The organism is Paenibacillus sp. SC116, from assembly GCF_024733555.1.
Taxonomy (GTDB): Bacteria; Bacillota; Bacilli; order Paenibacillales; family Paenibacillaceae; genus Paenibacillus_B.
Map to the genome: position 1 here is coordinate 807,401 of NZ_JANIOF010000001.1, position 101,733 is coordinate 909,133.

Sequence of the window (101,733 nt, forward strand, 5' to 3'; positions counted from 1 at the left end):
ACATAAATGGCAGTCGGTATCGTTTGAGTTTTGCCTGGTATATTACCAGCAATCATCAATGTTGCACCAAACTCGCCAAGGCTCCTAGCAAATCCAAGTATGCACGAGGTTATAAAGGATGAAAAAACTAACGGAAAGCTAATATAACGAAATACTTGCCACTCGTTCGCCCCAATTGACCGTCCAGCATCCTCTAAATCTCGATCAATAGAAGTAAGAGCTACTTTCATTGTTTGATACACTAGCGGAAATGCAACCACAATAGATGCTACAACAGCTGCCCACCAAGTGAACAGGATCGGTTCTGTAAATACTGACTCTATGTATCGTCCTAACCAACTCTTTCTCCCCAATACGACTAAGAGGAGAAAACCAACTACAGTCGGAGGCAGCACAAGCGGAAGCATAAACGCAGTCTCCAGCAGCAGCTTGCCGCGAAATGTCTTACGTGACATCCACCATGCCACGCTTACCCCTAGCATGACTGCTACAATACTAGAAATAAGAGCTACTTGCAAAGAAAGTCGGATTGGCGCCCAGAATGCGGGCCAATTGATGTCTGTCATCATCATTTAGGAATCGAAAATCCGTACTTCACGAACACATCAAGTGCTTCTTTTGATTGCAAGTACGTATAGAACGCTTCCGTTTCCTTACTATGCTTCGTAGACTTTACGATTCCAACAGGATATTGAACTGGTGAATAGCTATTAGGATCGACTGGAAAAGCAATTTTCACTTTAGAAGAAGTTAACGCATCTGTTTTATAAACAAACCCAGCATCCACATTTTCCGTTTCAACATATTGAAGCACTTGCCTTACATCTTTTGCTTGTACTGTTTTAGCTTGCAGCGGCTCCCATAGTTGCGCATATGTAAGTGCTTCTTTCGCATAATTGCCAGCGGGTACACTTTCCGGAATGCCGATCGCTAACTTCTTCACATCTTCTTTCTTGAAATCTTCAAGACTTTCAAGTGTTGTATTCGCTTCTTTTGGAACAATGACAACCAATTCATTGCTTAATAATGTGCGCTGTTGATTCGTATCGATGAGTGCCTTGTCTACGAGTGCTTTCATATTTTTAGGTGCAGCTGATAGAAACAAATCAGCAGGTGCCCCCTGCTCAATCTGCTGCTGCAAGGCCCCCGAAGCTCCAAAGTTAAAATTCAATTTGATGTTTGGATGTGCAGCTTCATAGGATTTTTGTATCTCGGTTAATGCATCGGTCAAACTTGCAGCCGCCGATATCGTTAACTCTACTTTCTCTAACTTGTTCGAGCTATCCTGGCTCACCTGTGATTGGGTGTTATCATTTGCTGTGGGTGTTTGTTTCTCCGTACATCCTACAATCCATACCATACTTAACAAGAGCAGTAATAAGATCATGCTAGACTTCATCATTCTATTCATTCTGCCACTCCTTTAATTATGTTTAGTTATATTTAGTTATAATTAGATATAAATATACACAGCCTCTTATGAAACTGTAAAGGTATATATGGAAAAATGAACAACGCATTATGTTACAATAAATCTACATTCACGAACGGAAGTACATTGCACAAGGAGGATTGCCGTGTCCAGCCATATATCCTATACGACTGAAGAAATTGCTAATCTATTAAAGGTGTCCAAGCTCACCGTCTATGACTTGATCAAGAAAGGCGAACTGCCCTCTTACCGGGTTGGGAAGCAGATGCGAGTTGATGCTGAAGATTTGGAGTCCTATAAGCAGCGTGCCAAAGGAGTTGTTAGATCGTCACAACCGATCCAAGCTCAGTCATCGTTACCTGCAACATCGCAAGTTCTCACTTCTGGGGCTCGACCTATCATTATTACAGGACAAGATATAAGTCTTGATATTCTTGCCCGGCATATCGAGCGAAACGTTTCAGGAGTACGCCCCCTGCGTGCTTACAGTGGCAGTATGGATAGCCTCATTGCCATGTATCGTGGTGAATCGGATATCGTCAGTACGCATTTATTGGATGGGGACTCAGGTGAGTACAACCTTCCCTATATACGCAGAGTGCTTGTTAGTTCTTCCTATGTGGTGGTCAATTTGCTTACAAGATGGGCTGGAATGTTTGTTCAAAAAGGAAATCCTCTCAATCTCAACAGCTGGGCGGATTTGAATCAGCCAGGGTTGAAAATGGTTAATCGCGAGAAAGGTTCAGGAGCACGCGTACTGCTGGATGAGCAATTGCGACTGCATGGTATTCAAGCAAGTCAAATTGCAGGATATGACTCAGAAGCGTCTAATCACATCGGCGTTGCTAGCAAAGTCGCATCAGGCGAAGCACATGTCGGGGTTGGAATTGAGAAAGCAGCTGCAATCGTAAGCAATGTAGATTTTATTCCTTTGATTCAAGAGCGCTATGATCTTGTCCTTATGAAAAAGGCAGAAAATCGGCATTGGATTGAATCGGTCATTACTATTCTACAATCAGAGGAGTTCCAAAATGAACTCCGTGCGATCGGCGGATATGATCTGTCTCTTACGGGTCAAGTGTTGTATGAGATTTAAGTTCGGCTAAGGTTTGTTTATAACACAAACACTCCTTCCTATTAGTAAGGAAGGAGTGTTATTTCTAATTGAACCTACATTTAAAACAAACTCCTCTGTGAGTATAAACACAAAGGCTGTAATAGGTTTATACAATTCATATATGCACAACTTTGAAAACATTTACTGATCATATATTTAGGCTGAATCTATTAATTTTATCGTGTATCCCAATCATGCTTTCCACCTAGAATTGTAATTTCTCCACCTATACCGGAACCGGAAGTTACTGAGAGAACTAAAAAAGCTGCAAAAATCAGTTTAAAGTACCGTGTTTTCATTTAAGATCTCCTCCAACTGATAGAGTTAATTACAGCATCTGCTCTTACTTTCAATTCCATATTAATTAATGCCTTTAGTCCGGCCATAATTACCTATTTATTTTCATTACAAAGTGCATAAAAGTTCTCTATTTTCTCTATGGTAGCTGAATTCATCATCTGCTTACTCTCTCGGTACAATCTAAACAGTAATCTCATGCAGTTACGCTCGTTTTTCATATCGTCTATTTGAGCATATCTATAAGCGCTTTCCATATAATTATTTGCAGCTAGATTAACCTCATTAACTGCGGAGTAATAATTTCCTATGAGCTTGTACAATCTAGCTAATTCTGTAGATTCCAGAGGCGTATGATAAGAGACAGCATTAATTCTATCTTCATAATTCAATAGTTGTTTAACTTCTAGAAAATTGTCTGTCTCTAAATAAAACGAGATAAACTCATTGATAACATGAATGATAAAATCTTCGCTACATTTATCAAGACATTCTTGAAACTGAGCAGTTGCAAGCTCCTGTTTTCCCTTTTTTACATTTAACATAGCTGTTAGTAATCTAACGTTATCCGGGACAATGGATTGAGGATATTTCTTATATTGGGATAAATACTTTTGTGATGTTTCATAATCACCTATATAATAATAAGCATCTTGCAAGATACCAATAGCTTTAATCTTAAGCTTACTATCAGTATGATCATGATTGACCACCAGACTGCATAGCTTAATGCTCTCTTCAAATAAACATAAGCTATATGCATGTACCCCTAGCTTATAATAGGTGTCGAGGCGCTCTTCCATCGAAAGTAGATTGATATAATTAAGTATGTATTTACCTGATTGAAATGTTGCATTTAACTTACTAAAGTCATTCCGTTCGATAGAGTATTTCTGGTATAAACCTTTAGCAATGAAGGGCATAATTCCGTGTTCACGGCAGTAATCGATGATAAGCTGATATAACGTTAGTTTAATGAAGGTGTCTCGCATTGAAGCTGTAGCGTGATAAAGTCTTTCTACAACATCATAACTGTCTTCGCGATCAGACTCAAGGAATTTGCTTGCAATATCTATGATGAGGGATATTGGACTGGAGAGAGAGATTGCCTCTTCTAACATCATTAAAAGAGTATCGGGTCTACGTTCGACCCCAATATATAGTCCAATGTATTCATTGTATGGAATACCAAGTGCTGATGCAAGCATTTTTATCGTCTGAAACTCTGGCTTTTTTACCTCTCCATTTTCAATTTTGGAGATGGTTCCTTTACTCACGCCTGAGAGATTTGCTAGTTCGGTCAACGTTAGTCTCGCTATAAGCCGATACTGTTGAATCAAATCTCCAAACGTTAGTAGAGTGATACAACCACTCATCTTTCATTCACATCCTCTACTATTATATGAGCTGCTCACCTACAACTACAATAATGATTAGAAATATGACTATAAAGATGCACATTGACTTTTCATAGACGATTCGGGGAACATAAGATGTGTCCGTGCGCGGCAATTATTTACATATATTAGATTATAGCTTGATTTTACCAAGTGTCAAATAAAACTAGCTCGAAATTCGTAACAAATCGCGAAACAAAAAGACCGCTCGACTTTAATCGACCAATCTCCCGATTTTAGTACATTTTTCTTCATATACTACCATGTACATTATTCAAGTGTATCATAGCCTGTTCCTTGAGTTCAATTTCGATTTTGTCACCGAGCTGTACATATGGAATCGTTTTTGATGTATCTTTCATTAAGGATTGAAAGAGTTCAGCATGATTAGGTTGTTCGGTAGACTGAATAAGCCTAGATTTTGTAGTGGGATTGATTAAAGGAGTCACTGTTGTAATCGACATTTCAGCTAGATCCGATGTGGAATCTCCACTATTTATTCCATTACTGCAAGCAGTAAGAATGAAAACAAATATGCTAAGAGGTATAAGAAGCATTTTTTTCATTTGAGCGGACCCAGCAACTATCGCTGCAATATAAAAAATGGCGATACAGATTACGCTCTGTACCGCCATTTTTTCGTGCGCTGTTTATGCAATTTCGACAGTGAAAACACTCCAACTGCTGCATTTCCACAAGTACCTTATCTTTGTTTCAACTTTCCGAACATGTAACCTAGCAAACCGCCGACAAGCGCTGGCACAACCCAGCCAATTCCCTCTTTATACAACGGAAGATAGCTTAACACGTCTGTCACCGCACCTACAGGAATTTCAGCAGCCTTTAGACCATCGAATAGACTGATCACTACCGTCCCTATTAATGCTCCAACATATACGGAGGAGCGTCCACCGAATAGCTTGTTGAACAGAGACAACACGATCAACACGATTGCAATTGGATACATAACCATCAATGCTGGAATCGAGATTGAAATAATACGGTTCAAGCCCAAGTTTGCAACAAGTAATCCAATTAGACAGATGAGGAACGTAATCCCATTGAAGCTGATTCGTTTCGTCAAAGATGAAAAGTACTGACTACATGCGGAAACGAGTCCGATACAAGTTGTAAGACAAGCAAGTGTTACGATAACAGCTAGTAGAATTAAGCCAAATGGACCGAACAGCTCTTGTACCGCAAGTGTGAGAAGCTGACCGCCATTCGCTACCTGTCCAAATGCTTCAACACTAGTCATGCCGATGTAACCAAGCGCTACATAGACCAACGTCAAACCGATACCAGCGATAATGCCGGCTTGGATCGTAGCTTTCGTGATTGCCCGTTTATCCTGTACACCTTTATCTCGAATCGCATTAATCACGATTAAGCCAAATGCGAGAGCTGCAATCGCATCTAATGTCAAGTAACCTTCCATAAAACCTTTAAATCCAGGAGAAGTGACATACTCTCCAACTGCAGGCTGTACATCGCCTAATGGATTCATAACTGCAGCGATGAACAAGGCAGTGATAGATAGTAACAGCAAAGGTGTCAAAATGTTACCGACCCATACAACTAGTTTCGATGGATTCAAACTTAATACATAGACGACAGCAAAGAAGATGAGCGAATACAAAAACAGAATCCAACTGCTCGACTGGAGCGATTCCGGAACAAAGGGCTGTGCCCCCATCTCGAACGATACGTTCGTAACACGCGGAATAGCCATCAATGGTCCAAGCATAATATATACGGCAATAGCGAATATAACGCCGAACTTTGGATGCACTTGTTGTGCCAACTGCTGCATATTTTTGCCCGTAATCCCGATTGTAATGATCGTTAGCAATGGCAATCCAACACCGGTCAAAATAAATCCGAACATCGCCATGACGAACTGTTCACCGGACTGTTGACCCAATACCGGAGGAAAAATTAAGTTTCCTGCTCCGAAAAATAATGAAAATAACATAAGGCCAATAAAGAAAGTGTGTGATTTGGATAATGATTGCATGATGGTCCCCCCTAGTTGTCTCTTTCTATATTATCCATTCATTGCCAACTTAATGAAAAACAAAAAATCCGCCCCTCGAAAGGGACGGATTATATTCCGCGTTACCACCCATTTTCATCTGATACAACAATCGATCACATTGGTACCAAATGCACTTTGCCACGTATATGCTACGTGCTCCTGATAACGGTAGATAACCGGCATAGCTTACAGCGATTCTGTTCAGCTATGCTTCTCAAAGATGACTTCGTCCATGTATCGAACGTTGGCTTGCAGCAATTACACCAACTCTCTGAAGATCGGATAACATGACCTACTTGTTCTCGTCAATGAAGTTAACACTAAGAAGTTTGTACTTATTTTACATGATGTGATCGTGAAGTCAATGTACATTTTTTTACAGTAATTCACCGTTTCATTTGTACCTCTACACGTAAGCGTTCTAGGAACTCTTGAATACCCATGGCAACAATAGCGCCCTCTCCCCGCTCACGGATTGTAACGCTGTTCAATTGCTGCTCTTGATCTCCTAGCACAAGTACATACGGGATTTTATCCAGCTGTGCCTCGCGAATACGATAGCCAAGGCGTTCATTCCGTATATCGATATCCACTCTCACTCCCGCGTCGGTTAACGCTTGCTTCACTTGAAATGCATAGTCTGTATACTGTGCTGCAACAGGTAGCAGCTTCACTTGAACGGGAGCAAGCCATAGTGGAAATGCACCTGAATAGTGCTCTGTTATGATCCCTATAAAGCGGTCGATAGACCCATAAACAGCACGGTGAATCACGACTGGACGATACTTTTGACTATCTTCAGCAATATAGGACAGATCGAATTTCTCTGGCATTTGGAAATCAAGCTGGATCGTGCCGCACTGCCAACTCCGACCTAACGCATCTAAAATATGAAAATCAATTTTCGGACCGTAAAAAGCACCGTCTCCTTCATTGACTCGATAAGCAGCACCTCGACGATCCAACACATTTTTCAGTGCTTGTTCCGCCTGATTCCACAATTTTTCTGATCCCATCGAATCTTCTGGTCTTGTAGACAATTCAATCTTATATTCGAATCCGAATACTTGATAGATATAGTCGATAAGCTCAATAACACGGTTAATTTCATCTTCGATCTGCTCTGGCAATACGAACAAATGAGCGTCGTCCTGACAAAACGTGCGAACCCGCATCATCCCGTTCAATGCCCCTGAAAATTCATGTCGGTGTACTTGACCAAATTCAGATAATCGAATCGGCAGCTCACGATAAGAATGCTGACTGTTCTTATAAATCAACATATGACCAGGACAATTCATCGGTTTGAGAGCGAACTTAGTTTCATCAACCTGTGTAAAATACATATTGTCTTTATAATGATCCCAATGCCCCGATTGCTCCCATATCCGGTTATTCATCATAAGCGGAGTTCGCACTTCATCATACCCCAGCTTGCTCTGAACATCACGCGCAAAGTTCTCCAGCTCTGTACGGATTGTCATCCCTTTCGGCAAGTAGAACGGCATGCCAGGAGCTTCTTCTGAAAACATAAACAACTCCAACTGCTTACCTAACTTGCGATGATCGCGCTTCTTCGCTTCCTCCAGCCGATATAAATGTTCGTCCAACTGTGCCCTCATTGGAAATGCAGTGCCGTATACCCGTTGCAGCATTTTGTTGTTAGCATCTCCGCGCCAGTACGCCCCTGCTACATTTAGCAGCTTGAATGATTTAATTCTCCCTGTTGTCGGAAGATGTGGGCCGCGGCATAAATCAGAAAATTCCCCTTGTTCATAAATCGAGATGACCGCATCGGCTGGAAGCCCTTGAATAAGTTCTAGCTTAAACGGTTCTTGCTGATGTTCAAACAGCTGCAACGCTTCAAGGCGACTAACCACCTTGCGTTCAATCGGCAAATTAGCTCTAATGATGCGCTCCATCTCTTGCTCGATAGCCGCTAAATCATTCACAGACAAAGGCTGGGCAATATCGACATCGTAGTAGAACCCATTTTCAATGACTGGACCGATACCTAACTTGACTGCATGATTGCCATATAATCGTTTCATCGCTTGGGCCATTACATGTGCCGCACTATGCCGGTAGATATCCTCGCCTTCTTTGCTGTCCAGCGTCACAATTTCGAGATGACAATCTTCATTGAGCGGTTCGTTGAGATCAACGAGCATGCCATTCCATTTTCCAGCGACTGCATGCTTCTTCAATCCCGAGCTAATTGATGCTGCCACATCCAGTGAGGTCGTGCCTTGTACATACCTCCTAACTGTTCCATCTGGTAATGTTACTTGAATTTGCAACTCCATGATGATTGCCTCCTTTTCTCCATTGTTCCTTATCGTTGAACGCAAAAAAACACACTCTCCCAGAAGGGACGAGTGCGTTCAGCTCGTGGTTCCACCCTAATTCGATAGGCAACATAAACATACCTTGACATGAGCCATGTATGTAGATGCACTATCCTCGTTAGTTATCCGGTATCGTGGATAAGACGGCGACGCATACTGCCGTTTACGACTCCATAAATGAACGAGTCAACGGGTTCAACATCGCGGCTACAAAGGGGTAATTTCACATCCGTTTTCTGAAGAAGCTCGCACCATTCGCTTCTCTCTCTGGACAGCTCGTGAAGGAAGTCATGTCTTTGATCAGGGCCAAATATTAAATTATGACCTATCATACATATAGACATATTTAGTGTCAAGTGTGTATTTGCTCATTTCACAACTGGACATCATCCAACCTAGATATCACTGCTACTCAGATATGCAGAACTATCCAATTAGTTGCATGAACCGACGAAATAGTCCCTTGATCATACATTTACCACTAGTATCTACACATGCACTCTGCTATTCTCATAAAGGAAATTTTGTATAAAGAAAGGAATACATATGAAAAAAATCTTTTTCCGCAACTCCATCATCATGCTCATGGCCATGCTATTGGCATTCCCGCTCCAATCTAGTCAAGCGCATGCAGCCGAGCCCATTCCCGAGTACATGTACTTGCCTTTCGACATCATGAATCACTGGGCTTTCGATGAGTTGGACAACTTTGTTAACGCGGATTTGCTGCGTGGTTATGTAGACGAATACGGTGATGTATATGTCAAACCAAATCAGTCTATTAGCCGTGCAGAATTCGTCTCTATTTTAGTGCGTGCATTAGGGTTAACTAGTGATCAAGCTGGAACATCCTTTACCGATGTGCAGCAAGGGAAATGGCACTATGAGCCAATCCGTATCGCTAGTTCACTTGGGATCGTGAATGGTACGAGTGAATCTACATTCGGACCTAACCAACCTGTTAAACGCGGTGAAATTGCTGCCCTAATTGTAAGAGCGTTCTCTTCTACTGTGCAATTTACCGGTGAAATGAAATCGTTCACAGACGTTCCTGATTACTACGCAGCTCCATCAATTATGAAAGCAAGCCAAGTTGGCATCGTACACGGAGCTACCGCAACGACGTTCAAGCCTTTCGCCAATGCAACACGTGCGGAAGCGGTTGTCATGCTGCAGCGCGCGCTCGACTTGCAAAGCAGTGATCTTCCTGAAGACAGTACACTTACAAAAGTGATAGCCGATTGGTCAGCTAACAATACGAAAGCAATTAATGATAATGCATTTGATCAGCTATCGATTATGGATAAGCAATACGCAACAGGTTATCATCTGGCATATAGCGCAACTGCAAATAATGAACTTATGGAAATTGTGAAAGAAGGAGCTACTTTCACTGCTAAGATCAATAGTGAGCAGAAGCTTACGGTTCAGCACAAAACAGATCGATTTGCTGTTGTAGAGTCAACAGGCGGAATTATGCAAATCACAACGAAACTACACGGATCTGAAGTTGACGCAAAGCAATCCATGGATGGGCATTATTTGCTTAAGAAAATGCCAGATAACAGCTGGAAAATATACATGTATGCGATGACAGAGCAACAATAGTTCTGCTGCTTCAATTGCGCATATATTAGATTTTGAGTGTGGACGCAGTTCGTTCACACTCTTTTTCATGCTTATTAACGTATGCGGGCTCCCTGCTCTCTCGATGATGCTTAATGCGGTTTCTACAAGCTAGACAGGATAACACTCATTTTCCACGAATACATAATTATTCAAAAAATTGAGGTGTTCAGATGAGTATACATAAACACAAATTGATGACTAACGAACAAATCGTATCTTATATAAATCAAATAGACAGGAATCGGCCTGCCTTACTAATCGCTATTGATGGCTGTGGCGGTTCAGGTAAAAGCACGCTTGCACGCAAGCTGCAAGCGTCACTTTCAAATGCCACGCTCATACATATGGATGATTTTTATCTCCCTTCCGATCAACGCTCAACTTTGTCACCTGCCGACAAGCCTGTTGGTGCTGACTTTGACTGGCAGCGAGTAAAGCAGCAAGTTCTTGAGCCACTTAGCCATGGCGAAGAGGGCTGTTATCAACGCTATGACTGGGAAACAGACAGCTTAGCAGAGTGGCATCGTGTAAAAGCCGAAGGCATTGTTATTATAGAAGGCGTATGCTCCATTCGACTAGAGCTAGCAAACGATTACGATCTAACGATATGGGTCGATTGTCCGAGAGAAACAAGACTTGCAAGAGGCTTGGAGCGTGACGGTGAAGCGGCTCGCTCATTATGGGAAGAGAATTGGATGATTGCAGAAGATAAATATGTGAACGAACATCAACCAGACGTGCGAGCACATATTGTCATATTGTCATAAAGGGAATATAAATAAGATGGCACAATGCTTTCTACATAAAGTCAAATGGTTCAAAATCGCAACCTATTACATGTATCCTAATACAAAAAAAGAGCATGCAAGGACATCAGAATCCAAGCATGCTCTTTCTCATTTTCAATCACACACCAATGCCAATAATCAGCGCTGTATAGACACACAAGCTAGTCTAGCTGCTCTGAATCTTCCCCGTCTTCGACGTATTCTAATATATCTCCCGGCTGACAATCCAATGCTCTGCATATCTCATTCAAAGTGGAAAATCGGACTGCTTTGGCCTTGTTATTTTTCAATATAGATAAATTAGACATTGTAATTCCTAATCGATTCGCAAGCTCTGTTGAGCTCATCTTCTTCTTAACCATAATCAAATCTAAGTTAACTACAATGGACATCCGTTACACCGCCTAAATGGTTTGCTCATGTTCTTCTTTCATTTCAATGACTTGCTTGTACAAGTTGGAGAAAACAAAGCTTAGCAAAGCAATACTTGCCCCAATAATTGAAATGACGATAAGCGGTAAAACCGTTAATGCATATAAATACATATCATATGTGTAGCATAAAACGAAAGTAACAATATTAAAAATAACAACTTCACTTGCTGCATATATAGAAATGCGCTTCAAGCTCTGTGGTATTTTCCTCGAATAGGCATGATCAGCTGCAATTAGCTTACATACTTTCTTCAAATCAAATAACGCTAAAACATAGGGAATCGCACAAATAAAAATAGCTGCTGAAATAATGGTATCCAAATTTGTACCCGTGATTCCAAGCCCGCTCTTAAAATAAGCGGTCATGACCAACGGAGTTGCTACTAATGCCAACAATGTTAGTGCAATACCTAGCATAACGACTAGATGTAAAACTTTCACCCCTTATTCCAATTATGCCCTAAGAATGAATGTTGTATAAACGTAATCTTCGCTCCAACGATTATTCTGTTTCCTACTAGGTAAACATACAGAAAAAGACCCTATACAAAGGGTCTTTCATCTTTACCACATCTGAAGTTATCACTTATAAATCAACGGCAACATGAGGCTTGCTATAATGACTCGTTCCACCGCCACCTACTAATACATACCCACCTTTATTGAAAATGATCCGCTTGCTTGAACCATTTGAGAGTAACACTACAACTTCAGACCGCTTTGCAAGAGCGATATATTTGACATATCCGCTTCGCAGCACAATCGTTTTCCAATTACCGTCGAATTCCGATCGAACTACCCGATTGGAATAGACTTGATTTTCCTTGCGCCCAACACGAGACTTCCCCATCGTACTATCGCCCCTTCACTGAATGAGGATTAGTCATCATTCTACTAACCGCCCGCTTTTCACCAGTATATTCAACAGAGATTCTCAATGTTTGGGTTTAATATTGATTCACCAATCTATGCTTGCTTTGAGACATCATAATGCAGGTCGCCACAATTAGGCAGCCCCCTATAATCGTATAGATATCCGGTACTTCGAACCAGAACAAAAAGCCCCATAATGCGTTAAATACGATGCCAATATAGCGAGTGACCTCTACCACAATCGCATTTTCATGTGTAAATGCTTTAGTCAAGAACACTTGCCCGATTAAGGATACGACCCCAATTGCAATAAGATAGATCCATTCCGTCGTATTGGGCATAACGAAGCTATTCCACATCAGTGGGATGGAGACAAGCGTCGCTGTAGCTAAAAAATAGAACACAATTTCATAGGCGTGATGACGTTGGCTCAAGTAACGAATAGAGGTAGCGGCACCCGCGCCAAGAACTGCACTCAATAGCCCTACAAGTGCATAAATCGAATACGATGAGAATTGGAATGGCTTGACTAGCAGCAAGGCTCCAATAAACGCAATGGGCATCATGTATATCATTTGACGCGATAGCTTCTCCTTAAGAAAAAAGAAAGCTAGAATAAATACGAAAATGGGAGACATATGCGCAAGTATGGTAGCGTCTGTTAGAGATATTTTCGAGATCGTATAGAAGTAAGCAATTAAGTATAGCGCCCCTAACACGCCTCGCGTCACTAACATAGGAACCCCCGTTGTCGAGAAAGAAACATTTTTCTGTTTCATTAACGCCAAAATAAGTATCGTTCCGATCAAACTACGAAAGAAGGCAACTTCCGTTGGAGGAATCGTAAAGCTGACTGCCTTCACCAAGGCATTCATCATACTGAAGACAAGAGACGCCAAAATGGCTAAGTATATGCCGTTCTTCATGTTGCACACTCCCACGCTCTGTAGATCACATCTGCTTCTTCCATCGCTCTATCGTTGAACATATCAGGATGTATAGCAGATGCTCCCTTTTCAGCCATAAACTGCTGCAATCGCTGCTCAAACAACTGAATAAGCTGCAAGGTTTGCGGCATGTTCACGTCCATCAATTCCGCCATGCGGCTGAGAACTTTTAACCGCTTATAATCCTCAAACGGTATCCGCGGAATCAACCAACGCCCGCATTCATCTTGGTACACTTGTTTATAGGGTACAGCAGAAAAATCAAAGTATTTCCCCTGTTCATCGGTTGACGAGAATGGATCGATAAGCAGCGATGAATATCGAATATAAAGCAAATATTCCTGATGGATCGGCTCCAGTTCTACAAAATGTTCAATTTCATATCGTGATAGGTTCTCTTCCCGAACAGGATAATTATCATCATTCATAAATTGCAGCAAATTAATTGGCTTCGATCCACAGCTAATCAGAAATCGCGATATTTCCCGCCACAGCTCTACCATGACATGAATGACTTGAGACGTAATCGGGCCTTCAGGATAAAGCTTATACATGCTCTTCTTCGAAGGCTCGTGGCTTAGAATTTGATCCAGTGAGAATTCATTTATAAACAATGGAGGATGAACATACATCGTGATGCTCCTGCTCTCTGCTTCAAGCGGATTGCTTACGATGTCGCACTGAATGCCCAAGCCTGATATAAAGCGCTGAAGAGGTTCAATAGACCAACTGCTGGATTGATTGGAAGCTGCATATATCTTCTTCTTCATTGCTTTCGTGTAAGAAGTTGTCATAGAAGCCGAATCGAACTTCGTTGCAGCAAAATAAGTCGACAGACTAATGACATCAATGCTTCTAACGAGTGGAAGCTCACTAGTAACTAGCAAATTCGAACCAAAGCTTGGAGAAAGCAATACAATCGTGTGAACAAAGGGCAGCCGCTCTAACTGAAGCTGACGAATTACATCCCTGTAGCTATCGCAAGGTGTACAAATAATAATTGTTTTCCAACTTCCATCGACCTCCAAACTCGTATAACCTGCATAAAATCGATGGAGTCGAACAGTCCCCTCTAAATGTTGATACTCCTCACCATGCACTCGCGAGGAAACACATTGTTGTGATTTTTCTAAATCGTGTAAGAGCCGTGCAGCATGCGGCCCTTCTCTATTTAATAAACCAAGCTTACTGGACCATCCACGAGATAATTGGACAGCTACGTGTATCGCTGCGGGCCCAGCACCAATAAGCAGAGTATCACCGAATGGCGTTGTACGGATTGCTTGAGATACGCTTCTATTTTGATCAGATGTATATCTCGTCATATTAGCGCCTCTCCAGTACTAAGGTGTCGTACAAGTGATGTTCATCATCGAGTTTCCGCTGCACCCATTTATCAGCCACATCTGCTTCTAATGGATAATTAAAAATAGATTTGAGCCCATTCCCATAGCGGACTATTATTTTAGCCTGTGGATTCACATGCTGACGAAGCTCTTCTAGTACTTCCAGCTTGTTTTTTACTAACGAGGCGATAATAATATGCGTGGCTTCTCCAGTGAAGGACAGCTCTTGAGCTTTCTTATTCGTAAAGCTTATGCGGTTCCCCAAGCCTGATGCAGCAGCTACTTGTTCGGCCCACTCAATAGCTTCAGGATCAATATCTAAACAAATGACCTGTGCTCTCGTCTCTCTCGCAATCGTTAAGGCAGAAGTCGGAAAAGCACCGGATCCGATAAATAACACTTTGGAGCTGCTATCAATCTGATGCTTCTTCATTTCATCATTTACAGCACGGGCTAGTATATCTAAATATTCGCTTATATCCGTATGATGCTCACAAGTATGCTTGGCTTGATATTTTTCCATATCACATAACGCCTGAATGGAGGCTTCCCTCACTCTTTCCGCATATTCCGCTATCTCCGCATGCTCCCCCCATTGGCTCCAACGTTGCAAATTATCATGATTAATCATAAACTGACACAAATAATCCAATCGCTCTTTTAATAACTCAAAACAATCACAATATTGCTTCGAGAAAGTAGTCAATTCTCTAATTTCAAATTCAAGCAACTTCAAGGAGAGCAAATAATTATATTTCTCTTTCATAGACAGCTCCTCCATTCCACTAGGTTCTACTTATTCCTAACGTCAAGCAGTTGACGAAGTCCATCTCCAATCAAATTGCATGACATAACGACTAACATGATACATAAGCCGGGATAAATCATAAGTTCCGGGATCGTCTGAAAATAAGGTCTTCCATCATTCAGCATGGCCCCCCACTCGGGAGTTGGAGGTTGTGCTCCTAATCCTAAATAAGAAAGCGATGCGACGATAAGAATGATTTTCCCGATATCTAGCGAAGCAAGGACCACAACGGGAGATACAATATGCGGCAGCAGCTGTCTTCGAATCATATGCCATGTACCGAATCCAGCCGCACGCGCTGCCTCCATATATTCCTTTTCTCGCTCCAGCAATACGATGCTTCGTACGAGCCGTACATACTCGATCCATTTAACTGCAATGACAGCTAGTAACAGATTCGATATGCTCGGTCCTAGAAAGCCCGACACCGCAATTGCTATAATGATTTCGGGCAATGCGCCAATACCATCGACAATCCTCATAATGAAAGTATCCAGACGTCCTCCTACGTAACCAGTTAGAAGACCTATCGGCACACCAATCAAGATGGTCGCTGCAATCACAATTCCTGCCAAGCTCAACGTTATTTGCGCTCCCGCTACCAAGCGCGAGAACATGCATCGTCCAAGATGATCCGTACCAAGTGGATTGTCCCAGCTTGGAGGTTGGAGACGATCTGACATTTCGATTTGCAAAGGATCATTCGATACAAGATAAGGTCCTGCGATAATAGTCAAGATCAGCGTAAGAAATACCGCGAAGCCAACCGACATGAGCGGATAGCGCAGAAGAATCCTCCAACGGGAAGCACTTTTAGTACTTCTACCTTGCTGTATAAGGGCAGCGGCAGACATCGCATTATCATTTGTACTCATGTCATCCTCCCCTTCACATAGCGAACACGGGGATCTATCCACGTATAACTTAGATCAATGAGCAAATTAACCATTACGATCATGCTTCCTGAAATCATGACGTATGCCTGAATGACAGGGTAATCGCGCTTAAATATAGCTTCTATCGCCATCGCACCCAGGCCCGGCCATGAAAATAGCGTTTCAATAATGACTGATCCGGCCAATATGCTTCCTGCACTCGAGCCAAATACCGTCATTACGGGGATAAGCGCCGCACGCAGCGCATGTTTGTACATAATCCTCCATTCCCCTACACCTCGTGCACGTGCGGTACGTATATACTCCTGTGCCAACACCTCCAGCAATCCAGCCCGCAGCATGCGCGCATAAATGGCAGCCAAGCCAAAACCTAACGTGATACTAGGCAAAACAAGATGTGCAGTAGAACCCATACCCATTGTTGGCAACCAGCCAAGCTTATAAGAGAATCCGTAAATAAGCATAAGTCCCAACCAGAAGGCAGGTATGGAAGCACCTAATAAGGCAAGTATGCTGCTAATATGGTCGATACATCTGCCTTTATATTTCGCTGCTAATAGTCCAAGAGGGATCGAAATAACGAGCATGATAAGTAAACTGCCTGCAGCAAGCTCCAAAGTAGCTGGCAATCGTTCGATGATGTCTTGCCATACAGGCTTGCCATTAATAAGGGAGTTCCCAAAGTCAAATTTTATGATGCTATACATCCATTGTGCATATTGAACGTATATAGGCTGATCAAGCCCAAGTTCCTTTCTAAGCGCATCTTCATCTGCTGAAGTAGCAGCCACTTCGTCCGCACGCAATATAGAAAACACAGGATCACCAGGAGCTAATTTCATTAAAGTGAATGTAAACAAGGATAGAAAAAACAATACGATCACTAGCTGCAGCAGCCTTTCTTTAATAATCATCAGCATGCTACTTCACATCCATTTTGTTCGTGATAATATAATACTCCTCCGCTCCTGGCGCCCAATTATGAATACGTTTATTTACACCAACTAAAATATTTGGGTAAATCACATAGGAATGTGGGACTTCATTTTGGATCGTCGTGACTGCTTCTTTTGACAGCTTAATGCGGGTATTCGAATCTTCTGTTGCATTCAGTTGCTTGAGGAAAGGAGCCAATTTGTTCACTTCAATATTGCCTGGATTCAAGGCGCCTCCCTGCTGATAAGCAGCATTAAGGAAGTAACCCCCATCTCCTCGCGGAGCTGATAAATTGCTATAGGTGACCATGTCCCATTGATCGTTTTCCCGCAAGTGCGCATCAATGTTCTCTACGATCTTAATCTCGACTTGAACACCAATCTTTGCTGCCTCTGACTGAAATAATTGAGCAATCAGTGTGAGCTCTGGACGAGTCTTGTATGTAATGAGCTGGATGCTCAATGGGATGCCATTCTTCTCAAGCTTGCCATCCACATTCGGTTGATACCCTGCTTCTTGAAGAAGTTCCAATGCTTTGGCCGAGTTAAATGCTGTAACCTTTCCATCATTTCCAAATGGCAGTGTCTTCGGGAATGGTCCGTTGGCTGGTTGAGCATGGCTGAACATAATTCCTTCCACTACCGTTTCACGATCAACAAGCATATCAAGCGCCTTTCTTACTCGTACATCCTGCATATGCGGACGCCTAGCATTGTAGATCAGATAGTGAACACGAAGACCTGTAACCGACATCACACTCAGATTGTCATCATGCGCCAAAACTGCTACCGATTCGGCAGGCAACTGGTAGGCGATATCCGCCTCCTTAGACTGGAGTGCCATCATTCTCACATTCGCATCTTCATTAGATTGAAATGAGACTTCGTCTAACAAGGCAGGAGTATCCCAATAGCCCTCGTAACGAACGAGTTTAACTTCACGGTTAGGTGCAAATGAAGCTATTTGGAATGGCCCCGTTCCTATAGGCATATCGTTGAATGACATAGTACCGACTTTTGCCTCAGCAGCAGTGCTAATAATGGAGGTGTACGGATTGATGAGTTCAGACGGTAGCGCCGGATTAGGTTCTGATGTGACGATCGTGAGTTTCTGTCCCTCTGCCTCCATCGAAGCTATTTTTAACGCTCTAGAAAGCGATGGATTAGACTTCAACGAACGTTCAAGCGATGCCTTAACTGCTGCTGCGTCCATCTTTAACCCATCATGAAATGTCACCTTGTCTCGAAGTACAAATATCCAAGTATGTGGGTCTTTCGATTTCCATTCCTGAGCCAACCATGGGCTCGGCTTCATTTCGCTGTCGAGCTTAACCAATGTCTCTACTGCTCCTGCTCGCAATGGTGCCCAACTGTTATGTGGATCTAACGTGTTCACCGAAAGATGATACATCATCGTTAACTGCTTCTTACTCTTTTTCGTACTCCCATCAGACCCTCCCGTGCTGCAACCCGTAATCAAAAGCACCCAGCATAGGAATAACCATATTTTTGCCTTATGTTTGCTACTATTCATTGAATCCTCCTTAAGCCTGTTTCTTTTTTTAAAATACTTGCCTGACCTCTACAACTGCCACCTCCTTTACAATCCATGTTTTTTATTCGTAATTATTACGATTAAACAAGGTTATAATATCCATTTCAATTCCAGATGTCAACAAAAAAATGCTGTTAGCGTTAGCCAACAGCTCATTTTTAAAGATTCGCTCAACAAAAAAAGAACCTTCAAAGCCCATTATGGCATTGAAGGTTCTTCGGTACTTCTATCATTCTCCCCTAAAGAGCGTGGTAATTACTTAACGACTTTCCATACGCCAGCTTTACCAGGCTCTTCCCCTTGTGTCCACCAAGCTGCTTGGTAAGTAACACCGTTAAATGTTACGGTTGCGCCACCTACATAAGCTTTTTTAGCGTTCCACTCAAGCGTTACATTGCTAATCAATTTCCATGCATCGGAGTTATCAGGCGTATTGCCTTGTGTCCAATATGCAGCTTGATATTCCAAGCCTTTGTATTGAACTTTATCTCCGCCTAGGTATACTTTCGCTGCATCCCAAGCAGGAAGTGTGCTTGGACCACCAGTACCTGGGTTGCCCGGATCTGGGTTTCCAGGGTTTCCGTTATCGCTTGGAAGCGTTGTAACGGAAACAGCACTGGACAATGGAGACTTCTTACCTGCTGCATCTACCGCGCGAACCGTATAGCTGTAAGCCGTGCTAGCAGTCAGACCGTTGTCAGTAAATGTCGTTTGATTAATCGTGTTAACCAATGTTCCATTGCGGTATACTTCGTATGCTGCTGCTTTTGCAGAAGCAGTCCAGTTGATTTCAACGCTTGTTGCAGAAAGCGCTTTTCCAGCAACATTTTTCGGAGCCACAATCGGCTCTACCGGAGCAGTTCCGTCGTTTACAAGGTTAACATCGATAACTTGATAGAAAGCATTAGGTGTATCTGCAATTTCCCAAACGCCAAGAATCAAATGGTAGCCACTGCGATCACTAGGAACTTCACATTCATGGGATGTTGTTTTATTCGGCTTCTTACCACCATCGTAGTAATAACAGAACTGTTCCAAATCAGCGCGAGTCAACGGCTTGTTTGGGTTCCAATCTTTTTTCGTAATGTAGTATTTCCACTCTTTCGTAACATGTGCAGCTGTCAAATTCCACGTGAACGTTTGCTTGCCGCTGTTCAACGTATGTTTCTGCCAGCGTTCAGTCGTTTGCTCATATAATTCTGGGAAGATGCCTCCGCCCGTAATTTCACCGTCTTTTGGACCAGTAACTGGGAAGTTACCGATCGCCTCCACACTTTGCGGTTCGTATTGAATCGCACCACACTTCGTATTTGTTCCTTGCTTACACATATAAGCACGGCTGGAAGGTGACTCAATGTAACCATGGGCCGATGCTTTTTCAGCTACAGCTAAAGAACCCACACCTAATAAAATGAACGTTCCGAGCACAGCCAAAAATGGCGATACTCCAGAAAACATGCTTTTCAACGTACTTTGTTGCTTCATAACGTAATCTTACCTCCTAAATAAGTATGGTTTTTTTCTGATAGGCTGCTATGCTATGTAATCCCCTATCACTTAACATATGAACTCGTGCTATCTGACCTCCTCATCTGTGTCATTTATCGCTCACATTTGTCATTGTATTACATTCCATGTCAATTTAACGTAGTTCTAACTCACCAAATTTCTATCCCGTTCTACTTATTTCTACACGGAAGTTTGTTAATTTTTGCTCAATCCGATCACATTGACTTACAAATATAGGATCAAAGTATGACAAATTTCTTAACTACACTAATATTTCGTGTAGAAAAATAGTTTTCTAGGCCTCAACTCTTTTATTTTCTTAAGAAGGAAAATAATCTACTTCTATCCAATTAGTCTATAGCGTTAATCATGTTGTCTAACCTATCGGAGGTGGGAGATGATGCAAGTAGATGCTGTCTTTGAAGGCGGTGGAGTGCGAGGAATAGCCTTTATCGGTGCCATTGAGCAAATAGAAGCGGCCGGCTACATGTGGCGGCATATCGCAGGAACATCTGCCGGGTCAATCTTCGCTGCGTTATTAGCAAGCGGCTACACATCTAACGAGTTAAAAGATCTGATGTATGGATTAGATTATATGAGCTTGCTTGGTCGCAATTGGCTGCACCACATCCCGATTGCAGGACAGGGTATCCCAATGCTCCTCTATTCTGGTATTTACAGCAATACGGTGTTAGAACAGTATATGACTACTTGGTTGCGTCAGAAAAATGTCCATACCTTTGCTGATCTACCCCAAGGCAAGTTGAAGATTATCGCTTCTGATGTTAGCAGCGGCAACATTATCGTATTTCCCGATGATCTCGCCAAGTACGGCTTCACACCTTCCGAATTCCCTATTGCAACCGCTGTTCGCATGAGCACAACCATCCCCTTTTTCTTTCGGCCGTATCGCTGGCAAACTCCCATGAATGTAAAACCCTATTATGTCGTTGACGGGGCGCTGCTCAGTAATTTTCCTATCTGGATCTTTGATGTGGAAGATTCACCTGTTTGTCCAACCTTTGGCTTTCGACTCTCAGAGAAAAGAATCTTCACTCCACACCATCCCATAGAAGGCCCATTTTCATTATTTAGCGCCATGTTCAAAACAATGCTGCAAGCTCATGATCAGAGGCATGTGGATAAGCACGGGGAGAGTCGAACGATGTTTATTCGCACGGGTCATGTCGCACCTACGGACTTCGATTTAAGTGATGAAGACCGCGTTTATTTATACGAGGAAGGCAAGATTGCTGCACAGCAGTTTCTTAGACGATGGGACTTTGAGGAGTATAAGAAGAAGTTCCGTTCCCATACCGTATAAATTTAGTGTCTCAGTAAATAATTTAACTAATGATCATTTGTTCATAATATAAGCCGATTATCGGACAGATAATCGGCTTATATACCGTTAACTCGCAAGTACACGCTGCTTAGGCGAGACTTTTAATTCTCTTAATTCAAGTGAATATTTTTACTCTTGCGGTAGGCTGTTGGTGTCATGTCCATTCTCGTTTGAAACACACGAATAAACGTTGGATACGACTTGAAGCCCGCTTCGTATGCAACTTCGGTTATTTTCATATCTGTACCAATCAATAGATTACAGGCGTGGGCCACACGAATCCGCTCTAAAAATGAATAATAGTTTTCCCCCACCATCTGCTTAAAGGAAATACTAATATAAGAGACGCTGTAGTTAAACTTTTTGGCGAGCATCTCTAGCGTGATATCTTCTTTGAAGTTCTGATACACATAGTGTATTACTTCCCACATTCCTTTGCGATGAGTTAATTCATGTGCCAGCTTCTGTCTTAAGCCTGCTTGGGTCTGACGGAAGCGATCAAATATAATAAACAGCTGCATTAACTTAGCCAAAAACATCATTCGGTTCCAAGGTTTATCATCCAGCACCTCCTCATGCATTTCTTGAAGCAATGCCAGCACTTGATTGCCTGTTGATTCATTTAATTTATATGTTGTGTTCTCATCATCTTCAGCTTGCTTAAGCAAGCTATGCAAGGTCAAGAATGAATCCCCTTCCCCGAAAAATGCTTTTAACCCAATAGCACCTACATAAAGGAATAATTCCTCTCCTGGCTCGATATCAATTTCATGTACTTGATGAGGAAACAACAATGTAAATGTACCCGGTGTTAATTCTTTCTCAATCCCATTAATCATTTCTTTAGCTTTACCCTTGAACGTATAGGTAAACTCAATAAAATGATGGACATGAGCAGGTACTGGATTCGTTAAATGATGAATCTTCAGAGTAAATGGGAAATCTCCGTGAATTTCTTCGTCGCCATGTAAATTGTGCGGGATCAATCGATATCACTCTTTTCCGGATCTAAGTTGTCAATGATTGTTTTCCATTTCATTTTATCATCAAAAATGATAGAAATAATAAAAATTTGATAGGTGAAATCAACTAATTCTCTCTACAATTAGAGTATCACTTTCGATGCAATAGCATATTTTCGATCCAATGATAAATATCATTGCTCACTTGATTATAACGTTCAACGAAAAAGGGAGCGACCTATAAAATGAATTTACTTAAACATGTTAATCCTTTGCAAGGTACTGATTCCATTTACCCATATTCTAACGGTAACACGCTGCCGCTAACTTCCATGCCTTTCGGTATGAATGCATGGGCACCGCAAACGACAGAAGCTGGCGGTGGCTGGTGGTTTAGCCCGCATCATAATCGTTTGGAAGGCATTCGCCTTACCCATCAACCTAGCCCATGGATTGGCGATTATGGTCATATGGCATTTATGCCGCAGACAGGACCTGTAAAAGTATGGGCACCTGAACGTTCTTCTTCTTTCCGTAAACAAGATATGATCGTGAAGCCGGACTACTTCAACGTTCACCTCCTTCGCTATCAAACGACATTGGAATTGACGCCGACAACTCGCTGTTCCAGTATGCGTATTAGCTTCGGTGAAGCGGATCAGGCACGTCTTATCGTGTCTCCATTCCCAGGCGAATCCTTCATGTCGATCAATGTGGAGACACGCACTTTGACAGGTTACACTACAGCAAAAGCTGGCGGGACGCCTGAGAACTATCGCATGTACTTTGTGGCAATGTTTGATTGCCCTATTATTGCGGATGAGAGCGGATTGTCTGATCAAGATAACAAGCCAGTAGCTGCTCTAACGATGACAGGTGAACGCGTTGGTGCTTATGTTGGGCTGCGATTGCCAGACAATCGCATCGTCGAAGTTCGTGTCAGCACATCTTTCATTAGCGAAGAACAAGCTCTCATTAACCTTGAGCGTGAAATTGGCAGCCGCAGCTTCGATGAAGTTCGCGCATCGGCAAAGGAAGCTTGGGAAAAACAGTTAGGTGTCATTGAAGTTGAAAGCGATGACCAAGATAAGCTGGATACATTCTATACTTGTCTGTATCGCACATCCTTGTATCCGCATACAACTCACGAATATGATGCACACGACAATCAAATTCATTATAGTCCTTACAATGGCATGATCGAAACAGGCCCTATGTTTGCTGACATTGGCTTTTGGGATACGTATCGCACATCATTCCCATTGTACAACTTGCTCTACCCTTCCTTCATGAACGAAATGATGCAAGGCTGGGTAAACGCTTATAAAGAAAGCGGATGGATGCCAAAATGGTCTTCCCCAGGCGAACGCAGCATGATGCCAGGCACGTTGATCGACGTAAGCTTCGCAGATTCCGTAGCGAAGGGTGTTACTGGCTTTGATGTTGAAAAAGCATTTGAAGGCTTGCTGAAACATGCAATGACTGCCGCTGCAGATAATCGCTTTGGCCGCAAAGGCACAGCGGAATATGTGAAATACGGCTATCTTCCAGCAGACGTTCATACGCATGAAAGTGTTTGCAGTACGCTGGACTATGCGTACGGCGACTTCTGTATTGCGCAAATTGCGAAATATCTTGGCCGCGAGGAAGAATACGCACAGCTTATGGAGCGTTCAGAGAACTATAAAAAGCTGTACGATCCATCGGTTGGATTTATGCGCGGACGCTTGCAAGACGGCAGTTGGCTGCCACATTTCGATGCAACAGAATGGGGCGGCGCGTATTGTGAAGGTGGAGCATGGCAGAGTTCTTGGGCGGTCCAGCACGATTTGCTCGGCCTATCAGATATTATCGGTGGACGTGAGCATTTCAAACAGCGCCTAGATGAACTATTTGCAGCAGCTCCTGAATTCAAAGTCGGCTCATACGGCTTCGAAATTCATGAAATGTCGGAAATGGCTGCTGTAGATTTCGGTCAATTTGCTATTAGCAATCAGCCAAGCTTCCATATCCCATATATTTATACGGCTTTAGGCTACCCTGCCCTTACGCAATATTGGGTTCGCAAGACGATGAATGAGTTGTTCAGCTCTCGTCCTGACGGCCTTCCTGGCGATGAAGATAACGGCAGCTTGACGGGTTGGTATGTATTTGGAGCAATGGGCTTGTACCCGCTCAGCCCTGGCGTTCCTGAGTATGTCATTGGTACTCCATTATTCAAGAAGTTGACGGTTAATTTAGAGAATGGCAAGCAACTCGTCATTCATGCAGACAACAATTCGGATGCTGCGAAATATGTTGCTGGCGTTGAAATGAATGGTGAAGTGGTATCCAACCTTTACGTAAGTCACGAACTTGTGAAAAATGGCGGAGAATTGCGCTTCCAGATGACAGATTCAGCTCCAAATGTAAGCTACGATGAGTCCGCATTGCCTTATGCAATGTCTAGATCGCGTTCTTATTAGAATAAAATAACGTCAGGATCTAATCAGCATTAAGTTTCACTTGCAGTAAAATAGAAGGTCGAGTTAGGTTACATTCGTTCCTAATTCGACCTTTTACTTTCGATTACTCTCCTAGCCCGACCCGCTCCAATCTAGAGCCGACTTCACAGTACCCATTCCATTTATCTTGCTTGCTCCTAAATCTTACTCCCATTAGCATCTGCTACTCACTGTGTAACCTCAAAGAAAAGAGACTACTCCAGAAGTAGAATCTTCTACTCCAGAAACAGCCCCTTCGATCACTAGCTCACTTTTATTGTAACCGTTAGATCGAATCCTCTAGTTTGGATTAATGTCCAGGTCCCTCACCATACTTTTCTTCCTCTTCAAATGAAACGCCATTTTTAATTTTTTGCAGCATTTCATTCCCTTTGGTTTCCCATTCGGCCAACGCGTTCTGCGTTGATTTTTTGCCAGTAATCACTTCATTGAACATTTGGGAACCTAAATAATCAACACGGTACAAGTCTTGTTTGCTAGTATACAATTCAATTAACTTTTGATTGGGAGGGATAATAAATTTACCACTAAAGAATGCAGAGACATTGTAATTGGAGCCTGCAGCCGGCTTAATATGGGATTTGCGTGTTACCATGTCATAACTGGTGCCGCGACTACGAACTTTCGCCCAAGTATCTCCATTCACGTAGCGGATAAAGTCCCAAGCATCTTCAGCATTCGGTGCTTTGGCATTAATGGCAAAGATGTCATTAATCTTGACCAAGCCAGTTACATTAGGAGCCTCAGCGTGAAATGGCATTGACACGACATCCCATTCAAATGGCTTAAAGTTCTTAATTTTACCTGCATTTTTCATAGCGCTAATCAGATCATTATGCATATAATGCAATTCTGTAGTCGTCATTGCCAATCTTCCAGACAAAAATAAATCATAAGCGAATGGCCCCTCATTTTGCTGCGGGTTCTCCATATTCCATGCTTCTTGTCCTGGGACTATTTTATCTTTATATAATTTGGCGGTTCTTTCCCACACCTGTGACCATTTATCCGAGTTAACCAACATTTTCTCTGCTTTACTATCAAATACTTGCAACTGAAGCGGATTAATGTACGCATTATTTATGTCAGTGAAAATGTCGCCATTGTAAGGATTAAAGGCCAATCCGTATTTACGATCCTTTCCCTCACCTTTACTTACACGCTCTGCTAATGTAAATACCTCATCCCAAGTCATCCCGTCCTTAGGAAACTCTACACCCGCATCTTGGAATAGTTTCTTATTATAAAGCAACACACCGGAACTGAACGTAGGTGACAAGCCGTATATACTTCCATTTCCCATATCTTTGATAGCATCATATACCACAGGTACGAGGTCAGAAGTTTCAAATTTGTCCTGCACCATGCGTTCATCCAGCTTCGCTAACTTCCCATCTTTGGCCATTTGCCCGAAACTGTTAGTATCCGTAATGACTACATCAACAGCATTAGCTCCTTCTAGCAGTTTGCTCCAGGCTTCTTTAGCCGATGGCATTTTCTTCTTTGGATCATATTCCTCATATCTCTGATCGTCATAGTTTATAGTAGGAACGAGCTCAATGCGGACATTCGGGTTAGCCATTTCAAACGTATCAACATATTGCTGCCTGATCGTAGCATCATTTGCAAAGCCTGATTGAAAACCGATACGCAAAATCCGTTCTTGACCTGGTGGCACTACCTCTTCTTGCTTCGTACATGCTGCTAGCAGCGGTACAATCAGGGTAAATGTTAATGTGAACATTAACATTTTATGTCCCCATCCTTGTTTCATCTCTTTCACTCCTCCTCAATCTTCCTAGGATACGCATATTGTTTCATTGAATTGTGTGAATGTTGCCTCTTTGTCTTTTGTATTCTCGCTTACCTACTTTACCAAGGAATTCCTTTTTATTGGTTACATAAATATAAAAAATAAGGGTGTCCTTTGTCATAATTATGACGTAGAAACACCCTTATTACATGTGGCCTCTTAGTAGCCTGCTTCTAAGTTTACTTCGTTTATTAACGACTCTCTGGACATATAACGGCTTACATTGTCTATAAAAATAGCTGTGCAGCGATCATTATACCGTTTGGATATCGCAGACACATGCGGGGTAATGACACAGTTGTCCAACTTCCACAAAGGCGAATCCTGCGGCAACGGCTCCACTTGAAACACATCTAAATACGCACGTTTGAACTGCTTTTCTTCCAAGGCATGAATAAGATCCCGTTCTACGACAAGGTCTCCTCTGCCTAAATTCAAGAGCACCGCTTCTTGTTTAAGCTGTTGCAGCCTAGCAGCACCCAACCAATTTTCGGTTTCACGAGTCAATGGAGCAATAAGAATCAAATAATCAGCTTCATTCAATGGGAGCTCTTCGGCATCAAATTGGTAGATGCAATCAAAGTGTTCCGCTTGTTTTCCTGAGCGATTAATACCCACTGTCCTCATCCCAAACACCTTGCATCGAGCTGCTATTTCTTGCCCAATAGCCCCTGTTCCTAGCAAGCAGACCGTCTTCCCTTCCAATTCCTCGAAACGAATCTTGCTGTTCCACTCGTTGCGTTGCTGCTGTTCATAAAGCGTTAGAAGCTGTTTGGCTTCTTGCAGCATGAGTCCAAATGCGAACTCGGCCATAGGCACTTTGTGAGCACCACGAGCATTTGTTACCCTAATATTTCGATTTGCTATAGAAGATAACGGCAACGCATCTACGCCAGAACTGAACACTTGGATCCACTTTAAGTTAGGCATTTTACGCAAAAGGTCCTCTGTTATACCCGTCGAATAGCTAATAAGCACTTCTGTAATTTGCAGCTGTTCATCAGAAATATCCATCAACGAGCGGCAAGTATGAATGTTTATATGTGGATTACGAGATAATAACCCCTCTATTTGATCTTCTTTCAAAAGAATGGTAGTAAGTATATTCACAATTTGTTCTCCTTTCACAGTCAATCTCCAGCTATATCTTTCAGCGTATCATATCAAGTAGAAATATTGATAGTTCATCTGTCTATAAATCTGTACATCATCACGATTATAATAAAACACGCATGCGCGAGCCCTTTTTACCGGACATCTGCATGCGTGTTGGTCGCGCTGTTTCGTTTGGTTATGCTGTTGAAACTAATACGAGCGAGAACCCAATATAATAATCCTCCACCCATGTAGGCGATAACATCCCAAGGATCTGAAACACCCCGATGATATAGTGGCGTTACATACTCCCAAAACAAACCCACAACAAATGTAAAACTAATAATTCGCCAGACACTGTATAAACTCAAACGAGCCTGCCCACCTACTGCACTAACCAAATTTGCGAATGCAACAATAAGGAGACCCCCGATCACATCATTAAAATGGCTATTCAAGAAATAAGAATCCAAGCTTGGCTTCATAACTTTATTATTCAGTATATATAATAAAATGGCTATTGTCCCAATAACGAAATTTATTCGAATGACATGATTAAAATAGCGAGAATAACAGCCCCTACTACACCCCAAAAAGTAATTCCTCCTCCTTTTTTTGCTTGTAAAGGTTGACCACAGCTTGGACAAGATTCTGCCTGGCTCGATATTCTGTGACCACATGCTGGACATTGTGTAAGATACATTTTGTCACTCCTTATGTGTGTTTATGATGTTATATCCTATTTAATAGGACGCAACTATTATACCATCCCCCTCAATTACAAACCATAATTTAGGTTATATATACATTGTTTTTACGAGAATAAAAATAAAAAACGCTCATCCAGCATGTTTCATGCTTAATGAACGCTCCTATTTGTATGAACATTAACGATTGTCATTCAACTATGCACATTTACGAATTACGCGGTAACCGTAAAAATAATCAATCATCATAACAAATTACGGTTCTAACCGCGAGGCGATTTGACGATCAACATAAGAATTGATGGATGTAATGATTACGGCAATGGCTGGCACAGCAACAAACATGCCCATTATGCCGAATAACCCTCCACCAACAAATACTGCCAGGATGATCCACAATGGGCCCACCCCTACTTTGCCGCCCATAATCTTCGGATTGATATAATACGCGTCCATTTGCTGTACAGCAAATATGAATAGTGTCGCCCACAATGCCTTTGAAGGATCTACCATTAACAATATAAACCCACAAGCCAGCATACCAACAAAAGGACCAACATACGGAATTACATTGGTTATCATGACGATCAAAGCGATTAGCAGTGCAAACGGCGTGCCCATTAAAAACAAACCGATAAATACAATAGTACCAATGACTAATGCGTCCAGTATTAATCCTACAAAATACTGCGAGAACACGCGATCCACGCTTTTAATGTATTCAATAACACCTTTCGCACGCTTATCACTCATGAAGCCGTGCAGAAGTTTCTGCGAACCAGCTGTAAACTTCTCTTTGTCCACCAACAAATAGGCAGATACAATCAACCCAATGACTAAATTTAACAAGATGGAAGAGAACGAAACAATTCCACTCACGAGCATGTTCAGATTACTCTGAATGATTTGTCCAATTTTAGTCGTTTTCGTTTTTAAATACGCCTCTACTTCTGTACCAATGCCAGATTGGATAAACCAATCGGTCTCGAACACATTAGTCCGCATCCATTTCTCAATGTCAACAAGAAACTTAGGTAACGCTTGTACTAAGCTCGATATGCTGCCAATTACAGTAGGTATAACAATGGTCAAACCAAGAACGATGGTACCTAGCACTACGGCATACACAATCAACATGCTGAATGCACGTTTAAACCGTAGCTTTGCTAATACGGTACGTTCCAACCAATTAATGAGGGGCCTTAGCAAGTAGGCAATTAAAAACGCAATAAAGAAAGGGGTAAGCAATGAAAGTATGGTCTGAAACCATTTCCACACATGCTCAGCGTTATCAATTACCTTGTACAACAAAAGAAAAATGATAAACAGCCCAATATAATACAATGTCTTACGATCTTTAAACATGACATGCTCCTCGTTCCTGATGTTCGGTCCTCTGATACGAATGATCATAAGACTCCTCCTATTTAATCTACCTAAAATCAGAGCCAAATGCAAAAGGAGGAACCTCTTCATTAGCAGCTGTTCATTTTACCACTTTTGAATAAGAACAGAAATTAGATACAAAAAAAGACTGCTATCGCTCAAGGAAATATCCCCCTATGATGCAGCCTCCACGTACTATATATTTTTATTGTTCGTTGTTACTGCTGGTTTCTGCTTGACAGTCATCGATATCGTCTGTTTCCATACCCACTCAAACGGCCCTAGCTTGAAGTAACGCAGCCATACATGGGAGAAAATGATCAGAATGACCACGATAAGCAACCACATTGCGATAGGGAACCATGCATAATGCTCTTTACTGAATCCATGTAAATTTAATCCCCAACCATAGAATATAATCGACGCGAGAATATTTTGCATGATATAACAACTCAATGCCATTTTACCGACCTTTTCAATCCGAGCAGCAAGCCAGTTATCTTCCCGCTTCTCCATAAGCTTCGCAATAAGCGCCATATAGCCAAGTGCGAGCAGTGGTGCGAACAAGTAGCGCTGAGACATTGCAAACAGTTCCGGACTCACGAGCACAAGCAAATGCAGTGGTCCACCTACTCCAACACCCCAGATTAACATTTTACGGCGAATTACTTTGCCCTTTTCATCAACAGCGAATGCGCCAGAACGCATTAACATAACACCAGTTAAGAAGAGGAGAATGTTCATTGGAATAATAAATATCGCTTCAGCACGGAAGATTAGGAAATTATCAAGTCGGTACAGAACCTGCTCCCACCAAGTTCCAGTCGTGTATACAATTGTGTTCGTATCGCCCATAGCAGCTTCTCCGCTCGAAATAGCCATTGTCAACATGACCATGAATGCGACATGAATGCTTCCAGCAATACTCATCGCCCATTTGATCACTTTCGTGCTCCGCTTCACGATATAAGCAACTATGATAGCAGTCACTGCATAACTCATCAATACGTCATATTCCATTACGAGAATAAAATGAATGAGTCCATCTAAAAACAGCAAGAACGAACTCCAAACATAAATGCCCGGCCACGGACGAAGCTGCCTCTCCGCTTGGCGCCGCTTAATTTCTAACCCGACACCGAACAGAATCGTCAGCATCCCTAAAAACTTGCCATTCACAAGCAGCATTAATAGCGCCTGCACCATTGCCTCTGCACTAGACCAGAAAGGATTTTCTGCTTGACCTACGAGGAAGTCGATATCGCCTACTGAAGCAAACACCCAAATATTCGTTCCTAACGTTCCAATGATGGCGAATCCTCTCAAGATGTCAAGTAATCGAATTCGCTGCATTACTCCACTCCTCCTATTTATCTCAATCTATTATGTCAAGCCATCTTAGATCGGCTTCCAGGTGCAGAAGGCCGCCCTCGACAAGCCAGATCATATCTTTATCATTCTGCTCATCTAAGCTGTTCTTGAATTGGGTAAGGCTCAATATTTCTTTAATGACGAGGCTGCGCTGCTGCTTAATCATCTCTTGAACGGCCTCAAAGCCTATTCTTCTGGCACATAAAATTTTGAAAAAGAACTCATCTCGAAGCAAAGATCGCTCCACGGGCTGCAGCAGCCAATTACTTAGCTCTACGCGGCCAGCTTCTGTAATCTGGTACTGCTTGCGATCCTTTGCATCTTCTCCCAACGTCTCTACGAACTCATCTCTAACGAGCCGATCGAGTGTTGTATACACTTGTCCCGTGTTCAGCTGCCACTTTTGATAGACGAGCTCATCGAACTGTGTTTTAATCTCGTATCCATGTCTCGGTTTACTATAAACAAGTCCTAGAATGGCATGCTTCACAGACATTTGACCACCACTTTTGCGATATAATATCAATCACTTGCTCGTATGCTATTCGTACTTCATGGCGTAAGTAATACTCCATTTGACTGCTCGATATGCTGGGAGCAAGCACGCTAACAAGGATATCCCAATTCCTGTGACACCAGCAATGAATACATCTTTCCAGGGAACGATGAACTGAAGGGGAAGATGAAGATAATATCCTTGAATCACCGTTAAATACATGGAGCCCAATCCAGCGAAAATACCGATTACAGCCGCTATCGCACCGATTATGAATGCTTTACTCAGCAGCAGCTTCACAATTTGCCAACGAGTATACCCTACAGCTCTCATCATCCCTAGCTCTCGGGCATATTCGACTGTGTTCATGAACATTGTGTTTGTAATCCCAATTGCCGCAATGAAGATGCTCAAATAAACGACGAGATTAATAATGCCAAATGTCTTCTGCAATTGTTGCTGGGACAAGAACATGATGTCACTCATCGTCTCTATACTTTTAATTGGCATATCGTGTTTTGCTAGCAGGGTATCTTTTAATTCCGTTGGAGTATGCGTTTCAAGAATCGCCATATTGTGATAAGGAAGTCCAATAGACTCTTCCAACGTACGCTGCGAGACGAATCCATTATTGTTCGCCATTCCCCAACCGACAGTTCCTACGACAATGAGTTCTTTTATCCCATTTGGGGTTTCTAATTCAAAGGTATCACCCTTTTTGCCACCCCACTCCCGATATACTTCTGCATCGAGCACGATGGTATTCGGGCTCTCTAATAATTGTGTATATTGAGCCAATTCACTCGTTAAATCTTGATTCACAATAAATGATTGTTCAGCGCTATTTAATTCCAGCATGCGAGATGTATGTTCATGCTTCCAGGGCAGAAAATAGCTTGCATACGTAGTCACTTGACGGACACCCTGCATTTGCCGCAATTCTTGCTTATGCTGACTTGAAATCGCATTTGCATATTTCACCGTAACGACAGGCATAACTGACGACTGTTCCAGGTTACTATAGAAAGAACTTCCTAGTGCACTAATATAAATAAGCATCGTAATTCCGAAACTCAAAATTGTGGACGACATCGTAAAATAGTGACTTGTGCGCATCATTTGTTTCGAAGCCACGCTGCCTTCTCTGCCAAATATGAATCGATTCAGCGGAGTTATTAGCCAGTGAACGCCTCGAAACAAATAAGGGAAAATAAGTGCTAATCCTATGAACAAAGGTAGAAATGTTATCATGTGCGTAATAAAGAAACTACCGATAATACAAAGGAGACCAGCTATTAACGTAATTTTTCCATTCGTTCTATCTATTTTGTTATCCATCCGTCGCAGTACGTAGGATACCGATGTTTCACTTGCTTTTGCCACAGGACTCCACACTGCAATAACAGGCAGTAAAATACCTGCCATCAAAGATAAAATGATTGCCTCATTCCAAACCATTTCATAGGGTAAAGCATTGCCGAATACATTTAGCAGCATTTCTTGCAACTGATAAGCAAGTACAGCTCCTACCCCGACCCCAATGATGCTTCCGATAAAGGTAAGCAGCACAACTTCCCTCAAAATATGTGCTTTAATTTGGAATGAGGTGTAGCCAACTGCTTTCATAATTGAAAATTCTCTTCTTCGTTCAGTGACATTAATATAAATGGTGCTGTACATGATAAATGATCCAATGAGTAGACCAAGTCCACCGATTACATACAACGCTTGGTATAACTCTCCCAATCCACGAACAGCTAACTGCGTATCTGCAACAGATCGCTGCACGTACAGCGTAGAATCACTAGCTATCGATTGTTGAAGATTTTTATTGATTTGATCAGGAGAGACCGACTTATCGCTTCTCAGCATAACCGTGTGAACTTGTTCATCCGCATTGCCTAGCTGTTGAGTAACAGCAAGTGGTACGAAGACGTCTACCGGATACAAACGGTCACTCGCTTGCCTTGAGTTATTTAGCTGCGATGTGTTTTCAATAATTGCTGCTATTTCCAAGTAAGGAGAGGAATTCGGCGATGGCGACTTAAGATAAATGCGATCCCCAACACCAACTCCCCATAGTTGCGAAGTAACTTGATCCACAACAAGCCCGCTAGATGTGAATTGTCCCTCAAGTACTTTCAGATCAAGAATAGGACTCGCTAGATCACTAACGCCAATGAACCGAATATTTTCAAAGAGAGCTTCTTTCTTATTTCCTTCTATTCGTTCAAGCGGACGGACAAACGCGATTTCTGCAACTGCGGATTCAACTCCATGAGTAGCTTGCAGCTCTTTAATCCAGCGTTCGTCGAATGTCCCCTCATTACTCGATACAAACCAATCAAAACGCCCATAAGCATCCACAGTGAAAGAGTGAATCCAGTTATTCGTTGTTTTTACCATGCTAATGGTCGCGAGCGTAGAAGCTACGCCAATTACAATAGCTAAAATCGTTAATATAGAACGAACTCTTTTATCTTTTATATTCCGCCAGGAAACTCGCCAGGATTGCATCTGTATCGCCCTCCTCGCGCGTAGTATCAGAGTGGACGCTACCATCCTTAATCATAATGACTCGATCAGCATAACCAGCGGCTAATATGTCGTGCGTAACCATAATAATCGTGTGCCGCTCTTCTTTATGAAGTTTAGTAAGAAGCTGTAAAATTTCAGTCCCACGCTTGCGATCCAAGTTACCCGTAGGCTCATCAGCCAACAGAAAACGAGGATTTGCGGCCAAGGCGCGGGCAATCGCAACACGCTGCTGCTGCCCGCCACTTAGTACATTAGGAAATTCCCGTGCTTTATTTTCTAATCCCATTAATGCGAGCAGCTTGAGTACTCGTGTTTTGATTTCAAGTCGAGAGACATTATCTGCTTCCAATGGCAGTCCCACATTTTCTTCAACAGTCAGCGTTGAAATAAGCTGATAGTCTTGGAAAACGAAGCCTACATTGCGTCTTCGGAACAACGTTCGATCCTTCTCCGACAACTGATGCATGGCGATATCATCAATGAGAACCTCACCTTCCGTTGGGAGATCGAGCCCGCCAATGAGTTGAAGTAAGGTACTTTTTCCAGCCCCGCTTGGACCCATTATCGCGACGAATTCGCCTTTTTGAATTTCAATATTAAGTTGATGTAGAGCGTGAAATGGCTCTTTGCCATTCAAAAATGTTTTCGTTACCTGTCGAGCAACAATCATTGTATTCAACTCCTGACTATTCTCCGGCTTAATATTGGGTAGTATTCTAAAGGTTATTAACAGGCGCGACGCATAAACTCTAACCCAGCAGCTTAAGCGCGACAACAGCCCCGATAATTCCAAATATAAATAACATTCGTAACAAATTTCGCGGTTCTTTAAACAGAAGCATGCCTACAATCGCTCCGCCTACCGTTCCAATTCCAGTCCATACCGCATAGGCAGTCGATAGCGGAATCGTCTTCATTGCCTCTAACAAAAAAGCAAAACTTATTAAAAATCCGCCAATAAGAATGACATTATTCATAAAGTTGTCTTTCTCAGCAGTCTTCTTTATTCCGATAATTCCAATTACTTCGAAGCATCCCGCTATAATTAAATACATCCACGGCATTATCCTTCACTTCCTTTACTCGTTACTTTGAGCCCGACAATACATAACAGAAGGAATAAAATAATGCCAACTCTAGCAAAGCTAATCCCGTTAGAAGCAACTGCCTCTACCACCACTGTGCCAACTGTACCAATACCAGCAAAAACAGCGTATACCGTACCAACAGGAAGTACGGAGGTCGCTTTAATAATGAGATCAAAGCTGATGATTAAGGAGATTATAACTGCGAACATGGGGACTGATTCGTACTTGAAGCCTGAGGCCCACACGATCTCTAATGCTCCCGCTATCAGTACGTAAAGCCATGCAAGGTTTGTAGATAAACTTTTTTTGTTACTCACTCTCACACCCCACCCATCTGAACGATTAGAACTATATACTGAGTATCTATATACTGAGTATATGAATTTATTGGAAAAATGCAACAGGATTTTTTCAAGTTCTTTACATTTGTGTCCGTAAGCTATGTTCTTCTGGCCCGATTTACGTTCTAATCCTTCTTGTATCAATGGATAATGAATTCGTTTAGAGCGTGTAACAACAGTCATCATCGTACAACGCCCCTGTGTATATTATGTGTCTTCATATAATTAACGCATTTAAGTTTACATAATAAAAAATATGTTAATGTTATGGACGTAAAAAAACGCCCCTTATCTGAGGGACGTTGTGCCTAACACTTTATCTACTTTAATTGTTTACTTCTTACTTTCCGCGAATTTGTTCAACTTTTGTTCCGTGCTTATCATAGCAGTAAGTAGTACCTCACTCCGACTAACTTGATCTCTTCTAAAATAGAGACAGCGCAAAACATTTTTGCTATTTACGCGGGCAATTACTTGTTGACGGCTTCTTGGCAAGTCGACGCATTGCGCTAAACCATTTATCCAATGCACCACGTCCTGTAGTGGAATAAATTCTTTCTCAATTATGACATCAACAATGGTTGCAATTCGCTCGTCTTCTTCTTCATTAAAGATATGTATCCCGTTATACAACATGGATTGTATCGCAGCAAGCACCTCAACTTGTACAGCTGCATCGCTTTCCGAACATTGGACAAGTTCAACTAACATATCTGCACCATGGGCAGCACTGTGAGCCCAACCGCCATCTTCTAAGTATCCGCGAAGATCTTTCTCCTCCTTGTAATAACGAAGGATTTCATCCTTTAGATGCTGGAATTCTGTGAGATCTAGAAATGGCTGTTGTCTATGTCGACGCACAATTAATACGATAGCAAGCGCAGTGAACGTCCTTGTAAATACGGATTGATCATTCTGGCTTCCAATTGCGTAGAATAAGTGCTCTTCATTTAGCAGCACCGCTAAAAGACTGCGCAGTTCTGCTTCGGAAAGCTTATTCTTCTCATGAATCCAAGTATAAAATGTCGGATAGATCAGATTGTCGCGCAATTCAGGATCTGGATCCCCAATGTATTTCAGCATGAGTGGAATGAAATCTTGAAGCTGCTCCCCTTCGCGCAGCTGATATTGCTCCTTCTCGATTCGTTGTAGATCTAGCATAAATTTCGCTCTAATGTCGTTCACTTTTCCATCCCCTTTAACAAGATTAAGATTTCGTCTATAACAATATGTGGTTCATTATGATGAATATAGTGCCCGCTGTGAGCTGCAATGCGAAATGTATTTGCTTCTGATGTTGATAGATGCCGCACATCTTGTTGCAGCTTCTGTTCGATCTCTAGTATTGCTTGATTAGGCCAATCACCCTCACCGATATCCGGCAAGCCTCTTGTAATAATAGAAAGAGGGATATCATGTAAGCAGCAATGCTCTACGATTTGCTTATAACTCTGTACCTTATCGATCTTCTCGCTGTTCAACAATGGATTTTCGTAATATTCTCGATTTCCTTGAATCATCTTTTCAGGCAGTACTTTCTCATAAGCAAGCTCTTTATACGCTGGTGCAGCATCTACGAGAACGATGCCAGCAATAAGTTGTGGATGGAGGCTTGCGTACAATCTAGCAACTAAACCTCCAAATGAATGTCCTACCAGTATGTATGGTGGTTCGACACGAAGCTCAACTAATAGCCGAGATAGCTCCTCCGTTAGTTCAAGACATGTCCTTGGGCCTGCAGCAGGCTGACTTCTGCCCAATCCTGCTCTATCATAAGAGAAGGTCGAAGTTTCCTGAGATATACGGTCTTGAATTTCACTCCACGTTTCGCAGCTATCGCCTAGTCCCGCTTGATATCTTCTTGTTCTACCGATAACAACCATCTCTATCATTTTGCTGTACTTCAATAAAATTGTCAATTTATCCCTAACTTATTTCTGTTGATTACATTCCATAACTGCCCTTGATTTACTTTCCAATGATTGGCCTTACAATCGACAGTTAACGAAAGTATAACTCCTGCCAAACATGTGGTAACATGAATATTAGCAAGAATGACATCAAGAGTTACGCTTTAGAAATAGAAAGGATGTGTAGCAATGCAATATCGCAGACTAGGTAGAACAGAACTTAATGTATCTGCTATTGGAATCGGTACTTGGCAATTTGGTGGTGAATGGGGCCATGCGTATACCCAAGACGAGGCAGATCGAGTATTACATACAGCAAAAGAAGAAGGCATTAATTTTATTGATACGGCTGAATGTTATGGAGATCATTTGTCCGAGTCCCTAATCGGAAACTTTTTAGCTCATGATAAACGTGAAGACTGGGTCGTTGCAACGAAGTTCGGTCATCAATTCCACTCTCATTTGAATCGGACAGATCGATTCGATGCGGAACATGTGCTAACACAGTTGGACAAATCACTTCTCGCGTTAAAGACAGACTACATTGATCTATATCAATTCCATTCTGGAAGCGATGAAGCCTTTGATCAAGATGATCTTTGGACAATGCTGAGCAAGCAAGTTGACGCAGGGAAAATTAGACACCTTGGCATCTCTTTAAACAAGAGCAACAGCATGCATCAAACGACACGTGCCCGTTCCGTTGGTGCCAGCACGATTCAAATTGTTTACAACCGCCTAGAGCGTCAACCAGAACAAGAGGTATTCCCTGCGTCTGAGGCAGATGATCTTGGTGTGCTTGCACGTGTCCCACTTGCGAGTGGTTTCTTAAGCGGAAAGTACAAACCGGGAGTAACGTTTGCTGACAACGATGTAAGAAAACGCAATGAAGGAATTGAACTAGACGAAACACTAAAACAGGTTGAGTTCATCCAACAAAATGAAGTTCCGGCGGATGTTCCAATGGCACAATGGGCGTTGGCTTGGTGTCTTCGTCACCCTGCTGTCGCTTCTGTTATCCCAGGCTGCAAAGATGAAGCCCAAGTTCGCAGCAACGCTCAAGCTGCTACCTTGCTGGATGCGGATCATCCATTAGTTATTAATAAATAGTATGAGATACACGAATAGACCGGTTCCATGGAACCGGTCTACTTTAGGTCGCTCACTTTTACCATGTGGAGAAAATCCTGTTCGTATATAATTCCCTCTTTTTCTATGCACGTGCTCAGCTCTGTTTCAAGCATTGCTCGTACTACCTCAAACAGAGAAGAAAAGAAATCATTCAGCATGAGCCGGGATGTATCTCTTATACACGGCATGAAGTATAAGTAGAAGAAAAATTGGGACGATCCATACAAGGAAAGAATATTGGAGGATATATTGTAGGGAGAGGTCAGGAATAGGAATGAATTGATTGGTTTCAAGATTCACCCATAGAAATAAGCGAACCGTCAGATCATGTGTTGCTTGCATAATAATAGCGATAGCTGCAGGCTGCCATGTACGATATTTTCGTAACAAATACACGCTCATGATAATATTAATAACAACAATGAGATATAAAGAAAACAAAAAGCTGATATATGCAATAATCGCACTGCTAAAGAGCGCAGCATAGGCATGATGCTTACGCAAACTATGCGCGACGACTGTTAATAAGCAAGACCAGCCAGTTAACATCAATAGCAACACAACCCATGGTATTGACACAGCACTGATGAGCGGCAGTAGATAAGAAGTCAATCCAAAATGACCGTGAAACACAAGAAACAGTACGATGTTAAATCCAATAAACGTCATAATCAATGCCCATAACGGAGTCCGTTTGCTCGTTCGCTCTCGAAGAATAGGGTCACATTGTATCATTTCAACGGCTTTAGCAGCACTCTCTTCTACACTGTAACCGCGAATGGTATAGTCACGGGATAACGTATATAGCTGTTTCTTTGTTCTCAGTATGAGCGAAGAAGACTCTTCTGAGGAACCCAGCCGCTGAGATAACCGCTCCAAGTATCGTTCAATAACCTCCATCGTTTGCCCCTTCCTGTTCTAAAATCGCTCGTGTAGTCAAATGTAACATATATCTCCCATTATTGGGAAGGTAATCATGACATATTTCTACAAAATTCTGCATATATGCATACACAAGTCGATCCAATAGCTTCAACAGGACGAACATAGAGAGTGAATCAATACGTTTCATTATACGACAATAGCTATTTCTTGTTCAACGGACACAGGCCATCTGTGCAGTGCCCTACTGGGATAATCATTCTGCCTCCGGCAATCCAACCATAAAGCTTTTTCCCAACTGCTGTCCTAGCCAGCAACGCAAGCACTGGGTACAACGGCCATAATGGAGGCACCAACTTAGCAATGGATGCAACCGCATAAATTCCCGATTGAACGGAGTTCGATGCAACCCATTTAACATGCAGCTCCTTCTCTATCTGCTCCATGCTTACACCATACTGCTCTAACGCGACTATAAGCTCCGGCTCACGTATCGATACAAACTGAAGGGATTTGAACCAATCCAGCTTTAACAGTCGCTTATGAATTTGTTGGCACAAAGGACACCAACTGTCATACCATACTTCCAGCTTCTCCGTGCGATTGGTATTCATAAGGACTACCCCTTTCTTATTAAAGATCAGCCTGAGCACAATATAATAACGATATGAGGTTAACCAGATACATAGTTACATATAATTTATTATGTAAACATGTTGCTATACTTACTTTATCACTTACCATATCTTATGCACTACCCGCATCAGGAAATGTTAACTTTCATCGCTCGATATCGACTAGCTATTTACAGTATAAAAAATTGACAGTCATCTACTTTTTATCACTTCATTCTTAACAACGGCTTGCTTATATTCTTGCGCATAAACAAAAAGAGACCTATCTGTAGATAGACAGGTCTCTAGCACTGCATGCATCAAATAGAAAATTAGAATATATCGTTAGCGTCTTACATATAAAAGTTTCTTTTACTCAATCAAACCTGCTGTAAACATAGCGAGATCAAGATGTGCAGCGGCAATTCGAGTGCGTTCTTCGTCACCCAACGTGCTCAATTGTTCTATCGCCGACTTCATATTTCCGATATTTTCTTTTACAGCATCTAATTCCACATGTTTAAACACTTTTAAACCTGCCTCTAGATCAAACAAGGGTAGCTTATAGTATGCAACAATATCCTGGGATAACGCTCTACGCTGATCACTGCTCAGCCCATTCACATATTCCAGATTCCCATATTTCGAGTGGAATTCATTATTGAATTTCGTAAGCAGCACATGATAGTCCGACTTCCACTTTTCTAGAGCAGTATGTTCTTTCTCTTTCTCGTCTTGCAGTCGTTTCTCTGCTTCTTGTTGTTGCTTCGCTTCTAATTCTCTCTGTTTTTCACCTTCTAGGAATTCTTCATAGCCTCCCTCTTTGAGGTCATGCCATACTTTCTCATATGGATCGATCCACACACCATGAATTTTATAGATCAGCTTTTCCGTATCCACCCCGTTGGCTTTCGCAATGCTTGCCGCAGACAATGCTTCAGGATACATTTTAACCTCATATAATTTTTGAGCGGCTGCTGCAAAATCTTCTGGCGTATAAATGGTAGTAAGTGCTGCTGCTTTATTTTTAGATAACAAATAGTTGAATCGTTTGTTGAACTTGCCTTTATCCTCTTGTTCGAGAACATAATCAAGTAACCAATAGTTGTATTGGCTCGTTTGCAGCAACTGTTTGTTCCACTTATCTTTATTTGCTTTAAATATGTTCATGCCTGTCGAATGATGTAACTGGTCAAAATGCATCACCATTTGTGCAAGCACTTCTGGCTTTTTGGTCCCACCCTTAGCATTGTAGTGCTTTAGGATAGAGCTTACCCAGTGGTCAGCAGAATTTTTGAGTTCTTTCTGACGCGCGCGTACATTTGCCTCAGCCTTCGCAACTACTTTCTTACGCGCCGCAATGTTGTTCTGAATCGCTTTAGAAGGAGGTCCGAAGTAGAATATCCCTACTTTTTGATTATAAAGACCATATCCCGTGCCCTTCTTAATAAAATAATGCTCACCATAATAGCGATCCCCTGTCATATTGCTTTTATCAGGATTTGTGATGACGATGTTGTTACTGTCGCTTAAATGACCTTCGCGACGGCTGCTGCGTGAGGTTGCGGTTCCCCATACTGTCGTCTGCTTGAAGCCATGTCTTAACTCTCCTGCGATGTCGTAGCGGTTTTCATCAATCGCTGCCTGCAATTTTTCCAGCGAAGCCTCATATTCACGGGTTGCTTTATTAAGGTTGCTCTCTCTTTGCTTCATTGTTTGCTTCATGCTGTTATCGATAGCAATTTTGTCAGTAACAAATGACGAAGTATGGCTCACATATTTGGTCTTCGCATTTACGATCTTCTCAAGTATCTCCATCGATACGTATACATTTCCTTTGTGACTTATGACAGGATGTTTTACAGATATCGACTTACCGTTAAGCGAAATAGTCTTGCTGCCTACTATCATCTCTAGCTGTTGGTTCTCCAGGTCTTGCATTAATGTTTTCGAACTAACATCATACGTTAATCTCATCGGTATAGCTTCATTTGCGATATGGTGGGTTACATACAGCATTTTATCCTTCGATATGTAAGAATCATTGCCTATTAAAAAGGTAAAGCGCTTGTTCCACTCCAATACATTGTTCTCATGTACGATAATCGACGCTGATTGCGACGGATTGGCAGCTGCCACACGACTGTCTAACGCGAACGTACATAACATGATGATGGTCACCAAGCTTGCCAGCCAAGACTTTCTTCTCAAGTTAACCCCTCCGTAATATCTTATAATCTAGGAAAATAGAACCACCCTTTATCATACCACATGTTGGGAAACAGAGAGGATTAAAATGTTAGATTCAGTGTTAAAACATATATTATATACATAATTATTATTATGTTAACATAATGAAATGAATAGTTGATATTGTTGAAGGACATCTTCAAAGTATTTATTAGGAGTGCAGCATATATTCACTAGTAATCAATAAATATTTTTTTAATCTCTATTTGACGGGTACATAAGCAAGGAGTTGTTCTTTTATAGAGCCGATTTTATTCAAACTTCTCAATCCAGTTTTCAAGATCTTGATTAACATGAAGATACTCTTCATGACTAATTTTTATATCAATACCAGATACAAAGTAATTCCCACAATTTTTCATCCGTAATATTAGGTTGGTCCTGCATTACATACTCCGATGCCCAATCCGAAACTTCTTCTCTTTCTAACTTTCCATCTAAAATCATTTTTAATTTATAAATTATATGTTCAGTTGTTGGAGTGCCCATTTTCTCACCGCTCCCAATATATTTTCCGTTTAATTACAATTGAAACACATGATTCCTTTAATCAACTTGCTATTTTTATGCAATTAAACTCTATTATTCTCCATATTCACGTGCTTAATCAATCAAATAAAACAACGTTCTTAATCCTCATCTATTTATCAATACTATGACTAACAAAAACCCGTAAGAGTCACTTTCTTAAAGTGTCTATCTTACGGGTTACAGTTTATCGCCTATTAAAGTCTTAAAGTTAACTTTCCTCAATTGAGCATTACAATCCCAATTTAAAGGTTTGTAACCAGAAAAGTACCATGGCATCCCCTTCTTTATCCATGCATTTCGATATTCTTCTGCATTAAACCCTTCTTCTTCATCATCTACACCATATTCAACTCCACAACATCCACAAATTTGGTAAGATGGGCTGTTATCTTCATCATATGCTGCTTCTCTTAATCCATCATATCCACATATAGGACAACTAAATTTCATTCAAAATCATCCTCTTCAGGATATACATCGGTATACTCAATATTGTTATTGATCCTCTGTTAATTTGAACAGGTTCTCATTCTTTTATAATGATCCATTCTATTTACAGCATAAGGAATTGACAAGTCTCAACTTTTTTCCATTTTATTATTAGACTCTGTATTGCCAGCACTTAAATAGGTTTTTTCTTAACTTGTAACCGGATGAAATTCATTATTAGATAACGTAATAATTATTATGTAAACTAAATGTTTGATGTATGTTTAACTACACCCAGCAAAAAGAGCTGACGATTAGCATCTCTACCGACGCAACCTTCAGCCCATAACTAACTTCCCTAGTTAGTACTAAAACTTTTCTAGTCAAATGTATAAAGTGAATGTTTTCACTTGAAAATCCATGCCTTTTATTTCTCGCATTAAGCATAATAAGCATTCATCAGTTTCTGTGTTTCTTGCTGCCCTTCTTCTTTAAGAACTCCTTGCTCTGTCCAGCAAGCGCGGCAAGTTTCTTCGGTAGCGCAAAGATGTTTGTCATCACACATGTAGCATAATTGAAGGAAGTTACGTGTTACGTTCTGCTCTTTATAGTCAAAAGTTGTGAATGTTCTCATCATTATCACTCCTCTTCTGGATTGATTTCACTATACCATGAATGTTGAATTTTATATGTGAATTAAATCACAATATTGAATCAAGAAATGTGCTCCCCCTTTTAAAGGAAAGCACATTCGTTGTTAAGGTATCAACCACATATAGATGGGAACGAATAAAATAGACGTAATGACACCTGCTAATCCCATGGCCAGACCACTAAAAGAACCCTGTTCTTCAGAATTAGCAAGACATCTTGCCGTCCCGATGCCGTGAGCTGCCGTTCCCATTGCGAGTCCGATCGACATATCATCCTGGAAGCCGAACTTTTGTAGTATTGTAATGCCAAATACACTGCCGAATAACCCAGTGCATACACTAAACACAGCCGCAAGTTCTGGTATACCGTTCAGCACCTTAGAAATCTCAATAGATATTGGAGAACTGACGGACTTTGGCAGCATACTGAGGATAATCTCTTGTACATCCGTGAGCAGCCACAAAATAAGCGCTACACTGACTATACCGATAACAGAACCGCATATAATCGAAATCATTATTGGTTTGAATTGTTTCGCAATCTGTTCCCGATGCTTGTATATAGGGACGCCTAGTGCCACAGTCGCTGGTCCAAGCAGCATAGATAGCCATTCTCCTCCAGCTGAGTAAGCTTCTAATGGAATGTCCGCTGCAACAATGATGGCAATCAACAGTCCTGCACTAATTAAAATGGGATGAATCCAAGGAAAACGCGCTTGTACGTAACGTGCCAATAAATAAGCACCGATTGTAGCAGCAATACCTGTTATAATAAGAAGTAGTTCACTAAATGTCATAGCATTCCCTCCTCTCTCTTCTCCATTGGAGAGGAAGCAGGCCCTTGAACCTGTTCAACATCGATTGACGGTTGTGATTTCCAGCGACGTGCAGACCACGCAGTAACAAGTAAGACTGCTGTCGTACTGCCGCCGATGCCAGCTAAAATGCTAAACCAGTGTTCACCTAGCAGTGGTGTAAATGCGATGATGCCTACTACATACGGAATAAAAAACAGCAGCATATGCTTCAATAGAAAATGGGCAGCTTGCTCTACCCATTCTAAGCGGACCCAACGCATATATAGGGCAAATATGAATAATAGTAAGCCTATTACATTGCCGGGCAAAGGAATATATCCAACATGCTGAAGCCATACCCCTACAAGATGAAATGCAGCTAAGATGATAAATCCGAGCAGGCCGTACATACTCCATCACCTTTCATGTTATGTATTGAACTTGTGTTGAACTTGTGCAATTTACAACATTGTTATTATACTACGATAAGGAGATTACCATGTAACTTATTTCACGATTATCACGCTATTTATGAATGACTATATAGATGAAAGAGGAGAATCACAATGATTGTTAAGACAGAGCAAGAAATCACAAGTTTGAAAAAGATAGGCCACATCGTCGCGCTGACGATTCAAGAAATGAGAAAGCATACTCGTGCTGGTGTGACAACGCGTGAATTGGATGAGATCGGTGCCCGTGTACTTGAAGAACATGGGGCATTGTCAGCACCTAAAGTAACCTATGACTTCCCAGGCTATACTTGTATTAGCGTCAACCAAGAGGTTGCACATGGCATACCAGGCGACTATGTTATCAAACCAGGAGACCTTGTCAATATTGATGTTTCCGCACAGTTGGATGGCTATTTCGCAGATGCAGGTCAATCTTTTCAAGTTGAACCTCACGATTCCAAGCTTACACAGCTATGCGATGATACTTACGAGACGATGATGAAAGTCATCTCCCAACTCAAGCATGGCGTGCGTCTGAACGAAATCGGCAAAACCATTCAGCAAGAAGCGAAGGATCGCGGCTATGCCGTTATCAACAATTTGTGCAGCCATGGTATTGGCAAAGCGCTTCATGAGTATCCTCAGCAAATATTGCCTTACTATGAAAAGGGAGATAAACGCACATTAAAGGAAGGATTGGTACTCACAATTGAACCCTTCCTATCAACGGAAGCGGACATTGTACTACAGCAAGCTGATGGTTGGACACTCAAAGTGCCTGACCAAAGTTTTGTTGCCCAATTTGAACATACGATTATCATCACGAAGGACGAACCAATCATCTTAACGGTTGTCTAATCAATATCTAAGCAAGCTAATGAATTGTAATACCGCTAAATAAAAATATGTCCCCTTACCTGAATGATGAAGGCAATGTAGTGGTGAACAGCCAACACCCGCATTAGCACAGTCACTTCAATAAGGGGACTTTTTATGTACAGTCGCTACACCTACATCCACATCGACAACTTCTGTGCCGCTTCCTCTTTCTGCTTATCACTAACATGCGTATACACCGTCGTCGTCTGAATCGATGAATGCCCGAGCATTTCCTGAACGGTTCGAATATCTGTCCCGCTGCGCACGAGCATCGTAGCAAAAGAATGCCGCAGCTTGTGGCAGGAATAAGAGCGTTTGCGCATCGTAGTTGCTTGCCCATTGTCTTGTTGGAAACGTGCAAAGGTTTGCTCCGCAATCAGCTGAATGTTACGGATCGATAGTCGTCTTCCCTGTTGAGATACAAATATCGCATCTTCTCCAGCACGTCGTGGTTGCTTACGCTCTTGCAAAGCTTTGTTCAGTTGTTGAATAACTGGCGCTGGCAGAGGTACCGTTCGCCACTTTCTCCCCTTCCCGAATACTTCGATGTAGCCTCGATCGGCTCGATAATCAGACAAGTTCAACCGATGAACTTCACTAACCCGCAAACCTGCATATGCCATCAACATCAACACAGCCATATTTCTCTCACGGTACTTCCCATCAGTTAGCTGCACGACACTTCGCAGCTCTTGCGGTTCCAAATAAACAGGCGCTCGATTCATTTCTGTCTTCGACTTCTTCACCTGAAGCGCTGGATTTGTTTCTGCCAAGTCAAATTCATTTAACGCCCGGTAGAAGCTGACAAGTGCGCAGTGCTTGCGATTGCGCGTCGAATCACTAACCCCTGCGGCTTTTACTTGTGATAAATAAGATACGATTTGCAGCTTCTTCGCATCCTGCACACGCTTACCTTGAAGGCTGCGCAAGAAACTATACAAGTCCCCGATATAATTACGCTCGGTGTAAATGGTATAACCTGCATTCGACATCCACAAACGAAAAGCTTCAATTTCTTCGGCATAATGTTCCGCTAACTCTGCTCTTGTCCAACTCTCCATACTTTTCTCCTTCCTGCTATAACTCTCTTCATCCCTATCCGAGTTAAGCTGTTTTCCCTACTATATCAACGTAAACACGCATGAAAATAACTGCATATAATCATTATTATACGCAGTTTTGGTTTATAGACGCAAATCATTTGTTTTATGAGGCGTTATACACGTTTAAAAGACCAAATTATATCCATTTTTTACTTAAATAAGAGGACTCGGAATATCCATATTTTTAAACGGACGGAATCAGATTAGGAGAAGCCCATCTCATTTAGAAAATAGAATGAATGAACACGTTAGAGTCTTTCTATAAACGTATAAGTTCCTACTATTGAAAAAGCCATAGTGCTAATCAGACATAGCACTATGGCTTGACTCATTATTGATATTCATAGGTTTGAAGCAGACTACCCTACAGTGAGGTTATGGTGATTGTAATTACAATAGTGCAAGCTGGAGTCGACATAATATTCATATCTGCTCCACCGTAGACACGCTCCAATTCTTCTTTAGATAATTCAACCAGTTTGGAACCTGCAGGATTGTTTTCATGAAGGGAAGCAAGGATTTGATCACGGTTCATGTACAACACCTCATTTTTAGTTTTTTAATTACATGTTTATATTACCAAGCGACGAATCTATTTCACACTTCGCAAACTTGCATTTTTTTACATCATACAGATGCAAACGGTTTTTCCAACGTTAATACTGACGGGACCAGATTAGGTGAAGCCAATCTCAAGTATTGATACCCTATCCCTGAAAGTCCGGTAAATAAACCTGGTACCTCAATATGCCTTGCGGCGCCTGAACGATATTTCCCAAGCTGCTTTTTCTCTTGGAGAACGTTCATTCCAATCTGATTAGCTCTTTCCACCCATTCCGGACGCTGTAAGGACATACCCGCTAAGTAGAACAACTCTGCATTTCCCAGATCACCTTGAGAAAGAGAATGATTGTATCCCATTCCTGAACGAGCCGTTGCCATTACAGCCATCTCAATTTCTTGTTGAAACACAGGATCATCCACATAGGATCGATAAAGGATGCGACTTAATCCGAACCCAAACGCTCCATGTCCCCAAGAAGCAGAGCTTTGCCCTTCTTCACTGGATCTACTTCTTAAATCTATTCCGTTTTCCTTTAAATCATCAAAAAGAGAACGATCGTAGCAAAGTGCATCAAGTCCAGTGTCTAGGTATGCTTGGTTGGAGGTGACACGATGCAGGCGGAATAGTGACCAGGCGATCCCACTTACGCCGTGAGACAACCCAACTAACGGAGCTTGTTTCACGTTATTTGCAGCCATCCAACTTGTTCCGGAAGCGGTAAGTATCTTGTTGTTTACTAAATGATCGCCAAACTTAGAGGCGAGTTGAAGCGCTTCTTCCCATTCAAATTGTTCGTAAAGGTTAAGCAGTACCTGAATAACACCGGCACTTCCTCCGAACAAGTTGTAATACTGATCGTTCTCGACTTGATTACCCATATGTTCTAGGGATTGCCTCATATAAGACATCCATCTGTCATTTTCTCCGTATATGGCCACAAGATGGATTAATGTGTGCAAAATAGAGGATTTCCCGAAATACGAACTAGATAATGCATCGGCATGAGGAGGGGCTTTAAGAATAGATTCCATTGTTTCATTTACAATGCCCACGAACTCTGTATCCTTCGTCACGTGATCCAAATAAGCAAAAAACAAGGCGATGCCGCTAAGCCCGTTGTACAAGCCATGATTCAGAGCAGACACCTGCCACTGGCCATGATAATTGGTTTCCAGTCCTATCCACGTGGCATCATCTTTACTACCCCGGATGGCTTGTTCCATCAAACGATATCCAATGTTTTTCGATTCTTTGAGGAACAGATCAGCTCGATCTTCGGGAGATACATCTAATACCTCAGCCACATTCTCATAAACTTGGCATAGAGGACTATGTATCTCTGCATTACTCGCTATCGATCCTTCGATCCATGAGATTTGTTGTTCGATCACTTCCGCAGTCAGGCTTTTGATTCGAAACATGACTTTCTCGTAACTGGATTGGGAAAAATACTCGGGTATCCTTTCACCTGAACTGGCGATGAGATCCGTGCTCCCCGGTGTAGTTGTAAAAAACGGGATATCTCCTCCCCACAAGTCTTGTTTTTCGTAACGTATATGGCGTGAATCCAGAATTGTAAACCATAAGCGGTCCAACAGCTTTTCGCGCTCAATCATATCTCTCATATAGTCAGGATGATTCGTCTCTATGACAAAATTTCCGTAATAATTAGTCGCGCGAATCACAACTCGAATCGGATCATTCTTAAATCTGGTCAATGGGCTATTTCCAGCTGTCAGCTCTTCTTTGTTATCATAGATAATCTGAATCGCTTCCCTAAAGCCTTGGATGATGGCATCCACGTAATCGTGAGCCAATATCCGTTTTCCGTTTAAATGAGGAGTGTTCTGAGAACTCACCTCTAACATAGCCTTTTTGCGGACAAAACGCATCTCATCCGTGCCGTCATTTTCAATTCGCAGAACAGGATTCGGCAGTACCTGCTTATTGGTTGCATTGGTGTTGATCCCACTAAGGTCGATGCCGCGACCATCCGCACCCTGGAAATATAAACGCGGTAGCAGTGATGTACCGATCACGGAGTTAATAATCCTATACTTTGCTTTAGTATCAGCCGTTTCTTCTATCTTCAATTCCGGACTATGGTGGAAAATCGTTTCCAAATCTATTAATCTAGGGTGTTCCCCATCTGCAATCATATTTTCGTAGTGGAAATCAGCTCCATTGAGCGCGTACAAAACAGCGAGCAGACTACCCAGCCGCTTATAGTAGTGCTCCGCTTCTTGTTCTGTCTGGCAATGGCTATGTTCAACGCATTCTTCCCATGCGTGTTCTTTCCCGTACAGAATTAGATGGCTGGAAAGAGTAGGAGTAAACCCTTTTTCATTCATCCAATCCAAAAATCCAAAAAAATGACGAGCGATAGAAAGGTCTTTTGGTTTATAGAAGACGACCTTATTCGAAGCGAAGATAAAACGCATGACGGTGCGCCCTTTTTGATGAGAATCTCCCGATCCGGTCGAAATCGAGATCAACTTCTCGCCTTCTAGATGGAACATGCTTTGTATATTTTCCCAGTCAGCAGAAAACCGTTCTAGCGCTTCAAAAATGGACTGAATAAAATAGGAGGTGCGAATCATGAGCAGACGAGTTAAAACAGGATATTCCTTGTAGATAAATTCTAATGAGTCTGGATCAAGCAGTTTGCTTTTCACAAAATATTCATAGCGTGCCTCAGGGGTCTCCCCTTCTAATTCATTCATCTGTTTACTGATATACATTTCAAGCACAATGCTTCTTGCACCCATTTGGTTTAATCCCGCTACAAGGTGATGGAGGAGAGACGGTAATAATTGCTCAGTATCTACTCTCTCCAGTAATAGTGGATGTTGCTGAATAAATTCCGCGCATTTCTTTTTTGCCCATAACGTAAATGGTCGGTAGGCAAGACTAATGAGTAGTTTGTCCCCTTCTAACCAAGGCTCCGCCCGATTCAGCAATAAGGCCTCATCCAGCCATTCCATCCAATCTGGCTTATCTTTATCTTTCAAATGATAGGTATGAATCCACTCGTCATTTTTAGCCAACTCGATTAATTTGGCAAAGTCATTTGCCTCCATGTCCTCCACTTGCAGACGCTCTTGCCATGTGCGGTCGTTTAAGAGAGAAGCTTCTTTCCATTGTTGTATATGTTGTTCTAGGTCATCTTGAGCTATAGCAAGTTGTTCTATGTCCTGTATAAACGCTAATCTTTCTTTTATAGTCAACGATCTATAGAGATCATCTGATAGTTTTTTTGAATTCATCTCACTCGCAATAGTCAATGATCTACACCTCGCTTGGACAATGGAATGAATACGTTAGAATCTTTGCAAAGAACATTCAAGTATGAAGAAGTCCCTGTTACTAAAAAAACATAGTGCTATAAGACATAGCACTATGGTGTGACTATTATTGGTATTTGTCCAACACCTCGTTTTGGGATTTTTTAATTACACTTTCATAGTACCAAGTGATAAATTTATTTCATACTTCGCAATCTTGCATTTTTATAGATGTAATTTCGCCATTTCCGCCTGTTGACTCTGCATTTGGTTCTTGTATAACTGATAGTACAACCCCTCCCTCTCCAGTAGTTCCTGATGATGACCCATTTCTGCAATCTGCCCCTCTTTCATGACAACAATCCGATCCGCATGAACAACAGTACTCAGACGATGGGCAATAATCACTTGTGTGCATTTTAATTGCTGCAAATTCTCTTGAACACGCGATTCTGAAAGCGTATCCAAAGCAGAGGTAGCTTCATCGAGGACTATCAATTTCGGTTGGTTCACCAAGGCACGAGCCAGAAGGAGCCTTTGCCTTTGACCACCCGAAAAGTTGATGCCTCCCTCAGAAATCATCGTATTGTACCCAAGGGGCTGCTTGAGAATATCTTCATGAATATCAGCTAATTGAGCGGCCCGAATGGTATTTTCTACAAAAATATTGTCGTTAAATAGTTTGATATTGTCCAACACAGTACCATGGGACAACCGCGTCTCCTGCAGGATTGTACCAATTTGTCTGCGTACAGCGTTCAAGTCTAGCTCTTCTATCGAAATCCCATCAAACTTGATCCTTCCCTCTGTCGGAACATACAGTCCAAGAATCAGCTTGGCCAGCGTACTTTTTCCGGAACCGGACTCGCCGACGATCGCCACCTTCTCTCCAGACTTGATATGCAAGGAAACAGCAGCTACATTGTTAGGACCAAAAGTATCATACGTAAAAGATACGTCTTCCAATTCTATCGATCCCTTAAAATCATCCAGTGTTCTTCCACCCTGCTCCTCCGACTTACTCTCCATCACATCCTGCAATCGCTGCGTATAGGAACCTAATACGAGAAATTGCGAGTATGTCATCACAATAGAAAAAATAGGAATCATAAAAGAGACAGCTAAAGCACTAAATCCAAGGAGTTCTCCTAATGTAAAAGTCCCTTGCAATACATAGGCCGAACCTACCCATAATAAAATTAGTGGGGTGCTGAGTTGGATTCCAGAGCTGAACGTATCCAGTATGGATGTATACACGCTTTGCTTCTGCGACACTTCCAACTGGGAGGTAAATAAATTACGCCAATGTTCAAATACCTTTTTCTCTGCCCCTAACACCTTGATATCACAAATGCCATAAATGCTTTCCGTCAAATAACTTTGTGTTTTCGTTTGAGCCGAAACGTGTCGATCAGACAACTTTCGCAACAGATGGCTGCTTAAGAGCAGCGTACCAGCCACGACCATACACAAGAGCAAGACCATCAATGCAAGTTTCCAATGGAGAGAGAACATTATAACAGCATAGCCGACAACAAGTATTAGATCGATGATGATCGAGAGCACGCGGGAAGACAGGATTTGTCTGATTATTATATTTGAATTTGCTCGAAAAATAAGATCACCGCTCGTCCTGCTCTCAAAAAACGAAAAATTCAAATGAAATAGCTTCGAGATAAAGGTGGACATCAGTGATATATCCATGGAGGTTTGCAGCTTCGCAATGAGGTAGCCCCTAAGCAGTGAAAATAGCTGATGAAATAAGTAGAGTCCAAGAATCGAATAGCCTATGACGCTCCATTGTGAGCTATCTTCCTTTAAAATAACCTGATCTGTCAGCCACTGTGTCAATTTAGGAGTAACTAATCCGACTCCTTGAAGCAAGAGAGAAGCAAGGAGAAGATAAGTCAGAAGTTTTCGCTGCTTTAAAATGTGGATTAGCAAAAGATTTATCCTTCGCTTCTTCGGTTGGGAGGTAAATGTATCATCTGGTTTGAAGGTTAATACGTAACCGGAGTAAGAGGTTTGGAATTCCTCTTTAGAGATGCTTCTTCTACTACTGGAAGGATCTAGAATGGTAACCGTTTTCTTATCCATTCGTTCCACGACCACATAATGTTTGAATTCCCAGAACACGATGTAAGGCATCGACAATTCGGGCAATTGATGAACTTCTGCTTTGTACGCCTTTCCTATCATGTGAAATTGTTTTCCGATTTCAATTAAATGATAAAGTGACGAGCCTTTTTTAGAAGATCCAAACTGATTGCGCAATTCAGTCAGCGTAACATGGTAATCGTGGTAACCCAAGACCATGGCAAGGCAAGCTAAGCCGCACTCGCTGTGTTCCATTTGTTCAATAAACGGGATTTTCTTTCTCATATGAATCATGTTCCCCTTCGGAATGATTACTTTGATTAAAATCCAGTTTGTCTAACCAACCAAAGTGATAAGCGAGAATTCCTATTTGAACTCTGGAAGATATTTGACATTTTCCCTTTATGGAAGCAATAATCTCTCCCACTCTTCTACGACTGACAAACAGTTTCTTAGAAATCTCTACATCTTTTAATCCTTTCGCTATCAGAATCGCTACTTCTTTCTCCTTCTGAGTAAGACATACACTCATCATATCACCTCCTATCAATTGGAAAATGATTGCTGGCTATGTTTTACATGCAGTTAAGTTCTATGGTAATGAGTGTTGCAATTTTTCCGTAAACACCTCCGTTTTATGGAATAAGAAAAAGGGATTTGCATACTAGTCATGACTAATATGCAAATCCCTTTTTAATTCTGATTATATCTTAACGCCTTACTTCGTCTCACTGCTAACGTTAATTTGAGCTTTCTTTTTAGCGCGAAACTTACGAAATAGGAACCAGACCAATGCAATAACAAGGAAGAGTACGAAACTGATAAGTGTAAAATATTCATTAATTACATTTTCAGCTAATGAACCATAAATATAAAACAGTATCCCTACAATATAAAACTTAGCTGCTCGTCCGATTGCTGCATAGCCCATCAATTTCCACAAGGGAAAGTTCGTACTACCTGAAAGAATGGTAAAGATTTTAAAGGGAATGGGTGTAAAGGATCCTAGAAAAATAGCAGCTTCTCCATGTTTATTAAACATTTCAGATGCGGAATCGACCCACTCTTTTTTGAGTATTTTGTTCAAAAATGATCGCCCTGCCACTTTCCCAATCCAGTATCCAATTGGCGAGCCCAATAAACATCCGATAAATCCAACAGTAGCCAACCATAACGCATTGGAAGGGTCAACCATACTTAAAGATATTTGAGTAAAGAAAGCTGGTATCGGGAAAATAATAGCATCAATAAAAGAATGAAACATCATACCCCATATCCCAAAATCTTTTAGAAAGTTCAATATAGAATCTACCATTCAGTTGTTCCGCTCCTCATTTGTTGTGTCTATTCAATATATTCGTTGATTAATTGTTTCCGTAATTCCATCTACTCGGTCATCACTATTACTTCCCGCTTTATCATAATCAACGAAAATGAACAAACGCCGAAGAAAATCTGAATTAATTATTAAAATTTCCTGAAAGAAATCCTCATAACTTTTATCTTACCATAGATATGACGTTTAAATCTCTTCGACTACTTTAAGATTTTCAACTTTATATTGGCTTCTTACTTTTTTTTCATGGGATGACAGTACAATATTCGTTGATGGTGTTCCGTATTTCATAGCTTCATCAATAAATCGCTCTAAACTTTCCACAGAATGCGTAGCCACTTTTGCAATATAACTTATTTCTCCCGCTACGCGATAGCATTCCATTACATCAGGATGATTGTTGCAAAAATGAGACAGCGCTTTACAATCTTTTGATTCAAACAAAATGAGCGCCATGATGTTGCGATCTAATTTTTTCAAGGACACACTTGCGTGGTACCCTTCAATGGTATGATTATCTTCAAGCTTCCTTACTCGCTCAATAACAGCAGGTGATGATAAATGAACAATCTCCGCCAACTCTTTCATCGAAATTTTAGCGTTTTTCTGCAGCTCTTCTAGTATTTTCTCATCTATTTTGTCCAAATCTATCCCTGCCTTTCTTTATAAAGCATTTTAAGGTAATAACCACTGTAAGTAAAGTTACACGAAACATTAACCGTATTCAACCCATGTGTTAAGCGGTTGTTATTATCTAAACTAAAGGCATAGGAGGCGATGAGATGAAAAAAGTATTATTATTGTTGGCGGATGGCTTTGAAGCTGTAGAGGCAAGTGTGTTTACTGATGTGTTTGGTTGGAATAAGTGGGAAGGCGATGAATCTACAGAATTGATCACAGTCGGCTTACGCAAGCAAATAAAGAGTACTTGGAACTTTACGATTATAGCTGAACAAGTAGTTAGTGAAATCGATCTTGAGCATTTTGATGCACTAGCAATTCCTGGCGGGTTTGAGGAGGCTGGTTTTTATGATGACGCCTATGATGAAAGGTTTCTTGATGTGATTCGACATTTTGATGCTAACCAAAAACCAATCGCCTGTATTTGCGTAGCATCTCTAACCTTAGGTAAAAGCGGAATCTTGCAAAATAGACGGGCTACAACCTACAGTCATCCATCAAGCCATAGAATAGATCAATTAAAATCATTCGGTGCAAATGTACAGAACTCACCTATCGTTCAAGACGGTCATATTATCACTTCATCGAATCCAGCTACTGGCTTCGATGTTGCGTTTCTACTACTTGAATCATTAACTTCAGTAGAAAATACTAAACGTATTAAAGAATTAATGGGGTTTAATAATTGAAACAAAAATAGGGCTTATATTACTGAAAAGATAGTAGTATAAGCTCCTTTTATCTGCTCTATTTGTGATCTTTCTTTAAAAATATAAGGACTCGTGGTCTATTTGAATTTGGGATATAGTTGTGTACACTGATACTAATAGTAGCTGATTAATTGATTTCACACCTTCACAATCTACGATATACTCCACGATATGACGATAACAGACGTCTTTACTTTCATTGATCAACACAACTGAATCGCATCCGTATCATTCATCATAATCACCCATTCTATCTTACTGTCAGACAAACTGTTTCCATCACCTCACTACTGAGACTACGCTAAGATTTCCATACATGTTAACCGATTTGTGAAACACTATGCGTAGCTTGAGTTTGGAAGAAAATTATTTAATACGTAAGACAACACACAAACAACCTTGCTCTTTTTCCAAGGGCAAGGTTGTTTATTGAGGGCTTAGTCACACTTTACTAAATATGAACTAGTAAACTACATCTTTTTCAGATTAAATTTATTATCAGATAAAATTTTTTATAAATAAGAGTTCACAACTCTATTTCTTTGATCTATAATAAGATCACTTATGAAGGGGGGTGAGTATGAACATAGTCCGCTACTAACATATATGGAGGTGTGCACACTAGCAAATAACGATAACGTTCATAGCATGATTGCTTCCTCTTGCAAGAGAGTTGATAGCAATAACTGCTCTGAATCTAATCCAATTATCACAAAACCCTATTAGGAGGAATAATAATATGATACAAACACGTACTTTGTTAAATCCTTTCAAAAATGTCCCTTTCCTTGCAGCATTCGCAATGACATTGCTGCTCGCTATCGTTTCTCTCGTTTTCGCACAACAAGCTTCTGCTCACGGTTATATCGAAGCTCCACAAAGCCGTTCCTACAAATGTAAATTAACGACCAACATTAACTGCGGCGCAGCACAATACAATCCACACGACCAAGAAGGCCTTAAAGGTTTCCCAGCGGCTGGACCTGCTGACGGTCAAATTGCTGCTGCTGGCAAAGCTTCTTACGCTGCGCTAAATGAGCAATCCCCTACTCGTTGGGATAAAGTTACGTTGAATGGCGGACCTAACACATTCACATGGCACTTAACTGCTAACCATGTTACAACAGACTGGAAATACTACATCACGAAACCAGGCTGGGATCCTAGCCAACCATTGAAACGTTCTGATCTTGAATTGTTCTGTTCTTACTACGATGGCGGTGCTAAACCACCACAAAAAGTTTCCCATTCCTGCAACGTTCCTACTGACCGCTCTGGCTACCACCTCATCCTTGGAACATGGGATGTTCATGATACAGCTAATGCCTTCTACCAAGTTATCGACGTTAACCTAGTTAACAACGGTTCTGGCCCACAATTACCATCCGTTCCTGGCAACATCACTTCTATTGTTCAATCTCTTAACAGCATCACATTGAACTGGTCTGCTTCCAATGCATCTGCTGGTATCAGCTACTATGAAGTTTTCCGCAATGGTGCACTTGTAGGTTCCCCTACTTCACCTTCATTTGTAGACACTGGCTTGCAAGCTAACACTTCTTACACATACACAATTAAAGCTGTAGACAATTCTGGTAATAAATCTGCTGCTTCCGCACCTGCTTCATTCACAACGAATAATGGTGGTGGCACAACTGCTCCAGCATGGAGCACGACTCAAGTTTATCTTGGTGGCGCTAAAGTAAGCTATAACGGAGCTATTTATGAAGCTCGCTGGTGGACTCAAGGCGAAACTCCGGGCGTAGCAGCAGTTTGGAAACAACTCTAATAAACTATTTCTAACCAGACACAGCCTTGCTCCTTTTTTACGGAGCAAGGCTGTTTTATGACTACTCAACTTTTATAGATGTACAAGCATATCTGTTACTTTTGTTTATTAAACTATAGTAGCGTAATTGTCTACGAATAAGAGTAAAGGAGTGTTGTTTACATGGATGCATTGGATTTAATCATTTTAAACCTTGAAGAAGTTAGACGTAGAAGTATAAGAGTATGGAAAGCTATCCCCCGTGAAATGCTGCATTGGAAACCTGATGAAGAAGCGCTTACTTGTGCTGAAATGATTAGACATTTATTACAAGCTGAGTTTCTGTATCAGCATGTCCTTATAGGGAGAGGCGGTAAGTCACTCTCCGATTTGTACAACCCCTTTGCATCGAAAACATTCATATCTGTAGATGATGAACTCGAATTTTCACAGCCTTATCGGGAGAAATTCCTCGCATATGTAAAAACAATTCATACAGATGACTTAGAAAAAATACAAATCGACCTCTATGATTTAGGTGGTTTTATTAGACCACTTGGGGATATGCTATTACGCATTGCTTACCACGAATCGGTTCACACAGGTCAGTTGTTAGATTACATGAGAACGATGGGAATTGACCGCCCTAAAATATGGGACTAATCGTTTTGAAAAAGACTTTAACTTTGTTAAAGTCTTTTTTTATTCAACTAGAAAGCAGATCAGAATTCACGACATATACATCTTCCCCCTCAAACTCCTACTTAATCCCACTTAAAATAGTGTAGATCCATTTCTTCAGAAAGTCCTTATGTGATTGAAGGTGTGCGCGATTTACCAAGTAACGCAGCACTCTCACGTTCATGCCTTTAGCAAACCTTTATATTATTTTTACATAAACTTTATTGTTTTCTAGAAAAATCAAGTTTACAATTACAAGTGTAATATATAAGTGATTGGAAAGATAGTTTGATGGAATGGAGCAAAACTTTCGCAAAACCATCATGAAAGGAGGTGAACGTTATCAGGGGCTTCTAGCGATGAAGGAGGTGTCTTGGAGCAACTGACCTAGTTATTGCACGCTTCAGCATCATCTGCAACAAAGATGAGCGGTAGCAACATAAGCAAGTTTGAAATTTGCTTACGATACCCAGGTTAGGAGGAATATTAATATGATAAACACTCGTGCTTTGTTACATCCTTTTAAAAACATCCCTTTCTTTGCAGCATTCGCGATGACACTGCTGTTGGCTCTCATTTCACTCGTTTTTGCTGAACAAGCTTCAGCGCATGGTTACATTGAATTTCCGCAGAGCCGCTCCTACAAATGTAACTTAACGACAAACGTTAACTGCGGCGCCATACAATTCGCTCCACACGACCTTGAAGGGATAAAGGGATTTCCAGCAGCTGGTCCAGCTGATGGACAAATTGCTGGTGCGGGTAGGAATCTTTACAACGCACTTAACGAGCAATCGGCTACTCGTTGGGATAAAGTAACCCTGAATGGCGGACAGAACACATTCAAATGGAATATAATTATTTCCCATGCAGCAACGGACTGGAAATACTATATTACAAAAAAGAATTGGGATTCGAATCAACCGTTGAAACGTTCTGATCTTGAATTGTTCTGTACGTACACGGCTGGCGGCGCTAGACCATCTCAAAAAGTTTCCCATACATGTGACGTTCCTACTGATCGCTCCGGTTATCATGTCATCCTTGGTACATGGGATGTACATGATACAAATAGCGCTTACTACCAGGTCATCGACGTTAATTTGATTAACGATGGTTCTGGTCCTCAGCTACCGTCCATTCCTGGCAACATCACTACTATCGTTCAAACCCTTAACAGCATTACATTGAACTGGTCTGCTTCCCATGCATCTGCTGGCATCAGCTACTATGAAGTATTCCGCAATGGCGCACTTGTAGGCTCTCCTGCTCAATCAACTTTTGTAGACACAGGCTTGCAAGCTGGGACATCTTACACATACACCATTAAAGCAGTAGACAATTCCGCTAACAAATCAACTTCTTCCTCTCCTGTAACGTTCACCACAAATAACGGTGGAGGCACGATTGCTCCAGCATGGAGTGCGGCTCAAGTATACCTTGGAGGCAACAAAGTTTCTTACAATGGTGCTAACTACGAGGCTCAATGGTGGACACGAGGTGAAACCCCTGGTACAGCTGTAGTTTGGAAAAAAATCAGCTGATAGGCAAAATACATGACAAATACCCTTGCTCCTTTTTCTCCGGGCAAGGGTATTTTATGTTGAAATGAGTCTATTCTATTGGAAATTGGACAACTACTTGCCATATAGGTTTCTCTTTTTTTGAATACTTATAATAATACTACGTCTCATCTATCAAACAAAGATTAGATTTATTCTTAGATAAAATTTTTTACAACAAAGAGTTCACAACTCTATTTCCATGATTTATAATAAAGTCATTGTGAGAGGAGGTGAACTTTACCAGTTAGTTACTTGTGTGAGGGAGGTGTCTAGACAGAATTGTAACCGATAACATTCATGCAATGCTTATGCTTCATCTCTTATAAAGGATGTTAATTCAATAAGCACATTAAGCTTTGAATGCACTTATCCCAAATTCATGTCAGGAGGAATCATAATATGTTACAAACACGTACATTGTTAAATCCTTTTAAAAACGTCCCTTTCCTTGCAGCATTTGCAATGACACTGCTATTGGCTCTTATTTCTGTTGTGTTTGCTGAGAAAGCTTCTGCACACGGTTACATTGAGTCGCCACAAAGCCGTGTCGTAAAGTGTAATAAACTTATTAACCTTAACTGTGGAGCTGCACAATACAATCCAAATGATCTTGAAGGTCCTAAAGGCTTCCCTGCAGCTGGTCCTGCTGATGGTCAAATTACTAGCGCAGGTAGAGGTACATATAGCGCGCTAAATGAGCAAACAGCAACGCGTTGGGATAAAACAACACTAAGTGGCGGTCCAAACACATTCACATGGTTCCTAACTGCTAATCATGCTACTACTGACTGGAAATATTACATCACGAAACCTAACTGGGATCCGAACCAGCCTTTGAAACGTTCTGATCTTGAACTATTCTGTACTTATACAGATGGCGGTGCAAAACCACCTAAAACTGTATCTCATACATGTAACGTCCCTACTGACCGCTCTGGCTACCACCTCATCCTTGGAACATGGGATGTTCATGATACTACAAATGCATTCTACCAAGTCATTGACGTTAACCTAGTTAACAATGGTTCTGGCCCACAACTTCCATCCGTTCCTGGCAACATCACATCTATCGTGCAAACGCTTAACAGCATCACATTGAATTGGTCTGCTTCCAATGCATCTGCTGGCATTAGCTATTATGAAGTATTCCGTAATGGTACACTTGTAGGCTCTCCTACTTCACCTTCATTCGTAGACACAGGCTTGCAAGCTAATACGTCCTACACATACACAATTAAAGCAGTAGACAATTCCGGCAACAAATCAGCTGCTTCGGCAGGCGCTTCTTTCACAACATTAACTAACGGTGGCGGTACAACTGCTCCAGCATGGAGTGCAGCTCAAGTCTATCTTGGTGGCAGCAAAGTATCTTACAACGGCTCTGTTTATGAAGCACAATGGTGGACACAAGGTGAAACACCTGGTACAGCTGCAGTGTGGAAAAAGCTATAATCTAAGTTAATAGGATAGCCAAACAACCTTGCCCTTTTCTATGGGCAAGGTTGTTATTATTAGTTTACGTTATCCAATCGACTGACAGACTAATGAGACGTTCAAATCTATGAATCTAAAAATTTATATAAATGGAAGTTTCCAACTCCAATTCTATGATCTATAATAGAACTACTTAGGAAGGGAGGTGCATGATTAACTTCTATGTGAAGGAGGTGCCGCAGTAAACTGAAAGCGATTACAATCAATCTCTTTAACGCAGCTACATTACTCACAGGATGATATTAGCTGCTTACCCCGCAATTCATTACCCAAAACCATTTTAGGAGGAATTATAATATGATACAAACTCGTACATTATTAAACCCTTTCAAAAATGTCCCATTCCTTGCAGCATTCGCAATGACGCTTCTATTGGCTCTTATTTCTGTCGTTTTTGCTGAAAGAGCATCCGCACACGGGTACATTGAATCCCCTAAAAGTCGCTCTTATAAGTGTAATCAACTTATAAACGTAAACTGCGGACAAGTACAGTACAACCCACACGATCTTGAAGGACTAAAAGGCTTCCCTGCTGCTGGACCTGCTGATGGTCAAATTACTAGTGCAGGTAGAGGTACTTACAGTGTACTTAACACACAAACGGCTACACGTTGGGATAAAACAACTATGAGTGGTGGACAAAACACGTTCTCATGGCATCTAACCACTGCACATGCTACGACAGATTGGAAATACTATATCACAAAGAAAAATTGGGATCCAAACCAACCTATTAAGCGTTCTGATCTTGAACTGTTCTGTACGTACAATGATGGCGGCGCGAAACCACCAATGAAAGTAAGCCATACATGTAACGTTCCTACTGACCGCACTGGTTATCATGTCATCCTTGGCACATGGGATGTTTTTGATACGAATAATGCCTTCTACCAAGCTATTGATGTGAACTTGGTTAATAGTTTATCTGCCCTTGAATCATTATCCACACCTGGCAACATTGCTTCTATCGTCCAATCCCTAAATAACGTTGCATGGAACTCCACTAATTCGAATACAACAAGCTACTACGAAGTATTCCGCAACAGTACAGTATAACCTTCACTTCCTGATAACAATCACAACTTTAAACAGCTTCTCCAGCATAAAAAATACATTTCAAATCTATCACAAACAACAAGATAGTTTAAATTATCCTAAGACAAACTGTTAAACGGCCCTAGGGTAAATATTTCGTGCAGCTCAGATGAGCGGCGGGAATAACATAAGTTCTAACGTAACATAAATAACCTTGCTCCTTTGACTAGGGCAAGGTTATTTGATTGCTAACCATTCCATTATCAGAAGCCCGCCTGTGCCCGACAATGTTCCGCAAGCAGTGTAGTAGAATGATTCAAGCGATCTTTTATTTTCCAATGTTTATAAATATGAAGCCCTGGCTTAGAATTGACTTCAAAGAGCCACGCCTTCCCCTTTTGGTCCACTCCGATATCCAACGCAACTTCCCCTACCGGCTGCTTGATGCATTTCGTTACCTGATTCGCTACCTGCAGGCTAAGAGCAAGTATCCCTTTTTCAACCATTGTCGCTTTAGCTCCAAACACAGGCTTCAATACTTCTTGAACAGGCTTGATCCATCCCCCGTGCGTCGTGACATTCTCACTGCCAAAAACATTGGCTCCGATTGCGCTAATCTGCCACTTATGTTTGCCATCTTTAAAGAGGTGTACACGGAAATCAAAGAAATCGTTATTAAACTTGGCTAATTGAACATCTGCCTGCACAAGATAGGCTGCTCGCGTATGTTTCCCTACAACTTCATGATACAGTTTGGAAAGATCTTTGGACGAAGATACCATATATCTCTTATTAAATCGTGCTTCCTTGCTAAAGATCCCATCAACACCTTTTTTAATTTTATAAATTCCTTTTCCTTGCGAGCCTGTAACTGGCTTGAAAAATACCGCCTGATGGCTAGCAAGCAGCTGTGTCACCTGCGTAAGTGTAGGTGCAATCACACTCGCTGGTAGATGAGAGCGAATGGAAGCGTGCTTCATCAAATACTGGTGGATCGTATCTTTTCGAAAAATAAACGGTGGATTAAATAGCGGAATACGCCTCGTGCGTGCTTTCTGAAGAAACTGTCGAACGTGAGGACGCTCATATACCTTGTATGGAACGATACGATTATAAATTACATCCGGTATAGGCAATGCCTGTCTATTCACTCGATTTTCGCCTGTAGTATTTCGTGACAAACTGCGGCCATGAATTAATCCTGTCGACCAGTTCACTTCATTTGGAAGAAACGATACTACAACGTTTGCATGTGAACTCAAATGCCTCAGCATAAGGCCAGAGTGATCCGTAATTCGTGCATAAACAATCCCAATAACAGGCCCAAGCCGTAAACTGCCATTTTGATACTTCATATGCAAGCTCTGTATAGACGGCAGCAATAGTTTCTTCTGCAGCATTCTTGATAATTGAATCGTGCTCGAATTTCCTTCCTTGGCTAAACGAATCACAGCTTTTACACTTCTTCCCCCAACTTGCACAACATACGTCTGTCCGTCTTTTAGGCCCCAACGCGTAAAGAAAGCACTAGGTAACGCAAGTTCGTCAGCGGATTTATTCGTCCACTGGATATGGACACGTGTAGAACGGCTCAAACGATTCACCTCTCCAGCACCATTTAATAAACTAAGTGATTGAACGCATAATTCGATACTTCTTTAGTATTTGAAGGATATAGGCAGCTCGGTGCTTATAGGAATGTCTTGCTACTGCCCGTAAGGCATATTGCTGCATTTCTTTTCGCTTCTTTGGATTATTCAAATAATAGTTCAGCCATTTGAGCGTTTCTTGTTCCGATGATGTCACAATACAGTCCCTGCCCGGCTTGAATCGGCGTCTTACTTCCGGTGTATCAGCTGTAATCAAGCAAGCACCCGATGCCATAATCTCATAGGTACGTTGTGTAAGACGATCTGAGGAGTTCTGTGGACATAGTACAATGTCAGCTGAACTATATACTTTATTTGCTTCCGTATAAGAAAGATAGGGATGGAGCCACTTGCGTGGAATTGACCGCTTGAACATATTTCTTAATTGCTCCCAGTCGTTTCCGTATATGTTCAATGAATAGCCTGCTGCCAAAGAAGGATTGATCATATGTTTAAGGGTCTTGAATCTGAAGTCGTCCGGTTTTCTCGCATAATAAGGCGCATATCCATTCGCAACAAGCGCTATTTTTGTTTTATATTTGGTTTGAACAGCAGTTGGATGATGAACACTTCGATGATGACCGAAATCTAAATGGGCGACTGGAATCTTTCTTTTTTTGTATTTAGAAATGGACGACCGATGAATCGTAAACACAAAGTGCGGCTTTACTCTTCGAATATAAGGCAGAGAAAATCGCTTCATAAATCCAGGATCTTCTGTGGCCCAATAAATATGAGGAACATTGGATTCATTCAAATGTTTGGACAAAAATAGCTGTTTTTCCACCGTATCGTTAGTTGGCGTCCAACCTATCGTTATGATTAATTGCGGGCGGAATGAAGCGATCATACGAGGCAGATTTTCATCTGACGTGCAAGTTGCTACTTGGTGCCCCAGATCACGAAATCCGTTAGGCAGCCCATATTTCCACATCGGATGGTCTTCCACAAATAATATCCGCATGCAATTCCCCCTTCTTGCCTAACAAGAACGTCATAATAACTTTGCTATGAGTATATGCCAACGACTATCACTAGGTTATGGACATTTGCCTTACTGCAATTAGTTCAATTCAGTACTACGATGAAGCCTTACAACAAAAAAAGACTCTTTCATGTTAAAGGATTAACACGAAAGAGCCTCTGTAGAGTGCTTTTTAATCAGAGATATTGAAACCTATACTACCAAATCGCCTTGTTGCGCTTTTCGCTCAATATGAGCCATTCGCAAGAACAATGCCACGGCACCTATAGCCAAGCCCGCAATAAGACCAACCCAATATCCATAAGCCTCAAGTGAGCTAGTCTGAGCGAGCACATATCCTACAGGAAGTCCTACAATCCAATAAGAGCAGAACGCGATAATAAATACCGACTTAACATCCTTGTAGCCGCGCAGTATGCCCTGTACAGGAGCTGCCACAGCATCTGATAACTGGAAGAAGATCGCATATACCATAAATACTTGTGTGAGAGCGATAACTTGCGGATCATTCGAATATAAACGAGCAATGTTCTCATTGAACATAAATAAAAATACCGCACAAAATACAGATAGCGATAACGCAGATAAAATGCCAATGCGAGCATACTGCTTAGCGTCCTGAATACGTTTCGCCCCTACCTCGAATCCAATCACAATCGTCATAGACATCGCAATGCTTAGCGGCAGCATATACAACAAGGAAGCAAAGCTCAGCGCAGATTGATGAGAAGCAATCGTAACGGTATCGTATTTACTCATTAGTAGTGTGACTGCAGAGAAGACACTGACTTCAAAAAAGATCGACAAGCCAATCGGTACTCCTATCATCAGCACCTCTTTCCAATGGGCAAACGATACAGCCTCAAATCGACCAAGCATCCCTAGGGAACGCATCAATTCATTTCGTTTTACTAAAATAACGGCAACAATGAAAATAACGATATAGGTGATAGCCGTTGCTAACCCAGCACCGACTCCGCCTAATCTAGGCATTCCAAATTTACCGAAAATGAAGCAGTAGTTAAGAAATACGTTGATAGGAAAAGACAATAACGTAATAAACATGGTAACACGTGTTTGTCCCAAGCCATCGATACTTGCACGAAGCACCGTATATAAAAACAATGGAATGACACCAATTCCTAACGCGGATAAATATTCTCTAGCTACTCGTGCAACCTCCGCTTCAAGAGTCATTAAATTAAAGATCGGATCGAGCACAAATGCCCCGATTACGATAACAGCTATACCAACGATGACAGACAAGTAAGCGGCTTGAATAAGACTTGATGCAATTTTATCTCTTCTGTCTGCCCCTACATGCTGTGCAACAATCGGAGTTACAGCTAGGAAAATACCACTCAGTCCCGTATACACGGGTACCCATATGCTAACGGCCATAGCAACTCCCGCCAAATGCTCCGTACTAAACTGGCCGGACATGATCGTGTCAAAGAAGCCCATTAACTGCATCGTAACTTGCGTAACTAATATTGGTAATAATATGGAAAGCAATTGTTTAATCTTTTGCTTTCGCGAGTATGTCTGAATCATATGCTGCACCTTTCTTATTTTAAAAAGTCTATATAAATGCTCTACATAGTGTATATGTTTACACATGAAAAAGAAAGAAAATCATAAAAAATCTATGATTTTAGACAGTTAGACCTATTTATTTACAGAACTTCATTACAAAAACATTGCATTCCGTTTGAATATGTAATACTATGACCTACGGTTCAATTCCAGAAATTCACTAATACAATTACTGAAGGGCGGTACTTTACATGCTTTCTCAAAAAAATAGACTCATGTTTCCGTTGAGTCTAATTGTTATATTGTTAAGTATAACAATCCATCTGCTTCATCGTGTTTTTGACATTTTCCAACATCATGGTGTTACTGGTCATATGAATTACGATCTTACGATTGCTGAACGGTATGCAGTGCCTATGAACTTCTTACTAATCATTCCGATTGTTATTTTTGCGATTGCTTATATGCTGTATCGTAAACAATCCTCGCATCCGTACATACCCATGCTGAATACGCTCGTTCTCTGTTTTTCCAGCATATCGATGGTCGCTGGCGGCGGAGGCGCAGTAGAGTACCATTTTTCTATATTTATGGTGTTAGCCATTGTATCTTATTATGAAGAAATCAAGCTCATGCTCACGATGACCCTCCTATTTGCTGCTCAGCATTTACTTGGTTTCTTTCTCATACCTGAACTCGTATTCGGAACATCTTCCTACTCCTTTATGATGCTAGTTATTCATGCGTTCTTTCTAATTGCCACCTCAGCAGCAACGTCCATCCAGATCGTGTCCAAGAATAAAATGACTTCTGAATTAGCACAAATAAACGCAAGACAGCAAGCAGAGTTGACGAAGATGCTGGACATCGTTAAACATATGGCGCATGAACTCGATACAACTTCCACTACCGTCACAAACAAGTCTGAGTATCACATTCAATCGAACGCGGATATGTTGACTTCCTGTGACGAGGTGAGTACAGGGCTGCAAGCTCAGAGCGATTCCGTATCTGCTGTTCATGATAATTTAATGCAGATCAATCATATGATTCAACACACAGCTTCCCTTTCTCAAACGATGACTATACATGCAGGAGCAACTGATCAATTAATAGGAAGCAATATGGAGCATATTCAATCTCTATACGAGCAAGTGGTTTCCTCCTCAGAGACGATACAAGAAGCAGCAATGGCAATGATGACACTCAACAAATCGACGCAACAAGTCCAGTCTATTATTTCGACAATTCAAGATATCGCCAATCGGACCAACTTGTTGGCACTCAATGCTTCGATCGAGGCTGCCCATGCAAAAGAATATGGAAAAGGTTTCTCGGTGGTCGCTTCTGAAATTCGTCAATTGGCAGAACAAAGCGGTGAAGCTACAGCACAAATCCAGCAAATTTTGATGAACATTCGTACACAAAGTTTACAATCTACATCCCAGATGGAAGCTGGCCAATTAGCAGCCACTCAATCTGTACAGCAAGCGGAACAATCGATTTCAAGCTATACACAGATGACGCAATCTGTTAATCAATTAATTTCGCACTTGCATGATTTAAATCAATCTTTAACTCATATTGAACTTCGTTCCAGAGATATCTCGACGGAAATGACGAGCATAGATGCAGTAACAACGAAAAGTGTACATTCTATGGAGCAATTACAGCAATTATCTCATTCGCAATTAGCGGTTACTCATGAAGTAAATAAGGAACTCATACGGTTAAAGGAGCAGTCTCGATCTTTACAGGCACAATTTTAATGATTTTGAAGAAATCAATTACGAATACATATAGAAACATCGAGCAAGTCTACTTAACAACGCTTTAGCTTTTGACGAAATGCACATATAATAATAGACATAATCATATGGATAGGGATACTTGTTAATGGTACAACCTTATTCAACTGAAGGAGCAACAACATGTCTATTCAAAAAATAAAAGACCGCGCTCGATTGGATGAAAAACTCCCGACAATGCCGTGGTTCGTGCAACAATATATCGAATTTAAGCTGCCAGACCTATCGCCCTCTACTCTACTGGAGTATGTACGGGACTATGAAATCTTTTTCAATTGGCTGATTGTTGAAAGAATTAGCCAAGCAGCTGCTTTGCACGAAGTTACACTATTGGAGCTTGAATCGCTTCGCATGGAACATGTCACATCGTTCCGTATTTATCTCACTACATATAAAGAGCAGACGAACAGTAGAATCACGGTATCTAGAAAGCTATCTTCACTCCGTTCCTTGTTCCATTATTTGAGCCAAATTGCAGAGGATGAGAACTTCTACCCGCTGCTGAAGCGCAACATTATGGCGAAGATTGAGATTAAACGTGTAAACAAACCGAAGGACACTGCCGCCAAACTAAAAGGGAAATTACTTGAAGAAGAAGAGCTCGGCGAATTTATCGACTATGTACGTGAAGGCTATGCAGCTGATGTAGCAGACAACAAGCAAGCCTTATATTCACATGAACTCAATGCCGTACGTGATGCCGCTATCGTCAGTCTCATCTTGAATTCTGGCCTTCGTGTAAGCGAAATAGTAAATCTCAATGTCGAGGATATCGATTTGAACAATAGGCTTTTGTATGTATTCCGCAAAGGTAACAATGATGAAACGTTCAAGACACCCGTCTACTTTCGCGAGCGAGCAAAGATGGATCTTGAGCAATACTTCATGCTGCGTTCTACTCGATATCACGCCCCTAAGCAAGAGAAGGGCTATTTCTTAGCAATCAAAAATGGAGAGAAAGTTGGCAAGCGGATGACCAAACGAGCGATGCAGCAAATGATACTGAAATATGCAAAGCTTTTTGGCAAACCAGCCTTAACGATTCACAAGCTGCGTCATTCCTTTGCTACCGATTATTATTTGCAAAATGATATTTACAAGACGAAGGAACAGCTTGGCCACGCCTCTACCGAAACGACCGAAATCTATGCGCATCTAACAGACAAAACCATGTCGGAGGCCATTAATAAATAACGATGTGAATACAGCAAACTCCCCAGCTTTCACTTTTCTCGTGAATATCTGGGGAGTTTTCATTTTGCCAACCGGTACAGCTGACTAGAATACACAACGTATAAGTGAGACTTCACCTAGCTAACCATACTATGTACGCTAGTTTACAAAGCATGAGACAAAGCTTTACGGAAGACATGCCATGCAGCCTCGACGACCTGATCGATCTCATGTTTTTGCAGCTGCTCATAATGAATGCCTGCGATTACGGTAACCGTAGTCCGCAACATCTTTGCCGCTTCCATCGCCATTGGCTCGGACAAGACCGCTTCTTTATGACCAGGCACAACATGCGTCATCGCATACATTTGTGAGGATGAATGTGTAAGAGCAACATCTTGGCTATCACTTGGATCAGGATTTTTACTAGTAATAAAGTCTTTGTGATTAATAGATATCGATATCTCTTTCTCCGCTCGACAAGTATCAGTCGCGTCGCGATTGTGATCTTTTGAAACGCTCTCAACGATCGGCTCAGCATAATAAGCTGTAGACACAGCTCCAATATGATGGTGATGCATATGAGTTCCACCTGACAACCGAATGATATAATCTCGACCATGTTGCATTATTTCACAAGAAATCGTATTTTCCCAACTCTGGTTTACCCTATCTTTATCATTCATGCACTTAAATAATCCCTCTAATTTCATCAAGTGATTGAATATTTTCAAGCTCCATGTAGCTGTTAATGCCTGCTAGCAATTCTTCTCCGGCACGGAGGTTCATAAAATTATACGTTCCAATTTGCACGACGGACGCGCCTGCCATAATAAACTCGATTACATCGGATGCCGATGCAATCCCCCCCATTCCCATGACGGGCACTTCCACTTGTTTCGCCACCTCATGCACCATCCGAAGCGCAATCGGCTTAATAGCCGGGCCGGATAGGCCAGCGTACATATTTTTAAATACACTTGTACGTTGATAAATATCAATCTTCATGCCTGTGAATGTATTCACTAAAGAAATCGCCTCAGCTCCTTCTTCTTCGCACATAACCGCCATGTGAACGATATTTTCCGCATTCGGAGATAACTTTACAGCCAACGGCAGAGATGTCATCTGACGCACTTCACGTACCACTTCTCTCGCTACCTCAGTTTTAATGCCGAATGCTACACCCCCCTCTTTCACATTTGGGCATGAAATATTCAATTCAATCATATCTACCGCACGACGGTTTTGCTTGCGTCTCTCTTCAGCATCTTGTGTAATTTTCATGGCACCAAGTACATATTCTTCTATATTGCTCCCGCCGAGATTAGCAATCTTCACAGGTTCTATTGTCTCCCAAAACGACATTTCTTCTCGCAAAAAGGCATCAATACCTGGATTCTCCAAGCCAATGCTATTCAACATGCCTCCTGATGTCTCCATAAGCCGGGCGCCGCCATTGCCATTGCGCGGATGCAGCGTCAACCCTTTGCAAGAGATACCGCCTAATTTATTAATGTCATACATTTTGTCATACTCTTTACCGAAGCCAAATGTACCTGACGCCATAACAATCGGATTGCGGAAGCGTATCCCAGCAACTTCACAAGCTAAATTCTTCATGCCAGTTGACCTCCTCTGCTAAAAATACAGGACCATCTGTACATACTTTTTTATTCCCGTGTTTACTTGATGTGGAGCATCCATAGCAGGCTCCGATGCCACAGGCCATCCTTTTTTCGAATGAGACATATACCTTTACATCGAGCCCTTCGGTCAAATTAGCAACTGCCTTCATCATTGCATAAGGACCGCATGTATAAACATAATCGTAGCGGGACCATTCAATATGATCTAGAACGTTACCGTTCACACAAATATGCAGTTCATTCGCATATGGCTTATACGCTTCCGTTAAGTACGGCTGATCTCGAAAGCCTAGGAAGATATCCGGTTTATTGTGGAACTGCTTGGCTGTATACAACAGTGGGGCGATCCCGATCCCTCCGCCAATTAATGCAACTCGCCCCGATTCATGCGCAAAACCATTGCCGAAAGGGCCTTCAAGTTGTATGGAATCCCCTTTCCTTAACTTTGCGAACAATCTTGTACCTTCACCAACCACCTTGTACAAAAATTCAATGTGATCATGTTCGACATTGCACACGCTGATCGGCCGCGACAGTATCGGATAGTTCTCCCAAGCTCGAAGCATAAAGAATTGCCCCATTTTCACTTGAAAATGCCCTTTCACTTTCATTACATATATTCCTTCAGCAATACTTTCGTTAGATAGGATTGTATACACGGCTATACTCCTTTGTAAGCATTCGACATCTTAACTATGTCATGACTAGAGAGGATCAACTGTGAAATGAATCACAGTTTGAATCACGGAACATCGAATGTTGACAAAGTGTTCAGAATATTAGCAACAACTGCTACATCACCCAGCCTATTCGTTTACGTAAACCGAGTTCAGGAGTCTGTCCCAAGTAGCTTCCATATACCAAACGGGGTCGCGGGGAACTAGTACAACACATAAGGATGGGTGCTTATGATGGCAATCCGTTATTTCAAAAATATCAGCTTGTCTTAAATATAGAAATACATAAGATCCTGCCACTTGTTTATCCAATATATGAAGTGTATCTTCAATTGGATAATTCCCGCTTTCCTCGGTCCGGACAAATAATATTCGTTTACCGGAAGACATGTCTTGCAGCATTCGCTGAATACGTCGATTCAACTTGGTCATGACTTCAGGATATTGCTTTAGATCGGCAGGCGTATTTTGATAAACATCGAAATCATGGACAGAAGAAACCTGATAATACGTATCCTGTACGATATAATGTGCTTTTTGATAGCTCAGATCGCCAGTAACCTTAAGATGTGCAAGCGACATGAAATCATTAAATTTTGCCTCCAGCAGACGATTTACATCGGGTAAGGATCTAGAGGTCATCCAATCTAATGGGCCACTATTTGGGCGAAGATTACGTGCCTGAAGTTTGAGAGCAGGTAAACAAGATGATCCTAAACTATAAATAGCATCATATCCGCCGCGTACTTGTGCGAGATTCATGACAACACTCTCCCCTATCAATTTATATAGAATATGAAAATGAAAGAGTGTGAGTGTTGGCGTTTGCCGCTTAACTGCCGCCTTTCATAGACTATCTCGAATCAATTGACAACAACTGGAGTAGTGAACGATACACAACAAATGCATATCCCCATTTCTTACAGGACATAACAAGAGAACAGCACTGTTAAGGAAAGGAGGATACATAATATGCGCCGTTTGCTATTCATCATTTTGCTGGGATTAACCTTATCAGGCTGTTCTAACTCACACCAAGCCCGCCATGATGCTGTATCAACTGCTCAAGATCTAAAAGCGCCAGACACAGCTTTACAGCAGTATAAGCCCGAGGCTTACATCGAACAACAAAATCATTATGTTCCAACCCTTCCGAATGCAGAATCAAAAACTTCAATTAGTAAGGAAAGAAATAAGCCGTTACCAAAAGCCACTACAGAAGCAAAAGTAGCTAAACAATCTGAAAAACAAGTTGCTTTAAATCAAACGGCACAACAAAAAACTCGTTCTACGAAGCAACGAGCAAGACACCAGATTCAAATGAAACAACGGGCCAGCAAAAGATTGACAATCGCTCAGCTGCACAATAAATATCCACAACTATTTAAGCTAAGAGGGAGTTCCAAAACCGGCAATAAGGTTGCACTCACCTTTGATGATGTACCTGACCAGACCATTACACCCGTTATACTCGATATTTTAAAACAAGAAAATATTAAGGCGACATTTTTCCTAGTGGGATACCGAGCAGAACGCAATCCTAGCATCGTTAAGCGCATGGTCGATGAAGGTCATATTATCGGCAACCATACGTACAATCACCCGTTGCTGACTCGTCAAGATTTGCCCAAATTTATTCGCCAACTTAGACAAACAGAAAACATCATTGATGAAATAACCGGTTACAAGCCACGGTATTTTCGTCCTCCTTTTGGAGAAATCACAGAAGAACAGCTCCAATGGGCCGGCAAACACGGTTATATGGTCGTAAATTGGGATGTAGATTCTAATGATTGGCGAGGAATACCAGCTGTGGTTATGGAGAACAATATTATTAACGATGTTGTACCGGGATCTATTGTTCTTCAACATGCGGGCGGCGCAGGCAAGAAAGGTTATTTAGACAATACGGTTAAGGCTTTGCCTTCCATCATTAAACGTCTTAAGACGCGTCAATATGAGTTTGTAACTATTCCTGAATTATTAAATGGTTCAAAAGATAAAGACTAACTTATAAAGGATCAATCGCCATATTAGGTATTGGTCCTTTTTTACGCAAAATAAAAAACAATTTTTATATGTTAACATAATATAAATTATGTATCAAAATCCCCTATTACTTTACTATACTATCATCCATTTCTTATATCTCTTTCAGTCGTCCATACCATTCTAAAGAAACCTCATATATTAATAGTGGGGGTGATTAGAATGGCAAAATTTCTTGATGGCCAAATATCACAAAATGCTAGCTACGCAGGTTCCATATCTATTCCTGCAACAACAGCACCTGCTTTGTTTGGAACACTGGGATTGAATCTAACAGGTGCAGGTCCAAATCCTCGAGTCATTTTTGAAGGTACTGTATCTTTGTTCAGCCTTCTTGGTGTTCTCACAACGGCAACCATTACAGTTGTTCGAATTAGTGGCGGTATTCCGGTAGTCGTTTATACGGCAAATCAGTCTATTCCAGCGATCGCTCTAACCACATTTAATTTCACGATATCCGGAATCGACTTTCCCGCCCTGTTCCTGCTGCACCTGGATTCGTCATATACCAGGCCTACATCAGTGTAGGTGGCTTGCTTTTAGCTAGCCGTGTTGGTCCTGAGAGCTTCAGCGCAATTGCAGTTTCTGATTAATAGCAAATTACATTATAGTGCATTGGCGGATTGGATAATCCGCCTTCTTCCTGCTTATACTATGTAAATAAAAAGAAGCCGTGATATGCACGGCTTCTTTTTTCCAAACGAAAATGTCGTCATGACTTGCTGCTTACAATTACTTCAACACGTATACTTGTACGTCTTGTACACCAAATTTACGAGCTTCCTTTTGGCTTAGCGGTAAAAAGATATCTACTTTATTCCCTTTGATTTTACCACCTGTATCTGTAGCTGTTGCTACTAGACCACCTTCTGGCAAATGTTTAAACTGGTAACCTGTAATAAATAGCTTCGTACCAAGTGGAATAACATCAGGGTCTACTGCTACAGTGCCCAGCTTAAGTGGATTGCCTAATGCATCAATTGGGCCCCAACCATTTTCACTAGGATGGTCGGTATAGGATGTAGCTTTCATGTTATAAGTGCGTTTGAAAGTCATAGCTTTACCGTTAACACTCACAACGTTTTTCGGTGATTTGCTGACTTTTTCGTCTGTGCTTTTACGTTCTGCAGTAGCAACTTTTACAGGCTCTACTGGTTTACGGTTAGTCTCTTTGTCATCAGACTTATTCGCATCTTTCTTCTCGTCTAACTTAGGTGCAGATGCTTGTACAGGCTTGTCTGCATCTTTCAAACTTACTGCCATCATATCTGGAATACCTTGATCCATATTTCCCCATAGCTCGTACTCATTTATCATAGGGTTCGCGGCTTCTTCAGCAATCATGCTCGCTGGAACGCTCTGAGCCTGCTCTTCTAATTCGGTTGCGGTATTAGACTCCGCATACACAGGTAGTATTTGAATAATCAAGATAGCTACCAATAGTACACCTGCAATTTGTAACGTCATTTTTTTATTCATAAATATCCTCCTTGAAGCATGCGCCCATCACAATTTCCATGGACTAACATCAACGCGGTGATCATAACATAGATTTCTAGCATATGATCAGGTAGTTTTTGTAAAAATGCGCAAGTTCACGTGTGCCAACGACTTCAATCACTTGATCTATTGTTTGGAAAATGACATTTTTGACTTTTATTTTACATATATATCCTTTCTGGAAGCACCCTTTTTCTATTACCCATCTTCGAAAAAGTGAAACAAAATCAAGCACTTTGAATCGATTTATAACTATATGTCGCTCACATAAACCACCAAATAACTATTAAAAATAGGTTAATGAAACGTCATAATTACGCTCCACTAACCTATCATTTCGGATGTTTTTTTACCTATATTATCTTATTCTACAAATCTTTTACTGAATAACGTATAAATCCCGCATAATAGTACGCATATACCTGTACCTATCAACAAGCTTTCTACTTGAACGATATCAGCCAACGGCCCAAATAGCATCATTCCTAATGGCAGCGCACATGAACTAGCGATCTGTACGAAGCTGAATACGCGACCGTGCATAGAAGGATCAACTTGTTCCTGCAATAAGACTGTAATCGGTGTGTTAAAGCAAGGCATTGTTATACCGATTAATACATTAAACAACAAGTATACGGAAAACAATGGTGCGACTCCTAGCCCGATCATCATCAATCCATAAAGCGCACATGCAACTGCCGTTGTATGCATGCGATTCCGAAAACCTCCCCATGTTGCAATCAAAGCACCGCCTATGACTGCACCTGCACCAAATGTCATTTCGCTCGCCGTCAGTCTCCACATCTCAGCCCCAAATGAGCGACTTACCATTAGAGGTGTTAAAAATGCCGCAGGACTGGCCAGTATCATGATGACGATCAATAAAATAAGCAGTCGTTTAATAAACGCATGATGTTTCAAGTATGCGAACCCTTCTATTATTCCTTGCAGATTCGATTTATACTGGTTCTCCGTTTGCAAATACGCTGGTATTGATATCGTTAATAAAATGCTAATCCCGATGACAGCCGTTATCACATCGATTAACAATGTTGTCTCAATCGTTGCCACAGATAAAATGGCTCCACTTGCTGCTGGAGACAGAACCATCATTAACGACGAAATCGTGCTGTGAATTCCGTTTACTTTCATTAGATGTTCTTTTGGAACAATCTGAGGAATTAACGCATTGATAGCCGGTGTTTGTATACCCGTCCCTGCTGAACGAATCAACAATACGATAAACAGCAGCCACACACTTTTATAACCTGTAAAAAATAAAATAGCCAATATCAATGTTGCAGCAGCGATAATTCCATCAGATAGCATAATCATTTTTTTACGGTTATAGCGATCCACCCAGACGCCTGCGAATAAGGATATGATGATTTGCGGAAGAAATCCGCAAACTGTAGCAATGGTCATCATGACCCCGGATGAGGTCGTAAGCGTGATATACCAAATAATCGCGTACTGTACTAATGAAGAACCAAACAATGAAATCGTTTGTGCCGTTAAAAATAATGCGATTTGAGATCTCCAGTTGTCATTCGAGCTATGCATCGTATTGTTTACACCTCTTATTCGTTTTGTTTTCTTCTATATATAGTTTGAATAATTACGACTTACGAGTTTACTACTTGCCTTGTTCTATATTGAAAATACGATCTGCCCATTCTAAGTAGAAGCTTTCTTCGTGCGAAACAAGTATGATACTTCCCTTAAAGCGAATTAAAGCCGATTGCAACGCTTTTTTCGCTTCTGCATCCAAATGATTCGTCGGCTCATCCAAAATCAAAAAATTACATGGTGACAGCATAAGCCGGCACAATTTCACTTTGGACTGCTCACCACCACTCAACGTACGAATCTCTTGCGAAACATGTGCATCTTTCATCCCAACCTGTGCTAAATATTTACGAATTTCTTTCCTATTTAATTTAGGAAACTGCTCTGAAATAATTTGAATAGGTGTTATTGCCCCATCTTCCCACTTCAAATCTTGTTCATAATATCCAAGCTTAATCGGTTCGGAAATCCGAAAGTGGCCAGTGATAGCAGGAATTTCTGCTACCACTGTTTTTAGCAAAGTTGATTTTCCAATACCGTTGAACCCTGTGATAACTAGCTTTTGCCCGCCCAATACAGAGAAATTGATCTTTGGCAGTAAGGACGAATCATAACCTACTTCAAGATTGCTAGCCGTGAGAACCTTCTGTGATGGGACAGGCAGTTCACGAAATTGAATGATAGGTTTATGCGAAAACACAGGGGCAGCCATTCGCTCCATCCTTTCAAGCTGCTTCCTGCGTCCTTGTGCAATTCTAGAGTTGACACCAGCAATGTTTCTACGGATATACTCCTCTGTCTTTGCAATTTGCTGCTGCTGAGTATGGTAGCGACGAACATAATCCTGACGCAAATGCTCCTTTTGTCGTAGAAAGTCAGAATATTTCCCATAGTATTTTTTGATGGTACCGAACTCGATATCGCAAATACAGGTAGAGATTTTCTCCAAAAAGTCATAGTCATGGGAAACCACACAATACGCACCCTTAAATGAGGTTAAATAGCTTGCAAGCCATTCCACATGTTCTTTGTCTAAGAAATTCGTTGGCTCATCTAACAAAAGTACGTCAGGCCGTTCCAGCAGCAGCTTCGCTAAAATTACCTTCGCCCGCTGGCCTCCGCTTAATTGGGACAACACTCTATCTACTCCAATTGCATCAATGCCTAGCCCTGAAACGATTTTGCTAATATGATTATCTATTGCGTAAAAGTCACCTACTTCTAGCTGTTCTTGATAGCCTGCGGCTTGCAGCAATTGCTCTGCATTACCAGTCATAGCACTCTCTTGATACAAATCGTTCATCTTTTTTTCTATTTCAAACAAATGTGAAAATGCCGTTTTGAGATAAGAGGAAATCGTGTTCTTTCCATCCACTTCAGCATACTGATCCAGATGTCCAATTCGAATATTGGATTGCCACTTTATGCTCCCTTCATCCGGGATCACCTCTCCTAGCATTATTTTGATGAGCGTGCTTTTTCCAGCTCCATTCTGCCCAACAATACCTACATGCTCACCTTTGTATAAATCAAAAGAAGCATTCCCATATAACTGTTTATCTCCGAAATGATGCGATACATTTTCCACTTTCAGCAAACTCATGTTGACTCCTCTTTTCCTATATAAATAAAAAAAGCAGAGAGCTGCGCCATTAGACGCTAACTCTCTGCTTCGTGATCATGCTGCACCACATCCGATACAACCTTTCGATCCAATGAAGATGTAAACCCCATTGATATCGCCACAAACACAAAGAGCCATAGACAAAGCATTGTCCATGGCTCCTTAATCTAAGTAGACATCGGTAAATAGTCATAACTAAATAAGCATAGAAAACTACACTTTTTCAGCAAGACGATTCGACCGATGAATATAGGAAACATTACGCTCCCTGATTAAGCTCCGTACAACGCTTCATCGTATACGTTTGTGCGGAGCGAATCTTCATCACGAGTTTAACATGTTTAATATACAGCATTTCATGCACCTTCCTTATTCATTAAGGCGAATTTTAGCATATGTTTCTATTTGGGGTCAAGTTAGTATCAGCCCAGCATGCTGAATGGATAGGCAAACTATACGCACATGAAAAATATTGAAAAACTATTGCCAACATAGCCCAATATAGGTTAAGTTATAGTCAATTGCATAGGAACCGATCCGGGGGCTTGAGTGAGTCAGGCTGAGATTGTAGCCGTAATTGCTACTGACCGTATATCTGAACTGGATAATGCCAGCGTAGAGAATTGATATCGAGAACTTTGTCTATTCAACCGTCAATACATCTGCGTATTCAGGCGGTTTTTTTGTGCAAATTTATAGAAAAAGAGGGGTAAACATCATGCAGCAAACATCTAAAGGGTTAAAGTTCTCTGACGTACTCATTACGGTCGTTATTGCACTCGTATTCGGAATCCTCTTCAAAGTATGGGATCATGTCTACAGCGCCTCCAAGCTGCTCTTTCCTCAATCCGGTCAATTGACGTATGGATTATGGTTTATGGCAGGCCCATTCGCCTACTTGCTGCTTCGCAAGCCTGGTGTAGCATTCATCGCAAGTTCAGCCGCCGCTGTCATCTCGATGCTGCTCGGTTCCACATGGGCATTTGAAACCGTTGTTTATGGTGTCGTACAAGGTTTAGCAGCAGAACTCGTATTTTTACTTGTTCGTTATCGCAAACACAGTATTGCTGTAGCAGGTCTTGCAGGTATGATGTCTGCGGTCGGTTCATTCTGTGTTGACCTGTCGTTTGGTTATGCTGACTACGAAACTTGGGTACTCGTTTTGAAATACGGTTTGCGATTCTTCAGTGCCTTTGTATTCTGCGGAGTATTTGCTTACTTCCTCGTTCGCGCACTTGAAGCAACAGGCGTAACGAAGTCCATTCGTCCATTATCGCAATCTGATTATGCGGCACTTAATAAATAAACATGATTTCAACAAAGTATAGTTCCGTATTGATTGAGGTGTAATCCATGAACATATCACAACTTAGTCCAGACCTATCCATCACCAATTTAAGATTGAAATTTGCAGGAGAGTCGTCCTTTATATTTAAGGACCTCTCCTTCGCTGTTCCTCAAGGGCAGAAAATACTATTATTAGGGCCGAGCGGCTGCGGTAAATCTACGCTGCTGCAAGTATTGAGCGGGATTATACCCGCTTCTTTCGAAGTCCCAATGAAAGCTGACGCGATTCAAAATCCTTATAGCTGGGGATTCGTCTTCCAAGATCCAGACACTCAATTTTGCATGCCCATGGTAGACGAAGAATTAGCGTTCGTACTAGAAAATTTATCTGTACCTCGCGAGCAAATGAAGTCGCGTATGCACAGCGTACTAGAAATGGTTGGTCTGCACCTTGACGAGCTCCACATTCCTATTCAAAGCTTTTCGCAAGGGATGAAACAGCGCTTGGCACTTGCAACGGTACTCTTACTCAATCCTGAGGTATTATTTCTCGATGAACCTTCTGCCCTGCTCGATCCCGATGGCACCATTCAAATATGGAAGGCAATCAAAAACATCGCCAACGAGAAAACCGTAATTATCGTTGAACATAAAATAGAGCATGTCATTTCCTATGTGGATCGAGTTGTCCTATTTAACGACCAAGGTGAAATCATTGTGGATGATACACGGGATATCGTGTTCTCAAATTATAAAGAAAAGTTAGTGCAATACGGCATTTGGTATCCTGGCGTGTGGCAAGACTATTCGCAATCCGATACCTATCAGTCGATTATGCAAGAGAAACACGTACATAACCAATCACTCCCTATCTCCGCACCATCACGAGAACAGTCACCACTGTTATTACTGCAGCAATTTGCAGGCTATCGTGAAAATCAGCGCAGGATCTATATTGGTGAAGCTACTTTACATGCAGGTGAATGGATCGCGATTACCGGAGAAAATGGGGCTGGTAAAAGTACATTTCTTCTTTCTCTTATGCAGCTTCTGACGACTGACGGGACATATCTGATTGAAGGACAACCTATTGTACAATCAAAAAAACGACTTAATAAACTTACGCCACCAAATCAATTAGCGTTTGTATTCCAAAATCCTGAAATGCAGTTCGTAACCGATTCCGTGTATGACGAAATAGCATTTTCTCTTCAATTAGAGAATCGCCCTCAAGCGGATATCGATCAGATTGTTACAGAACTGCTGTCATCCTTTCATTTGCATGTTAGCGAAGACCGACATCCATATCAACTATCAATGGGCCAGAAGCGTCGACTTAGCGTAGCGTCTGCTATCGTTCAGAACCAGCCAATTGTACTGCTGGATGAACCTACATTCGGATTAGATGCAAAAAGCACATTTGTTATGCTGGAAAGACTTGAACAACTTCGGGTTAACGGAGTATCTATATTGATGATTACTCATGATCCGCATATCATTCATTATTTTTGCGACCAAGTATGGGGCATTCACGAAGGAGAACTATCGAGTATATCAAAAGTAAATAAAGCGAATACAGCATCCACATCTATGCATGATGATAATTTTGATGCAGATATGACCGAAAGTCACGTTATTCACAGCGAAGCTGCAGCAGAGAGGAGTAAATAGATGCAACTGTTCACTCCTCAAAAAGAAACGTGGTTCTATCACGTCAATCCAGCATTCAAATTTTTGATTATATTTGCGGCTCTCCTGATCACATTGTTCAATCGAGATTTTGCGTTTGCCCTTCACTTGTTGGTCATCTATATCTTGTTGCTAGTGCTATGTAGCGGTTACTCTTGGCAAAAATTATTGCTGTTGTTAGCTCCTTTTATTCTTATTTTTATTTCAACCGCATCAACGATGATATTGTTTGGCAAGGGCGAAGTGATATGGTGGTCATGGGGCATTATCAAAATTTCAGAGGAGAGCTTCTTCCGTGGACTTCTGCTATCGATGAAAACGGTCAGCTTTGGCATTATGGGCTTATTGTTTGTTTTAACTACAAAGCCATTGCTGTTTTTCTACGCCCTCATGCAGCAGTTTCATTTGCCACCTAAGTATGGCTATAGCTTTATAGCTGCTATTCGTTTGCTACCAACGGTATGGGAAGAATTCCATACTCGTACCAATGCCTTAAAAATACGCGGTGTTCGTTACAAAACAGGCATTAAAGGCATGTATGAACGTATACGTTTATATGCCGTACCACTGCTTGCTCAAAGCATTCGCCGTGCTCAGCGTATTGCTGTTGCCATGGAAGCAAAGCAGTTTCACATCGGTTCGTCACGCACCTATTATTACGTAACATCCTATTCTCGTTTAGATGCTGTGTGGTTGCTTATTATGGTCGGACTATTGTTTTTCGCGTATGTAAGCGCACAATACATCCCTTTATTTGAATGGGAAGCACCGATACAGCAGTAATTTTACAATAAAATAACTTAATTATATCGCTCATACTTATTTAATTTTCGGATGAAACAATATTTACTCGAATTACGAAAAAGCCGTCCCTAGCATCATGACCTTCCCTATTAAGGGAAAGTTCACACGCTAGACGGACGGCCTATTTTTGTGCAAATGATCGTTCACATTTATCATACACACTTCAACTTAATTGATTACTTTCCTCAAAAATTCTTGCGTACGTGGATGTTTAGGAGCATTGAACACTTCTTCTGGTGTCCCTTCTTCTACAATGTTACCTCCATCCATAAATAAGATGCGATCTCCCACTTCTTTAGCGAAGCCCATTTCATGGGTAACGATGATCATGGTCATCCCTTCCTTAGCCAATGACTTCATGACTTCCAGCACTTCACCAACCATCTCAGGATCAAGCGCTGAAGTTGGTTCATCAAACAGCATCACATGCGGCTTCATTGCTAAGGCACGTGCGATTGCAATCCGCTGCTTCTGTCCACCTGATAGTTTGTTAGGATGCACATGGGCTTTGTCTGACAATCCTACTTTTTGAAGCAAATCCATTGCAATTTGCTCCGCTTCATTTTTTGATTGCCCTTTTACCTTGATCGGTGCAAGCGTGATATTATCTAGCACGGTCATATGAGGGAAAAGGTTAAACGATTGAAACACCATCCCCATCTTTTCGCGTGTTTTATTCACGTCATGAGCTTTCTCATTAATACATTGACCTTCGAAATAAATCTTACCTTCGCTTGGTTCTTCGATCAAATTCATACAGCGAAGCAGCGTACTTTTACCCGAACCGCTCGGTCCGATCACGACCACAACTTCACCTTGCTTGACTTCAGCATTTACCCCTTGCAAAATATGCAGTTTTCCGAAGCGCTTATGCAGCTGTTCAATTTTTATCATTTGTGTTCAACTTCCTTTCCAACCTGCCAATCAACTTGGACATAGAGAATGTCATGATGAAGTATACGATTGCTGCCCCTACTAAGGAAGGGAACGGTTGATACGTTTTTGTCCGAATAAGATCCGCATTATACATTAAGTCTGCAAGACCGATAACCATGACGATGGATGTTTCTTTAATGATAACGATAAATTCATTGCCGATAGCTGGCAATACCGAACGTAATGCTTGTGGAATCACGATATAACGCATCGTTTGTTGCTTAGTCATTCCAAGTGAACGAGCCGCCTCAACCTGCCCTTTATCTACCCCTTGAATTCCAGCACGGAAGATTTCAGCCAAGTAAGCCGCACTATTCAAGCCTACAGCGATTACACCCGCCGTAAATTTATCAAATTGTATAGGTAGAGCGAAATAAATAATAAGCAATTGAACGAGCAGTGGCGTTCCCCGAAACACTTCAATATAAATAGTCGCAAGCCATCTTAGTGGCTTCGTCTCTGATAAACGCATAAATACAAGACCAAAACCTAGAATAACACCAAATAGAATCGAGCAAAGCGTAAGTAATAAGGTGACTCCAGCACCTTGTAAATACATATCTTTATATTCCCACAACGTTTCAAATACAGTCATGACCCTCAGACGCCCCTTTCCTTTTCAACATAACAAAGGACGGCCTATCAGCCGCCCTCTCTATACCATCATTCAACTCGTTTATTGGGATTCGGATAATGCGTTCGCTTCCGTAATAAACTGATCTAGCTTGCCTTCGTCTTTTAAGCGCTTGATCGTCTTGTTGATGGCATCTTTCAGCTTATCACTGCCTTTCGGAATCGCTACCGAGTAGCCGTCACCGATTGGTTTAAGGGCAATAGAACTAACTGTAACCTTGTTATTATTGCTTGCGTATGCTGCTGCAACAGGCTTTTCGACAAGCACAGCATCTACACGATTCGTTTCCAATGAGAGAACTAAGTCATTTACTTTTGGCAAACGGTCAGGCTGTGCATCAGGAATCTGCTTCAGCACCTCTTCAAACGTACTTCCGCTTTGTACGCCGACTTTCTTACCTTTCAAGTCTTCAATTGCTTTATATTTGCCAGCATCCTCAGCACGTACGAGCACACCAACTTCAGCTTGATAGATTATATCTGAGAATAACATCGCCTTCTCACGATCAGGAGAACGATCAATACCTGCAAGAGCCATATCGACATTACCCTTATTAATAGACTCTAGCACGACGTCAAATTTCATATCTTGAATTTCCAACTCTACGCCCAAATCCTTCGCAATCTCTTGCGCAACCATAATATCGTAACCAACAATTTGGTCTTTACCATCGATATCTTTATGGAACTCGAATGGCGGGTAATCCGCACTCGTTGCCATTACAATCTTCTTATTTTCTAGAACCGTGTCATATTTATCTTTTTTGGAGCCACAGCCTGCTAGCACCGTCATTACGAGCGTACACACCATTATTAGAAGCAATAGTTTTCTCTGTTTCATCTGTAATCCCCACTTTTGTCTGTAGTTGTATTGTCTATGTCTGTTATTATACATACTTATGCATACTTATACAACAACTTTTTTAAAATCTATTTTTATACTACATATGAATTAGATTCTCAATTTTCGTTATTTATAATACAATGGTTAATATATTAAGATTTGTATGGACAAAGGAGCTGCTTATGAACACAAAAGCACGTATTGCAGAAGCAATTGAACAGAACCAAGCAGAATTTATTGAAATATCAAGCTTTATCGCGGCTAATCCTGAGCTAGGTCATGAAGAATTTTTAGCATCCGAACGACTTATTCAATGTTTGCAAAACCATGGTTTTACAATTCAGTCACCTGTATTGGAGCTACCTACCGCTTTCCTTGGAACATATGATACAGGTAAGCCTGGACCTACTGTTGCATTTTTATGTGAATATGATGCATTACCACAATTAGGTCATGCATGCGGACACCACTTAATATGCATGATGAGTATCGGTGCAGCTGTCGGCCTCAAAGCTGTTATGGATGAGATTGGCGGTATCATTCGCGTATACGGCACACCTGCTGAAGAGACTGCCGGGGCGAAAGTGCCTATGACAAGAGCGGGATTATTTGATGATTGTGACATTGCTATGATGGTGCATCCATTCTACCAGTATGAGCAATCTGGTACTTCACTTGCTATGGATGCGATTAAAGTAGAGTACTTCGGCGAAGCGGCACACGCAGCAGCCTCTCCTTATAAGGGTATTAATGCATTGGATGCAGTTATTCAATTGTTCAACGGTGTAAATGCGATGCGTCAGCAAGTCCGCAGTGATGCGCGAATACATGGCATTATTACAAATGGTGGGCAAGCGCCTAACATCATCCCAGATTATGCAGCAGCTGAATTCTATGTCCGTTCTGCTGATCGTCCATATACAGATGAACTAAAAGGCCGCTTCCAGGCAATTGCTGAAGGAGCTGCGCTGCAGACAGGATGTACAGTCAAGGTCCATGAAGACCCTTGCGCATATGACGAACTTCGCACCAACGAAGTGCTGTCACAATTGTTCAACAACAACCTAATTCAATCAGGCATTCAACCGGACGAAATTAAAATCGGTAAAGACCATGGCTCGCTGGATCTCGGCAATGTATCCACACGAGTACCTACTATTCACCCTTATATACCTATTACACACGAGGCCTATGATTTGCATACGATCCCGTTCCGTGATGCAGCACAACAGCCTTATGCTTACGAACAAATGATTTTCGCTTCCAAAATGATGGCTTATACCGCATATGATGCTGTATCGGATGCTGAACAACTAGCACGGATTAAAGCAAGCTTTACAATGCAATAGTTAAATGAATAAAAGGAGCTTACGCCACAGCCGTTAGGGAATCGTGTGGATAAGCTCCTTTTACTATCTAATCGTTACATCGTTTGTTTTCTTAACCTATTCATCACTACTTCTAATCGCATCGTCCTGTTCCGATTGAAGCGTCATCTCAATCGGCAAGCTGATAGACACAATCGTGCATCCAGGCCTCGAGTGAAAATTCATGGTGCCCCCATGTCTCTGTACAATGCTATAGCAAATGGCAAGCCCCAGTCCGGTTCCCGTTTCCTTTGTCGTAATGAATGGTGTACCAGCTTGCTGCAATATAGACGGGTCAAAACCAGCACCTTCGTCTTCCACTTCCAAAATAACACGACTGCCATCATGCCTTGTACGAATACGGAGGATTTTATTCGCCTCCATCGCTTCAAGACCATTTCGGATAACATTGTGCAGAAGCTGCCTTATCTCCTTTTCGTCCAACATAATATAAGGAACTGACTTCAAATCAAGCTCGATATGCTGACAATTAACGGTCGCGGTAGCCTGAACAAGAGGATAAATATGCTCAATAATATCATTGATAGACTTTGGCTGAAACTCCACAATTTTATGTTGCGCTAAGGTCAAATATTCCGTAATGATTGTATTCGCTCTAATGATTTCATCCATCATCGTATCAAAATATACATGCTCATGCTCATGTTCCGGTTTGTTTCGTAACAATTGTAGAAATCCTCTCACTGTCGTTAATGGATTTCGTATTTCGTGACTAATTGCAGCTGCCATCTCTCCTACAATCTTAAGTGCGCTCATGCGCTTAATCTCTTGTTCGAGCGCAGCCTGCTGGCGCATCGTAACCAGCATGTCATTCATGTTCTGTGTCAATTCTCCCCATTCATTATCCCCACGAACACTGATCTTCCCGCTTAAATCCCCAGCAGCTATTCGCTGCGACGCTTCCACTAAAGATCGAAGTGGATGTGTGACGAAGCGCTTTATCCACCAATGAACAAATACATAAATACTAACTAGCACAGCGATCCAAATACAAAAAATAATAAAAAAGACCCTCATCAGTGTCTGGTCTACTACTTTGGTTGGAAGAAGAATAATCGCTTGCCATCCAGCCTCTTTAATAGGAGTCGAAATCATATATTTCTGTTCGCCCATATCGTCTATCGTGTTAATTAGAGAGGTTGTTTGCTTTTCATTGATTGTAAGGAGAAATTCATATTGAGACTGTGCTTGTGTGTCATCCCAAATAAATTCCGAGGCGTCCGTATCAAGCAACAATTGTCCTGTTTGGTTCAACAGGACTACCTTACTTTTTGGATGGATACTGAGATGACTGGAAAGATGGCTGAGGTCTTGGAATCGCAGATCAACACCCGCAACGCCAATGAGTTGATTATCGTGATCGTAAACAGGTGTGCTAATCGAAATAACGGGAATATGGGTAAAATGATCAAGGTAGGGTGACGTGATGTATGTACTGCCTTGTTTGACAGGACCATGATAATAGTCATATCGAGGGTCGTCGCGTAGCTTAGCTGATGACTCATCTATGAATTCTGGGATAGTTATACCTTGCAGTTTACCGTCTGAGTTGTAACCATACCAAGACGTATACTTTCCTTGCTTATCGTAATTGGATTGATAGGAATACCAGTAACCTGCTACATATGGGTTCGTTTGATTAGCAAACTTTTCAATTGTCTTATTGCGCTCTTCCTTCGAGTCTTGCCTTGCATAAGTATGTTGAATCATTCGGGCATACGTTTCTAGAAGCACTTTCTGCTGGCGAATGATCGCATCGACTTCAGAAGTTGCGATCATCGCTTTTTCCTTATAGTCTTGATGAACATAACTTTGGATTGTCGTACGTATCGCCTCTGAGGACAATATGAAGATGAAAGTAATCGCTATTGTAACCGTCAGAACGAGCCGCACGACCATTTGATCATGTATCGTCCGTCGTCTCATAACTATCCCCCGACATACTATTATTCACTCTCTCACAGATGAAATTCTAGATGCGACAAACTTGCTAACTTCCTCTAAATCAAATGGCTTCGTGAAGTAAGCGATAGCTCCAGCTTCCTTCGCTTTGCGTACGAGTTCTTTTTCCCGGTAGGCCGAAATGATGATAACCTCCGTCTTAGGTCGCAGAGCACGCAGTTGATGCAACCAGTCTATTACATTCATATCAGGTATACGGACATCCATAACAACAATAGAACAGCGGTAAAGCTTAATGATATCCATTGCGCGACATCCAGTACTCGCTTCATACACTTCAACACTTTCCGATTGAAGCGCTTCCCTTAATAGCAATCTAATTGCAGGCTGATCGTCAATAATCAATATGGAGGCTGGCTTATCCGGCATAGGCTCTTCCTCCGATTCCATAAGCATGGACGGCACTGCTTGTTCTCGCAACAATTCGAGCTCCTGGCACTGAAGTCGCTTACGATACCCTTTACATATTGCATATACAAGGAAAGGAATAGTCGCCATAGTTGTAGCGAACCATAAAGTCTGCATTGCTTGTTTCTCCTTCCCGATTATGTGGGTCAACATACTTATCTTTCGCCTTCATCTTCGACAATGATCGACGACTCCTTATGGGCTTCCAACATAAACCGACACCTCTTTATTATAGTATGAAAGTTCAATTTCGCCTATTATTATTTAGGATCGAATAAAGCCGCCGGCAATCGCCAGCGGCTTTATTTCAGGTCATTTATTAGTGATGGAGCTCATATTTTCATCTAATCTTCTTCATCCGCAACTCGTGCAGGTGGTACGTAATCCACAGGTAATTCTACGATAACTGTCGTCCCTTTACCCTGTTCACTGATGATACTCATTTCACCACCATGTACCTTTACAATCTCATCTGTAATCGCAAGACCTAGCCCTGTCCCACCATGCTCTGGATTAACTTGGTAAAATTTATCCATAACTTTGGTAAGATGTTCCTTACTTATCCCGATACCAGAGTCAATTATCCTTACTTCATAATGCGTATGCGTTCGTCTTAATCGGACTTCAATCCTAGATTTATCAGGCGAAAACTTAATCGCATTATCCACTAGATTCAGGAACACCTGCTTAAGGCGGTTGGCATCTCCATTTAATTGCTCATCAGATTCACTATTAGTCGCATCATCGTTTAAGGTCAAACTAATTTGTTTCTGCTCTGCTTTCATCCGAACCTGAAATAGCGTTTCTTGCAAAATATTGTAAAGAGACAACGGCTGCCAGTTCAGTTGCAGACGGTTCTGCTGCAGCTTCGAGAAATCAAGCAATTCCTCTACAAGACCTATTAATCGATCCGTTTCTTTGGAGATGATGTTGAGTCCTAGCTTCGTCTCTTCATCAACTTGATGCATATTACCTAATAACAAGGTCTCACTCCAACCCTTTATACCTGTAAGCGGCGTTCTGAGTTCATGAGAAATGGAAGATATGAAATCATTTTTAAGCTGATTACTTTTAACGATCTCTTTCGCCATATAATTGAGTGTCCGAGCAAGATCACCCAACTCATACTTGTAACCTTCCTTAGCCCTGACTTGGAATTTTCCTTTAGCCATCTGTGCAGAGACAATAGTGATCTCATTAATCGGCTTCACAATGGAATCTGCCAAACCAACACTAATAAGGAAAATAATAAGTAGCACTGCTATAGAAATGAGAATCGACAGCATGATGATACTCATAATTTTACTGTTGGCCGCTTCTAATGAAGTTGCCATTCGCAGTACATAAGAAACGTTCCCATTCGCTATCAATGGTGCAGAGACTGACATGACCGTCTCTCCCGTTTCGGGTACTTTGCCAATCCAGCGCTCAATCTTAGCATTAGCATTATTGGCTGCTGCCAGAAAATCTGATGTTTGCACTTTCTCTAGAACAGGAAAGTTTGACGAAGTGATAAGCACTTTCCCTTCCTTGTCCAGAATTTGCACTTCTGCATTATCTATATTGAAATAGCTGTGCAACTCTGGCAGCCAACGTTCACTGTTGTCATCTGCTAAAATACTCGTATAGTTCTTATAGTACTTCATGCTATTCGTCGCATGACTCTCTAAATAGTTAGAGATGGTATCGTAATAATAACTACGCACAAACACGGAGAAAATGATTTGCAATATTAACATCGTTAAGAATACAACGATAAAATAGTGCAGTACGACCGATCGGCGTATACCTGGCTTTATGATAAAACGATTGCCTTCCATTTATATCCATGTCCCCAGACGGTTTCTATATATTTTGGTGAAGATGGCTCATCCTCAATCTTTTGACGCAAACGACGAATGTTGACGTCAACGATTTTTGGGTCGCCCATATAATCTTTGCCCCACACATGATCCAACAAAATGTCCCGGCTAAGCGTCACATCTTCTTTCTCCATAAAATACTGAATTAAGGAGAACTCCGTAGGCGTCAAATCAATAGCCACTTGATCCTTCGTAAAGCGCTTCGCAATGAGATCCAATGTGAAAGGCCCTGATTGATAAACCACTTTTTGCAACGACTGCTGGTAGGAATGAACACGACGTAGCAAAGACTGAATACGAGCTACGAGTTCAGTAGGACTGAATGGCTTGCTTACATGATCATCCGCACCAACAGATAACGCGTATACTTTATCTTGCTCCTGTACTTTAGCTGTTAAGAAAATAATGCCGATCCGCTCATTATGTTCACGCACACGACGACATACTTCAAAACCATCCATACCAGGTACCATTACGTCCAACAGAGCAACGTCAATTCTCGGGTCCGCCATCAATTTTTCAAGTGCTTCTGGTCCATTCGAAGCTTCAACTACTTCAAATCCATTTCGTTTTAGATTAATTACAATAAAACTGCGGATAGATTCTTCATCTTCAAGAATAAGTATTTTTGTCAATCGATCCAGCTCCTCTTCCCATGTCTTAACTGTACATCCTATTTATTTGTTTTTGCGTCTTTGTTCTCTTCCAATGGAAGCTTTGGCTTCAAGTCCAATACTTCTTTACTGTTGATACCGATGACTTGGTCGCCATATGCAGCAAGATACAACCACTTATCCTTATAACGTTCCCAAGATCTTACGCTAAAGAATCTTATTTCTGCCAATGTTTCGTTCGTAAACTGATCAATAAATATAATGTGCTCGTCTACTTGCGACTTAGTATCGATCGTTACTCGTCCATACCACGATCTCGGAATGGTGAATTGGAAGCGCTCCTGGTGATCACGATATTGCTTCTCAACAAGTTGGAATCCATCATTACCGTCCCACTGAGAATAATTTGTGAAATAAGGAATTTCATATTTCTCGTATAATTCCCAGCCACTAGGTTCTTCAAGTGAAGCAATCTCAATGATATTATCAGCATTAATATCTACACTGCGAATCACATTAGCTTTGTAAGTTAAGTCTTCACTAAGAATATTTTTCAACTTACCATTTTCAGTGAGTGTGATAACCTGTGTTAGACCTGTATTCGACTCCGTTGAAGCGTCCAATACAAGACCTCGCTTATACTTCGAAATAAAGCCTGAAGTCACATAATTGAAATTATGTGCTTGGCTGTCTAGCTGCAGTTCTCCTCGCTTGACGAAAGTGTTCTCTTTATAGCCAAACATACTTAGCTCATAGGGTGAGTCTTTTCTTTTGTTAACGATAAAGAGTTCATCTTTCTTATCTCTATTGAGATCATCGATAACAAATTGGGAGTATGGCTGCTCGAACATCTTCGTTAGCTCTGAATCTATATAAGAATATACAACTAACCCTTTCGTTAGTTCAACATCACCTGGACCGTATCCGACGACAATGTCAGTGCGATTATCTTCATTAAAGTCGACTAACTCTACCCGATCCAAATTAGGCCCCGCACCAGGGAAACTAGTTAATTTTCTCCACACAGAGCCATCATATTTGAGAATCATACCATGTATGCCTTCCACACCTTCCGGTTTATAGAACGTAATTGCCTCACCGACTCCGTCCCCATCAATATCTCCGGTTTGAATGGCACTATTCACTTTTGAATTTATCGGACGTACGAGAACACCATTCTCTTTCTTGATTTCCTGATCAACAACAGAACTTAAATTTTCTTGTACTTCAGGAAGTTTAGGTACCCTTAGCAGTGATATAGGGTCAGCAACTACTTGACATCCAGATAACAGCAGCGTGAACGCAACGAGCAAAGTCGTGCTGCGACGGCGTGTACGCCTCTTATTCACTTTCATCCCTCGATTCTTTCAACCCTTACATAAGTTGTGCTCATTATTCCAATCTTCATGCCTTATCATGCTTATCCAGCTTTCCTTCTGGAGGAGGACTATGTTCCTTGCAACATTGATACAGCTGCATGCCCTCTGTAATGATATATAAATCATACCCTTTTTTAGGCAAATAGGGAATCAGTACAGACAATTGCTCCACAATGGCCTGAATCTATCATTCTCCATTATAAAAAAAAAGAGTCACCCTTAGGTGACAAACCCATTACAATTTGTCTAAAGATGCCGTAATCTTACATTTTGTGGATACATATAACAACCAACTCTGCTAATACACTCTTCAGCCTCTTGGACTAATAGTACAACCGATTAAGTGGGCTCTGTTCACCCGTTATCGGCTGCAACGAATAAATGGATATTGGAAAATACACAAATCCATATACATAAGCAGCTAATTGATATAAATCATAAAAGAGTACAAGCGATTTATCCGTTAAATAGAAAGGCTGATCTGGCGCAATTGCTGTAAAAGGTTCTAATGTCGGGATCTCTCTCTCCTGAATCTGCCTAGCGACATCTTTACTTAAAAACGCCACATAAGGCGCATCCGGACGAAATAATTCCGCCAACGTATAAAGATGGCCGCTTTTCACTTCAAAGGTCAAGCCACGCTGATACGTCATGCCATGCGCTGCACCTTTTTTGTAGCCATAAACTGTAAGTGTAAGACTAAGCAATTCACGCTCATTTAATTTTATTTCATACGAACCTTGTACCTCGGTAGTTTCATTTTCCTCATACCCAGTCAGACGAATCAACTCTAATACTTTGCGGTAGATTACTCGATTTATTTGTGCTGCAGCATGTCCATGCTTCTTATCGTCGACTTGCGGAAAAATAACATTCAAACGAGGTTTATGAATTTGGTACGAACGTATTTCAACTGGTAAAGGATATAAGGTCATCGCGATTCCCCTTAACATACTGATGATTGTGATCATTACGCTCATCCTATGACAAGGGGAGGTCAAACGTGACTTTAGCCTATTTAAAAACTACATGAATAAAACGATTGATGAAATAAAGTGCCTGAATCAAGTACATTATATGGATAGTCGCTGCTTTTCCGTCTGAAGTAATCTGCGTCCCTTCACATCAACTTCTATCCGACCATTTGCAAGCCCTATAACGCGCGTCGCATATTTTTCGGCAAGTTCTACCTGATGCAGGACAGCGACCACCGTCACTTGTTCTTTCATCGCCAATTCCCCAAGTGTGTTCATAACGGTTTCTGCTGATTTCGGATCTAGCCCGAGCACTGGCTCATCTACTAGCAACACCTGAGCACCGTGGACTAATGCGCGTGCAATAGCAACCCGTTGACGCTCTCCACCACTTAATTCGGATGTCAGCATATGAGCCTTGTCCAGCAGCCCTAGACGTTCCAACATGTCCATGGCTCCCATATAGTCATCGTTGCGTATCATTCCAGTAACCATACGCCACAAAGGTGTTTGTTGGGATCGGCCGATCAATACATTTTTCAGTGCTTTTCGATGTACATTCAACACTGGTGTTTGTTCCAGGTACGCACATTCACGTCGCACTCTTCGTTTTCCCGACCATCCTTGTGCAGTAATATTATGGTCATCCATGCGGTATGTACCGCTCGTCCAAGTTTGCTGCATCGCAAGACATTTTAATAGAGTAGATTTACCGCTACCACTCGATCCTACGATGCCAACAAATTCTCCCTTTTCTAGTTCTAAATCGATTTGTTGCAGAGCCGTCTCAGAAGGCGGATATACTTTGCTTAAATTCTCTATTTTTAGCATATGATATGCTCTCCTCTCCACTAACCGAACTTATGTATAGTCTAAAAAAGGTTGTCCCATTCGCGCAAGCAAATCTTTCACCTGCATTGAATAAAGACAACCTTAAAAAGTGTTACACATTTATATGATATTACATATGCATGAAAATTACGAATCTGTTGCTGAACGTATCGTTCCTCTGAACCTGAAGCCCATTACCGAGAAAACAATAAAGAAACAAGCTAGTATATAGAAAATGCTTCCTATTGAAATATACTTGATGCCCATTCCTGCTAAATACGGACCGAGTAAGCTCCCGATACTAAAATGCAAGGACGCGAGCATATTGGCTGAAGGCAAATATGCTTTGGGAAGTATATCTGCCGCGTATGCGAGCCCCAAAGAAAAGAATGAGCCCACGAATCCACCAGCAAGCATAAATAGGATGAGCAGCATCCATGTATTGTCGCCTACCATTGGAACAAACACAAATACGAGACCGCCTATAATTCCACAAATCATAAGGACAGCTTTACGATTCCAACGATCACTGAGCATGCCAAGCGGCAATTGCAAGATGAGACCGCCTAAACCGAAGAATGGCAGCAAATAAGATATCGACGCTTCACCCATGCCTAAACGCATTGCATACACAGGGAACCCGCTGTTCATAGATGCTTCCATATAGCCAAACAACATCGCTGGCATTAGTGCAAACCAAGCCCATTGATAAGAACGACGATAGCGCTGCGGCGGCTGTTCCATACCTGTAGATGCATCTGCTTTGCGATCAGGCAGGATCCACCAAGCTATGACCATAATAATGAGAAATAACACCGCTGTTACAATAAAAGGTGCAGCATCGTTTATTTTCAATAAATTGATTCCTAAAGGTCCTAAACTGAACCCCACCCCATACGCCATTCCGTATAAAGAAATGTTTCGTCCACGACGATCTGCTGGGCTAATCGACACTGCCCATAATTGAGTAGCATAGTGCAAAGCACTGTCACCCATTCCTACAATTAAACGAAGAACGATCCAAAAGCCGATGCTTGGAATAAGCGGAAACAGCAGCATCGCTATCGTTACGGCAATCATGCCACCAAGCAGCATACGCTTGAAGCCCACTTTAATTAAAATTCGTTCAACGAAGAACATCATACCAAATACGCCAACATATAACGCTGTAGCATTAAGTCCGTTTATATCAGACGGCACACCCATGCGCTCCAAGAAAATGGTAAGCAACGGTAATAACAAGCCCTGGCTAAGACCCGTTATCATAACAACCGCAATCAAAATGACAAATTGCCATGTAGGAGACGTTGTTGTACGTCGTGCTGTAATCATATTCTCCCTCCACATTATGTAGTTATTTATATACGTTTTACACACAAAAAAACATGAATTCGTTTAACGAACTCACGTGGTTAGTGTCAACATTTCAATATTATAGTGGACAACTGCTGTAAACACAATTCATAATGAATAAGGAATAATGCCCAATGCAATTCTATAAGAGAATGTTCAACCGTATCGATGTTGAACATCATCATTAAGGAGGACCGTGTAATGGCCCTTCACATTCGAGTCGAATGTTCAGCCGTTTACGAGTTTATCGGAAGTTTTATGCTCTTCGTGCAACGCAAGTGGATACATAATGTAGATGATGGCTTAGAATGGGTTCGATATGTTGAGCAGCAGGTACCTGATTCATTCCTTATCCGTTCTACTCAACTTCAGAACTATTCCATTAATGAGTTCGATATGTTATTCGCCGCATCACTCGAATTAAACCATTCACACCAAGTGTCGTTGTTTCTAGAACAACTGGAAGCGATGAACTACGATGCATGGTTAAGCCTATTTGCTCACAGTGGACTGCCATACGATAATGAGCATGTGGACAGATTAAAACAAGGCTATATCCCACTACTTCATGAGTGGTACGAGCACTATTTCCGCTGGTCTGTACCTAATTGGGAGCCTATTCTTATTGAAGATGCCGCTGAGAAAACGCGCCTGTTGAATAAGATGTCTCCTGTAGATCTCATTGAACTTGCAACCAATGGAGCCGTCTTTGATAATAACGATCACATGCGTGAAGTCATACTAGCTCCTATGTGGCATTACCGACCTATAATCAACACTTGTACGTTTACAAATACAACGTTAGTGTTATACGCAACAGAATCGGAAGAAGATGATGATGTTCCACCTAAGTCGCTTAAGCGGATGATTCACGCATTATCTAGCGATGTTCGGTTGAAAATGCTGCGGTATCTTTCGCATGAGTCAGTCACTTTTTCAGAGCTTGTATCCTTTGTTCAACTCGAAGAAAGCTCCGTTCAGCAGCATCTCGTCATTTTGCGTGCTGCGGGCTATATTCGTACGTTTTGGAATGGCAAAGTGGAACGAATTTCACTGCGCCAAGAAGGAATTTCCGATCTATCGGCATTTTTAGAAAATTATGTACAGTCTTGATCGATCGTCATATAAGAAATAATGTTCGAATGTAATAGCAAGTCAACATTGAGCGATTAATTTCCAGATGACCGTCAAGCTCCATGGAGGTGAATCGCGATGAGCCAATCTACACAGTCCGTCAAACAAACGTTGTTGTTCGATCTGGATGATACGCTTATCCACTGTAATAAATATTTTGATATCGTCATTGCTGAATATTTAAAATTAATGAGTCGCTGGTTCGATGCCTATCGCGTTGAGCAACAAGAGATTTTAACAATTCAGTCGCGTTTCGACTTGGAAGGAGTTAGTGCTAACGGTTTCGTCAGCACACATTTTCCCCAGTCATTAGTAAAATGCTATACATTTTTGTGCGAGCAAACAGGACGAACTTACTCACAAGATGAGTATGAAATATTGTGGAAGCTTGGGCTGAGCGTATATGAAATAGAAGTTGAACCATACCCAGGCATGCTGGACACGCTGAATCGATTACGTGATGAAGGCCATGAACTACACCTATACACAGGTGGCGAAACCGTGATCCAGCAACGTAAAATAGAACAGATGAAATTGTCTACCTACTTTGACGACCGTATTTTTATACGTCAGCACAAGACAACGGAAGCCTTATCCTCAATTCTTAATCAACTGGAGACTGACCCGTTGCAAACTTGGATGATCGGCAATTCATTGCGCACAGATGTGATCCCTGCCCTGACAAACGGTATCAATTCTGTCTACTTGAAGCAGAACAATGAATGGGCCTACAATCTTGTAGAAGTGACTATCGAGCCAAAGGGTGCATTTTATACCATTGATCGACTAACCGCGGTTCCTGATGTGATCCAGCAATGGTGTGCACAGCGAGAAGCTCGCGTTCTTTAATGTTACCCACCAACTGAAATAACTGCTCTTTTGCCTATACATGGAGCAACAATATCACTAGCACCCCTTCGATACTTGTAAAGGATTTTTGATATCCTCCTTTGCATCGGAGGGGTGTTTTTTTAGATGTACGAATAATAAAAAGCACTCCAAACCTAAAAACATTCAGAGTGCTTTCATCATCGTTTTGTTGTGCTCAAATTTTATAAATTTTGCTGCTATCACTTAGGCTTGTCCTTATCAGGTGATTTAAATTGAAAAGCGATTTTTGAATCTGTAGCATTCCATACTAGGGCTGCTTCAAATACTTTATCGCCTTTCTTAAATCCTTTCAACATCGAAGTTTCGCCCTTAGTAAGCAATCGCTTAACCATTGCTGCAGATATAGACTTACCAAGAATTTTTTTAGAAACAGTGAAGCGACAGTTCGGATATCCTGTACAACCATATATCACTTTCTTATCGACTACAGCCTTTTTGCACATCGGACATGGCCCTAATTCATCTGATTGAGTATTAGCCTTGGACTGACTCGGAGAATCATGGTCCTCCTGTTCAAGGGGCTGTATGGTGAATGACCAACTCTTCTCATTATCAATGGCATCTTGGATCAGTTTGTGGGTTAGCTTTTTGGCCTGCTCCATAAACGATTGTGGTGAAGCTTGTCCTTGGCCAATTTCATGTAATCTCTGCTCCCATTTCGCTGTCATCTCCGCTGAAGCTAAGACACTTTCACCTAACGCATCAATGAGCATTATTCCTTTTGGCTTGGCATATACCATGTTTTTCTTTACTTCGATATATTTCCGATCTTTCAGCACCGATATAATGCCAGCTCTGGTAGCTTCCGTACCCAGTCCTTCTGTCCGTTCTAATACTTTTTCCAGCTCAGAATTATCTAAGTGTTTGCCTGCTGTTTTCATTAATGTGATTAATTGTCCTTCTGTATATCGCTTAGGTGGCTGTGTCTTTCCTTCTTTTACTTGAAGGCTTGCCACATGACCTATTGCACCTTCCGCTAGCTGTGGAGGGATCATCGTCTCCTCGTCATCATCTTCCTGTCGGTACAGCACTTTACGCCAACCCTCTTGCATAATCTGCTTGCCTTTAGTTACGAATGTCTCTTCTTGCTCTACTGTTGTCGTTAATTTCGTATAATTAATAATCGCTTTTTCATAATGTGCTGCTATTAATCGCTTGGCAATCAGTTCATAAAGATGTCGTTGTTCTTCTTTTAAGCGCATCAGATTCGGAACTTGCTCAGTTGGCACAATTGCATAGTGATCACTAACTTTAGCTGCATTAACAAAGCGCTTGTTGCTTATAATGGATTCATTTGGAAGCGGGTAATATTGTGCCAAAGATTCAAACCGCGATAGCTTTTGCAGTATATCTGGGAATTGCTTGGCCTCTTCTTCTGTGACATATGCCGAGTCAGACCTAGGATAAGATATGTAACCTTCTAGATAAAGTTGTTGCAAAGTGTTCAACGTTTGCTGCGGTGAATATTTGTAAATTTGGTTGGCAGCAGCCTGTAAAGCAGATAAGTTGAACAACTGCGGAGGCTGAAATTCTTTGCGCTCAGTATGAATGCTTGTAATCGTTGCAGGTTTACTTTCACAGCGCACGCGTGCTTGTTCTGCCTCTTCAGCAGAAGCAAAGCGCGTTTGCTCCCCTTTAAACCATGTGCCTTCATAGTTCAATCCATCCATGTCAAATTGAGCTTTAAGCTCCCAGAAAGGTTCTGACTTGAAGTTCTGAATCTCCTTCTCTCTTGCTACGATTAATGCCAACGTCGGGCTTTGTACGCGACCTGTAGAGAATACTTCCCGAACTCCCCGGCGTTGGAACAACAAGGAGTACACTCTAGAGCCATTCATTCCTACAAGCCAATCTGCACAAGAGCGGCTCACCGCCTCGTAATACAAATTCCTTGTCTGTCCCTCTTCCAATAGATTAGAGAAACCTTGAACAACAGACTTTGGTGTAAGGGAAGAAATCCATAGTCGCTTCATTGGTTTCTTTACACCGCTCAACTGAATAATAATTCGGACGATATATTCGCCTTCTCGCCCAGCATCGCTTGCAATAATAATTTCCTTTACATTCGGGCGCTGAAGCAAGCCTTTGAGTAATTGAAATTGTTTGGCTTTAGATGGAGTGACTTTATGTTGAAATTTCGGCGGTAAAATAGGTAAAGTGTTCAAATTCCATCGTTTATAAACGGGATCATACGACTCCGGTGGAACCAATTCACAAATATGCCCCACTGCCCAACCTACATAAGCACCCTCTGGAAACTGTGTACATGGTGCGATCTCAATATATCCTTGCTGTTTCTTATGCTTGAACGGAGCTGCTAACTTCGCCCCTTGATCTGGCTTTTCCGCAATAATTAGCTGCAAACGGTGCAACCCCTTCTCAAGAAGTAAAAAAGGTCGAGATGCTCACCTCGACCTTACTTTATCAATAGCCATTATTTTATCACATGTCAAAAATGTACTCAATCCATCTTGAATCCTATCTAAGGTTGATTATGTCTGATGATCCAAACTGAAGCTCTAGATGCTGCTGTCAATATTTCACTAGCTAGAACGAAGAATACTTTGACGGGGATACATGATCACCTTTTGAATAATTTCGTAAGTTATATAAGCTCGATAACACTAACAGCAGGTGCACCTATATTTGCTGCCCTTGCAAATACATTCGTAAGAGTAAGTACAATATGTGCCGCTGCATTCCCTGCCAATACAACAGTTTCTGGATTCACTACTGTAGTATTATTCGCTGTTACAAATGCCCTGTACTCCCTGTAGCTCCTGAAACTCCGCTACGTATACACTTGAGATCAATAATTAGCTACTAACGGTGCAACTCCTTCGCAAAAAGCAAAAAAGGTCGAGATTCTCCCTCGACCCTAACTTATCATATAAAAATCATTTGATGACATGTAAAAAATAATTTCAATCCATCATTAACTAACTCGAATAATTGTTACTGATGCTCCTGGAGCCGTTGTTGCCAAAGTAGCTGTACCTAGTAAGCCAAACAACTGCAAAGATAAAGTAGCACCGGCAGGTATTGAAGCAATAACGTTCGCCTCAAACGCTCCTAAAGCTATAGTTGGTGCATTAATTGTTGCTGCTAACGGCACTCCATTTACGACAATCCTTGCACTTACAAGAACAGAAACAGCTAGATTTATGGTATACGCGATGTAATAATTACCCGCGGGTGTTATTGTAAACACGGTATTCGTGCCATTAATCGTTATTCCTGTACCAATATCTTGAGCATCAGGAAGTGATACGTTGGTACCGCCTAAAATTACTGCAATTAATGTTCCAGATGTATTGGCAGCAAAAGCAAAGTTATTCGTAACTCCGATGCCCGTAGCACCAGTAGCACCTGTTGCCCCTGTTGCTCCTGTTGCTCCCGTTGCTCCTGTTGCTCCCGTGGCCCCGGTGGCTCCGGTTCCTCCTGTTGCTCCTGTTGCTCCTGTTGCTCCTGTCGCTCCCGTCGCTCCGGTTCCTCCTGTTGCTCCCGTTCCTCCCGTGGCTCCTGTTGCTCCTGTTGCTCCTGTCGCTCCCGTGGCTCCCGTCGCTCCGGTTCCTCCTGTTGCTCCCGTTCCTCCCGTGGCTCCTGTTGCTCCTGTCGCTCCCGTGGCTCCCGTCGCTCCGGTTCCTCCTGTTGCTCCCGTGGCCCCGGTGGCTCCGGTT

At 41.5% G+C, this 101,733-nt stretch carries 90 protein-coding genes and 1 other annotated feature (1 of these 91 running past the window's edge); of the genes, 23 read left to right on the forward strand and 67 right to left on the reverse strand.

Annotated features, from left to right (window positions below; genetic code table 11):
* Together modB and modA are read right to left on the reverse strand one after the other, a co-directional pair.
* Positions 1–566: the 5' portion of a molybdate ABC transporter permease subunit gene (modB, locus tag NQ117_RS03200; RefSeq protein WP_375163046.1), read on the reverse strand. 103 nt of this gene lie to the left of the window's left edge; 566 of the gene's 669 nt are visible here — the first part of the coding sequence; the start codon lies at positions 564–566; its stop codon lies beyond the left edge, outside the window.
* 2 nt (positions 567–568) lie between these two features.
* Positions 569–1,411 carry a molybdate ABC transporter substrate-binding protein gene (gene modA, locus NQ117_RS03205; protein WP_258276565.1) on the reverse strand — a complete coding sequence of 281 codons (843 nt, stop codon included), beginning with the start codon at positions 1,409–1,411 and terminating at the stop codon, positions 569–571.
* A 166-nt stretch (positions 1,412–1,577) separates the two neighbouring features.
* Between modA and NQ117_RS03210 the strand changes: the two genes are divergently transcribed.
* Positions 1,578–2,528 (forward strand): helix-turn-helix transcriptional regulator, encoded by a 951-nt coding sequence (locus NQ117_RS03210; RefSeq protein ID WP_258276566.1) that lies wholly within the window; start codon positions 1,578–1,580, stop codon positions 2,526–2,528.
* Between the two features lie 413 nt (positions 2,529–2,941).
* On the opposite strand, the gene NQ117_RS03215 is transcribed toward NQ117_RS03210, so the two are convergent.
* The 3 genes from NQ117_RS03215 to thrS all read right to left on the reverse strand — a co-directional run bounded on the left by NQ117_RS03215 (position 2,942) and on the right by thrS (position 8,581).
* A complete protein-coding gene (locus tag NQ117_RS03215) occupies positions 2,942–4,222 on the reverse strand; it encodes a helix-turn-helix domain-containing protein (protein ID WP_258276567.1) in 1,281 nt (426 codons plus the stop codon).
* Between the two features lie 724 nt (positions 4,223–4,946).
* The gene (gene brnQ / locus NQ117_RS03220; RefSeq protein ID WP_258276568.1) at positions 4,947–6,260 is read right to left on the reverse strand and encodes a branched-chain amino acid transport system II carrier protein; all 1,314 of its coding nucleotides are present in this window, start codon (positions 6,258–6,260) and stop codon (positions 4,947–4,949) included.
* Positions 6,261–6,337: 77 nt separating this feature from the next.
* Positions 6,338–6,599, reverse strand: a binding site (T-box leader).
* A 68-nt stretch (positions 6,600–6,667) separates the two neighbouring features.
* A complete protein-coding gene (gene thrS, locus NQ117_RS03225; RefSeq protein ID WP_258278154.1) occupies positions 6,668–8,581 on the reverse strand; it encodes a threonine--tRNA ligase in 1,914 nt (637 codons plus the stop codon).
* 594 nt (positions 8,582–9,175) lie between these two features.
* On the opposite strand from thrS, the gene NQ117_RS03230 reads away from it, so the two are divergent.
* Positions 9,176–10,237 (forward strand): S-layer homology domain-containing protein, encoded by a 1,062-nt coding sequence (locus tag NQ117_RS03230; RefSeq protein WP_258276569.1) that lies wholly within the window; start codon positions 9,176–9,178, stop codon positions 10,235–10,237.
* A 215-nt stretch (positions 10,238–10,452) separates the two neighbouring features.
* Complete coding sequence (locus NQ117_RS03235; RefSeq protein WP_258278155.1) at positions 10,453–11,025, forward strand: uridine kinase family protein; 573 nt, start codon at positions 10,453–10,455, stop codon at positions 11,023–11,025.
* A gap of 182 nt (positions 11,026–11,207) precedes the next feature.
* Here the strand turns inward: NQ117_RS03235 and NQ117_RS03240 are convergent, their stop codons facing one another.
* The 10 genes from NQ117_RS03240 to NQ117_RS24005 form a co-directional block, all read right to left on the reverse strand.
* Positions 11,208–11,438, reverse strand: a complete 231-nt coding sequence (locus tag NQ117_RS03240; protein ID WP_258276570.1) for a helix-turn-helix domain-containing protein — start codon at positions 11,436–11,438, stop codon at positions 11,208–11,210.
* A 12-nt stretch (positions 11,439–11,450) separates the two neighbouring features.
* Entirely contained in the window at positions 11,451–11,921 is a 471-nt protein-coding gene (locus NQ117_RS03245; RefSeq protein WP_258276571.1) for a DUF2975 domain-containing protein, read from the reverse strand.
* Positions 11,922–12,066: 145 nt separating this feature from the next.
* On the reverse strand, positions 12,067–12,330 hold the full coding sequence (locus NQ117_RS03250; protein ID WP_258276572.1) for a hypothetical protein: 264 nt from the start codon (positions 12,328–12,330) through the stop codon (positions 12,067–12,069).
* Positions 12,331–12,427: 97 nt separating this feature from the next.
* A complete protein-coding gene (locus NQ117_RS03255; RefSeq protein WP_309137842.1) occupies positions 12,428–13,279 on the reverse strand; it encodes a DMT family transporter in 852 nt (283 codons plus the stop codon).
* Positions 13,276–14,625 carry an opine metallophore biosynthesis dehydrogenase gene (locus NQ117_RS03260; protein ID WP_258276574.1) on the reverse strand — a complete coding sequence of 450 codons (1,350 nt, stop codon included), beginning with the start codon at positions 14,623–14,625 and terminating at the stop codon, positions 13,276–13,278. Before NQ117_RS03260 ends, NQ117_RS03255 begins: the two co-directional genes overlap by 4 nt.
* A gap of 1 nt (position 14,626) precedes the next feature.
* On the reverse strand, positions 14,627–15,412 hold the full coding sequence (locus NQ117_RS03265; protein WP_258276575.1) for a nicotianamine synthase family protein: 786 nt from the start codon (positions 15,410–15,412) through the stop codon (positions 14,627–14,629).
* Between the two features lie 26 nt (positions 15,413–15,438).
* Positions 15,439–16,329: a nickel transporter permease gene (gene nikC / locus NQ117_RS03270; protein WP_258276576.1), complete on the reverse strand. Its 891-nt coding sequence runs from the start codon at positions 16,327–16,329 to the stop codon at positions 15,439–15,441.
* A complete protein-coding gene (gene nikB / locus NQ117_RS03275; protein WP_258276577.1) occupies positions 16,326–17,270 on the reverse strand; it encodes a nickel ABC transporter permease in 945 nt (314 codons plus the stop codon). Before nikB ends, nikC begins: the two co-directional genes overlap by 4 nt.
* Before the next feature lies 1 nt (position 17,271).
* On the reverse strand, positions 17,272–18,819 hold the full coding sequence (gene nikA / locus NQ117_RS03280; protein WP_258276578.1) for a nickel ABC transporter substrate-binding protein: 1,548 nt from the start codon (positions 18,817–18,819) through the stop codon (positions 17,272–17,274).
* A gap of 276 nt (positions 18,820–19,095) precedes the next feature.
* A complete protein-coding gene (locus NQ117_RS24005) occupies positions 19,096–20,325 on the reverse strand; it encodes a lytic polysaccharide monooxygenase (RefSeq protein WP_309137843.1) in 1,230 nt (409 codons plus the stop codon).
* Between the two features lie 424 nt (positions 20,326–20,749).
* Between NQ117_RS24005 and NQ117_RS03300 the strand changes: the two genes are divergently transcribed.
* The gene (locus NQ117_RS03300; RefSeq protein WP_258278157.1) at positions 20,750–21,673 is read left to right on the forward strand and encodes a patatin-like phospholipase family protein; all 924 of its coding nucleotides are present in this window, start codon (positions 20,750–20,752) and stop codon (positions 21,671–21,673) included.
* Positions 21,674–21,804: 131 nt separating this feature from the next.
* On the opposite strand, the gene NQ117_RS03305 is transcribed toward NQ117_RS03300, so the two are convergent.
* On the reverse strand, positions 21,805–22,680 hold the full coding sequence (locus NQ117_RS03305) for a helix-turn-helix transcriptional regulator (RefSeq protein ID WP_258276579.1): 876 nt from the start codon (positions 22,678–22,680) through the stop codon (positions 21,805–21,807).
* A gap of 221 nt (positions 22,681–22,901) precedes the next feature.
* On the opposite strand from NQ117_RS03305, the gene NQ117_RS03310 reads away from it, so the two are divergent.
* A complete protein-coding gene (locus NQ117_RS03310) occupies positions 22,902–25,121 on the forward strand; it encodes a GH92 family glycosyl hydrolase (protein ID WP_258276580.1) in 2,220 nt (739 codons plus the stop codon).
* 328 nt (positions 25,122–25,449) lie between these two features.
* Here the strand turns inward: NQ117_RS03310 and NQ117_RS03315 are convergent, their stop codons facing one another.
* The 13 genes from NQ117_RS03315 to NQ117_RS03370 all read right to left on the reverse strand — a co-directional run bounded on the left by NQ117_RS03315 (position 25,450) and on the right by NQ117_RS03370 (position 37,887).
* The gene (locus NQ117_RS03315; protein ID WP_258276581.1) at positions 25,450–26,934 is read right to left on the reverse strand and encodes an ABC transporter substrate-binding protein; all 1,485 of its coding nucleotides are present in this window, start codon (positions 26,932–26,934) and stop codon (positions 25,450–25,452) included.
* Positions 26,935–27,132: 198 nt separating this feature from the next.
* Positions 27,133–28,083 carry a D-2-hydroxyacid dehydrogenase gene (locus NQ117_RS03320; RefSeq protein WP_258276582.1) on the reverse strand — a complete coding sequence of 317 codons (951 nt, stop codon included), beginning with the start codon at positions 28,081–28,083 and terminating at the stop codon, positions 27,133–27,135.
* Positions 28,084–28,220: 137 nt separating this feature from the next.
* Entirely contained in the window at positions 28,221–28,661 is a 441-nt protein-coding gene (locus NQ117_RS03325; protein WP_258276583.1) for a hypothetical protein, read from the reverse strand.
* Positions 28,607–28,771 carry a zinc ribbon domain-containing protein gene (locus tag NQ117_RS24125; RefSeq protein ID WP_375163015.1) on the reverse strand — a complete coding sequence of 55 codons (165 nt, stop codon included), beginning with the start codon at positions 28,769–28,771 and terminating at the stop codon, positions 28,607–28,609. The genes NQ117_RS03325 and NQ117_RS24125 overlap by 55 nt, the downstream gene beginning before the upstream one ends.
* A gap of 259 nt (positions 28,772–29,030) precedes the next feature.
* Positions 29,031–30,188, reverse strand: a complete 1,158-nt coding sequence (locus NQ117_RS03330; protein WP_258276584.1) for an AI-2E family transporter — start codon at positions 30,186–30,188, stop codon at positions 29,031–29,033.
* Positions 30,189–30,356: 168 nt separating this feature from the next.
* Positions 30,357–31,514: a DUF418 domain-containing protein gene (locus NQ117_RS03335; protein ID WP_258276585.1), complete on the reverse strand. Its 1,158-nt coding sequence runs from the start codon at positions 31,512–31,514 to the stop codon at positions 30,357–30,359.
* Between the two features lie 22 nt (positions 31,515–31,536).
* Complete coding sequence (locus NQ117_RS03340; protein WP_258276586.1) at positions 31,537–32,028, reverse strand: PadR family transcriptional regulator; 492 nt, start codon at positions 32,026–32,028, stop codon at positions 31,537–31,539.
* A 45-nt stretch (positions 32,029–32,073) separates the two neighbouring features.
* Positions 32,074–34,545: an FtsX-like permease family protein gene (locus tag NQ117_RS03345; RefSeq protein WP_258276587.1), complete on the reverse strand. Its 2,472-nt coding sequence runs from the start codon at positions 34,543–34,545 to the stop codon at positions 32,074–32,076.
* Positions 34,505–35,236 carry an ABC transporter ATP-binding protein gene (locus NQ117_RS03350; RefSeq protein WP_258276588.1) on the reverse strand — a complete coding sequence of 244 codons (732 nt, stop codon included), beginning with the start codon at positions 35,234–35,236 and terminating at the stop codon, positions 34,505–34,507. Before NQ117_RS03350 ends, NQ117_RS03345 begins: the two co-directional genes overlap by 41 nt.
* A gap of 79 nt (positions 35,237–35,315) precedes the next feature.
* Entirely contained in the window at positions 35,316–35,630 is a 315-nt protein-coding gene (locus tag NQ117_RS03355; protein ID WP_258276589.1) for a DMT family transporter, read from the reverse strand.
* On the reverse strand, positions 35,630–35,971 hold the full coding sequence (locus NQ117_RS03360) for a DMT family transporter (protein WP_258276590.1): 342 nt from the start codon (positions 35,969–35,971) through the stop codon (positions 35,630–35,632). Before NQ117_RS03360 ends, NQ117_RS03355 begins: the two co-directional genes overlap by 1 nt.
* A 357-nt stretch (positions 35,972–36,328) precedes the next feature.
* Positions 36,329–37,180 carry a DUF2785 domain-containing protein gene (locus NQ117_RS03365; protein WP_258276591.1) on the reverse strand — a complete coding sequence of 284 codons (852 nt, stop codon included), beginning with the start codon at positions 37,178–37,180 and terminating at the stop codon, positions 36,329–36,331.
* Entirely contained in the window at positions 37,177–37,887 is a 711-nt protein-coding gene (locus NQ117_RS03370) for an alpha/beta fold hydrolase (RefSeq protein ID WP_258276592.1), read from the reverse strand. The genes NQ117_RS03365 and NQ117_RS03370 overlap by 4 nt, the downstream gene beginning before the upstream one ends.
* 207 nt (positions 37,888–38,094) lie before the next feature.
* Here NQ117_RS03370 and NQ117_RS03375 point away from each other — a divergent pair, with 207 nt between their 5' ends.
* On the forward strand, positions 38,095–39,015 hold the full coding sequence (locus NQ117_RS03375; RefSeq protein WP_258276593.1) for an aldo/keto reductase: 921 nt from the start codon (positions 38,095–38,097) through the stop codon (positions 39,013–39,015).
* A 168-nt stretch (positions 39,016–39,183) separates the two neighbouring features.
* Here NQ117_RS03375 and NQ117_RS03380 read toward each other — a convergent pair whose 3' ends face one another.
* From NQ117_RS03380 to NQ117_RS03415, 8 genes are all read right to left on the reverse strand, one after another.
* A complete protein-coding gene (locus NQ117_RS03380; protein ID WP_258276594.1) occupies positions 39,184–39,936 on the reverse strand; it encodes a hypothetical protein in 753 nt (250 codons plus the stop codon).
* A gap of 185 nt (positions 39,937–40,121) precedes the next feature.
* Positions 40,122–40,532: a thiol-disulfide oxidoreductase DCC family protein gene (locus tag NQ117_RS03385; RefSeq protein ID WP_258276595.1), complete on the reverse strand. Its 411-nt coding sequence runs from the start codon at positions 40,530–40,532 to the stop codon at positions 40,122–40,124.
* Positions 40,533–40,904: 372 nt separating this feature from the next.
* Positions 40,905–42,743: a stalk domain-containing protein gene (locus NQ117_RS03390; RefSeq protein ID WP_258276596.1), complete on the reverse strand. Its 1,839-nt coding sequence runs from the start codon at positions 42,741–42,743 to the stop codon at positions 40,905–40,907.
* Between the two features lie 363 nt (positions 42,744–43,106).
* A complete protein-coding gene (locus NQ117_RS03395) occupies positions 43,107–43,271 on the reverse strand; it encodes a hypothetical protein (protein ID WP_258276597.1) in 165 nt (54 codons plus the stop codon).
* 219 nt (positions 43,272–43,490) lie between these two features.
* The gene (locus tag NQ117_RS03400) at positions 43,491–43,763 is read right to left on the reverse strand and encodes a hypothetical protein (RefSeq protein WP_258276598.1); all 273 of its coding nucleotides are present in this window, start codon (positions 43,761–43,763) and stop codon (positions 43,491–43,493) included.
* A gap of 418 nt (positions 43,764–44,181) precedes the next feature.
* Positions 44,182–44,379: a hypothetical protein gene (locus tag NQ117_RS03405; protein ID WP_375163016.1), complete on the reverse strand. Its 198-nt coding sequence runs from the start codon at positions 44,377–44,379 to the stop codon at positions 44,182–44,184.
* A gap of 120 nt (positions 44,380–44,499) precedes the next feature.
* Complete coding sequence (locus tag NQ117_RS03410; protein ID WP_258276599.1) at positions 44,500–45,192, reverse strand: LrgB family protein; 693 nt, start codon at positions 45,190–45,192, stop codon at positions 44,500–44,502.
* Entirely contained in the window at positions 45,189–45,602 is a 414-nt protein-coding gene (locus NQ117_RS03415; RefSeq protein WP_258276600.1) for a CidA/LrgA family protein, read from the reverse strand. The genes NQ117_RS03410 and NQ117_RS03415 overlap by 4 nt, the downstream gene beginning before the upstream one ends.
* A 156-nt stretch (positions 45,603–45,758) precedes the next feature.
* Between NQ117_RS03415 and map the strand changes: the two genes are divergently transcribed.
* Positions 45,759–46,505 (forward strand): type I methionyl aminopeptidase, encoded by a 747-nt coding sequence (gene map / locus NQ117_RS03420; protein WP_258276601.1) that lies wholly within the window; start codon positions 45,759–45,761, stop codon positions 46,503–46,505.
* A gap of 152 nt (positions 46,506–46,657) precedes the next feature.
* On the opposite strand, the gene NQ117_RS03425 is transcribed toward map, so the two are convergent.
* The 7 genes from NQ117_RS03425 to NQ117_RS03455 all read right to left on the reverse strand — a co-directional run bounded on the left by NQ117_RS03425 (position 46,658) and on the right by NQ117_RS03455 (position 55,556).
* On the reverse strand, positions 46,658–47,587 hold the full coding sequence (locus NQ117_RS03425; protein WP_258276602.1) for a tyrosine-type recombinase/integrase: 930 nt from the start codon (positions 47,585–47,587) through the stop codon (positions 46,658–46,660).
* A gap of 406 nt (positions 47,588–47,993) precedes the next feature.
* Positions 47,994–48,164, reverse strand: coding sequence for a mersacidin family lantibiotic (locus NQ117_RS03430; RefSeq protein WP_258276603.1), 171 nt, complete (start codon positions 48,162–48,164; stop codon positions 47,994–47,996).
* Between the two features lie 92 nt (positions 48,165–48,256).
* Complete coding sequence (locus NQ117_RS03435) at positions 48,257–51,478, reverse strand: type 2 lanthipeptide synthetase LanM family protein (RefSeq protein ID WP_258276604.1); 3,222 nt, start codon at positions 51,476–51,478, stop codon at positions 48,257–48,259.
* Positions 51,479–51,703: 225 nt separating this feature from the next.
* On the reverse strand, positions 51,704–53,860 hold the full coding sequence (locus NQ117_RS03440) for a peptidase domain-containing ABC transporter (RefSeq protein WP_258276605.1): 2,157 nt from the start codon (positions 53,858–53,860) through the stop codon (positions 51,704–51,706).
* Positions 53,835–54,107, reverse strand: a complete 273-nt coding sequence (locus NQ117_RS03445) for a response regulator transcription factor (RefSeq protein WP_258278159.1) — start codon at positions 54,105–54,107, stop codon at positions 53,835–53,837. Before NQ117_RS03445 ends, NQ117_RS03440 begins: the two co-directional genes overlap by 26 nt.
* Positions 54,108–54,293: 186 nt before the next feature.
* Positions 54,294–54,890 (reverse strand): YqaA family protein, encoded by a 597-nt coding sequence (locus NQ117_RS03450; RefSeq protein WP_258276606.1) that lies wholly within the window; start codon positions 54,888–54,890, stop codon positions 54,294–54,296.
* A gap of 207 nt (positions 54,891–55,097) precedes the next feature.
* A complete protein-coding gene (locus tag NQ117_RS03455; RefSeq protein WP_258276607.1) occupies positions 55,098–55,556 on the reverse strand; it encodes an Lrp/AsnC family transcriptional regulator in 459 nt (152 codons plus the stop codon).
* Between the two features lie 137 nt (positions 55,557–55,693).
* Here NQ117_RS03455 and NQ117_RS03460 point away from each other — a divergent pair, with 137 nt between their 5' ends.
* The 6 genes from NQ117_RS03460 to NQ117_RS03485 all read left to right on the forward strand — a co-directional run bounded on the left by NQ117_RS03460 (position 55,694) and on the right by NQ117_RS03485 (position 62,866).
* The gene (locus NQ117_RS03460; RefSeq protein ID WP_258276608.1) at positions 55,694–56,281 is read left to right on the forward strand and encodes a DJ-1/PfpI family protein; all 588 of its coding nucleotides are present in this window, start codon (positions 55,694–55,696) and stop codon (positions 56,279–56,281) included.
* Positions 56,282–57,041: 760 nt separating this feature from the next.
* Positions 57,042–58,091: a lytic polysaccharide monooxygenase gene (locus tag NQ117_RS03465; RefSeq protein ID WP_258276609.1), complete on the forward strand. Its 1,050-nt coding sequence runs from the start codon at positions 57,042–57,044 to the stop codon at positions 58,089–58,091.
* Positions 58,092–58,253: 162 nt separating this feature from the next.
* A complete protein-coding gene (locus tag NQ117_RS03470; RefSeq protein ID WP_258276610.1) occupies positions 58,254–58,733 on the forward strand; it encodes a DinB family protein in 480 nt (159 codons plus the stop codon).
* A gap of 509 nt (positions 58,734–59,242) precedes the next feature.
* Positions 59,243–60,295: a lytic polysaccharide monooxygenase gene (locus NQ117_RS03475; RefSeq protein WP_258276611.1), complete on the forward strand. Its 1,053-nt coding sequence runs from the start codon at positions 59,243–59,245 to the stop codon at positions 60,293–60,295.
* A 420-nt stretch (positions 60,296–60,715) separates the two neighbouring features.
* Positions 60,716–61,768 carry a lytic polysaccharide monooxygenase gene (locus NQ117_RS03480; RefSeq protein ID WP_258276612.1) on the forward strand — a complete coding sequence of 351 codons (1,053 nt, stop codon included), beginning with the start codon at positions 60,716–60,718 and terminating at the stop codon, positions 61,766–61,768.
* Positions 61,769–62,107: 339 nt separating this feature from the next.
* Positions 62,108–62,866 carry a lytic polysaccharide monooxygenase gene (locus NQ117_RS03485; protein WP_258276613.1) on the forward strand — a complete coding sequence of 253 codons (759 nt, stop codon included), beginning with the start codon at positions 62,108–62,110 and terminating at the stop codon, positions 62,864–62,866.
* Between the two features lie 242 nt (positions 62,867–63,108).
* On the opposite strand, the gene NQ117_RS03490 is transcribed toward NQ117_RS03485, so the two are convergent.
* The 3 genes from NQ117_RS03490 to NQ117_RS03500 form a co-directional block, all read right to left on the reverse strand.
* Positions 63,109–64,440, reverse strand: coding sequence for a YheC/YheD family endospore coat-associated protein (locus NQ117_RS03490; protein ID WP_258276614.1), 1,332 nt, complete (start codon positions 64,438–64,440; stop codon positions 63,109–63,111).
* A gap of 31 nt (positions 64,441–64,471) precedes the next feature.
* On the reverse strand, positions 64,472–65,458 hold the full coding sequence (locus NQ117_RS03495) for a CgeB family protein (RefSeq protein ID WP_258276615.1): 987 nt from the start codon (positions 65,456–65,458) through the stop codon (positions 64,472–64,474).
* A gap of 213 nt (positions 65,459–65,671) precedes the next feature.
* The gene (locus NQ117_RS03500; protein ID WP_258276616.1) at positions 65,672–67,033 is read right to left on the reverse strand and encodes an MATE family efflux transporter; all 1,362 of its coding nucleotides are present in this window, start codon (positions 67,031–67,033) and stop codon (positions 65,672–65,674) included.
* Between the two features lie 356 nt (positions 67,034–67,389).
* Between NQ117_RS03500 and NQ117_RS03505 the strand changes: the two genes are divergently transcribed.
* Entirely contained in the window at positions 67,390–68,784 is a 1,395-nt protein-coding gene (locus tag NQ117_RS03505) for a methyl-accepting chemotaxis protein (protein WP_258276617.1), read from the forward strand.
* 162 nt (positions 68,785–68,946) lie between these two features.
* A complete protein-coding gene (xerS, locus tag NQ117_RS03510) occupies positions 68,947–70,017 on the forward strand; it encodes a tyrosine recombinase XerS (protein ID WP_258276618.1) in 1,071 nt (356 codons plus the stop codon).
* A gap of 143 nt (positions 70,018–70,160) precedes the next feature.
* Here xerS and lpdD read toward each other — a convergent pair whose 3' ends face one another.
* The 4 genes from lpdD to NQ117_RS03530 all read right to left on the reverse strand — a co-directional run bounded on the left by lpdD (position 70,161) and on the right by NQ117_RS03530 (position 73,084).
* Complete coding sequence (gene lpdD, locus NQ117_RS03515; protein ID WP_258276619.1) at positions 70,161–70,577, reverse strand: prenylated flavin chaperone LpdD; 417 nt, start codon at positions 70,575–70,577, stop codon at positions 70,161–70,163.
* Between the two features lie 109 nt (positions 70,578–70,686).
* A complete protein-coding gene (locus NQ117_RS03520) occupies positions 70,687–71,619 on the reverse strand; it encodes a dihydroorotate dehydrogenase (protein WP_258276620.1) in 933 nt (310 codons plus the stop codon).
* Positions 71,600–72,304 carry a dihydroorotate dehydrogenase electron transfer subunit gene (locus NQ117_RS03525; protein ID WP_258276621.1) on the reverse strand — a complete coding sequence of 235 codons (705 nt, stop codon included), beginning with the start codon at positions 72,302–72,304 and terminating at the stop codon, positions 71,600–71,602. Before NQ117_RS03525 ends, NQ117_RS03520 begins: the two co-directional genes overlap by 20 nt.
* A gap of 147 nt (positions 72,305–72,451) precedes the next feature.
* Complete coding sequence (locus NQ117_RS03530; protein WP_258276622.1) at positions 72,452–73,084, reverse strand: papain-like cysteine peptidase; 633 nt, start codon at positions 73,082–73,084, stop codon at positions 72,452–72,454.
* A gap of 210 nt (positions 73,085–73,294) precedes the next feature.
* On the opposite strand from NQ117_RS03530, the gene NQ117_RS03535 reads away from it, so the two are divergent.
* The gene (locus tag NQ117_RS03535) at positions 73,295–74,332 is read left to right on the forward strand and encodes a polysaccharide deacetylase family protein (protein WP_258276623.1); all 1,038 of its coding nucleotides are present in this window, start codon (positions 73,295–73,297) and stop codon (positions 74,330–74,332) included.
* A 201-nt stretch (positions 74,333–74,533) separates the two neighbouring features.
* Positions 74,534–74,899 (forward strand): hypothetical protein, encoded by a 366-nt coding sequence (locus NQ117_RS03540; protein WP_258276624.1) that lies wholly within the window; start codon positions 74,534–74,536, stop codon positions 74,897–74,899.
* A gap of 204 nt (positions 74,900–75,103) precedes the next feature.
* Here NQ117_RS03540 and NQ117_RS03545 read toward each other — a convergent pair whose 3' ends face one another.
* From NQ117_RS03545 to NQ117_RS03555, 3 genes are all read right to left on the reverse strand, one after another.
* A complete protein-coding gene (locus tag NQ117_RS03545; protein ID WP_258276625.1) occupies positions 75,104–75,850 on the reverse strand; it encodes a 3D domain-containing protein in 747 nt (248 codons plus the stop codon).
* 384 nt (positions 75,851–76,234) lie between these two features.
* A complete protein-coding gene (locus tag NQ117_RS03550) occupies positions 76,235–77,434 on the reverse strand; it encodes an MFS transporter (protein ID WP_258276626.1) in 1,200 nt (399 codons plus the stop codon).
* Between the two features lie 73 nt (positions 77,435–77,507).
* Positions 77,508–79,043 carry an ABC-F family ATP-binding cassette domain-containing protein gene (locus tag NQ117_RS03555; protein ID WP_258276627.1) on the reverse strand — a complete coding sequence of 512 codons (1,536 nt, stop codon included), beginning with the start codon at positions 79,041–79,043 and terminating at the stop codon, positions 77,508–77,510.
* A gap of 739 nt (positions 79,044–79,782) precedes the next feature.
* On the opposite strand from NQ117_RS03555, the gene NQ117_RS03560 reads away from it, so the two are divergent.
* The 3 genes from NQ117_RS03560 to NQ117_RS03570 are packed head-to-tail and all read left to right on the forward strand — an operon-like array spanning position 79,783 to position 82,823.
* On the forward strand, positions 79,783–80,370 hold the full coding sequence (locus tag NQ117_RS03560; protein WP_258276628.1) for an ECF transporter S component: 588 nt from the start codon (positions 79,783–79,785) through the stop codon (positions 80,368–80,370).
* A 47-nt stretch (positions 80,371–80,417) separates the two neighbouring features.
* A complete protein-coding gene (locus tag NQ117_RS03565; RefSeq protein ID WP_258276629.1) occupies positions 80,418–82,022 on the forward strand; it encodes an ABC transporter ATP-binding protein in 1,605 nt (534 codons plus the stop codon).
* Positions 82,023–82,823 carry an energy-coupling factor transporter transmembrane component T family protein gene (locus NQ117_RS03570; protein ID WP_258276630.1) on the forward strand — a complete coding sequence of 267 codons (801 nt, stop codon included), beginning with the start codon at positions 82,023–82,025 and terminating at the stop codon, positions 82,821–82,823.
* A 189-nt stretch (positions 82,824–83,012) separates the two neighbouring features.
* Here NQ117_RS03570 and NQ117_RS03575 read toward each other — a convergent pair whose 3' ends face one another.
* The 3 genes from NQ117_RS03575 to NQ117_RS03585 form a co-directional block, all read right to left on the reverse strand.
* Positions 83,013–83,738 carry an amino acid ABC transporter ATP-binding protein gene (locus NQ117_RS03575; RefSeq protein WP_258276631.1) on the reverse strand — a complete coding sequence of 242 codons (726 nt, stop codon included), beginning with the start codon at positions 83,736–83,738 and terminating at the stop codon, positions 83,013–83,015.
* Complete coding sequence (locus tag NQ117_RS03580) at positions 83,725–84,375, reverse strand: amino acid ABC transporter permease (RefSeq protein ID WP_258276632.1); 651 nt, start codon at positions 84,373–84,375, stop codon at positions 83,725–83,727. Before NQ117_RS03580 ends, NQ117_RS03575 begins: the two co-directional genes overlap by 14 nt.
* Positions 84,376–84,456: 81 nt before the next feature.
* The gene (locus NQ117_RS03585) at positions 84,457–85,254 is read right to left on the reverse strand and encodes a transporter substrate-binding domain-containing protein (protein WP_258276633.1); all 798 of its coding nucleotides are present in this window, start codon (positions 85,252–85,254) and stop codon (positions 84,457–84,459) included.
* A gap of 185 nt (positions 85,255–85,439) precedes the next feature.
* Between NQ117_RS03585 and NQ117_RS03590 the strand changes: the two genes are divergently transcribed.
* Complete coding sequence (locus NQ117_RS03590; protein ID WP_258276634.1) at positions 85,440–86,606, forward strand: M20 family metallopeptidase; 1,167 nt, start codon at positions 85,440–85,442, stop codon at positions 86,604–86,606.
* 96 nt (positions 86,607–86,702) lie between these two features.
* Here the strand turns inward: NQ117_RS03590 and NQ117_RS03595 are convergent, their stop codons facing one another.
* From NQ117_RS03595 to NQ117_RS03630, 8 genes are all read right to left on the reverse strand, one after another.
* On the reverse strand, positions 86,703–88,571 hold the full coding sequence (locus tag NQ117_RS03595) for a sensor histidine kinase (protein WP_258276635.1): 1,869 nt from the start codon (positions 88,569–88,571) through the stop codon (positions 86,703–86,705).
* A 24-nt stretch (positions 88,572–88,595) separates the two neighbouring features.
* Entirely contained in the window at positions 88,596–89,132 is a 537-nt protein-coding gene (locus NQ117_RS03600) for a response regulator (protein WP_258276636.1), read from the reverse strand.
* A gap of 227 nt (positions 89,133–89,359) precedes the next feature.
* A complete protein-coding gene (locus tag NQ117_RS03605) occupies positions 89,360–90,835 on the reverse strand; it encodes a sensor histidine kinase (protein WP_258276637.1) in 1,476 nt (491 codons plus the stop codon).
* Positions 90,811–91,512: a response regulator transcription factor gene (locus NQ117_RS03610; RefSeq protein WP_028593692.1), complete on the reverse strand. Its 702-nt coding sequence runs from the start codon at positions 91,510–91,512 to the stop codon at positions 90,811–90,813. The genes NQ117_RS03605 and NQ117_RS03610 overlap by 25 nt, the downstream gene beginning before the upstream one ends.
* Before the next feature lie 38 nt (positions 91,513–91,550).
* Entirely contained in the window at positions 91,551–92,840 is a 1,290-nt protein-coding gene (locus NQ117_RS03615) for a hypothetical protein (protein WP_258276638.1), read from the reverse strand.
* A gap of 353 nt (positions 92,841–93,193) precedes the next feature.
* Entirely contained in the window at positions 93,194–93,841 is a 648-nt protein-coding gene (locus tag NQ117_RS03620) for a DUF3298 and DUF4163 domain-containing protein (RefSeq protein WP_258276639.1), read from the reverse strand.
* A 102-nt stretch (positions 93,842–93,943) separates the two neighbouring features.
* Positions 93,944–94,675, reverse strand: coding sequence for a phosphonate ABC transporter ATP-binding protein (locus NQ117_RS03625; protein WP_258276640.1), 732 nt, complete (start codon positions 94,673–94,675; stop codon positions 93,944–93,946).
* Between the two features lie 147 nt (positions 94,676–94,822).
* Positions 94,823–96,007, reverse strand: a complete 1,185-nt coding sequence (locus NQ117_RS03630) for an MFS transporter (RefSeq protein ID WP_258276641.1) — start codon at positions 96,005–96,007, stop codon at positions 94,823–94,825.
* Positions 96,008–96,229: 222 nt separating this feature from the next.
* On the opposite strand from NQ117_RS03630, the gene NQ117_RS03635 reads away from it, so the two are divergent.
* Both NQ117_RS03635 and NQ117_RS03640 read left to right on the forward strand, forming a co-directional pair.
* On the forward strand, positions 96,230–97,141 hold the full coding sequence (locus NQ117_RS03635; RefSeq protein ID WP_258276642.1) for an ArsR/SmtB family transcription factor: 912 nt from the start codon (positions 96,230–96,232) through the stop codon (positions 97,139–97,141).
* Positions 97,142–97,240: 99 nt separating this feature from the next.
* Entirely contained in the window at positions 97,241–98,011 is a 771-nt protein-coding gene (locus NQ117_RS03640) for an HAD family hydrolase (RefSeq protein WP_258276643.1), read from the forward strand.
* A gap of 221 nt (positions 98,012–98,232) precedes the next feature.
* Here NQ117_RS03640 and NQ117_RS03645 read toward each other — a convergent pair whose 3' ends face one another.
* A complete protein-coding gene (locus NQ117_RS03645; protein ID WP_258276644.1) occupies positions 98,233–100,416 on the reverse strand; it encodes a DNA topoisomerase III in 2,184 nt (727 codons plus the stop codon).
* Positions 100,417–100,988: 572 nt separating this feature from the next.
* Positions 100,989–101,733: BclA C-terminal domain-containing protein (locus NQ117_RS03650; RefSeq protein ID WP_483874613.1), on the reverse strand; the 745-nt coding region annotated here is incomplete at its 5' end.

Bases quoted from the DNA above. Each gene is read 5' to 3' on its own strand.
- NQ117_RS03495 (WP_258276615.1), bottom strand. From the start codon at position 65,458: ATGCGGATATTATTTGTGGAAGACCATCCGATGTGGAAATATGGGCTG.
- NQ117_RS03595 (WP_258276635.1), bottom strand. From the start codon at position 88,571: ATGAGACGACGGACGATACATGATCAAATGGTCGTGCGGCTCGTTCTG.
- NQ117_RS03345 (WP_258276587.1), bottom strand. From the start codon at position 34,545: ATGCAATCCTGGCGAGTTTCCTGGCGGAATATAAAAGATAAAAGAGTT.
- NQ117_RS03480 (WP_258276612.1), top strand. From the start codon at position 60,716: ATGTTACAAACACGTACATTGTTAAATCCTTTTAAAAACGTCCCTTTC.
- NQ117_RS03540 (WP_258276624.1), top strand. From the start codon at position 74,534: ATGGCAAAATTTCTTGATGGCCAAATATCACAAAATGCTAGCTACGCA.
- NQ117_RS03485 (WP_258276613.1), top strand. From the start codon at position 62,108: ATGATACAAACTCGTACATTATTAAACCCTTTCAAAAATGTCCCATTC.
- NQ117_RS03315 (WP_258276581.1), bottom strand. From the start codon at position 26,934: ATGAAACAAGGATGGGGACATAAAATGTTAATGTTCACATTAACATTT.
- NQ117_RS03335 (WP_258276585.1), bottom strand. From the start codon at position 31,514: ATGCAGCGAATTCGATTACTTGACATCTTGAGAGGATTCGCCATCATT.
- NQ117_RS03260 (WP_258276574.1), bottom strand. From the start codon at position 14,625: ATGACGAGATATACATCTGATCAAAATAGAAGCGTATCTCAAGCAATC.
- lpdD (WP_258276619.1), bottom strand. From the start codon at position 70,577: ATGCATCACCATCATATTGGAGCTGTGTCTACAGCTTATTATGCTGAG.
- NQ117_RS03580 (WP_258276632.1), bottom strand. From the start codon at position 84,375: ATGACTGTATTTGAAACGTTGTGGGAATATAAAGATATGTATTTACAA.
- NQ117_RS03395 (WP_258276597.1), bottom strand. From the start codon at position 43,271: ATGGGCACTCCAACAACTGAACATATAATTTATAAATTAAAAATGATT.
- NQ117_RS03375 (WP_258276593.1), top strand. From the start codon at position 38,095: ATGCAATATCGCAGACTAGGTAGAACAGAACTTAATGTATCTGCTATT.
- NQ117_RS03560 (WP_258276628.1), top strand. From the start codon at position 79,783: ATGCAGCAAACATCTAAAGGGTTAAAGTTCTCTGACGTACTCATTACG.
- NQ117_RS03590 (WP_258276634.1), top strand. From the start codon at position 85,440: ATGAACACAAAAGCACGTATTGCAGAAGCAATTGAACAGAACCAAGCA.
- NQ117_RS03605 (WP_258276637.1), bottom strand. From the start codon at position 90,835: ATGGAAGGCAATCGTTTTATCATAAAGCCAGGTATACGCCGATCGGTC.
- NQ117_RS03520 (WP_258276620.1), bottom strand. From the start codon at position 71,619: ATGAAGAATTTAGCTTGTGAAGTTGCTGGGATACGCTTCCGCAATCCG.
- NQ117_RS03430 (WP_258276603.1), bottom strand. From the start codon at position 48,164: ATGAACCGTGATCAAATCCTTGCTTCCCTTCATGAAAACAATCCTGCA.
- NQ117_RS03310 (WP_258276580.1), top strand. From the start codon at position 22,902: ATGAATTTACTTAAACATGTTAATCCTTTGCAAGGTACTGATTCCATT.
- NQ117_RS03640 (WP_258276643.1), top strand. From the start codon at position 97,241: ATGAGCCAATCTACACAGTCCGTCAAACAAACGTTGTTGTTCGATCTG.
- NQ117_RS03230 (WP_258276569.1), top strand. From the start codon at position 9,176: ATGAAAAAAATCTTTTTCCGCAACTCCATCATCATGCTCATGGCCATG.
- NQ117_RS03355 (WP_258276589.1), bottom strand. From the start codon at position 35,630: ATGCCGTGGATGTATTTAATTATAGCGGGATGCTTCGAAGTAATTGGA.
- NQ117_RS03330 (WP_258276584.1), bottom strand. From the start codon at position 30,188: ATGATCATTCGTATCAGAGGACCGAACATCAGGAACGAGGAGCATGTC.
- NQ117_RS03250 (WP_258276572.1), bottom strand. From the start codon at position 12,330: ATGGGGAAGTCTCGTGTTGGGCGCAAGGAAAATCAAGTCTATTCCAAT.
- NQ117_RS24125 (WP_375163015.1), bottom strand. From the start codon at position 28,771: ATGTATCTTACACAATGTCCAGCATGTGGTCACAGAATATCGAGCCAG.
- NQ117_RS03550 (WP_258276626.1), bottom strand. From the start codon at position 77,434: ATGCATAGCTCGAATGACAACTGGAGATCTCAAATCGCATTATTTTTA.
- NQ117_RS03460 (WP_258276608.1), top strand. From the start codon at position 55,694: ATGAAAAAAGTATTATTATTGTTGGCGGATGGCTTTGAAGCTGTAGAG.
- NQ117_RS03440 (WP_258276605.1), bottom strand. From the start codon at position 53,860: ATGAGAAAGAAAATCCCGTTTATTGAACAAATGGAACACAGCGAGTGC.
- NQ117_RS03400 (WP_258276598.1), bottom strand. From the start codon at position 43,763: ATGAAATTTAGTTGTCCTATATGTGGATATGATGGATTAAGAGAAGCA.
- NQ117_RS03505 (WP_258276617.1), top strand. From the start codon at position 67,390: ATGAATTACGATCTTACGATTGCTGAACGGTATGCAGTGCCTATGAAC.
- NQ117_RS03410 (WP_258276599.1), bottom strand. From the start codon at position 45,192: ATGACATTTAGTGAACTACTTCTTATTATAACAGGTATTGCTGCTACA.
- NQ117_RS03555 (WP_258276627.1), bottom strand. From the start codon at position 79,043: ATGAGTTTGCTGAAAGTGGAAAATGTATCGCATCATTTCGGAGATAAA.
- modA (WP_258276565.1), bottom strand. From the start codon at position 1,411: ATGAATAGAATGATGAAGTCTAGCATGATCTTATTACTGCTCTTGTTA.
- nikB (WP_258276577.1), bottom strand. From the start codon at position 17,270: ATGCTGATGATTATTAAAGAAAGGCTGCTGCAGCTAGTGATCGTATTG.
- NQ117_RS03235 (WP_258278155.1), top strand. From the start codon at position 10,453: ATGACTAACGAACAAATCGTATCTTATATAAATCAAATAGACAGGAAT.
- NQ117_RS03585 (WP_258276633.1), bottom strand. From the start codon at position 85,254: ATGAAACAGAGAAAACTATTGCTTCTAATAATGGTGTGTACGCTCGTA.
- NQ117_RS03625 (WP_258276640.1), bottom strand. From the start codon at position 94,675: ATGCTAAAAATAGAGAATTTAAGCAAAGTATATCCGCCTTCTGAGACG.
- NQ117_RS03630 (WP_258276641.1), bottom strand. From the start codon at position 96,007: ATGATTACAGCACGACGTACAACAACGTCTCCTACATGGCAATTTGTC.
- NQ117_RS03380 (WP_258276594.1), bottom strand. From the start codon at position 39,936: ATGGAGGTTATTGAACGATACTTGGAGCGGTTATCTCAGCGGCTGGGT.
- NQ117_RS03415 (WP_258276600.1), bottom strand. From the start codon at position 45,602: ATGTACGGCCTGCTCGGATTTATCATCTTAGCTGCATTTCATCTTGTA.
- NQ117_RS24005 (WP_309137843.1), bottom strand. From the start codon at position 20,325: ATGAAGCAACAAAGTACGTTGAAAAGCATGTTTTCTGGAGTATCGCCA.
- NQ117_RS03300 (WP_258278157.1), top strand. From the start codon at position 20,750: ATGCAAGTAGATGCTGTCTTTGAAGGCGGTGGAGTGCGAGGAATAGCC.
- nikA (WP_258276578.1), bottom strand. From the start codon at position 18,819: ATGAATAGTAGCAAACATAAGGCAAAAATATGGTTATTCCTATGCTGG.
- NQ117_RS03405 (WP_375163016.1), bottom strand. From the start codon at position 44,379: ATGATGAGAACATTCACAACTTTTGACTATAAAGAGCAGAACGTAACA.
- NQ117_RS03465 (WP_258276609.1), top strand. From the start codon at position 57,042: ATGATACAAACACGTACTTTGTTAAATCCTTTCAAAAATGTCCCTTTC.
- NQ117_RS03500 (WP_258276616.1), bottom strand. From the start codon at position 67,033: ATGATTCAGACATACTCGCGAAAGCAAAAGATTAAACAATTGCTTTCC.
- NQ117_RS03340 (WP_258276586.1), bottom strand. From the start codon at position 32,028: ATGTCTGTGAAGCATGCCATTCTAGGACTTGTTTATAGTAAACCGAGA.
- NQ117_RS03445 (WP_258278159.1), bottom strand. From the start codon at position 54,107: ATGAGTGTATGTCTTACTCAGAAGGAGAAAGAAGTAGCGATTCTGATA.
- NQ117_RS03565 (WP_258276629.1), top strand. From the start codon at position 80,418: ATGAACATATCACAACTTAGTCCAGACCTATCCATCACCAATTTAAGA.
- NQ117_RS03425 (WP_258276602.1), bottom strand. From the start codon at position 47,587: ATGGAGAGTTGGACAAGAGCAGAGTTAGCGGAACATTATGCCGAAGAA.
- NQ117_RS03530 (WP_258276622.1), bottom strand. From the start codon at position 73,084: ATGAATCTCGCACAAGTACGCGGCGGATATGATGCTATTTATAGTTTA.
- NQ117_RS03635 (WP_258276642.1), top strand. From the start codon at position 96,230: ATGGCCCTTCACATTCGAGTCGAATGTTCAGCCGTTTACGAGTTTATC.
- NQ117_RS03475 (WP_258276611.1), top strand. From the start codon at position 59,243: ATGATAAACACTCGTGCTTTGTTACATCCTTTTAAAAACATCCCTTTC.
- NQ117_RS03470 (WP_258276610.1), top strand. From the start codon at position 58,254: ATGGATGCATTGGATTTAATCATTTTAAACCTTGAAGAAGTTAGACGT.
- NQ117_RS03570 (WP_258276630.1), top strand. From the start codon at position 82,023: ATGCAACTGTTCACTCCTCAAAAAGAAACGTGGTTCTATCACGTCAAT.
- NQ117_RS03370 (WP_258276592.1), bottom strand. From the start codon at position 37,887: ATGATAGAGATGGTTGTTATCGGTAGAACAAGAAGATATCAAGCGGGA.
- NQ117_RS03255 (WP_309137842.1), bottom strand. From the start codon at position 13,279: ATGAAGAACGGCATATACTTAGCCATTTTGGCGTCTCTTGTCTTCAGT.
- NQ117_RS03265 (WP_258276575.1), bottom strand. From the start codon at position 15,412: ATGAAAGAGAAATATAATTATTTGCTCTCCTTGAAGTTGCTTGAATTT.
- NQ117_RS03240 (WP_258276570.1), bottom strand. From the start codon at position 11,438: ATGTCCATTGTAGTTAACTTAGATTTGATTATGGTTAAGAAGAAGATG.
- nikC (WP_258276576.1), bottom strand. From the start codon at position 16,329: ATGAGTACAAATGATAATGCGATGTCTGCCGCTGCCCTTATACAGCAA.
- NQ117_RS03575 (WP_258276631.1), bottom strand. From the start codon at position 83,738: ATGATAAAAATTGAACAGCTGCATAAGCGCTTCGGAAAACTGCATATT.
- map (WP_258276601.1), top strand. From the start codon at position 45,759: ATGATTGTTAAGACAGAGCAAGAAATCACAAGTTTGAAAAAGATAGGC.
- NQ117_RS03545 (WP_258276625.1), bottom strand. From the start codon at position 75,850: ATGAATAAAAAAATGACGTTACAAATTGCAGGTGTACTATTGGTAGCT.
- NQ117_RS03535 (WP_258276623.1), top strand. From the start codon at position 73,295: ATGCGCCGTTTGCTATTCATCATTTTGCTGGGATTAACCTTATCAGGC.
- NQ117_RS03450 (WP_258276606.1), bottom strand. From the start codon at position 54,890: ATGGTAGATTCTATATTGAACTTTCTAAAAGATTTTGGGATATGGGGT.
- NQ117_RS03600 (WP_258276636.1), bottom strand. From the start codon at position 89,132: ATGCAGACTTTATGGTTCGCTACAACTATGGCGACTATTCCTTTCCTT.
- NQ117_RS03215 (WP_258276567.1), bottom strand. From the start codon at position 4,222: ATGAGTGGTTGTATCACTCTACTAACGTTTGGAGATTTGATTCAACAG.
- NQ117_RS03350 (WP_258276588.1), bottom strand. From the start codon at position 35,236: ATGATTGTTGCTCGACAGGTAACGAAAACATTTTTGAATGGCAAAGAG.
- brnQ (WP_258276568.1), bottom strand. From the start codon at position 6,260: ATGCAATCATTATCCAAATCACACACTTTCTTTATTGGCCTTATGTTA.
- NQ117_RS03620 (WP_258276639.1), bottom strand. From the start codon at position 93,841: ATGATCACAATCATCAGTATGTTAAGGGGAATCGCGATGACCTTATAT.
- NQ117_RS03385 (WP_258276595.1), bottom strand. From the start codon at position 40,532: ATGAATACCAATCGCACGGAGAAGCTGGAAGTATGGTATGACAGTTGG.
- xerS (WP_258276618.1), top strand. From the start codon at position 68,947: ATGTCTATTCAAAAAATAAAAGACCGCGCTCGATTGGATGAAAAACTC.